The sequence below is a fragment of the Vibrio astriarenae genome (genome assembly GCF_010587385.1).
In the GTDB taxonomy this organism is placed as follows: Bacteria; Pseudomonadota; Gammaproteobacteria; order Enterobacterales; family Vibrionaceae; genus Vibrio; species Vibrio astriarenae.
This window is the reverse complement of sequence record NZ_CP047476.1, coordinates 1557130-1672472: the sequence shown is the minus strand read 5'-3', so window position 1 is coordinate 1672472 and position 115343 is coordinate 1557130. Positions and strand designations below refer to the sequence as shown.

120 protein-coding genes (2 of these 120 only partly in view) are annotated in these 115343 nt (G+C 45.6%); 50 read left to right on the top strand and 70 right to left on the bottom strand.

Annotated elements, in window-relative coordinates:
• The 7 genes from GT360_RS21770 to GT360_RS21740 form a co-directional block, all read left to right on the top strand.
• Positions 1 to 831, top strand: the 3' portion of a protein-coding gene (locus GT360_RS21770) for an arylsulfatase (protein WP_164651111.1). It extends 696 nt beyond the left edge of the window; 831 of the gene's 1527 nt are visible here — the last part of the coding sequence; its start codon lies beyond the left edge, outside the window; it ends in the stop codon at positions 829 to 831.
• Between the two features lie 149 nt (positions 832 to 980).
• The gene (locus GT360_RS21765) at positions 981 to 1931 is read left to right on the top strand and encodes an AAA family ATPase (protein WP_164651110.1); all 951 of its coding nucleotides are present in this window, start codon (positions 981 to 983) and stop codon (positions 1929 to 1931) included.
• Positions 1932 to 1961: 30 nt separating this feature from the next.
• Positions 1962 to 2876 carry a DUF58 domain-containing protein gene (locus GT360_RS21760; protein WP_164651109.1) on the top strand — a complete coding sequence of 305 codons (915 nt, stop codon included), beginning with the start codon at positions 1962 to 1964 and terminating at the stop codon, positions 2874 to 2876.
• Positions 2873 to 3385 (top strand): DUF4381 family protein, encoded by a 513-nt coding sequence (locus GT360_RS21755; protein WP_164651108.1) that lies wholly within the window; start codon positions 2873 to 2875, stop codon positions 3383 to 3385. Before GT360_RS21760 ends, GT360_RS21755 begins: the two co-directional genes overlap by 4 nt.
• Positions 3379 to 4374, top strand: a complete 996-nt coding sequence (locus GT360_RS21750) for a VWA domain-containing protein (RefSeq protein ID WP_164651107.1) — start codon at positions 3379 to 3381, stop codon at positions 4372 to 4374. The genes GT360_RS21755 and GT360_RS21750 overlap by 7 nt, the downstream gene beginning before the upstream one ends.
• Complete coding sequence (locus tag GT360_RS21745) at positions 4367 to 5917, top strand: VWA domain-containing protein (protein WP_164651106.1); 1551 nt, start codon at positions 4367 to 4369, stop codon at positions 5915 to 5917. Before GT360_RS21750 ends, GT360_RS21745 begins: the two co-directional genes overlap by 8 nt.
• Positions 5917 to 7110 (top strand): BatD family protein, encoded by a 1194-nt coding sequence (locus tag GT360_RS21740; RefSeq protein WP_164651105.1) that lies wholly within the window; start codon positions 5917 to 5919, stop codon positions 7108 to 7110. The genes GT360_RS21745 and GT360_RS21740 overlap by 1 nt, the downstream gene beginning before the upstream one ends.
• 138 nt (positions 7111 to 7248) lie before the next feature.
• Here GT360_RS21740 and GT360_RS21735 read toward each other — a convergent pair whose 3' ends face one another.
• Positions 7249 to 8805: an arylsulfatase gene (locus GT360_RS21735; protein ID WP_164651104.1), complete on the bottom strand. Its 1557-nt coding sequence runs from the start codon at positions 8803 to 8805 to the stop codon at positions 7249 to 7251.
• A 384-nt stretch (positions 8806 to 9189) separates the two neighbouring features.
• Between GT360_RS21735 and GT360_RS21730 the strand changes: the two genes are divergently transcribed.
• The 7 genes from GT360_RS21730 to GT360_RS21700 all read left to right on the top strand — a co-directional run bounded on the left by GT360_RS21730 (position 9190) and on the right by GT360_RS21700 (position 16669).
• Complete coding sequence (locus tag GT360_RS21730; RefSeq protein WP_164651103.1) at positions 9190 to 10179, top strand: AAA family ATPase; 990 nt, start codon at positions 9190 to 9192, stop codon at positions 10177 to 10179.
• Positions 10180 to 10190: 11 nt separating this feature from the next.
• A complete protein-coding gene (locus GT360_RS21725; protein ID WP_164651102.1) occupies positions 10191 to 11156 on the top strand; it encodes a DUF58 domain-containing protein in 966 nt (321 codons plus the stop codon).
• The gene (locus tag GT360_RS21720; RefSeq protein WP_164651101.1) at positions 11153 to 11635 is read left to right on the top strand and encodes a DUF4381 family protein; all 483 of its coding nucleotides are present in this window, start codon (positions 11153 to 11155) and stop codon (positions 11633 to 11635) included. The genes GT360_RS21725 and GT360_RS21720 overlap by 4 nt, the downstream gene beginning before the upstream one ends.
• A complete protein-coding gene (locus GT360_RS21715; protein WP_164651100.1) occupies positions 11632 to 12669 on the top strand; it encodes a VWA domain-containing protein in 1038 nt (345 codons plus the stop codon). Before GT360_RS21720 ends, GT360_RS21715 begins: the two co-directional genes overlap by 4 nt.
• A complete protein-coding gene (locus GT360_RS21710) occupies positions 12662 to 14353 on the top strand; it encodes a VWA domain-containing protein (RefSeq protein WP_164651099.1) in 1692 nt (563 codons plus the stop codon). Before GT360_RS21715 ends, GT360_RS21710 begins: the two co-directional genes overlap by 8 nt.
• Before the next feature lie 4 nt (positions 14354 to 14357).
• Positions 14358 to 15653, top strand: a complete 1296-nt coding sequence (locus tag GT360_RS21705; protein WP_164651098.1) for a BatD family protein — start codon at positions 14358 to 14360, stop codon at positions 15651 to 15653.
• 104 nt (positions 15654 to 15757) lie between these two features.
• Positions 15758 to 16669: a LysR family transcriptional regulator gene (locus tag GT360_RS21700; protein WP_164651097.1), complete on the top strand. Its 912-nt coding sequence runs from the start codon at positions 15758 to 15760 to the stop codon at positions 16667 to 16669.
• Between the two features lie 5 nt (positions 16670 to 16674).
• On the opposite strand, the gene GT360_RS21695 is transcribed toward GT360_RS21700, so the two are convergent.
• A complete protein-coding gene (locus tag GT360_RS21695; protein ID WP_164651096.1) occupies positions 16675 to 17460 on the bottom strand; it encodes a formylglycine-generating enzyme family protein in 786 nt (261 codons plus the stop codon).
• A 144-nt stretch (positions 17461 to 17604) separates the two neighbouring features.
• Here GT360_RS21695 and GT360_RS21690 point away from each other — a divergent pair, with 144 nt between their 5' ends.
• The 6 genes from GT360_RS21690 (at position 17605) to GT360_RS21665 (ending at position 24015) form a co-directional block, all read left to right on the top strand.
• The gene (locus GT360_RS21690; RefSeq protein WP_164651095.1) at positions 17605 to 18933 is read left to right on the top strand and encodes an anaerobic sulfatase maturase; all 1329 of its coding nucleotides are present in this window, start codon (positions 17605 to 17607) and stop codon (positions 18931 to 18933) included.
• 12 nt (positions 18934 to 18945) lie between these two features.
• On the top strand, positions 18946 to 19956 hold the full coding sequence (locus GT360_RS21685) for a tetratricopeptide repeat protein (protein ID WP_164651094.1): 1011 nt from the start codon (positions 18946 to 18948) through the stop codon (positions 19954 to 19956).
• A gap of 135 nt (positions 19957 to 20091) precedes the next feature.
• Positions 20092 to 20472, top strand: coding sequence for a hypothetical protein (locus GT360_RS21680; RefSeq protein ID WP_164651093.1), 381 nt, complete (start codon positions 20092 to 20094; stop codon positions 20470 to 20472).
• A gap of 139 nt (positions 20473 to 20611) precedes the next feature.
• Positions 20612 to 22303 (top strand): alkaline phosphatase family protein, encoded by a 1692-nt coding sequence (locus GT360_RS21675; protein WP_164651092.1) that lies wholly within the window; start codon positions 20612 to 20614, stop codon positions 22301 to 22303.
• Between the two features lie 132 nt (positions 22304 to 22435).
• Positions 22436 to 22789 carry a RidA family protein gene (locus GT360_RS21670; protein WP_164651091.1) on the top strand — a complete coding sequence of 118 codons (354 nt, stop codon included), beginning with the start codon at positions 22436 to 22438 and terminating at the stop codon, positions 22787 to 22789.
• A 332-nt stretch (positions 22790 to 23121) separates the two neighbouring features.
• The gene (locus tag GT360_RS21665) at positions 23122 to 24015 is read left to right on the top strand and encodes a cation diffusion facilitator family transporter (RefSeq protein ID WP_164651090.1); all 894 of its coding nucleotides are present in this window, start codon (positions 23122 to 23124) and stop codon (positions 24013 to 24015) included.
• 51 nt (positions 24016 to 24066) lie between these two features.
• On the opposite strand, the gene gcvT is transcribed toward GT360_RS21665, so the two are convergent.
• Positions 24067 to 25197, bottom strand: a complete 1131-nt coding sequence (gcvT, locus tag GT360_RS21660) for a glycine cleavage system aminomethyltransferase GcvT (RefSeq protein ID WP_164651089.1) — start codon at positions 25195 to 25197, stop codon at positions 24067 to 24069.
• Positions 25198 to 25420: 223 nt separating this feature from the next.
• Positions 25421 to 26044 (bottom strand): helix-turn-helix domain-containing protein, encoded by a 624-nt coding sequence (locus GT360_RS21655; RefSeq protein ID WP_164651088.1) that lies wholly within the window; start codon positions 26042 to 26044, stop codon positions 25421 to 25423.
• 214 nt (positions 26045 to 26258) lie between these two features.
• Here GT360_RS21655 and gcvH point away from each other — a divergent pair, with 214 nt between their 5' ends.
• Both gcvH and gcvP read left to right on the top strand, forming a co-directional pair.
• Positions 26259 to 26639 carry a glycine cleavage system protein GcvH gene (gcvH, locus tag GT360_RS21650; protein ID WP_164651087.1) on the top strand — a complete coding sequence of 127 codons (381 nt, stop codon included), beginning with the start codon at positions 26259 to 26261 and terminating at the stop codon, positions 26637 to 26639.
• A gap of 166 nt (positions 26640 to 26805) precedes the next feature.
• On the top strand, positions 26806 to 29667 hold the full coding sequence (gcvP, locus tag GT360_RS21645; RefSeq protein ID WP_164651086.1) for an aminomethyl-transferring glycine dehydrogenase: 2862 nt from the start codon (positions 26806 to 26808) through the stop codon (positions 29665 to 29667).
• A gap of 326 nt (positions 29668 to 29993) precedes the next feature.
• On the opposite strand, the gene GT360_RS21640 is transcribed toward gcvP, so the two are convergent.
• A complete protein-coding gene (locus GT360_RS21640; RefSeq protein ID WP_164651085.1) occupies positions 29994 to 30665 on the bottom strand; it encodes a hypothetical protein in 672 nt (223 codons plus the stop codon).
• A gap of 137 nt (positions 30666 to 30802) precedes the next feature.
• Complete coding sequence (locus GT360_RS21635) at positions 30803 to 31378, bottom strand: class I SAM-dependent DNA methyltransferase (RefSeq protein ID WP_164651084.1); 576 nt, start codon at positions 31376 to 31378, stop codon at positions 30803 to 30805.
• A gap of 188 nt (positions 31379 to 31566) precedes the next feature.
• Here GT360_RS21635 and GT360_RS21630 point away from each other — a divergent pair, with 188 nt between their 5' ends.
• Together GT360_RS21630 and cspE are read left to right on the top strand one after the other, a co-directional pair.
• On the top strand, positions 31567 to 32445 hold the full coding sequence (locus GT360_RS21630) for a LysR family transcriptional regulator (protein WP_164651083.1): 879 nt from the start codon (positions 31567 to 31569) through the stop codon (positions 32443 to 32445).
• Positions 32446 to 32734: 289 nt separating this feature from the next.
• Positions 32735 to 32941, top strand: a complete 207-nt coding sequence (gene cspE / locus GT360_RS21625; protein WP_164651082.1) for a transcription antiterminator/RNA stability regulator CspE — start codon at positions 32735 to 32737, stop codon at positions 32939 to 32941.
• A gap of 98 nt (positions 32942 to 33039) precedes the next feature.
• Here the strand turns inward: cspE and GT360_RS21620 are convergent, their stop codons facing one another.
• From GT360_RS21620 to GT360_RS21600, 5 genes are all read right to left on the bottom strand, one after another.
• Positions 33040 to 33408: a hypothetical protein gene (locus GT360_RS21620; RefSeq protein ID WP_164651081.1), complete on the bottom strand. Its 369-nt coding sequence runs from the start codon at positions 33406 to 33408 to the stop codon at positions 33040 to 33042.
• A gap of 4 nt (positions 33409 to 33412) precedes the next feature.
• Positions 33413 to 33850, bottom strand: coding sequence for a hypothetical protein (locus tag GT360_RS21615; RefSeq protein ID WP_164651080.1), 438 nt, complete (start codon positions 33848 to 33850; stop codon positions 33413 to 33415).
• A gap of 28 nt (positions 33851 to 33878) precedes the next feature.
• Positions 33879 to 34724 carry a magnesium transporter gene (locus GT360_RS21610; RefSeq protein WP_164651079.1) on the bottom strand — a complete coding sequence of 282 codons (846 nt, stop codon included), beginning with the start codon at positions 34722 to 34724 and terminating at the stop codon, positions 33879 to 33881.
• Positions 34725 to 35063: 339 nt separating this feature from the next.
• Entirely contained in the window at positions 35064 to 36146 is a 1083-nt protein-coding gene (locus GT360_RS21605; protein WP_164651078.1) for a baeRF10 domain-containing protein, read from the bottom strand.
• Positions 36147 to 36286: 140 nt separating this feature from the next.
• The gene (locus GT360_RS21600) at positions 36287 to 36949 is read right to left on the bottom strand and encodes a Crp/Fnr family transcriptional regulator (protein ID WP_164651077.1); all 663 of its coding nucleotides are present in this window, start codon (positions 36947 to 36949) and stop codon (positions 36287 to 36289) included.
• A gap of 316 nt (positions 36950 to 37265) precedes the next feature.
• Here GT360_RS21600 and GT360_RS21595 point away from each other — a divergent pair, with 316 nt between their 5' ends.
• The 6 genes from GT360_RS21595 (at position 37266) to GT360_RS21570 (ending at position 43320) form a co-directional block, all read left to right on the top strand.
• Entirely contained in the window at positions 37266 to 38195 is a 930-nt protein-coding gene (locus GT360_RS21595) for a LysR family transcriptional regulator (protein WP_164651076.1), read from the top strand.
• Positions 38196 to 38305: 110 nt separating this feature from the next.
• Positions 38306 to 38680 (top strand): SMR family transporter, encoded by a 375-nt coding sequence (locus GT360_RS21590; protein WP_164651075.1) that lies wholly within the window; start codon positions 38306 to 38308, stop codon positions 38678 to 38680.
• 10 nt (positions 38681 to 38690) lie between these two features.
• The gene (locus GT360_RS21585) at positions 38691 to 39020 is read left to right on the top strand and encodes an SMR family transporter (RefSeq protein WP_164651074.1); all 330 of its coding nucleotides are present in this window, start codon (positions 38691 to 38693) and stop codon (positions 39018 to 39020) included.
• Between the two features lie 64 nt (positions 39021 to 39084).
• Positions 39085 to 41841, top strand: a complete 2757-nt coding sequence (locus tag GT360_RS21580) for a cation-translocating P-type ATPase (protein ID WP_164651072.1) — start codon at positions 39085 to 39087, stop codon at positions 41839 to 41841.
• A 141-nt stretch (positions 41842 to 41982) separates the two neighbouring features.
• Positions 41983 to 42339: a YibL family ribosome-associated protein gene (locus GT360_RS21575; RefSeq protein WP_164651070.1), complete on the top strand. Its 357-nt coding sequence runs from the start codon at positions 41983 to 41985 to the stop codon at positions 42337 to 42339.
• Positions 42340 to 42429: 90 nt separating this feature from the next.
• Positions 42430 to 43320 (top strand): DMT family transporter, encoded by an 891-nt coding sequence (locus GT360_RS21570; protein ID WP_239502666.1) that lies wholly within the window; start codon positions 42430 to 42432, stop codon positions 43318 to 43320.
• Positions 43321 to 43359: 39 nt separating this feature from the next.
• Here GT360_RS21570 and GT360_RS21565 read toward each other — a convergent pair whose 3' ends face one another.
• On the bottom strand, positions 43360 to 44271 hold the full coding sequence (locus GT360_RS21565) for a LysR family transcriptional regulator (RefSeq protein WP_164651069.1): 912 nt from the start codon (positions 44269 to 44271) through the stop codon (positions 43360 to 43362).
• Positions 44272 to 44432: 161 nt separating this feature from the next.
• Between GT360_RS21565 and GT360_RS21560 the strand changes: the two genes are divergently transcribed.
• The gene (locus GT360_RS21560) at positions 44433 to 45284 is read left to right on the top strand and encodes an enoyl-CoA hydratase/isomerase family protein (protein WP_164651066.1); all 852 of its coding nucleotides are present in this window, start codon (positions 44433 to 44435) and stop codon (positions 45282 to 45284) included.
• 67 nt (positions 45285 to 45351) lie between these two features.
• Here the strand turns inward: GT360_RS21560 and GT360_RS21555 are convergent, their stop codons facing one another.
• Entirely contained in the window at positions 45352 to 45597 is a 246-nt protein-coding gene (locus GT360_RS21555; RefSeq protein WP_239502665.1) for a DUF6868 family protein, read from the bottom strand.
• 302 nt (positions 45598 to 45899) lie between these two features.
• Between GT360_RS21555 and GT360_RS21550 the strand changes: the two genes are divergently transcribed.
• Positions 45900 to 46334: a hypothetical protein gene (locus tag GT360_RS21550; protein WP_164651065.1), complete on the top strand. Its 435-nt coding sequence runs from the start codon at positions 45900 to 45902 to the stop codon at positions 46332 to 46334.
• A 70-nt stretch (positions 46335 to 46404) separates the two neighbouring features.
• Here the strand turns inward: GT360_RS21550 and GT360_RS21545 are convergent, their stop codons facing one another.
• Entirely contained in the window at positions 46405 to 48021 is a 1617-nt protein-coding gene (locus GT360_RS21545) for a methyl-accepting chemotaxis protein (RefSeq protein ID WP_164651063.1), read from the bottom strand.
• A 307-nt stretch (positions 48022 to 48328) separates the two neighbouring features.
• Here GT360_RS21545 and GT360_RS21540 point away from each other — a divergent pair, with 307 nt between their 5' ends.
• The 3 genes from GT360_RS21540 to GT360_RS21530 all read left to right on the top strand — a co-directional run bounded on the left by GT360_RS21540 (position 48329) and on the right by GT360_RS21530 (position 52171).
• On the top strand, positions 48329 to 49339 hold the full coding sequence (locus GT360_RS21540) for a Gfo/Idh/MocA family protein (protein ID WP_164651060.1): 1011 nt from the start codon (positions 48329 to 48331) through the stop codon (positions 49337 to 49339).
• The gene (locus GT360_RS21535; RefSeq protein ID WP_164651058.1) at positions 49336 to 49818 is read left to right on the top strand and encodes a GNAT family N-acetyltransferase; all 483 of its coding nucleotides are present in this window, start codon (positions 49336 to 49338) and stop codon (positions 49816 to 49818) included. Before GT360_RS21540 ends, GT360_RS21535 begins: the two co-directional genes overlap by 4 nt.
• Before the next feature lie 226 nt (positions 49819 to 50044).
• Positions 50045 to 52171, top strand: coding sequence for a methyl-accepting chemotaxis protein (locus GT360_RS21530; protein WP_164651056.1), 2127 nt, complete (start codon positions 50045 to 50047; stop codon positions 52169 to 52171).
• Between the two features lie 70 nt (positions 52172 to 52241).
• Here the strand turns inward: GT360_RS21530 and kduD (GT360_RS21525) are convergent, their stop codons facing one another.
• The 8 genes from kduD (GT360_RS21525) to kduD (GT360_RS21490) all read right to left on the bottom strand — a co-directional run bounded on the left by kduD (GT360_RS21525) (position 52242) and on the right by kduD (GT360_RS21490) (position 61104).
• The gene (gene kduD / locus GT360_RS21525; RefSeq protein WP_164651054.1) at positions 52242 to 53003 is read right to left on the bottom strand and encodes a 2-dehydro-3-deoxy-D-gluconate 5-dehydrogenase KduD; all 762 of its coding nucleotides are present in this window, start codon (positions 53001 to 53003) and stop codon (positions 52242 to 52244) included.
• A 147-nt stretch (positions 53004 to 53150) separates the two neighbouring features.
• Positions 53151 to 55151 (bottom strand): heparinase II/III domain-containing protein, encoded by a 2001-nt coding sequence (locus GT360_RS21520; RefSeq protein WP_164651053.1) that lies wholly within the window; start codon positions 55149 to 55151, stop codon positions 53151 to 53153.
• An 18-nt stretch (positions 55152 to 55169) separates the two neighbouring features.
• Positions 55170 to 56591, bottom strand: coding sequence for a glucuronate isomerase (gene uxaC, locus GT360_RS21515; RefSeq protein ID WP_164651052.1), 1422 nt, complete (start codon positions 56589 to 56591; stop codon positions 55170 to 55172).
• A 111-nt stretch (positions 56592 to 56702) separates the two neighbouring features.
• On the bottom strand, positions 56703 to 58469 hold the full coding sequence (locus GT360_RS21510; protein WP_164651050.1) for a sodium:solute symporter family protein: 1767 nt from the start codon (positions 58467 to 58469) through the stop codon (positions 56703 to 56705).
• Between the two features lie 303 nt (positions 58470 to 58772).
• Positions 58773 to 59408 carry an RpiB/LacA/LacB family sugar-phosphate isomerase gene (locus tag GT360_RS21505; protein WP_164651048.1) on the bottom strand — a complete coding sequence of 212 codons (636 nt, stop codon included), beginning with the start codon at positions 59406 to 59408 and terminating at the stop codon, positions 58773 to 58775.
• 50 nt (positions 59409 to 59458) lie between these two features.
• A complete protein-coding gene (locus GT360_RS21500; RefSeq protein ID WP_164651046.1) occupies positions 59459 to 59779 on the bottom strand; it encodes a cupin domain-containing protein in 321 nt (106 codons plus the stop codon).
• Entirely contained in the window at positions 59749 to 60312 is a 564-nt protein-coding gene (locus tag GT360_RS21495; RefSeq protein ID WP_164651044.1) for a YgjV family protein, read from the bottom strand. Before GT360_RS21495 ends, GT360_RS21500 begins: the two co-directional genes overlap by 31 nt.
• Positions 60313 to 60342: 30 nt before the next feature.
• Positions 60343 to 61104, bottom strand: a complete 762-nt coding sequence (gene kduD, locus GT360_RS21490; RefSeq protein WP_164651041.1) for a 2-dehydro-3-deoxy-D-gluconate 5-dehydrogenase KduD — start codon at positions 61102 to 61104, stop codon at positions 60343 to 60345.
• Positions 61105 to 61361: 257 nt separating this feature from the next.
• Between kduD (GT360_RS21490) and kdgR the strand changes: the two genes are divergently transcribed.
• From kdgR to GT360_RS21475, 3 genes are all read left to right on the top strand, one after another.
• Positions 61362 to 62147 (top strand): DNA-binding transcriptional regulator KdgR, encoded by a 786-nt coding sequence (gene kdgR, locus GT360_RS21485; RefSeq protein ID WP_164651039.1) that lies wholly within the window; start codon positions 61362 to 61364, stop codon positions 62145 to 62147.
• 88 nt (positions 62148 to 62235) lie between these two features.
• Entirely contained in the window at positions 62236 to 64104 is a 1869-nt protein-coding gene (locus tag GT360_RS21480; protein ID WP_164651037.1) for a DUF294 nucleotidyltransferase-like domain-containing protein, read from the top strand.
• 2 nt (positions 64105 to 64106) lie between these two features.
• Positions 64107 to 64823, top strand: coding sequence for an exonuclease domain-containing protein (locus GT360_RS21475; protein WP_164651036.1), 717 nt, complete (start codon positions 64107 to 64109; stop codon positions 64821 to 64823).
• Between the two features lie 11 nt (positions 64824 to 64834).
• On the opposite strand, the gene GT360_RS21470 is transcribed toward GT360_RS21475, so the two are convergent.
• A complete protein-coding gene (locus GT360_RS21470; protein WP_164651034.1) occupies positions 64835 to 65224 on the bottom strand; it encodes an ACT domain-containing protein in 390 nt (129 codons plus the stop codon).
• Positions 65225 to 65397: 173 nt separating this feature from the next.
• On the opposite strand from GT360_RS21470, the gene GT360_RS21465 reads away from it, so the two are divergent.
• Positions 65398 to 65847: a DUF6515 family protein gene (locus tag GT360_RS21465; RefSeq protein WP_239502664.1), complete on the top strand. Its 450-nt coding sequence runs from the start codon at positions 65398 to 65400 to the stop codon at positions 65845 to 65847.
• An 8-nt stretch (positions 65848 to 65855) separates the two neighbouring features.
• Here the strand turns inward: GT360_RS21465 and GT360_RS21460 are convergent, their stop codons facing one another.
• The 3 genes from GT360_RS21460 to nrdD all read right to left on the bottom strand — a co-directional run bounded on the left by GT360_RS21460 (position 65856) and on the right by nrdD (position 69152).
• Positions 65856 to 66332, bottom strand: coding sequence for an ASCH domain-containing protein (locus GT360_RS21460; protein ID WP_164651031.1), 477 nt, complete (start codon positions 66330 to 66332; stop codon positions 65856 to 65858).
• Between the two features lie 70 nt (positions 66333 to 66402).
• Entirely contained in the window at positions 66403 to 66870 is a 468-nt protein-coding gene (nrdG, locus tag GT360_RS21455) for an anaerobic ribonucleoside-triphosphate reductase-activating protein (protein ID WP_164651029.1), read from the bottom strand.
• A gap of 161 nt (positions 66871 to 67031) precedes the next feature.
• Positions 67032 to 69152, bottom strand: coding sequence for an anaerobic ribonucleoside-triphosphate reductase (gene nrdD / locus GT360_RS21450; protein ID WP_164651028.1), 2121 nt, complete (start codon positions 69150 to 69152; stop codon positions 67032 to 67034).
• Between the two features lie 295 nt (positions 69153 to 69447).
• Here nrdD and GT360_RS21445 point away from each other — a divergent pair, with 295 nt between their 5' ends.
• The gene (locus GT360_RS21445) at positions 69448 to 70353 is read left to right on the top strand and encodes an endonuclease/exonuclease/phosphatase family protein (protein ID WP_204274589.1); all 906 of its coding nucleotides are present in this window, start codon (positions 69448 to 69450) and stop codon (positions 70351 to 70353) included.
• Positions 70354 to 70359: 6 nt separating this feature from the next.
• Here the strand turns inward: GT360_RS21445 and GT360_RS21440 are convergent, their stop codons facing one another.
• Positions 70360 to 71559: an iron-containing alcohol dehydrogenase gene (locus tag GT360_RS21440; protein ID WP_164651027.1), complete on the bottom strand. Its 1200-nt coding sequence runs from the start codon at positions 71557 to 71559 to the stop codon at positions 70360 to 70362.
• 141 nt (positions 71560 to 71700) lie between these two features.
• Between GT360_RS21440 and GT360_RS21435 the strand changes: the two genes are divergently transcribed.
• Together GT360_RS21435 and GT360_RS21430 are read left to right on the top strand one after the other, a co-directional pair.
• Positions 71701 to 72939: a leucine-rich repeat-containing protein kinase family protein gene (locus GT360_RS21435; RefSeq protein WP_164651025.1), complete on the top strand. Its 1239-nt coding sequence runs from the start codon at positions 71701 to 71703 to the stop codon at positions 72937 to 72939.
• 112 nt (positions 72940 to 73051) lie between these two features.
• A complete protein-coding gene (locus GT360_RS21430; RefSeq protein ID WP_164651023.1) occupies positions 73052 to 73498 on the top strand; it encodes a DUF302 domain-containing protein in 447 nt (148 codons plus the stop codon).
• A gap of 15 nt (positions 73499 to 73513) precedes the next feature.
• Here the strand turns inward: GT360_RS21430 and GT360_RS21425 are convergent, their stop codons facing one another.
• Positions 73514 to 74215 carry a class I SAM-dependent methyltransferase gene (locus tag GT360_RS21425; RefSeq protein WP_164651021.1) on the bottom strand — a complete coding sequence of 234 codons (702 nt, stop codon included), beginning with the start codon at positions 74213 to 74215 and terminating at the stop codon, positions 73514 to 73516.
• A gap of 119 nt (positions 74216 to 74334) precedes the next feature.
• Here GT360_RS21425 and GT360_RS21420 point away from each other — a divergent pair, with 119 nt between their 5' ends.
• Complete coding sequence (locus tag GT360_RS21420; RefSeq protein ID WP_420825458.1) at positions 74335 to 74565, top strand: PAS factor family protein; 231 nt, start codon at positions 74335 to 74337, stop codon at positions 74563 to 74565.
• Positions 74566 to 74612: 47 nt separating this feature from the next.
• Here GT360_RS21420 and GT360_RS21415 read toward each other — a convergent pair whose 3' ends face one another.
• The 17 genes from GT360_RS21415 to GT360_RS21335 form a co-directional block, all read right to left on the bottom strand.
• Positions 74613 to 74942, bottom strand: coding sequence for a zinc ribbon domain-containing protein YjdM (locus GT360_RS21415; RefSeq protein WP_164651019.1), 330 nt, complete (start codon positions 74940 to 74942; stop codon positions 74613 to 74615).
• Between the two features lie 185 nt (positions 74943 to 75127).
• On the bottom strand, positions 75128 to 75376 hold the full coding sequence (locus tag GT360_RS21410; RefSeq protein WP_164651017.1) for a DUF3297 family protein: 249 nt from the start codon (positions 75374 to 75376) through the stop codon (positions 75128 to 75130).
• Between the two features lie 57 nt (positions 75377 to 75433).
• Entirely contained in the window at positions 75434 to 75976 is a 543-nt protein-coding gene (locus tag GT360_RS21405) for a GNAT family N-acetyltransferase (protein ID WP_164651016.1), read from the bottom strand.
• A complete protein-coding gene (locus GT360_RS21400) occupies positions 75976 to 76461 on the bottom strand; it encodes a GNAT family N-acetyltransferase (protein ID WP_164651014.1) in 486 nt (161 codons plus the stop codon). The genes GT360_RS21405 and GT360_RS21400 overlap by 1 nt, the downstream gene beginning before the upstream one ends.
• 26 nt (positions 76462 to 76487) lie before the next feature.
• On the bottom strand, positions 76488 to 77006 hold the full coding sequence (locus GT360_RS21395) for a phosphoribosyltransferase (RefSeq protein WP_164651012.1): 519 nt from the start codon (positions 77004 to 77006) through the stop codon (positions 76488 to 76490).
• Between the two features lie 66 nt (positions 77007 to 77072).
• Positions 77073 to 77570, bottom strand: a complete 498-nt coding sequence (locus GT360_RS21390) for a GNAT family N-acetyltransferase (RefSeq protein ID WP_204274588.1) — start codon at positions 77568 to 77570, stop codon at positions 77073 to 77075.
• Between the two features lie 102 nt (positions 77571 to 77672).
• Positions 77673 to 78125: an NUDIX hydrolase gene (locus tag GT360_RS21385; protein ID WP_164651010.1), complete on the bottom strand. Its 453-nt coding sequence runs from the start codon at positions 78123 to 78125 to the stop codon at positions 77673 to 77675.
• Positions 78126 to 78261: 136 nt separating this feature from the next.
• A complete protein-coding gene (locus GT360_RS21380) occupies positions 78262 to 78483 on the bottom strand; it encodes a VF530 family protein (RefSeq protein ID WP_164651009.1) in 222 nt (73 codons plus the stop codon).
• Between the two features lie 132 nt (positions 78484 to 78615).
• The gene (locus GT360_RS21375; RefSeq protein WP_164651007.1) at positions 78616 to 79284 is read right to left on the bottom strand and encodes an HAD family hydrolase; all 669 of its coding nucleotides are present in this window, start codon (positions 79282 to 79284) and stop codon (positions 78616 to 78618) included.
• A 20-nt stretch (positions 79285 to 79304) separates the two neighbouring features.
• Complete coding sequence (locus tag GT360_RS21370) at positions 79305 to 79670, bottom strand: DUF4345 family protein (RefSeq protein ID WP_164651005.1); 366 nt, start codon at positions 79668 to 79670, stop codon at positions 79305 to 79307.
• Between the two features lie 27 nt (positions 79671 to 79697).
• On the bottom strand, positions 79698 to 80027 hold the full coding sequence (locus GT360_RS21365; RefSeq protein WP_164651003.1) for a YnfA family protein: 330 nt from the start codon (positions 80025 to 80027) through the stop codon (positions 79698 to 79700).
• A complete protein-coding gene (locus GT360_RS21360) occupies positions 80017 to 80700 on the bottom strand; it encodes a glutathione S-transferase family protein (protein ID WP_164651001.1) in 684 nt (227 codons plus the stop codon). Before GT360_RS21360 ends, GT360_RS21365 begins: the two co-directional genes overlap by 11 nt.
• A gap of 39 nt (positions 80701 to 80739) precedes the next feature.
• Complete coding sequence (locus tag GT360_RS21355; protein WP_164651000.1) at positions 80740 to 81333, bottom strand: GNAT family N-acetyltransferase; 594 nt, start codon at positions 81331 to 81333, stop codon at positions 80740 to 80742.
• A 105-nt stretch (positions 81334 to 81438) separates the two neighbouring features.
• A complete protein-coding gene (locus GT360_RS21350; protein WP_164650998.1) occupies positions 81439 to 81822 on the bottom strand; it encodes an MAPEG family protein in 384 nt (127 codons plus the stop codon).
• 69 nt (positions 81823 to 81891) lie between these two features.
• Complete coding sequence (locus GT360_RS21345; protein WP_164650997.1) at positions 81892 to 82365, bottom strand: GNAT family N-acetyltransferase; 474 nt, start codon at positions 82363 to 82365, stop codon at positions 81892 to 81894.
• A 58-nt stretch (positions 82366 to 82423) separates the two neighbouring features.
• A complete protein-coding gene (locus GT360_RS21340) occupies positions 82424 to 83104 on the bottom strand; it encodes a M15 family metallopeptidase (RefSeq protein WP_164650995.1) in 681 nt (226 codons plus the stop codon).
• 49 nt (positions 83105 to 83153) lie between these two features.
• Positions 83154 to 83963, bottom strand: a complete 810-nt coding sequence (locus GT360_RS21335) for a PhzF family phenazine biosynthesis protein (RefSeq protein WP_164650993.1) — start codon at positions 83961 to 83963, stop codon at positions 83154 to 83156.
• Between the two features lie 246 nt (positions 83964 to 84209).
• Between GT360_RS21335 and GT360_RS21330 the strand changes: the two genes are divergently transcribed.
• The gene (locus GT360_RS21330; RefSeq protein ID WP_164650991.1) at positions 84210 to 84686 is read left to right on the top strand and encodes a peroxiredoxin; all 477 of its coding nucleotides are present in this window, start codon (positions 84210 to 84212) and stop codon (positions 84684 to 84686) included.
• 86 nt (positions 84687 to 84772) lie between these two features.
• On the opposite strand, the gene GT360_RS21325 is transcribed toward GT360_RS21330, so the two are convergent.
• Positions 84773 to 85381 (bottom strand): LysE/ArgO family amino acid transporter, encoded by a 609-nt coding sequence (locus GT360_RS21325; protein ID WP_164650989.1) that lies wholly within the window; start codon positions 85379 to 85381, stop codon positions 84773 to 84775.
• A 179-nt stretch (positions 85382 to 85560) separates the two neighbouring features.
• Here GT360_RS21325 and GT360_RS21320 point away from each other — a divergent pair, with 179 nt between their 5' ends.
• Entirely contained in the window at positions 85561 to 85800 is a 240-nt protein-coding gene (locus tag GT360_RS21320; RefSeq protein ID WP_164650987.1) for an RNA recognition motif domain-containing protein, read from the top strand.
• A 121-nt stretch (positions 85801 to 85921) separates the two neighbouring features.
• Complete coding sequence (locus tag GT360_RS21315) at positions 85922 to 86323, top strand: YkgJ family cysteine cluster protein (RefSeq protein ID WP_164650986.1); 402 nt, start codon at positions 85922 to 85924, stop codon at positions 86321 to 86323.
• A gap of 21 nt (positions 86324 to 86344) precedes the next feature.
• On the opposite strand, the gene GT360_RS21310 is transcribed toward GT360_RS21315, so the two are convergent.
• From GT360_RS21310 to GT360_RS21235, 14 genes are all read right to left on the bottom strand, one after another.
• Positions 86345 to 86656 (bottom strand): 4-fold beta flower protein, encoded by a 312-nt coding sequence (locus tag GT360_RS21310; protein WP_164650984.1) that lies wholly within the window; start codon positions 86654 to 86656, stop codon positions 86345 to 86347.
• Positions 86657 to 86884: 228 nt separating this feature from the next.
• Positions 86885 to 87874, bottom strand: a complete 990-nt coding sequence (locus GT360_RS21305) for a hypothetical protein (protein ID WP_164650963.1) — start codon at positions 87872 to 87874, stop codon at positions 86885 to 86887.
• A gap of 222 nt (positions 87875 to 88096) precedes the next feature.
• Complete coding sequence (locus tag GT360_RS21295; protein ID WP_164650982.1) at positions 88097 to 88693, bottom strand: DJ-1/PfpI family protein; 597 nt, start codon at positions 88691 to 88693, stop codon at positions 88097 to 88099.
• Between the two features lie 377 nt (positions 88694 to 89070).
• Entirely contained in the window at positions 89071 to 89535 is a 465-nt protein-coding gene (locus GT360_RS21290) for a hypothetical protein (RefSeq protein WP_164650980.1), read from the bottom strand.
• Between the two features lie 690 nt (positions 89536 to 90225).
• The gene (locus GT360_RS21285; protein ID WP_164650978.1) at positions 90226 to 90759 is read right to left on the bottom strand and encodes a hypothetical protein; all 534 of its coding nucleotides are present in this window, start codon (positions 90757 to 90759) and stop codon (positions 90226 to 90228) included.
• A 149-nt stretch (positions 90760 to 90908) separates the two neighbouring features.
• On the bottom strand, positions 90909 to 91364 hold the full coding sequence (locus GT360_RS21280; protein ID WP_164650976.1) for a hypothetical protein: 456 nt from the start codon (positions 91362 to 91364) through the stop codon (positions 90909 to 90911).
• Between the two features lie 152 nt (positions 91365 to 91516).
• Positions 91517 to 92137: a hypothetical protein gene (locus tag GT360_RS21275; RefSeq protein ID WP_164650974.1), complete on the bottom strand. Its 621-nt coding sequence runs from the start codon at positions 92135 to 92137 to the stop codon at positions 91517 to 91519.
• A 464-nt stretch (positions 92138 to 92601) separates the two neighbouring features.
• A complete protein-coding gene (locus tag GT360_RS21270; protein WP_164650972.1) occupies positions 92602 to 93477 on the bottom strand; it encodes a hypothetical protein in 876 nt (291 codons plus the stop codon).
• Positions 93478 to 93702: 225 nt separating this feature from the next.
• Positions 93703 to 94944: a VapE domain-containing protein gene (locus GT360_RS21265; protein WP_164650970.1), complete on the bottom strand. Its 1242-nt coding sequence runs from the start codon at positions 94942 to 94944 to the stop codon at positions 93703 to 93705.
• Complete coding sequence (locus GT360_RS21260) at positions 94937 to 95179, bottom strand: helix-turn-helix transcriptional regulator (RefSeq protein WP_164650969.1); 243 nt, start codon at positions 95177 to 95179, stop codon at positions 94937 to 94939. The genes GT360_RS21265 and GT360_RS21260 overlap by 8 nt, the downstream gene beginning before the upstream one ends.
• Positions 95180 to 95729: 550 nt before the next feature.
• Entirely contained in the window at positions 95730 to 96941 is a 1212-nt protein-coding gene (locus GT360_RS21255) for a site-specific integrase (protein ID WP_164650967.1), read from the bottom strand.
• A gap of 273 nt (positions 96942 to 97214) precedes the next feature.
• Complete coding sequence (locus tag GT360_RS21245; protein WP_025502529.1) at positions 97215 to 98390, bottom strand: HEPN-associated N-terminal domain-containing protein; 1176 nt, start codon at positions 98388 to 98390, stop codon at positions 97215 to 97217.
• A gap of 142 nt (positions 98391 to 98532) precedes the next feature.
• Positions 98533 to 99522 carry a hypothetical protein gene (locus GT360_RS21240; protein WP_164650963.1) on the bottom strand — a complete coding sequence of 330 codons (990 nt, stop codon included), beginning with the start codon at positions 99520 to 99522 and terminating at the stop codon, positions 98533 to 98535.
• A gap of 219 nt (positions 99523 to 99741) precedes the next feature.
• On the bottom strand, positions 99742 to 100731 hold the full coding sequence (locus tag GT360_RS21235; protein WP_164650963.1) for a hypothetical protein: 990 nt from the start codon (positions 100729 to 100731) through the stop codon (positions 99742 to 99744).
• Positions 100732 to 101049: 318 nt separating this feature from the next.
• On the opposite strand from GT360_RS21235, the gene GT360_RS21230 reads away from it, so the two are divergent.
• Positions 101050 to 102012: an integron integrase gene (locus GT360_RS21230; RefSeq protein ID WP_204274616.1), complete on the top strand. Its 963-nt coding sequence runs from the start codon at positions 101050 to 101052 to the stop codon at positions 102010 to 102012.
• A 62-nt stretch (positions 102013 to 102074) separates the two neighbouring features.
• Positions 102075 to 102545, top strand: coding sequence for a DM13 domain-containing protein (locus GT360_RS21225; RefSeq protein WP_164650958.1), 471 nt, complete (start codon positions 102075 to 102077; stop codon positions 102543 to 102545).
• A gap of 77 nt (positions 102546 to 102622) precedes the next feature.
• Here GT360_RS21225 and cobA read toward each other — a convergent pair whose 3' ends face one another.
• The 7 genes from cobA to GT360_RS21190 form a co-directional block, all read right to left on the bottom strand.
• Positions 102623 to 103378 (bottom strand): uroporphyrinogen-III C-methyltransferase, encoded by a 756-nt coding sequence (gene cobA, locus GT360_RS21220; RefSeq protein ID WP_164650957.1) that lies wholly within the window; start codon positions 103376 to 103378, stop codon positions 102623 to 102625.
• 110 nt (positions 103379 to 103488) lie between these two features.
• Complete coding sequence (locus tag GT360_RS21215) at positions 103489 to 104343, bottom strand: formate/nitrite transporter family protein (protein ID WP_204274586.1); 855 nt, start codon at positions 104341 to 104343, stop codon at positions 103489 to 103491.
• Between the two features lie 224 nt (positions 104344 to 104567).
• On the bottom strand, positions 104568 to 104891 hold the full coding sequence (gene nirD, locus GT360_RS21210; RefSeq protein WP_164650955.1) for a nitrite reductase small subunit NirD: 324 nt from the start codon (positions 104889 to 104891) through the stop codon (positions 104568 to 104570).
• Positions 104892 to 104907: 16 nt separating this feature from the next.
• Positions 104908 to 107466, bottom strand: coding sequence for a nitrite reductase large subunit NirB (nirB, locus tag GT360_RS21205; RefSeq protein ID WP_164650953.1), 2559 nt, complete (start codon positions 107464 to 107466; stop codon positions 104908 to 104910).
• A 372-nt stretch (positions 107467 to 107838) separates the two neighbouring features.
• Positions 107839 to 108267, bottom strand: a complete 429-nt coding sequence (locus GT360_RS21200) for a YeeE/YedE family protein (protein ID WP_164650951.1) — start codon at positions 108265 to 108267, stop codon at positions 107839 to 107841.
• A complete protein-coding gene (locus tag GT360_RS21195; RefSeq protein ID WP_164650950.1) occupies positions 108267 to 108692 on the bottom strand; it encodes a YeeE/YedE family protein in 426 nt (141 codons plus the stop codon). The genes GT360_RS21200 and GT360_RS21195 overlap by 1 nt, the downstream gene beginning before the upstream one ends.
• Positions 108689 to 109012 carry an ArsR/SmtB family transcription factor gene (locus tag GT360_RS21190; RefSeq protein ID WP_164651202.1) on the bottom strand — a complete coding sequence of 108 codons (324 nt, stop codon included), beginning with the start codon at positions 109010 to 109012 and terminating at the stop codon, positions 108689 to 108691. Before GT360_RS21190 ends, GT360_RS21195 begins: the two co-directional genes overlap by 4 nt.
• A 170-nt stretch (positions 109013 to 109182) precedes the next feature.
• Between GT360_RS21190 and GT360_RS21185 the strand changes: the two genes are divergently transcribed.
• Positions 109183 to 110835, top strand: coding sequence for an FAD-dependent oxidoreductase (locus tag GT360_RS21185; RefSeq protein WP_164650948.1), 1653 nt, complete (start codon positions 109183 to 109185; stop codon positions 110833 to 110835).
• Between the two features lie 107 nt (positions 110836 to 110942).
• The gene (locus tag GT360_RS21180; protein ID WP_164650946.1) at positions 110943 to 111965 is read left to right on the top strand and encodes a DUF4382 domain-containing protein; all 1023 of its coding nucleotides are present in this window, start codon (positions 110943 to 110945) and stop codon (positions 111963 to 111965) included.
• A 37-nt stretch (positions 111966 to 112002) separates the two neighbouring features.
• Here the strand turns inward: GT360_RS21180 and GT360_RS21175 are convergent, their stop codons facing one another.
• From GT360_RS21175 to GT360_RS21165, 3 genes are all read right to left on the bottom strand, one after another.
• Complete coding sequence (locus tag GT360_RS21175) at positions 112003 to 112905, bottom strand: EamA family transporter (protein ID WP_164650945.1); 903 nt, start codon at positions 112903 to 112905, stop codon at positions 112003 to 112005.
• Positions 112906 to 112911: 6 nt separating this feature from the next.
• Positions 112912 to 113622 (bottom strand): phosphonate utilization transcriptional regulator PhnR, encoded by a 711-nt coding sequence (gene phnR / locus GT360_RS21170; protein ID WP_164650942.1) that lies wholly within the window; start codon positions 113620 to 113622, stop codon positions 112912 to 112914.
• Positions 113623 to 113696: 74 nt separating this feature from the next.
• Positions 113697 to 115343, bottom strand: partial view of a putative 2-aminoethylphosphonate ABC transporter permease subunit gene (locus tag GT360_RS21165; protein WP_164650941.1) — the 3' portion only. Its footprint extends 75 nt past the window's final position; 1647 of the gene's 1722 nt are visible here — the last part of the coding sequence; its start codon lies beyond the right edge, outside the window — the gene reads right to left on this strand; the stop codon is at positions 113697 to 113699.

Here is a 115343-nt window from a genome sequence, read left to right as displayed (position 1 = left end):
GACCCATTCTTCATGTGGTTCAACCCATCGCGTATGCACGTTTGGACTCACCTGAGCGAAGAGTGGCAAGGCAAAACAGGCTACGGTCTTTACGCTGACGGTATGGCAGAGCTTGACCACTACGTTGGTGAGATTCTAGACAAGCTAGAAGAAACAGGACAACGTGACAACACCATCGTTATTTTCACGACCGACAACGGTGCTGAGAAAATGTCTTGGCCAGATGGCGGTAACACGCCATTTAAAGGCGAGAAAGGCCTAACGACTGAAGGTGGTGTTCGCGTACCGTTCATGGTGAGCTGGCCGGGTAATATCCCTGCTGGAACAATCAATAACGGTATCCAATCACATGAAGACTTGTTCACTACGCTTGCAACTATCGCGGGTGAAAAGGACGTTCAAGAGAACTTTAAAACTAAGCATGATGTTTACATCGATGGTTACGATCACCGCAATGCATGGTTTAACAACGAAGACACTGAGCGTAACGAGATCTTCTACTTTGCTGAAACGGGTAACCTAGAAGCAGTACGTGTTGGTAAAATCAAAGCGACCTTCATCCACCCAACAGAAGAGAGCTGGTTCGCTCCGCGTCTTGCATCAACTTGGCCAGAGCTAGTTGACTTGCGTGCAGACCCATATGAGGAAGCTCCTGAGCACTCTATGATGTACCTACGTTGGTTCGGTGAGCGTATGTTCTTCTTCGTACCTATCCAGGTTGAAGTCGCAAAACTTCTACAAACGTTTAACGAATTCCCTCTACGTCAAGAACCAACCGCGTTCAACCTAGAGCGTGTTCTACAACAACTTCCTTACCGTGAAGAGAAGTAAGTTCGATTGAATAACATGACTTTCGATTGAATATCAATAACTAAGGGCATGCGAAGCATGCCCTTTTTACGTTTAGGAAGACTCCTAGTTACCAGCCCTTTCTCACTTCGTTATCCTGTCTTCAATTCCAGTATTATTGAGAGGCAAGCATGAGCTCTTTGCGCCTGAAATTCATCTCGCTACAAGAAAAAATCAACCAGAGTGTTCTGGGTCAAGAGAACACCGTGCAACAACTAGTTATTGCACTACTGGCTGATGGTCATGTGTTATTGCAAGGTCTACCTGGCTTAGCAAAGACACGCAGTGTTAATGCTATGGCAACACAGCTTGCCTGCAACCTCAATCGAATTCAGTTTACACCAGATATGCTGCCGGCCGATGTGACTGGCTGTGAGGTCTACGACAGCCAATCTCAAACCCTAAGCTTCAAACGCGGGCCTGTATTTACCCACTTACTGCTAGCAGATGAAATTAATCGCGCACCAGCCAAAGTTCAGTCGGCTCTTTTAGAAGCCATGGCTGAAGGTCAGGTCTCTGTCGCGGGTGAAAGTCATCCATTACCAGACCTTTTTATGGTGCTTGCCACGCAAAACCCAGTAGAACAAGAAGGCACCTATCCTCTTCCCGAAGCACAGATGGATCGCTTCTTGATACAGATATTGGTGGACTACCCAGACAAAGAGGCCGAGAAGCAAATGTTACGTATGCTTCGCAGTGAACGTTCTATCAACAGCAATGCCTCTTCAGAGTTAACGACTGACGAAGTGCTTACTGCACGTCAGTTAGTGGATCAGGTGCATGTATCGGAACAAGTTGACCAATACATCATCGATATCGTCCATGCAACGCGTTATCCATCCACTGAGCTTGCTACGGTCATTGAGCTTGGAGCAAGCCCAAGGGCAAGCATTGCACTGGATAAATGCGCTCGCGCCCATGCTTGGCTCAATGGACAAGACTATGTGGCACCAGAAAACGTGCGAGCCATTGCTCATAGTGTATTGCGCCACCGCTTAGCGTTGAGTTTTAGCGCGCTAAACCAAGGAGTCACTGCTGAAGCGGTGATCACCCAGCTGCTTGAAAATGTTGGCTTTGCCTAATTCTTGAGTAAATTCAAACGAGTGTTCTCTATGAGTGATTCAAGAATCTACCCCAACATTGATGGACTGGGGCACCTCAGCCAGCTAGGCAAAACCTTGGCCTGGCATCCACCCTATCAGCGCCTTACTCCACTGACAGGTAAGCATCGCAGCCATCAGCGAGGCAGAGGCTTAGACTTTGTAGAGCTCCGTCACTACTATCCGGGTGATGATGTACGTTGTATTGATTGGAAAGTCACTCAACGTACTGGGCAGCCCTACCTGCGAGTGTACGCCGAAGAGAATGACAAGCAAATTGCCCTATTGATCGACCTGAGAAACACCATGTTCTTTGCCTCTGATGGCAGCATGAAATCTGCAATAGCAAGTGAGGTTGCCGCCATTATATCCGGGGGCATTATTCGCGATGGCGACCGACTGGGGGCCGTAGTTTTGACCGCACAAGGAATCATTACTATTCCGTGCAGACGCGGTGAAAAAGCGCTGTTATCAATACTCAATACATTAGTGCAAGAGGCGGGGAAACTGCCCAGTTTGAAACCAAAATCCGTATCCCTAGCTGACGGCTTAGAGACGCTCAACAATCTTGGCTTACGAAACAGCCAATGTTTCATCATCAGTGATTTTCATGATTATGCATCTAGTCATGCCTCGCGCTACCTAGATGCTCTTGCAAAGCACAACAGTTTGATTGGTTTTTCCATCAATGACCCTTTAGAAGAGAAACTTCCCACGCACGATGTGCTCTTTGGTAATCAAGAATTACAGGTAGAAGTCAAGAAACACCAACTCACAGACAAAGCACAGTTTGAAGAGCATGTTGCCGAAGAGAAACAACAGCTCAAAGCACACTGTGACAAGCACCGCTTGCCACTCTTGAACTTTACCACTCATCAAGAGACATGGGCTCAAATGCAATCGCGTTGCAAAAGGGGAAACCAGTGACAACACCACATCAAGGCCAAATTGTTGAATTTGGTAGCCACCTGATACACCGAGCACAGTGGATGGATACTCCCACCGCTGTCTTTTGGCTACCTCAAACCCTTGCATGGAAAATACTATTTAGCATCGCCCTCTTGTCGACCTTAGGCTACTTCATTGTGCGCTACCATCGCTACCTTAAAAATACCTATCTAAGAGAAGCATGGCAGCGATACCTATTACTTGATACCCAACAAGATGGTGCGGCAATTGCCCAACTAATGAAACAAACAGCCCACCAACACTGGCCACTAGCCAACGTTGCGACACTAACAACGGATGAGTTTGCTGATTTTATTATTACCCATAGCGAACGTTCACTGTCCAAGGCCATTTTATTGCAGCTAATGAGCTCGTCGTATCAACGCACCCCTGATTACACCGACGAAATGCATATCCTCACTCTGTCGTGGTTCAGTGAAATAACGCGCCAGAGCGCCAAACACAAAAGAGCAGATAACGTATGCTGAACTTCACTTATCCCTGGCTGTTTCTTCTGCTCATCGTGCCATTTATGGTTGTTATGGCACCAAAGCACACCACTCAAGAAACAGCGTTGCGTTTTAGTTTGTTCCAAAAATATCTCGATATCACTGGCACACAGGCGAGTAAAGGCGCCCTCGTGCTCTCTCCACTTCGCTGGCAACGTTGTTTAGTCGCACTTACTTACCTATCGCTGGTTATTGCAGCAACTAAGCCTATATGGCTTGGTGCGCCGATCACTATCGAAAAAAGTGGTCGCGAAATGATGGTCGCCATTGATCTCTCGGGATCGATGGAAGCAACGGACTTTGTAACCACAGAAGGAGATAGTGTTAGACGCATTGATGGTGTGAAACTACTGCTCGATGACTTCTTATCACAGCGTCAAGGCGATCGCATTGGTCTGATTGCCTTTGGTGATGACGCGTACCTACAAGCCCCATTTACCGAAGATTTTTCGATAATACGTCAACTACTTAGCGAGATGGATGTAAGAATGGCTGGCGCTGGTACTGCCCTAGGTGATGCCATTGGTGTTGCGGTAAACCACTTTTCACAAACGCAGTCCGAGAACCGAGTATTACTCCTACTCACTGATGGTCGCGATACCACTAGCAAGTTTCCTCCGCTGGATGCGGCTAAATTTGCAGGTGACCACGGCATAACCATCTACCCTATCGCCATTGGTGATGCGACGAATGTGGGTGAAGACGGTATTGATTTAGACATGCTCAACCGTATCGCCGACTACACAGATGGTCAGGTTTTTGAAGCCCTCAATGGTGAAGATCTTGCGACCGTCTATGCCACCTTAAATCAACGAGAGGCGCAACTGTTTGATAGCTATACCTTACGCCCTAAAACTGAACTGTTTTACTGGCCACTACTACTCTCACTCTCCCTCAATTTGATCTGTTTGATGTTTGTCATTGGCCAACATCGCCACAAGTTAAGACAAGGAGCGCAGCATGGCTGAGTTTCACTTTATTCGACCTTGGCTGCTGCTTCTATTGCTTCCAATATTGGTACTCTTTCGTTATCTCAAAGCGAGAAAGGAAGCCGAACAGGCACTGCCTATCGCCTCACATCTGCAAGCGCATTTGGCGGCTGGGCAGAAATCAGGGACCTGGTTCAATCCGCAAAATATACTGCCTTGGATGTTGAGCCTGTTGGCGGTGATATCGGCAGGCCCGACTTGGCAGCCTGAGCCGGATTCTCATACTAAAAACCAGTCGCCAATCTATTTTGTTATCGACCTATCCCGCTCAATGACCGAGTCTGATATCGCGCCTAATCGCCTTGAGAACAGCAAAATCAAGTTGGCCGACTTTCTCAGTGAGAAAACCGATGGGGTTATCGGTGCTTATGTCTATGCAGGCAGCAGCCATATGTTGATTCCACCAACAGAAGATAGAGAAGTGCTAGAGCTCTATCTATCAGCGCTTTCGAGCAATATTGTGCCAAGGCAAGGCAAAGATCTCGCGTCCGTACTGTCGCTCATTACGGATGACGCCGCTTTGGGTCTTCCAGGTAGTGTCATCGTGATCTCCGATAGTCTCGACAACAGAGCCCATCAAGCAATCGATGAATTCGTATCCAACACTGAGCACCAGTTGCTGTTTTGGAAATTTGGCTACGCACAAAGCATCAGTACCCCCCGTGGAGCGACGTACCTTCAAAATACGCCGGATAACAGTGATATACGCTCCATCGTCCGTTGGGTTGATGGGTTTCGCTACTTCGACCCTCTTAATGAAGAAATACAGTGGCAAGAGGCAGGCTACTTCCTTGTTTTTCCGACTCTACTACTGAGTCTACTGTGGTTTCGACGCGGTTGGAGCATACGCTGGATTCCAAGTTTTCTAATCTGCGTATTATTGGGGGCGTCACTGACACCAACTCCCACTCAAGCCAGTGCTGGGAGCCAATCCGTAGATTGCGATACGTTGTGGATGAACCTCCTCATGACACCAGACCAGCAAGGGCAATGGTTCTACAACAGAGGAAACTATCAATGCGCCGCCAACAGCTTTATTGATAGTGAGTGGAAGATTCGAGCGTTAATGAAAAACAAGCAGTGGGAGTGGGCGCTCACCATGCTAAACAATCAGCCAGACTCTATCGACAAACGTTTCAATGTCGCATTGAGCTACCTCAATATTCAACGTTTTCGCTCTGCCCAACACTGGTTCGAGCAAGTGCTTGAATTAGCACCGCAACACCCTCAGACCCTTGCAAACCTTGCCCTGCTTGATGAGATATTTGATTTGATGGCTGCTCGCGCCCAAGGGCAAGGCACCGCAGGTGAGGATATGACTGCCGATGTCATCTCAACCTTAGAAGAAGATATGCAGATTGAAGAGCCAGAAGATAAAGTGGAAGTCATCAACAGTGCCGATCTGATGGCAGAAGAGCACCTAACTAAAATTTGGTTAGAGCAAGTGAAGTCTAACCCGGAAGTGTTTTTACGCAATAAGTTCGCTATCCAGTTACAAAAAGCCAGTGAGGTGCAGCCGTAATGCGCTTGATGATTCTCATTCTTACACTCTTTTCTACTCACGCCCTAGCAACCTGGCAAGCTCACTGGTTGGTGGATGGTGTAGACTTTCAAGAACGTCAAAGACACACCATCTACCTCCAACTGCTCAATGATGAGGCTATTGCTGGCGTCATCCACCTTGAACCAGTCACTGCCAAAGGTTTGTTCATCGAGCAAACTTCAAACTTTTGGCAATACGGCTCTTTTCAGCAAGGCAACCAAACCCTCGCACAGGCCGTGCTACGTTTCGATATCTATCCCTCTTCAGACGGTGACTTCACCCTGCCATCAGCAACCATTCAGGTGGGAAGAGGCGAAAACGCTATCACTATCAATAGCCAGCCCAAGACCTTCTCAGTCGCGAAACTGCCCATTGAGTCGAGAGGAAAAATCGTCTCAAGCAAGGTCGCTCTATCACAAACAGCCACCGATGTTGATATTACCGCTGGTGGTGTTGTCACACGTTCCATCAAATTGGAAGTGAACGATCTGCCAGGACATTTCATCAACGACTTACCCCCATTGACCCAAATCGAACATGTCGAACTGCGAACCGGCTATAGCGCCACCAACACAATCACCAATCGCTCGGAACTCTCTGGTTCAAGAACCACCGATTACCACTACCGCTTTGAGCAAAAAGGGAACTACACTCTCCCGCCAGTGCATCTAGAGTGGTGGGATAGCAACACACAACAGGTTAAAACACTCGATTTGAAGGCGATAGAGGTCACCGTAGCCCCGGCGCCGCCTTTGCCACTCTCACAGCGCCTAGAAATCATGATGTTAGAGTCAAAGCAGTGGCTAGAGGACAATCAATGGCTTCTATTTTTGGGGTTGTTAATCATCGGTGTCACCGTCAATTGCAGAGCTGCACTTACCCTGCGTTTTAAGCTGTTACGCAGTAGAGTCAGCCAACTAAGTTCACACGAAGATTATCAAGCAATAAAAACTGCAATATTGGTTGCCACTAGCTCACAACCAACCGCTAAGAAACACTTATATCGCTGGTTATCTCATCAAAGAGTTTATGATGTGCTCGCTCACGATTACGTGTCTACGGAACAAGATGGAGTGAATATTGAAAGGTTTCAAACTTGTAAGCTCATTCTTTTACAAGTTCAAAATCGATGGGCCGCGAGGTATCGGCTAAAACCTTTGAATCATGACTGAGTTTTGGTCAGTCATTACCTTCGAGGTATACGGTTTCGAATATCTTAAGGACACTTAAACTACTTCAGTTGCTTCTGTTGTTCATGCATAAAAAAGCCCGCTGAACTTCAGCGGGCTTCTGTTGACAATAATGCTTAATTACTTAGCAACAGCAGCTTCTAGTTGATGTAGACGACCTTGTAGCATCATCACGTTCTGGTTAAACATACCTGGGTTTAGCACTTGGCTAGCCTGGAATGGGTAATCAGGAACGGTTGCTAGGAACTCATTGATTTGACCTGCAACTGGAACGAATAGCCACATGTTGTCTGCCATCCAACGGATGTACATGCCAGATTCGTGTGGTGCTTTCTCGAATGGGTCAGCACGTAGGTGAACGATTGACGGCCAGTTCGTTTGGAAACGAACACCATCAGAGATGTTACCTTCCATGTGAGCAAACTGAACTTTGAAGTCATCAGTACGAACTGCATCTAGCTCAGCGTTCGCAGAGAAGTACAGTAGACCGTTACGTGGACCTTCTTCCGCTTTACCTTCGAAGAAAGGTAGGAAGTTGTAGCCATCTAGGTGAACACGCCATTGCTTACCGTTGTAACGAGCGCCTTTTTCAGACTTCAGTTTCTCAACAACTTTATCGTCACCTGCTGCAGCTAGAAGCGTTGGGATCCAGTCTTTGTGAGACATCATGTCGTTGATCTTAGTGCCTGGTTCGATAACGCCAGGCCAACGAACAAGCTGAGGTACACGGAAACCGCCTTCCCATGTTGTGCCCTTCTCACCGTGGAAGAAAGTCGCACCGCCATCAGGCCATGTTGCTGTTTCTGCGCCGTTATCGGTTGAGTAGATAACGATAGTATTATCAGCCACACCTAGCTCGTCCAGTTTGTCTAGAAGCACACCAACGTGATCATCGTGCTCTAGCATACCGTCAGCGTAGATAGAAACGCCTGAAGCACCTTGGTACTTCTCTTGTAGACGCGTCCAAACGTGCATACGCGTTGTGTTATGCCAGATGAAGAATGGTTTATCCGCTTTAACTGCACGTTCCATGAAGTCTAGTGATGACTCTAGGAACTCTTCGTCCGCCGTTTCCATGCGCTTACGCGTCATAGGACCAGTGTCTTCAATCTTGCCATCAGCCGTTGACTTGATAACACCACGAGGGCCAAAGCGTTTTTTAAACTCAGGATCTTGTGGGTAGTAGTACGTCTCTGGCTCTTCTTCTGCGTTCAAGTGGTAAAGGTTACCGAAGAACTCATCAAAACCGTGCGCAGTCGGTAGGTGCTTATCTTGGTCACCCATGTGGTTTTTACCGAACTGAGCGGTCATGTAGCCTTGCTCTTTAAGCAGGTCTGCAATGGTTGGCGCCCAATCAGGGATACCGTGGTCTGATCCCGGCATACCAATCGTCAATAGACCTGTACGGAAAGGTTCTTGACCTGTTAGAAATGCAGCACGGCCCGCGGTACAAGATTGCTGACCGTAGTGGTCAGTAAAGATTGCACCTTCATTTGCGATACGGTCGATATTTGGTGTTTCGTATCCCATCATGCCGTGGTTGTAAGCACCGATGTTAAAGATACCGATATCATCACCCCAAATAGCGAGGATATTTGGTTTATCAGCTGCTGCTGCCGCACCCGCTGTTACTAGTGCACCGACGCTAACCGCGACTTTGCTTAGTACATTTGCCATATTGACTCCGAAAAGACGTTTATTAGAAATGGAACAAAGTGCCCGACAACGGAGGTTCTCAATTTAAGTATTGAAAACTCCACTTTGAGGCGGCCTTGAATTCTTCAATATTTAAACGTAACTCAAGGGGTAAAACTGCTTATAAGGGATATAACCAAAAGTTATTCAAAGAAATAGTGTGACGGCAATCCACTTTACGCTATCACTGCCCAATCTTGAGCAACCTATACACACAAAGCCAAACTTAGCACTGACGGGAATTATCCATAGAAAAAGTGATGATATTTGGACGATCTATCTATTCAGTGATACCGAGTATAACCAAAGGTTATTCTTAATTTAGATAGAATTAGTGCCTTATTTATTGTTGGTTTAGGTATGGCTATGACTCTTTCTACAGATGCTCAACACGCGTTTAAGGTGATTACACAACAAGTTTCAACTCAAGTTGTTGGACAAGCTCATGTAGTTAAAGCTTTAACGATTGGTTTGTTAACCAAGGGGCATATCTTACTTGAGGGACTGCCTGGCACCGCAAAGACAAGAGCTGTCAAATCATTAGCAGAGGCATTAAGTGCTGAGTTTGCTCGTATTCAGTTTACACCTGACCTGCTGCCATCCGACGTGACGGGGACAGAGACTTATCAAGAGTTGGACGGAAAACCGCAGCTCAATTTCCAGCCTGGACCCATCTTTAACAACCTTGTATTGGCAGATGAAATCAACCGTGCACCCGCTAAAGTACAAGCAGCTCTGCTCGAAGCCATGGCGGAATACACCATTACGGTTGGCGGAGAAACCCACGCTCTGCCAGACCTATTTATGGTGCTCGCCACACAAAACCCGGTAGAGCAAGAAGGCACTTACCCACTGCCTGAGGCACAAATGGACCGCTTTATGCTCAAGGTCAATGTGAGCTACCCAGATGCCGAAGCAGAGAAAGAGATCATTCGTTTAGTTCGCTCGGAAGAGCTTGGAAAAACGTCGACGGATTCGTCACAACTGCAAACCATCACACCAGACCTGGTGCTATTGGCCCGTGAGCAGGTATCCCAAGTGGAGATTTCCGATCTGTGCGAAGACTACTTGGTAGCACTGATTATGGCAACCCGATCCCCTGAAGCCTATCCAGACACCAAGCTTGCTGCATGGATTGAAGTCGGAGTCAGCCCAAGGGCCTCCATTGCACTCGACAAGTGTGCAAGAGCCAACGCGTGGCTGGAAGGACGTGACTTTGTGCTGCCTGATGACATTCGCGCTGTCGCGCAAATGGTCCTGGGCCACCGTATTACCCTTTCTTACGATGCGCTGGCTGACGGCGTGACTCAAACCGATGTTGTGAATGAGTTGCTTGATCATGTATTGATCGGTTAGTAGGGCCAGCCATGATTAAACCTACTAGAGCACCACTGAGTTTAGCCCATGATCCCAGGCTACATTGTGACTACGCACAACTGGTGCGGATGCAAGCTCACGCGACGTCATTTAACCTGCTGCCGAATGCCAAGATCGGCACACCGTTAGATGGTCGCCACACCTCCAAGCTACGTGGTCGTGGACTCAATTTTGAAGAGCTACGCCATTACCAATTGGGTGATGACATTCGCAACCTAGATTGGAAGGTTACCCTAAGAACCGGTAAACCGCACGTTCGCGGATACAGTGAAGAGAAAGATCGCAACGTCATCCTGTGTGTGGACCAACGTAGCTCGATGTTCTTTGCCTCGATTGAGGTAATGAAATCGGTCATCGCTGCCGAAGTTGCAGCGCTGATCGGTTGGAGAGCTCTAAGGGAGAGCGATCGCGTCTCAAGCTTCATCATTACCGATCATGGAATCCAAAAAGGCAAAGCCACTCGCAATCAAGGTGGCTTTCTCGCGTTTCTTAAAAAGCTATCAAAAAGCAACCTTACCTTGAACGCTCGGCCTTCCAACACCCGTGTTCCTTCGTTTAGTGACCTACTGCAGCAGCTCTCACGTCTAGGCAGTAGCGGTAACACGATATTCATCCTTAGTGATTTAAGCGACATGACGGAAACTGACATTGATCGTTTACACGCACTGCAACGCAATAACGACATTATCCCCATCACCATCACTGACCCTGTTGAACAAGCACTGCCCTCACAGTTGATTGAGACACAGTGGAAAGTCGGAGATGGCGACTATCAAATTAGCCTCGATAGTGAAAAGCAGCGTCAACTGATCAACCAGTCTTTTTCATCCCGAGCACAATCAAGAGCACAAAACTTAAGTCGCTTGTTGAGCAGCAAAAAGCTGCCGTTGATCGAGTTGACAACCGATGGTGAGCACATCCGACAGTTTACCCAATGCGCAGGAGGACATGCATGACTATCCACCAGCCGCCGAGTACCTATATTCTGCGTTATTTCCAAGACGTAGAAGTGTTACAACCGATCTCTTGGTACCCACAAACACTAGGCTGGCAGATCTTAGGGGCGATTGCCCTCGCTCTGCTCGCCTATGGCATGTATGCTCGCCTGACTATCTGGTATCACAACCGATACCGCAGTGAGGCCAAACAAGCCATAGAGTCACTCTCGCTAGAAAATGAACAGTTCCCTAGAGAGCTGTTTACCATCATGAAGGTCGTACTAAACTACCTTTCTCCGGGCAACAGCACGGCGTTCGGCTCGCCCTTTTTTCAAACCCTAGACAGCTACCACTCGCTATCTCTCCCTCAGCCGCTTCAGCAACGCTGGACATTGAGCTTGGTGAGTTGTCATGTACATCTCAGTGATTCAGAGAAACAGCAACTCAAACACTACTGCCTAGATTGGTTAAAGCAACATGAGGTAGCTTCTCTATGACGTGGTGGAATATCGAATTTGTGTACCCATTGTGGTTCCTCTTGCTGCCAGCGCCAGCGCTCATCGCGTGGCTAGCCCCCGCGTATCAGACGCAGCAATCAGTGATTAAAATACCCTTTTTTCAGCTCATCATTGATGCGCTTGGTGAAACGCCACAAAAAGGGGCAAGCTTGCTGACGCCAAAATGGTGGCAGCGAGGAACACTGCTTGTTAGCTGGGTATTGATTGTCACGGCGCTCACGCAGCCCACCGTTCTCGGTGAGCCAGAAACCCGCCAACTTGAGGGACGGGATATTATGATTGTACTTGATCTCTCAGGCTCAATGGGCGAAAGAGATTTCCAGCAACCTAATGGGGAGAAGATTCACCGTCTCGACGCGGCAAAAATGGTACTCAATGAATTCGTTGCTTTACGTGAAGGGGATCGCCTCGGGCTGATCCTTTTCGGTGATGCGGCTTTCGTTCAAACGCCGTTTACTGCGGACCATGCTGCATGGCTCAACTTACTGCAACAAACCGATGTCGCTATGGCAGGACCCAGCACGCACCTCGGCGATGCGCTCGGACTCGCCATCAAAGCGTTTGAACACGGCACAAACCAACAAGAGAAAGTGGCGATCATTCTCACTGATGGTAATGATACCGGCAGCTTTGTAGAGCCGATAGAAGCAGCAAAAGTCGCTGCCGCAAAAGAGATTAAAATGCACATCATCGCCATGGGTGACCCAACCACTGTAGGTGAACAAGCCCTCGATATGGCAGTAATTCATCAAGTCGCTAGCCTGACAGGTGGGGAAGCCTTTGCAGCCCTGAACCGAGAAGAGCTGCTGGCTGCTTATGAGATGATCAATCAACTCGAGCCGCAGCTGTATGAGAGCCAAACTCACTGGCCAAAAATCAGCCTGCACTCGCATCTACTTGGCATAGTAATCATCATCTACTTAAGCGCTTTCACTGTCGCGACCATCCAAAGAAAAAGGCGCAGAGCCACTTCAAGTCAAACGACATTGAGCAAGGAGGGCAACCATGTTTGATTGGCAAAACTGGCAGCTATTTTTTACCCAGTTCCATTTCATTCGTCCGCTGTGGCTGCTCGCTTTCATCCCTGCCGCTCTTCTGATCTACTCGCAATGGGAGAAGGTAGATAATAATGACTGGCAGCAGTCCATTCCTTCGCATCTCAAACAAGCGTTAACCCTGCACGACAGTGGCTGGCAAAGTCAGCTGCCACTGAAGATACTTGGCCTAATGTTGGGCCTTGCGATCATTACTTGCTCCGGCCCAACATGGCAACGAGAGGCCTCACCCTTTGGTGAAGATAAAGCTCAAGTCGTGTTTGTTCTAGACGTCAGCAGCTCAATGACACAAACCGATGTACCACCGACGCGATTAGAGCGTGCTAAACACAAGATCACCGATCTGATTAAACTACGTGGCGGCGGCAACAACGCTCTCATTGCTTACGCTGGCAGCGCACACATTGCCATGCCAATGACACAAGACGGCGCAATTCTCACGCCATTTTTGCAAGCCATTGAGCCGCAAGTGATGCCTGTCGCGGGTAAATCGCTGGCAAGCACCCTTCCCGTTATTGAGTCACTCCTCTCCCCTGATTCAGGCGGCAGTGTGGTTTTGTTCTCTGATGGTGTCAATGCGAATGATATTGATAGGGTTGCTGACTATTTCAACCGCACCTCAAACTCGCTAGTCATATTGGCTATCGGCAATAGAAGCTCCAACTCCTCTAACCCTACTGGTTTTGAGGATCTGGGACGACTTGCTCGCAGCGCCAATGGCAATCTAGTGGAGTTATCGATCGACAACAGCGACATCAAGCAAATTGAACGCCTCATTGAACGTAATATGCAGCTCAACGGTGACAGCACAATGCCTTGGAAAGATATGGGCTATGCTCTGTTGCTACCGATCGTTCTGTTCACCTTACTTTGGTTTAGAAAGGGATGGCTAGTGCAGTGGGCCATTGTGGCTTGTCTGGTTACACCGAGCCTATTGCTTAGCCATAATGTCGTTGCTGCCGAGAACGAGTTAGAGACAAAAACACATAGCGAACTTCCCTCCCCGCCTTCAGAGTTAAAACAGTTTTGGTGGGATTTATGGTTTACTCGGGATCAGCAAGGGCAGCGCCTGTTTGACCAAGGACGATATCTAGAGGCGGCTTTACAATTTGAAGACCCTCTTTATCGTGGCGTGGCCTACTACTATGGCCGCGACTACCTACAAGCGCAGGCTGCCTTCATTGAGGCCGACCAAGATCTTGCCTTGCTCTATGCTGGCATGGCATTGGCGCGTCAGCGTGAATACCTGGCAACGCGTCAACTATTTGAAAGTCTCTTAAGCAAGGAAGAATTAGATCCCAATATTCACGTGACGGCAAAGCAAAACTTGGCTGCAGTGAACGCTATCATCGAAGAGATCGAGCGTTACAGTGAAAGCCAAAGAAACAGCATCTCTGAAAAGCCAGAGGAGTCTATCGAACTGGGAGATAACCCTCAGACAAGTGAAGGGGCTGAGGAAGAGGTTGTGCAAGAGCTGCTGATGAGTGAGACCTTAAATGCAAATGAGATTTTAGGCAGCGAAGAGCTCGCCAAGCGTTGGCTTGACCGTATTGAGTCTGACCCAAGTTTGTTCTTACAAAACAAGTTCTATTTGCAGCTAGAGTCAGATCAGCTCGACTTGAATAACAATGACAAGGAGTAACCCAATGCGCATATTCAAAAACTTTCTGCTTTGGGGTCTCAGCTTTGCTTTGTCATTCAGTAGTTTTGCTGGAAGTGGCGATTTAGCGCCGACATCACAAAAACACCCTGAGATTGAAATTCGATCTTGGCTCAAAACAGAGGGTCAGAGCGATCACGATAACTCGCAAACGCTAGACGTTGCCCAAAAGCAGCAAGTGATTATGGTGATTGAAGTCGCCACACCGAGGTGGTTCACCGGAGGGACTCAAATAGAGCTGCCTGAAGTGAGCAATGCCATCATTATGCAGCGTAACCAATTTGCCACCAACCTGACAGAAAGACGCAATGGGCAAACGTGGGCCAAGCAGCGATGGGAGTTGACTATTTACCCTATCAACAGTGGTCAAGTCAGCATTCCTCCAACGAAAGTGGATGTCGCCTTTTCCTCATCCGAAGGGGGATCGCGCTATGCCACCTTGTATGCCGCGCCTCAATTATTTGCTGTTCACCTTCCTAGCCCACGGCTCACCCAGACAAGCAACTGGTTCTCAGCGTCAAACGCAACGATAGAGCAGGATTGGCAGATTACATATCAAGACTCTGAGACTAAGCGCTTTAAAGTGGGTGATAGTGTTACCCGTACGCTGACGTTAAAAGCTGAAAACTCACTCTCAGTTTTACTACCAAGTGTTCTACCGACACACTCAACCAAAGCGTTCCAACGCTATATCACCACCAATCAACTCGATGACGCTCAGATGCGCGGGCGCTATTACTCGACTCGTACCGAGCAACAAACGTATCTGCTCCAGCAAGGCGGCAAAATTGTACTGCCTGAATACCGAGTCCAATGGTGGAATACGCAAACAGGTGAGCTGGAATCAATGGTTATCGCAGGGTTAAGCCTTGAGGTCTCCCACACTTTTACCTCTTTCTTATCTGCATATTGGCAAATCATCGCTATGACTGGCCTCATTTTGGGCGCTTTGATATTGCTAATTTTGACCAGCTATCGCTACTACCAAACCCATCCTCTACCAACATGGGTGGAGTTTGCTTTAGCGATAACCAGAAAACAGTCACAACAGATAAGGAAGATACTATATGTTCGAGCAAGGCTTAATCACGATAGCGATACATTAAAACAGGTATCAACGGAACAAACGTGGCAAACCGAAAGTGAAGCCATACAAACCAAAGATATAGCGGCAGTGGTTGCTAAGTCTGCATGGCTGAAAACTCAAGAAACTAAGGCTAAAAAGAGCAGGTTCACTCGGGTAATACCAAAAGCGCTACCCTCATTAGAAAAGCGTTACTAAAGTGTGATAGTTCTATCTTCAAGTTACACATTTAAGGTTACTTGAGAATATCTTACCTGTTACTATTGCCGACAGTACACGCTGCGGCAATAGTGAGTTTTTTTATGAAAAATAATGAGTTGAACCTAATCCCTATCTTCGTAGCTATCTATGAGGAGCAAAGCCTCTCGAAAGCTGCCACGCGCTTAGAGATTAGCCAGCCTGCCGTTAGTAAAGCGTTATCTCGCCTACGTGATATTTATCAAGATCCACTATTTAACCGCTCAACGGCTGGCGTCGAACCGACCGGTTTTTCCGTCGATATCTACCCAGCAATGGCGGCTGCACTGCAAAATTACAAATCTACATTGATTTCCTCGCGTGATTTCGCCGCTGAAAAGTCTAACCGTGTTTTGTCCATTGCGTGTTTGTCTTCTATCTCATACCACCTGATGCCGGCAGTGTTTGCTAGAATTCACAAGATCGCCCCCAATATCTCGCTCGATATTCATCCTTTGTTTGCTGAAGACTATGAGTCAGACCTCAGGCTTGGTAAGTACGATTTAGTGCTCGATCTCGAGCCACAAGGTAGAACAACGCTGAAAACTGAAGTGGTATTAAGGGGAACATTTAAGGCGTGTTGTCGCGGAGACCATCCGAGAATCAAACCGGGCGAGCTGACAAAAGAGCAGTTTAATCAAGAGGAGCATGTGGCGATTTCACGCTGGCACAACCGTCGCCACATATTAACCGACCTTGGCGTCACGGAGCTCGAGAATCGTAAAGTCATCTACAGTGCACCTGGGCTACTTGAAGCTATTCCAGTGATTGCTATTTCAGACTGCATCTCGCTAGTGCCAAGTATTATGGCGCAAGAGTGTGAGCGCCTATATGGCTTCCAAGTGCATGACGTTCCTTTCGAAATCTCAGCACAAAATGTCTGCTCAATTTGGCACCCGAGCCGAAACCACGATGCTGCGCATCTGTGGTTGAGAGCCCAGATCCGCAGCTGTGCAAAAGACTTAGAATTTATTTAGCGGCGTTATTTGGCATCTTTGGCCAAACGCAGCCCCATATCGGACATTAAAATCGATTGAGAAGCAAAATCTCGACGGTAGTTCTCAGACAGTTCAGGCTCATAAGCAAAACTTCCACCGCGCACGGTCTTGTGTGCAAGATGACTCGCTTCGTCTTTAATGTTGGCTGGATTATTTGTCGGCCCAAATCGATAGAAAGTATCGTCGAATGAATCGATTACAAACTCTCCAACATTACCGGTCATATCATACAGCCCCAACTCATTCGGTAGCTTTTGTCCAACAGGCTGGGCACGATTGTTAGAGTTGCCGGCATACCAAGCTACATCCTCGATATTGTCTGAACCAGCATAGCGATACCCTTGGCTCTTATTCCCCCCCTTAGCGGCAAACTCCCACTCTGCTTCCGTTGGCAAACGATAGTTTTCACCAGTCAACTCATTGAGCTGCTCGACAAAGTAAACCGCATGCTGCCAGCTCAAGTTATTCACAGGTGTCATTGGATCTTCTTGGAAAAAGCTCATCGATGAGCCCATCACACTATGGAACAGCTCTTGAGTCACTTCAAACTGTGCAATGTAAAAGCTATCTACCGTCACTTCACGCGCTGGTCGCTCAACGGTTGTCGCCTCTTTGGCGTCCGAACCACGAATATAATGACCACCTTCAACCAACACCATTTGGCTGTTGATCGAGGCTGCAATCGGGTGTTCAGGTTTGGTCGCACACCCGGTTAAAGCGATGGACATCAATAATGCTCCTGGGAGCAATATCTTGTGATAAGAAAGCATAATCAAGCCTCATATTTCGATGAGTAATCAGAAGGGACAAGATTACCAGTTCTCCCCATAACAATTGGTTATATCCCGTATAAGGCGCGCTCTGCCCCTCTAAAGCTTATGATGCTAGCGTTAACAGTTTTAAAGGGTTTATCTATGCTCCTATCTCAAGGTCCACAGTTCAAAGGCAAAGCCTCAAAGCGCCTTCATGTCATGGCGAAACCGATCGGCGCTGCCTGTAATATTGACTGCACCTACTGCTATTACCTCAGTAAGCAGGACTTGCTTGAGTATAAAAAAGGTTGCTCGCCTAAAATGGATGATGACATGCTTGAGGCGTATGTTCGTCAATACATTGAGGCGCAGAACACCCCTGAAATCATCTTCTCATGGCAAGGTGGCGAGCCAACCATGCTCGGTCTTGAGTATTTTGAACGCATAGTCGAACTGCAAAAAAAATATCAGCCAGAGGGGATTCAAATCTCCAATGATCTGCAAACCAACGGCACCTTGCTCAATGACAAGTGGTGTGCGTTCCTTGCTAAAAACAACTTCCTCGTTGGCCTAAGCATCGATGGCCCCGAAATGCTGCACAATGCTTATCGCACCAACCGTGCAGGTAAGGGCACCTTCAAGCAAGTGATGGAAGCGGTAGAGTTGCTGCACAAGCATCAAGTTAAATTCGCGACACTAACGTGTGTCAACAACCTCACCAGTCAAAACCCGCTTGAAATGTATCGCTTTCTGCGTGATGAGGTTCGCTCTCCACAAATGCAGTTTATCCCGATTGTGGAACAGAAAACCTTCCGCACAACGGCGCCACAAAAGTGGCAGCCAGAAGAACAACCAAAACAAGGCGATAAACGCCTTATTCCGGGCAATGCTAACTCTGTGGTTGAGCCGTGGTGTGTATCAGACCAAGCTTGGGGTAATTTCCTTATCGCGATCTTTGATGAGTGGGTGCGAAACGACCTTGGTAAAGTGTTTGTTCAGTATTTTGAAGCCAGCCTAGAGGCGTGGATGGGTCGCCGCAACCCATTGTGCACGCTCAGTGACCTGTGTGGCAAAGGCTTGGCGATGGAACCAAACGGTGATGTGTTCACCTGTGACCACTATGTCTACCCAGAGTACAAAATTGGTAACATTCATCACCAGAAGCTCGACGACATGGCCTATGGACCAAAACAACAAGAGTTTGGCTTTGGTAAGTCTCGCACTCTGACAAGCCAGTGCCAAGGCTGTGATTATAAGTTTGCGTGTCACGGCGAGTGTCCAAAAAACCGCTTTATAAAGACCAGAAACGGCGAAGAGGGCCTGAACTACTTATGTGCAGGATGGCATAAATTCTTCTCACATGTCGACAAGTCGATGGCTTATATCTTGAGAAAGACAGGTCACCCCGTTGCGCATGGCAAGTACAGTGATGCCGAGATGCGCAAGCACTATCAAGCCCAAATGGCGCCAAGCTATCAAACCAAATTCTAAACAGGTGAACCGATGAAAAAATTCACTCTATGCCTTTTAGTGACACTCTTGTCTTTGAGCGCAATGGCAACGCCCACAGCGCAAGGCCCGCTGCGTGCAGAAACGGTAGTTGCACAAGATGCTCCTAAAGATATGTCGCAGCTCTCTTACCAGGCGCAAGATGTTCGCCTGAGCGATGAGGAGCGTGCCGCAGCCCTCAGAGCACTGGGTCAACAACCGAGTCAAAATGGGCTGGTTGCGGTAGCCCGAGCGCTAAAAGACGAAAGCCCAGTGCTTCGTGAAGCGGCAGTGATCGGCGCAGCACCTTACCAACTGGAGCATCGTTGGACGATGCTATCGCCACTACTCAATGATGAAGTGAAGTCCGTACGCCTCTCAGCAGTAATGAGTCTTATCTCTGGCTATTCACAACTTGATGATCAGCAAAAAGCGGACATGCGCGCCACAATTACTGAGCTCAAAGAGTTTCTGCCCACTCAAGATGATCTCGACTCTCAATTGTTACTAGCAGATGTTCTGCGCTGGACGGGAGATTACGCTAACGCGGAAGTGAAGTATAAAAAGCTACTTGAGCAAGATCCACAACGCGCAGACTTATGGCTCAACTTGTCTGATAACTATCGAGCGCAGCATAAAGATCAAAAAGCCGTAGAGATACTCGACCAAGCTATCTTAACCATTCCTGAGAATGGAGACTTTCACTATGCCAAATCGCTTGCACTCGTACGACTAGACAGCCGCGACTTAGCAGCAGGCGAGATGGAGAAAGCAACGCAACTCAAGCCGGAAAATAGCTATTACTGGTACTTAAATGGGGTATTGCAAGAGCCAATAAACTTGGATAACTCAGTAGCGTCGTTTGAGACAGCGTATATGCTGTCAGGGTCTTCGGAGCACCTTTACGCCCTTTGCGATATCTATATTCGCAGCGACCACGATAACAGCCAAGTGTGTCTTGATGCCCTATCACAGCAAGCACCGCCTTTTGTGATTGAGCAGCTTCAAGCTCAAATGTCGAACTAGCACTCACAAAGCCCAAGTCCTGCTTGGGCTTGATCGTCTCTGAAGTGTAAATTAGGGAAATTCCTAGTTAATCTCTAATGATGAAGCGCGTAATGTTCAAAGTGATTTGTCAGCTAATCTGAGAGAGTGTTTACTATGAAATTTGTCAAAATCACATTGCTGCTTGCTGCTCTAACCTGTTCAAGTGTCTTCGCACAAACGGCGAAAACACCGCAAGCAAAAGAGCAGCAATCAAACCAACCGATTGTCATTACCGGCGAGCGTATTCAACCACTTTCAGATATCCACTGGCGTATCAAAGTCTCCCACACAGAAGCAGTTAAAGCGCGCTGTGTGGGCTTCGACGCTGATGAAACCGCTGTCGCGATAGACTCTATTGTTATCTACCCCCCCTATTCGGTGTCCAATATGTACACCCGTGAAGATGATGGCGATATCACAGAGGCAAAATGCTGGATAACCAGCACACGAGCAGAAGACCTAGCCCGCGACTATATTCGCCAAACTATCGACTGAGACGCACTGATTGGTAATGGTTGTTTATAGTACGAATAAGCGGCAATTTACTCGGATCAATCTAATATGTTTTATATACCAACACATTAAAAAATACGTCCTCTCGGACAATAGCAACGTCAAATAATGGAATAACAATATGAAAAACCTTGCTGTCAGTACCCTCGCACTCAGTGTCATGCTCTCATCGCATGCCGTGATGGCAGAGCAAGCCCAACCAAAGCTGATTCTTCAGGTCACTGTTGATGCCCTGCGTGGTGATCTCCCAGATCGTTTCAAACACAACTTTGGTGAAGGTGGTTTTAACCTGCTTCTCAATGACGGTATCCACTATACCAATGCTCACTACCAGCATTCCAATACAGAAACGATTGTGGGCCACGCAGCCCTCGCGACGGGTGCGCCACCCGCAGTCAACGGCATGGTGGGTAACCTATGGTATGACCGCACACAAGAGCGCGTGGTCTACAACATTGAAGATGCCAACTACAACCTATTAGCCAGCGGTGCTGACGTCGATCAATCAACCGAGATCGACTCGACGCAGCGCGCTGCTCAAGGCGATGGTCGCTCACCTGCAAACATTCACACCTCTACCATTGGTGATGAGATCGTCAAGGCTTATCACGGTCAATCTCGCGCGTTTTCCGTCTCATTTAAAGACCGTGGGGCAGTCTCGCTGGGCGGTGAGCTCGGCAAAGCATTCTGGTTCTCTAAATCCGCCAATGCGTTTGTGACTAGCGATTACTACTATGACGCGAACCCAACTTGGGTAGACGAATGGAACGCCAAAGGGTTTACCCAGCAATATGGAAGCAAACGTTGGGAACTATCGCTACCGCAAGAGAAGTATCTCTTCGCAGGCGATGGTGATGTGGAATACAAAATCGATCTTGCAAACTTCAGTCGCAGCTTCCCACACCCATACGGCCCAGCAAGTTTCCCATACTTTACGACACTTCTGAGCTTAAGTCCGGCGGGTGATGAGATTGTTGCTGATTTCGCCAAAGAAGTGATTGATGCTGAGAAGTTAGGGCAAGGTGACTACCCTGATTATCTGTCCGTCAGTTTCTCGGCAACAGATTACGTTATTCACATGTACGGCCCTTCAAGCATCGAAGCGGAAGACAACCTGATTCGTCTAGACCGCACTCTCGCTGACCTATTCGCCCATGTTGATAAAACTGTCGGCCTAGAAAATACCTTGATCGTTTTATCTGCTGATCATGGTGCTCCCGACGTTCCTGGTTACGTGAATGCGCTTGGTGGCAACAAAGCCGACTACTTCGGCATCGAAAAAATGAAGCAATCCGGCGTGTTTGAGGCGGTTGAAAAGCGCTTTGGCCTCGGTGAAGACGTGGTTCGCCAGTATGCCGACCCATACCTATACCTCAACCATGAGCTAATTGGAGCGAAGGGCTACAATTTAGCAGAGGTTCAGGCGTATATTGCTCGCTTGCTTGAGAACATCAACGGTATCAACCAAGCCATAACAGCAACTGACATCATGAAAGGCCAATTGGCAGATACGCGTATCAATCAACTTGTCACCAATAACCATCACCCAATTCGTTCGGGCGACATCTACATCGTTTACGAACCAAACGTCTACATCAACGACTTTGACGGCTTGAAGGTCGCCTCCGTGCATGGTTCGCCATGGCGCTATGATACGTTTGTACCGGTGATCTTCGCGGGTATGAATATTGAGGGTCAACGTATTAGCCGTGAAGTGACGCCTTATTATATTGCGCCAACCATTTCGCAGTACTTGAGAATTACCTTCCCGACAGGCTCGGCAGGGGAAGTGCTGAACGAAGTGATTGAGTAAACGTGTTCGTGCTGGCTGTACGTTGTGATAGGCTAAGCGCCTTAACGTGTACGGCCATTGGATACTTCAATACCGACACGAGACTCGTTCAACGATGATAAAGTCATCCACTCAACACAAAGATTAGCCGTCATGATTGAAAGAAAAGAGATGAAACAGCGCATGAGCCGCGCTGTGATTCATAACGATACCATTTACCTTTGTGGTCAAGTTGCCAAAGACTCAACCAAAGACATCACAGAGCAAACCGCCACCATGCTTGAAAAAGTCGATGAGTTACTGAACAACTATGGCTCAGACCGTGAGTCTATTTTGTCAGCAACGATCTACATTAAAACGATGGATGATTTTGCTGAAATGAATGCGGTATGGGACAACTGGATTCCTGAAGGTCATGCCCCCGCTCGCGCATGTGTTGAAGCATCAATGGCTCGTGAAGAGCTGCTGGTTGAGATTTCAGTGATTGCTGCGGTAACGCGCAAGTAACTTTCGTGGCTGTCACGACTTTAGTAACGTTCTAAATTACATTTTTAGAGCCCACTGACCAAAGGCACAATCGACAACATGTTCAGGACAATGCTCATGATGACTTGCGCATTGTCCTTCATCCTCAAGATTTTGATACACTATCACCTTACTCAACTCACCTCAGTCAGTGTCAAATTTAATGACACCACACAATGTCAACTAACCTGCTGATTCATAATGACTTTACTCGAGTGGTGAAGTTACCAACTGAGAGTAAAACATATTTAATCATTGAGAGTCGCGTCGGCAATCGCCATCATTAGCCCCAGATTCTCAACCAATGACTTATTATGGCTATCTCACAAACCCAATTTGAAAAGCAAACCCTTAAATTCTCTGCAGTGCTATCACTGAGCTTCGCGATTCTGGGTGTCGTGTTGGGGTGGCTGGTTGGCTCACTTGTCATTATTTTTGACGGTGCTTACTCATTAGTCAGTCTTCTACTGACTCTACTTTCTCTGGCCGTGTCTGCCTTTATCGCAAAACCGGCAATGAAGGCCTTCCCTTTCGGTAAAGCGGTTCTTGAACCTTTAGTGATCGCGATTAAAGGGGCTGTAATCCTCGGCCTGGTTGTCACTTCTTTGTATAACGCGGTTATTGCGTTACTTGAAGGTGGTCGAGACGTTGATGCAGGCATCGCCTTTATCTTTGGTATCGTCAACGTGATTGGCTGTGCGTTCGGCTGGTGGTATGTTGCGAAAAAAGCACGTCTGTGTTCAACGGGACTTATTGAAGCGGAAACCAAACAGTGGAAAATGGATACCCTGATCAGTGTGGCAGTTGCACTCGGTTTTATTGTGGCTTTGATCCTGAGTAACACCTCAATGGCACAATACGCAGGTTATGCTGACCCAATAATGATGCTCATCATGGGTTTCTATTTCTTGAAAGTACCTTCTGAGATGTTAATTCAAGCGTTTCGTGAGCTACTAATGATGGCACCACGCAAAGAAGTGACACAGAAAGTTGAGCGTGAAGTCGAGATGATCAATGAAAACTTGGAGTCTGATATTCAAGTTGTCGCGGTAACCAAAGTAGGTAAGCAACTACTGGTAAAACTTGATGTTCACGCCAACGACAACGAGCTAGACATTAAAGAGCTGAAAAAGACCCGTGCACGATTAAAAGAGAGGCTTTCTATTTTGCCGATGGATCTTAATCTTATCCTCAATGTTGCCTGTTAACAACAAAGCGCCTGATCCCAGGCGCTTTGTCAATTTCCGAATCCGTATTGGTCAGCCACGATAGTAACGCTGAGGAACAAACGGCATTTTTTCTACCGTCATCGGAAGTTTCTTACCACGAACTTCGGCAAAGACCTCAGTGCCTACTGAGGCAAAGGACGTCTCTATATAGCCCATCGACACCGGCTTGCCAGCATTAGGCCCTGCGGTGCCACTGGTGACTTTACCAATTAGATTATCCTGCGCATCAAACAGCTCTGCGCCTTCTCGAACAGGGGCTTTGGTTTGGCCAACTAAGCCAATACGCTTGCGCGCAACATCTTTTGTCACGATCTGATTTAGGATGACATCAGCACCAGGGAAACCACCTTCACGTTCACCACCTTTGCGACGAACAGGTTGAATCGCCCAAAGTAAGCTTGCTTCAACTGGCGTGGTCGTTGTGTCCAAATCATGCCCATATAGGCACAGGCCGCACTCTAAACGCAAAGAGTCGCGAGCACCAAGGCCGATCCACTCCACTTCTGCCTCAGCCGTTAACGCTTGTGCGAGCTGCACAGCTTGCTCAGCTGGTACTGAGATTTCGTAGCCATCTTCCCCAGTATAGCCACTGCGCGAGACAATACACTCGGCACCTTGAATCGAGGTACGCACCACATCCATAAACACCATGTCAGATACAACGGGTGCCAAGCGAGCCAGCACTGCTGCCGCCTTTGGTCCTTGAAGAGCCAATAGAGCGCGATCTTCAATAACTTCAAGTTCCACGCCTTGTGGCAAGTGACTTTGAATATGTGCGATGTCTTGCGCTTTACAAGCGGCGTTGACGACAACAAACAGCTCATCGCCCAAGTTGGCAATCATTAAATCATCCTCAATACCACCTTGCTCATTAGTAAAAAATGCGTAGCGCTGTTTACCTGCTTCCAACCCAATAACGTCAACAGGCACAAGTGTTTCCATGAACGCCGCGGCTTCACTGCCCTTCAATAACAGTTGTCCCATATGCGACACATCGAACAAGCCCGCAGAATCACGAGTATGTAGGTGCTCTTTCTTCACACCCAATGGGTATTGAACTGGCATCTCGTAGCCTGCAAACGGCACCATCTTCGCGTCAGCATCAATATGAGCTTGATATAATGGGGTTTGCAGTAACGCTTCGTTGGTTGGCTCAGCCATGACTCTCTCCTTGCTAAATCATCTCTTATGCGGGGATGTGTTTCTGATAGTGAACACAAACTCTCTGTTGAGCGAGAAAATCCCCAGTTTATTTCAACAAACACGTGATTTTAACAATCTCGACATTTATACAATGCCCGAATGTAGTCTCACTGTTAATTGTATTTTTTAGGCAAACGTTTGCTGACACTATAGGAAACATGAGCAAACATTCACCACCACTTTACTTTGCTGTCACCCACAGAATATGGGCGTCTTCTTCACTGAGCGAGGTCAACATATGCCCCATACTGGCGTCATAATAGACACTGTCTCCCTCAGCTAACGGCAGCGGCTCGTAAAACTCTGAGTAAAAACACACCTCACCGGACAGGATCAGAAGGAACTCTTCACCATCGTGACGAACCCAATCTGGGTATTCAGAAATATCTCGAGCGCGTACCTGGCTCTTAAAAGGCATCATCTTTTTTCGAGATAGTTGGGTCGCGAGAAGCTCGTGCTCATAGGTGGGTGTTGGATGGGGTTTACCCTCTCCTTTCAAAGTAATATCACGGCGGCCTGAAGCCAAGTTTTTGCTTTGTGGCTCAAAGAGTTGAGGCATATCTATCTGCAAACCATGTGCGAGTTTCTGCATCGCTTGAAAGGTTGGTGATATCTGCTCATTTTCAATCTTGCTCAGCGTAGAACGCGCCAAGCCTGTACGCTGACTGGCCTCTTCGAGAGTCAAACTCAATGACGAACGAATGGCTTTGATTCTTGCCCCTAAACGCAGAGGTTCTATCGCTTCATCTTCTGTTTGCTTCGCTAGCGTCATTGATGGGTATTCGTCGAATACATCCTCAGCCATAACTCTACTCCTGTTGCCTTAAAAATGAGTAGAACGAGGTGCTCTGTCACTCATTTGCAGCTAAAATCCGTTTAAATATTCAGCAAAGCTAGCACATGTTTGAGTTGAAGTCTCAATTTTGTTTCCTATAGGAAATTTTGTTTGAATGTTTTATGCTCAACAAGTATGTTGGTGAGATGTTAGTCACAAACGACTCTTTTGGAGACCAAAGAAAATGGATAAAACACTGAAGTTTACTGATAGCCACGAATGGGTACGCGACAACGGAGATGGCACGGTCACGATCGGTATTTCTGATCACGCACAACAGATGTTGGGTGATGTGGTATTTGTAGATTTACCAGAAATAGAGGATGACATTGAAGCAGGCGATACCTTCTCTCTGGTTGAGTCAGTGAAAGCGGCATCAGACATTTATGCACCAATCAGCGGTGAAATCGTAGAAGTTAACGAAGAGCTTGAAGACAGCCCTGAGTTAGTGAACGAAGAACCTTACGATGGCGGTTGGATTGCACGTGTGAAACTCAGCGATGCGGCAGAGTTAGACAACCTGAAAGATGCTGAAGAGTATCTAAACTCAATCGAAGACGAATAATGAACACTAAGCTGCCCAGCCATCAACAGAGCCAAATACGAGGCGCTCGGCTAGAGGCGCTCGGCCTAAAGGCATTCTGATTACTGTCGGCAGCTTTTTAAACCTTGGCAATAACCACTATTAAAACCATACCATGCCAAGCAAGCCCTCATGAGGAGAGGTTTCAATGACTGACTTACTGAAAAGTCTCAGCACTCAACATGAGTTTGTGGCACGACACAATGGCCCCAACCTCGCTGATCAACAAAAAATGCTTGCGGCGATCAACGCCACCAGCCTTGACGCACTTATCGATGAAACAGTGCCAAGCCAAATTCGATTAGAGCGCCCACTTGAACTCTCTGCTGCGCAAAGCGAATCTGACATGCTCAGCGCAATGCGCGTCTTTGCAGACAAAAACCAAGTAAAGCGTACCTTTATCGGTCAAGGCTACTACAACACCTTCACACCGAACGTCATCTTACGCAATGTATTCGAAAATCCTGGCTGGTATACAGCATACACCCCTTACCAACCTGAGATTTCACAAGGACGTTTAGAAGCACTGCTGAATTTCCAGCAGATGGTGATGGACCTGACTGGCATGGAGATCGCCAACGCCTCCCTACTCGATGAAGCAACCGCCGCTGCCGAGGCTATGACGTTGTGTAAACGAGCAGGCAAGAGCAAAAGTAAAACCTTCTTTGTTGCCGATGATGTTCACCCGCAAACCATCGAAGTTGTCAAAACACGTGCAAAATACATTGGCTTTGATGTCACGATTGGCGCGTTGGAAACACTTACAGAGCAAGATGTTTTTGGTGCACTAGTCCAATACCCAAGCACAACGGGTGAAGTTCGCGACTTGACGGATATCATTGCTCAAGCTCAAAGCAACAAGACCTTAGTCACCGTGGCAACAGACTTACTTGCCTCTGCACTACTCAAACCTGCTGGTGAAATGGGCGCGGATGTTGTAATTGGTTCTGCTCAGCGCTTTGGTGTGCCTATGGGTTATGGCGGCCCACATGCTGCATTCATGGCAACACGCGATAAACACAAACGCACAATGCCAGGCCGCGTGATTGGCGTGTCGATCGACTCAAATGGTAATCAAGCTCTACGCATGGCAATGCAAACGCGTGAGCAACATATTCGCCGTGAAAAAGCGACATCGAACATTTGTACTGCACAAGCGCTACTTGCCAACATGGCAGCCTTCTATGCCGTATACCACGGTGCTGAAGGGCTTCGTACTATCGCTCGACGCACTCACCACATGACCGCCATTCTTGCCGCTGGTTTAACTAAGGCAGGGTATGAGCTCAGCCATAATAGCTTCTTTGATACTATTACCATTGAAAGTGGCGATAAGACTGAGAGCCTTTACAACACTGCACTTGCTGCCGACCTGAATTTACGTTGCCTGCCAAACCAGCTTGGTATCAGCTGTGATGAAACCACCACACTGGACGATATCCGCGCTCTGTTTGCTGTATTCGCTATCAATGAAGACATCACTGCTCTGTCATCAGAAATCGCCAACAATGAGTTCGCTGCAATTCCAGAATCTCTGCGTCGTACCTCCACTTACCTCACTCACCCAGTTTTCAACACGCACCACAGCGAAACCCAGATGATGCGTTACCTGAAGCAGCTTGAAAACAAAGACTTCTCGTTAACACACGGTATGATTCCCCTCGGTAGTTGTACCATGAAGCTCAACGCAGCTGCAGAGATGATTCCGGTAACCTGGCCAGAGTTTGGCGCTATCCACCCATTTGCACCAGCAGATCAAGCGGCAGGCTACGCTGCACTGGCTGAAGACCTAAAACAGAAGCTATGTGAAATCACCGGCTACGACGCAATGTCACTGCAACCTAACTCTGGCGCTTCTGGTGAATACGCAGGTCTGATTGCAATCCAACGCTACCATGAGAGCCGAGGTGAAGCGCACCGTAATGTGTGTTTGATCCCAAGCTCAGCGCACGGTACTAACCCTGCGACGGCATCCATGGTGTCGATGAAAGTTGTGGTAGTGAAGTGTGATGACGATGGCAACATTGATATTGATGACTTAGCCGCGAAAATCGAAAAGCATGCAGAAAACCTATCAAGCATTATGATCACTTACCCTTCAACACACGGCGTGTATGAAGAGCAGGTGAAACAGGTGTGTGAGATGGTCCACGCTGCAGGCGGTCAAGTTTACCTAGATGGCGCAAACATGAACGCTCAGGTTGGTCTCACATCGCCAGGTATTATTGGCTCAGATGTGTCACACCTAAACCTCCACAAAACGTTCTGCATCCCGCACGGTGGCGGCGGCCCTGGTATGGGGCCTATCGGTGTCAAATCTCACCTGGCCCCCTTCCTGCCTGGTCACATCGAAAATGGTGTAGAAGGGTCTGAATATGCGGTTTCGGCAGCGGATTTAGGTAGCGCCTCTATCTTGCCTATCTCATGGGCTTACATTGCCATGATGGGTGAACAAGGCCTAACAGACGCAACTAAGGTAGCTATCCTCAACGCAAACTACGTGATGGAGCGCCTACGTCCGCACTACCCTGTGTTGTATCGCGGCAATAATGGCCGTGTTGCTCACGAGTGCATCATTGATATTCGTCCTCTGAAAGAAGAGACGGGTATTAGTGAAGAAGACATTGCCAAACGTCTGATGGATTATGGTTTCCACGCGCCAACCATGTCGTTCCCTGTGGCAGGTACCTTGATGGTTGAGCCAACAGAATCAGAAGATCTCGAAGAGCTTGACCGCTTCTGCGAAGCAATGATTGCCATCCGAGAGGAGATGAACAAGGTTAAAAATGGTGAGTGGCCGCTAGACAACAACCCACTAGTCAACGCCCCACACACGCAAGTAGACCTAGCATCTGACACTTGGAAGCGCCCATACTCGCGTGAAGTTGGCTGCTTCCCAGCACCATCTACCCACATATGGAAATACTGGCCGACAGTGAACCGCGTGGATAATGTATATGGGGATCGCAATTTGATCTGCTCTTGTCCTTCGATTGACAACTATGAATAAGCTGTGATGGTGATATTTCTGTACCAGAAATAGACTCAGTTGCCTTACATATCTTCCAAACAAAAAAAGCCCTCACTATCCAGTGAGGGCGAAACTCAAGACAAGTAAAGATGGCTGCTGACTACGGTGATAATCAGTAAGCAAAGTGGGACTCACACACTTTCACAAGCCACTATTTCGAAAAACCGCTTTTAGATAATAAGTGCGCTCATCACAACGTCGTAAAATTCATGATGGGGGTGATGATGTCGAAACATGCACATAATAACGTACCTAATACGATTTTATATACCTATTAATAGGTATTTGTCTTCACTCAATCAAATCTATGGAAAGAAGATATCTCCAGAAAGGACATCTAGGTAGACTTTGTCTGCGGGGCGCAAACCACCGCAGTAGACAAAATAGATTTGTCTGTCTGGGTAGTTAATTGAACGCATCCAGCCACTGCTTTCTTCGAAATCAAGCAAGTCACAGGTTTTCTGCTCAATGAGCCGGTCGGAATGTTTGGTAAAAGATTCTTGATATAACAAGAAGTCATCGGAACCCTGGATGGAGAGCTTGACCGTCTCGTAGCGCTCTTCTTTTGATATCTCTGGAGGTTGTTCTTGAAGCTCTGAAAGCTGAACCCATTCCGCAACTTCGTCGCCGCCTTCTTGATAAACGAAGTAAGAAGAGATCCTTCCCCAGCCGTCCTTTTCCTCAAGCACAACGACTTTTTCCCCTCGGAACAATTCACGTTCGACAAAGGCTTCTTGTACTCGCGATTCACGAACGCCTATTCTTGGCTCCGCTACGTAATACTCTTTGATTCGAGGCTTTTCTGCCTCTAAATCTAAGATAGGCTGCTGCACTTCACTTTCTACTATTTCAAGCTCAGCCACTTCTTCGATGGAAGCGTCAGGCACCTCATCATTTTTATAGATGAATAGGTAGTACCCCCCGGCTGCACACGCAACGCCAAGCAGCAGCAGAATGATCATTAACAATTTTTTCATGCTCGGGCTCCGGTGTATTCAGTCGACAGTTCTATATCGGCATTTGAGTAAAAATCTATACCTTCTACAGAAATTTAGAGACAAAAAAACCACTTGGTGTGAACAGCAAGTGGTTTTATTAGAAGATGCAAGAAACACTATTTTTTCGCAATACCCATAATCACTTTCTGCGGGCCTTGTTCCGTTTGTATGGTAAATGCGTCCTTGACTGTGACGTCTTTAAAGCCAACGCAGCTCAATACCTGCTCAACTCTATCTTTGGTCAAACCTTCTTCTGCGTCTGCTGCTTCCCAGTCCCAGTGAACGAACAGGCCGTCATCTTCCAAAATCGAGTAGATGATGTCACACGCATCAGCAAAGCTTGGGATGAACCCACACACGGAAGACGCAACAACAAGATCAAATTGCCCTCGAAAAGCAGGATGTTGAGCGACTAAGCCACGCGTAAGCATGTCGACGACAGGTTCAACGTTGGAGAGGTTTTTCTCCTCTAACACTTCAATCATCGCTTCAGAGCTATCCAGCGCGACAATACTCTTTGCCATTGGCGCCAATTGCTGGCTCAGCATTCCTGTGCCACAGCCGAAATCAAGAATGGTTTTATTGGAAACCTGGGTTAACTCACTCAGTGACGCGAACACTTGGTCGGCGAAGGTTTGAACTGCTTCGTTGTGTTCCCAAGTCTCTGCTACAGCATCCCAATCTACTGCCATCTTTCTCTCCCTAAAGCCTCAAATTATCAGGCCAAACAACATAGTGTATTTGTCATAACGCCTTAAATAGACCCTAACTTACCGTTATAATCAAGCAGTGCTTGCCAATTTCGTCGGCATTATCAAAGATAAAGCACTCATAGTTAACTGTTTGTATAACATTTATCCGTTACAGGATGTCGAACATCATGAATTTCTCGCAAATTGAAGCGTTTTACACTGTGGCATCAACGGGCTCTGTATCAGAAGCCGCTCGCCAACTAGAATGCAACCGAACCAAGCTCAGTATGGCGATCAAAGCGCTCGAAACCGACCTCGACACTCCCCTATTTGACCGCACTGGCAATCACTTGGCGCTATCAGAAGCGGGTAAGGCGATTTTAAAAGACTGTGAAAACTTGCTAGCGACCTCTGCACGAATTCGCCAAACCTGTGCGCAAATTAACGGCGAGTTCTCTGCCGAGTTATGGATTGCTCGCGACGATGCTATCCCCGACAGCATCTGGCAAGATTGGGCTCACACCTTGAACAATCGCTTCCCAGCTACCTCCTTTAACTTCGTATTGGCCTCCAGCGGCGACTTAGCCAACTTAGTTGAGACGCAGCAGGTCGATTTTGCGTTTGGTGTTGATTATGAGCGAGTAGAAGATCCTAAGCTCGTGCATCAACCCCTTGGCAAGATTCGCATGATGTCAGTGTGTAGCGCAGATCACCCTCTGGCGCAGCTTCGTAGAGTCAGCGACGATAAATTAAGGCAATATATGCAAGCCCTCATGGTGTATCTCAACGAAAAAGAGAATCCTGAACTCGAACCTTTTGCTTTAAAGTACCTAGGCTTTTCCAGCTTCGAGTTTATGCTCAACACAATCCAACAGGAAAATGCTTGGGGTGTGCTCCCAGAGCCACTCATCCGCCAAAAACTCCGAGACCAAGAGCTCGCCGTCATCAAACATACCTATGGCCTGACTCAACAAGACTTTTGTATGTACTTCTCCGCAGGTATGGCAGAAGAGGAGGGAATGTCCTGGCTTGCGGATCAGATCAGTGACTACCTATTTGGCTTTTAGTTAATGAAGAGTTGTGAGATAAGCAACAAGGTAGATTGGCGTTATACACTCACACAACTCAGCCGACCTCATCGCTGAATCAAGAGAGATTGCACAAATGACTATCTATTCCTACCAATTGCTGTATAGTAGCCCGTGCTCTGGTAATAGAGTTGTTTTAGAAATACCGTAAAAGTTAGTTCTCCAGTTGTTCCATCGTGGTTATACACTGTCCTACCCTTCGTTATTGTCGTCTAAATAATTACTACTTCTAGCGCATCATATTAATCAAATACAAAGGGGACATACTATGTCTAAAGCTACTGGTACAGTAAAATGGTTCAACGAAACTAAAGGTTTCGGTTTCATTTCTCAAGAAAACGGCGAAGACCTATTCGTACACTTCCGTTCAATCGTTTCTGACGGTTTCAAAACTCTAAACGAAGGTCAAAAAGTTTCTTTTGACGTTGAGAACGGTCCTAAAGGTCCTCAAGCTGCAAACGTAACTCCACTATAAGTTACCGTTTAATACAGTTTCTAAAAGCCTTGCTCTTGAGCAAGGCTTTTTTGTATGTGCTTGATATGAAAAACTTGGAGGGTAAATAAGATAGGAGGTTAGACATTAAATGAGCGTGCAAGCGTCGCACCGTCTAAGCTACCCATTCGATTCGCAGCTAACATAGCTCTCGCACAGGACGTAAGCTTATAACCCGATCTAAATTTCGATATCGTGTCACACAAAGCTTGTTTGTAGACCGTACGGTGCTTTATCAAGTTTGAGAGCGTTTGATGCTCTATGGTGAACAACCCCAAATCATTCAGGATCATTTGCTCATCTTCAAACTCTAGATCAGACAGCCATACTCCGACGTGTTCGTCGATCACATAGACCGCTTCTCCAGAGTTTTTCTCTAATTCATACAGCGCTTCCAATGCTCTAATTTCGCGTTCCGATAGCTGCGGCATTACCTCAGTCATCATCATTAACCTACAGAAATGGATAGTGAGAAATTTGACGTATACATGGTGATGTTAGCACAGTCGCAATCTCTGGAATGCCGAAATGCGCCTCCGTTTGCACCGGATTACTCAACTCAATAAATACGTCATCAATGAAATCGGTGAAGATAGCAATCGCTCGACCTTGCGGACGAATCTGCATCACCTGTTCAACCAATCGCTCTTCAACCTTCAGCCAGGTGAGAGAGCAGTCCATATGCTGGATAGCTTCATCACCAAACTCCACTCGCAGGCTCTCTATCTCTGCACTCAAATCGACTTGCCAACGTGGAGGCGCATCGTGATTGTCTGCATCACGGAAGTCGGTGTTAATGTACAAGCTTAATATCTTGTTCTTATGGGTATTATCTAACTTTAAGTAACAACCGAGCACACCCAGAACACTCTTGGTTTCGTTAATCATCATAATTTTTCTCGTTATAACTGGTTTCTAGTTAATTGATATCTAATACATAACTCACGACATTGAAGTAGATCCAAATCCCTGAGATATCGACAATGGAGGCCAGCACGGGGCTAACCAAAACAGCAGGATCAAGTCGCAACGCGCGAGCAAAAATCGGTAGTAACCCACCAACAACGGTTGAGATGGTGACTTGTATGAATAGGGCAATGGCTATCGCTACCGCGATCATCCATATTGAAAATTCACCCACGGATGAAGAATCGGTAAATAGCAGTACTCGCATGATAATCACAGTGGAGAGGATGCTCGCCAACCAAAGGGCAATCTGGCTCTCTTTCCACAGCACTTTGAACCAATCTCTCAAACCAATCTCATTGGTGGCGAGAGACCGCACAACCAAGGTCGCCGCTTGGCTTCCAGTGTTACCACCAGCCGCCGCGATAACCGGCATGTAGACAGCTAATAGAATCAGTTGGCTAATGGTGTCTTCATACTGAGAAATAATCACGCCAGAGACGATACCCAGTAATGCAAGCATCACAATCCACCCAACGCGCTCTTTAACGTGCTCGATCACGGTGGTGGTTAAATAATCATGGTCCGGCTCGGCTTCCGAGTGGATAAATCCCAGTTGATGAGAGAGGTGACTCGCTAAAGAATCTAGGCCTTTCGCCTCAATTTTTTGGATTATCTTCTGAACCTTGGAAATGGGCAGCTCAGATAAAATTTTAACGGACTCTTCGACACAGAGTATTCTCAGTATTCGAATCTTTTCTTCGTCATCGAGACTTATAAATTTCTCGATAAAGTCATTTCTGTTTGCGGAGGAAAAGATTGATAGATCTTCGGTACAAATAGGCTCTTGATTACCCATTGTCTTTTTCCTGATTAACCTGAACGCTCAGCCAGAACCATCAGTTCAACCGTGTTACTAGAAGATAGGCGTTCTGCGCTCTTGATAGAGATACGAGCTATGTGCTGCTCGCATACAACGTTGCCTCCATTCGCTATTAAAAAGCGCTCCCCCATCCATGATGAGAGCGAAGGTTGGTCGCTTACGACCTCAAGAGGCCCCTCGTTGATGCCAGTCTTTCGGCAGCCTCTCGAATTTTTGTCCGACTCTACCTTCCTTGATAGAGCCGAAACGGGTACGGCCTAAACCCATACAGACACTAGACCGAATGTTGATGTGTCTGCCGTTCATGAGCTTTCCTTACACTAGGTAATAAAGCGTAGCGCCCACTCCACCCAGAGAAATTAAACGTTCTGCAGCTTCGCCATGAATGATTTCAATGTCGACATTGTTCGCCATTGACTCCACTAGAATCTGGTTGAATTTCTCAGCCACAATTGGGTAAGGCAAGTAAACACGCTGGGCTTGACCACTGTTTAATGCCTCAATAACCTCTTCACGACCAAAGGCAGTGCGTCCACACACATTACGGCGCGTCACAAGTTCCTGAATTAAGGTAACGTCGCGAACCGCTTCGTATTCACTGGCAATCGCTTGGACAATTCGCTCAATCTCTTTGTTTTCAGCGTTAAATGCAATCGGCTCAATCGTTACCAGCTTTTCAGACACACTGTGGTGAAGGGCATTTTTCACTTGGTTAGCAATTTTCAGGTTGCCACCAAAAATAATGCGGTCAAACTCGCTATTCTCTAGGAAATAAGCACTGATCTCGCTCGCCGCGTGCTTGTATAAGCGCGCTTCTGAATCTAGTTCTCTGCGCTCTGACGCCTGGGTGCGAGACTTCTTGCCACCCGGTCGAAGTGATACGCCCACTTCCATTCCGCTCTCGATAATTTCTTCCGAGCCCAACGTGTTGAGCTTGGCTGAAATAATGCGGTATTCCGTCTCAGAGAACAGAACCACCAAGTACTTGCCGTAACGGTGCAGTTGAGACATCAGGTGCGATAGCTGCGGTAAGCCAAAATACACTTTGTTATCCACTGGAAGAGGCAGATCAACCATGATGCCATCGACAAAATCGGTCAAAATCATCGCTGATTTACCTTTTGCTTCGTGCTCTTTGAATGCTTCCAGCGTACGCTCTTCGATAAACTCCCACGTTAAAGCCGAACCTACCGCTTCTTCTGCTTCACGCTTTTGCGCGTCTGACAGTTGATCAAACTGATTTTTCAACTCAATCATCCAAGCTGGACGTTCACGTTGGTTGTCGCGAACGCTAGGATCAATATTCGCGTACACCGTCATCATATTTGATTTAGTGCTTTGGTGATGTTCAATATACTCTCTTAATGAGCCAAACAAATCTTGAATCGTGTTATTCATAGTAATCTCTATTAAATTAAATTATCTTTAATATGTAGAGCGTCCTTGCCATATTTATGCAATAAAATACTATTTATTTTGTAGGGTGAGGTTCATGTCATCTACGATTAATAGATAGCTTTACCTTTGTTTTTAATTCTTTAAAACAGTTTCTTACCTGAACCATCAATAGTGAGTAAGTACCGTTCTTTTATACGAATACCAGCCTTACCTATTTCTACGGCTCCGCGTTTTTCTAACTCGCGTAAAGATTTCGAAACTGTATTTCTCGACATCCCTAAAAAGCTGGCTAACTGCTCTATGGTTAGAGGAATGTCCTCTAAATGGCTGTAATGGGCTATTGCTTCTAAAATAGCAGCCACCTTGATCACTTTATCTCTTTCTGTACTCGCAAAGTGAATCATGCTCGTATACTGTAGTTTTTTTGATTGCGACCAAAATAGAAACTCCATCATTTCCAACTTGTTATCAATCGTCTCAATAACTTGATTGGGTACGACAAGCACCGTGCAATCGGTTACCGCTTGAAACGTACAAAACGCTTTAGTGGTGTGAAACAACCCTGTCTCAGCATAGATATCACCCGCCCCCACGAGACCAATCATACGCTCTACACCATCATAGTTGCCTCTATTGCCCGTCAGCACGCCCTCAAGGACGAAACCTATTGAATCTAGAGTATCACCTTGCGCAATGATCTCTTCACCTGCTTCAAAAGTTTGGTATTGTGCATTTTCAAATAGGGCGTTTCTCAGCTCTGGTGAAAATTCAAATCGCTTTTGAAACTCTTCATAGCCTTGCATGGTGCCGCCTTAATCTTGAACACTTATCAATAGCTTATTATTCATTACTGTCTTTATAAAGCCCATATGCTCAAGAAAATACCTCAAAATTTTCCACTGAAGTTCGAGTTCAGTAGAAGCAAAAACAGCTCGCGCACTCTCAGTGCATTCACTTTCCCAACCCTGCTTTTAATCTATGCCGAAATTTCAACTATCAGTTAGGCTCTTCCCAACGGCTCACATTGACCCGTCACTAAGGAACGAGAGGAGCTAGCGTTTGGGATATCAGCCATAAAGGTGACGCGCAAACTGTCTAACCATTAGCAGAGTAAGCCAAATGATCTCAAATCTAGACAATTTCGACTTAAACCTTCTTTCTGTTGTTCGTACACTCGTCAAATACAAAAGCACTAAGGCGACAGCGCTTCATTTAGGGATCTCACAAGCCAGTGTCAGTCGCAATGTGAGAAAAATAAACGATGTATTTGGCCAAAATGTTTTCACCCGCAGTGCTCATGGTATGGAGCCTTCAGCGCTTGCTCAAAAACTGGCTAGCGCAGCGGATGAAATGCTCGTTCCTCTTCAGCTCGCACTCGGCGAATTTACCGAATTTGACCCTGCTTCCTACGATAGGTCCATCTCTATCGTTATTGATCCTTTCATTTTAGAGGAACAAGCAGAACGCCTTACAAAAGCGTGCTCTCAAGCGTTTCCTCACTCCAAGCTCATCTTTAGCACTTGGGATGCTCAATCCATTCAAGCAATGAAGCTTGGTGAGTTTGACTATTGTATAACTGACCAAACCGTTTCATTGCCACAAACCATTTATCAAGAGAAGCTCTATGATGAACCTAACGTCATCATCGCTAGGAAACATCACCCAGTGTTGTCTCACGACCATCAACTGGAGGATCTTCTGTCTTTACCTATGGTTTCTATCCCAGCACCAGGGCTTGCATCTGACAATACGGATTATCTCGATCTCTACATTGATAATGGCTTGGAGCCAAACATTGTGTTCGAAACGACGAATCTACGTACTGCTTCTGCTTACCTTTCCTCTTCTGATGCGATTATGTTTGGTAGCCCGGCAACCGCCAAAAACTTCACAGATCTCGATATTTATACGCCTTCAAATATCTCATCTAACAGTAGCTACCAAATATATGGTGGATTCTTACAGTCTAAAAGAAACCACCCCCTGACTCAGTGCATTAACACTATGCTAAAAAATGAATTTAAGGGCAAGGCAATGCTGTTTCAATAACGAATAGCAGTTATTCATTATCAAAACTCATTTTTAGGTAATCTTTATATTGTCGATGCAACGACACAGAGCGTTGCATCTCTTTATTATATATACCTGTAGAGGAAACAATGATTATTGCACGATTCTTTCTCTTACTAGCCATTATTTCTGAAGTAGCTGGCACAAGCTCAATGAATATCGCTGGTCAAAGTGGAAGCCTATTTAATTACGGCCTTATGTATGTACTTATCGCCATCTCTTATTACTTCTTAGCACTGGCTGCAAAAAAAATTGCTATCGGTGTGGCTTATGCCTGCTGGGAAGGGCTGGGAATAGCTCTGATTACCGTCGTCTCCATTTTCTACTTCGGTTCAGATTTAAGCGGTCAAGAGTTATTCGGCCTCGCATTAGTCGTTGCTGGTGTCGTGATGGTAACGCTGGGTGAAGAGCACGAACCAATGCCTTGCCCTTCGAAAGACGAACACATCACGATGAACAAATAGGAGCTAAAAAATGCACCCAATTTTTAATATTTACTTTGCGTTTGTTGTTATTGCGGCTCTTCTAGACATTGTCGCTAACATGTACCTATCAAAGTCAAAAGGCTTTGAAATCAAGAAATACGGTTTCACTGCCATCTTCCTAGTGCTTGGCGCTTTTACACTGCTTGCACAAGCAGTAAAAGGCATTGACCTTGCGGTTGCGTACGCAACTTGGGGAGCCATTGGTATTTTGGGTACGGCACTTGGTGGGTACTTCCTACTAGGTCAGAAGCTTAAGCCTATTGGTTGGGCGGGTATCTTTACCGTTATCGCTGCGGTTGTTGTCCTCAAGTCAGCGTAACCCAACCCTTTTCTATTCAGCCCTAGCTATCCACTAGGGCTTTCTCAAACCCGGAAGCAAAATTATGAGCACAAGTTGGCATACTCTCTCCTGTTCGAGTGTCATCAGTAAACTCAAAGTCGACGTTTCGAAAGGCCTTTCTCCGAAGCAAATTGACGCTAGATACAATTCATTTGGTAAGAATGAAATCACAACCCAAGCCAAAAAATCTGCTTGGGCAATCTATTTCGAGCAGTTTAAGAACCCTCTCGTCTACATCCTACTGGTGGGCAGCATCGTTTCAGGGCTCACCGGACACCTGGTTGATGCGATCGCGATTGCGGTGATCATTCTCATCAACACGGGAATCTCGTTTTGGCAGGAATACAAAGCGAATAAAAGTATGGAAGCACTCCAGCAGATGGCAGCCCCATCGGCTGAGGTTCGCAGAGAAGGTCGCTGGGTCGACATTCCTGCGATTGAACTCGTTCCCGGAGACATTGTAAAAATCAAAACAGGTGACATCTTAGCCGCCGACATGCGCCTACTGGAAACGCACAACTTGTCGATTGATGAAGCAGCGCTAACCGGTGAATCAGAGCCAGTACAAAAAGCGAATACCGTTTTAGAAGATGAAAACATCTCACTGGGAGATCGCACCAACATGGGCTTTATGACCACTCAAGTCACTGGAGGAAACGGAGTTGGTGTCGTCACGTCCATCGGTATGCAAACAGAAGTCGGCCATATTGCAGAAATGCTTGATTCTACCGAAGAAACTCGCTCTCCAATGCAAGTGCGTATGGACACATTGGCGAAAATTCTTCTAATTGCAGGCCTCTCAGTGGTTGCGGTTATCTGTTTGATTGGCTATCGCTATGGCATGGATTGGCTTGATATCCTAACCACTGGTATATCACTTTCAGTGGCTGCCATTCCTGAAGGCCTACCGACGGTTCTTACCATTGTATTGACCATGGGCTCTAACAAGATGGCTAAAAGCAATGCCCTAGCCAAGCACTTGTCCGCAATAGAGACTTTAGGCTCTACAACCGTCATCTGCTCTGACAAAACCGGGACTCTAACCCAAAACCAAATGCAGGTAACCGAAGCCTTTGACGTTAGTGGTAAGTACTGGTGGATCACTGGAAGTGGCTTTGACCCTTCCGGTCGATTTGTTCCTCAAAACGGTGCACAAGACCTACACGAGAATGATGTGATTACCACAGCGCTGGTTGTCAGCACGCTGTGTAATGATGCTGAGCTTTCTAATCATGATGGTAACTGGGCAGTGAATGGCAGCCCAACCAACGGTGCACTGATTGTTGCCGCAAAAAAAGCAGGGATTACCCTTTCAGCATTGACTGAAAAAGTGGGCTATAAAATTGTTCGTAAGCTCCCTTTTGACTCTACGAGAAAGCTGGGTTCTGCCATTGTTCGCGATCCTCTAGGCCGCTACTTTGTCGCATCAGCAGGCGCACCCGATGTGATGCTAACTAAAGCAGCAAAAGGGAGTGTTGATACACAACAATCACTGCCGCTGCTACCGACAAGACATGCTGAAGACCGTAAAGATCATGATAAGACAACCAAGGTTGCTAATGTCTGCTTCAATGGAGTGATAGACAATTTCGCACAACAAGCATTGCGTACTCTTGCTGTCGGTTACCGATTTATTAATGAGAGTGACATCGAGCTTGAAGCAGAAGAGCTAGAGAAACAGCTCACCGTACTGAGTATCTTTGGCATCATGGACCCACCACGTCCTGAAGTGAAAGCAGCCATCCAAGAATGTCACGATGCGGGACTGAAAACGGTAATGATCACAGGTGATCATGCTGCAACGGCCAAAGCCATTGCCAGAAATATTGGCATGATTCGTAATGCTGATGACAAGGTGATCACGGGTGCTGAGCTCGATGAGATGACGGATCACGACTTAGAGAAGATCTGTCCAACCATCGCCGTTTATGCTCGAGTGACGCCAGAGCATAAGCTGAGAATCGTAAAGGCTCAGCAAGCCAACAACGAGGTGGCTGCGATGACCGGTGATGGTGTGAACGATGCTCCTGCACTTCGAGCTGCAGATATCGGTGTGGCAATGGGCATAACCGGAACCTCCGTGGCGAAAGACTCTGGTGACCTGATTCTACTTGATGATGACTTTAGCACCATTGTAAAAGCGGTGCGCCAAGGCCGAAAGATTTACGACAACCTGCGTAAATTTATCCGTCAAGCGCTCACCGCCAACGTGGCGGAAGTGTCTGTGATCCTATTTGCCTTCCTATGCATGGGACCAGAAGTGGTGCTTCCTCTCACACCACTGATGATCTTATGGGTTAACCTGATTTCAGATGGAATTCCAGCACTGGCGTTAGGTATGGAGCCTGAAGAGCGTAACGTGATGCAGCGTAAACCGCGTAAGCGTGATCAAGGCTTCTTCTCAGACGGCCTTGGCATGCAGATCATTATTCGTGGTCTTGCCCTTGGTGGATTGAGCTACTGTGTGTTTAGCTGGATGCTTAGCCACAATCAAACTGCGGAATATGCACAAACGGCGGCCTTTACTGCGCTGATTTTTGGTCAGCTGTGGCACTTATTCGATAGTCGTTCGATGACAACGCTTTATCGAATTGCACCGTTTACTAACCCGTATTTGCTTGCGGCAATCGCTATCTCCACAACGCTTTCTCTTGGTGTTGTGTATACCGAGCTAGGCCAGCTAGTGTTTAACACTCAAGCTCTGAGTACAGAACACTTAATTGGTATTATTATCGGTGCTGCCCTGCCAACGTTTGCTCTTTCTGCAATCAAAGAGCTGACTCGGGTAAAGTTTCTTTAATCCAAAAGCTCCTTTAATCCATTTGTGTAGGGTTCTGTCATATTGAGCCCTACGCTCATTTATTAACGCGTCTACAATTAGAACAACGCGAGTGCTTGTGCTAGACTCGCCTCCCTTTTCTGATTCACCGAGACGATACAGATGAAAATTAAACAAGAGCTACAGAACCTCAACAACCGCATTAACACTTGTCAGCGTAAACTTGACGCGGCAAAGTCTCGCGGTGATCAGGAAATGATTACAAAATTTACCGATGACTTGGATAAACTGACTAAGAAAGCAAGCTCCCTAAAACACAAGATGAGCTACGATATGAACAAAGAGCGCAAGAGTCTGCTCGATATGCCGTTCAAGCGTGAAATCACCAAAGCAGAGCAGGCAGACATGGGTAAACTGAAAAAGTCAGTGCGCGGTCTAGTAGTTGTACACCCAATGACAAAACTTGGTAAAGAGCTACGTCTGGAAGTGATGACAGGATTCGCGCCTAAGAAGTTCTAATGTTCAATTTCATTGCAAATTGATCGAGTTTCAGGACAGGCATTTTGCCTGTCCTTTTAACATCTGTTCCTATAAAAACCAGAGTTCGTAATGACCTTAAACCCAATTGCCCTGCTCCCCACGGGCGTTCGCTACATGCTGCTCTCGGCACTAGGCTTTGCCCTGATGTCTGCCTGCGTTAAATATGTCAGCACCTATGGCATTCCTGTGTTTGAAATCGTGGCGGCAAGAGCCCTAGTTTCACTCATTTTGAGCTACCTAGATGTCAAGCGTAAGCGCATCTCGATTTGGGGTAACAACCGTAAGCTACTACTTGCACGGGGCACCGTCGGCACGATGGCACTGATGTGTGTGTACTACTCAGTCACCACTTTGCCTCTCGCCGAAGCCACTATTTTGCAATACGTTCATCCAGTGTCTACTGCTCTACTCGGTTTGCTGTTCCTCAAAGAGCGTATTCAATTGCCAACGCTCATCTGTATTGGCCTCTGTATTCTTGGCTTATTCGTTATCGTGCAACCCAACATGGCTGGCAACCAGGCCGAAGACTTGCCATTGTTTAGCGTGATGATCGCCCTGTTGGGCGCGATGGGTAGCTCCATTGCTTACATTATTGTTCGCAAGCTTAGCCGCACCGAAGACAGCTCAGTGATTATCTTCTACTTCCCACTGGTTGCTTTACCCACCTCCATCATGCTGACTTGGAATGACTTTGTTATGCCAAGCCTTTATCTCACGTTTATCTTGGTGTTGATTGGAATTTTCACCCAAATCGGGCAATACGGCCTCACCAAAGCGATGCAAACTCAAGCGGCCGGACAAGCCTCCGCGTACTCTTACATCCAAATTGTCTTCTCTGCCCTTATCGGAGTATGGGTATTTAATGAGATTCCATCTATCTGGACTTACATGGGGGGCGGTTTAATTGTCACGGGTGCGTTAATCAACGTATTTGGACGTCAGCTCAAACTCATTAAGTAGGCAAATTAAATAGTGCCTGCCTGGTTGAGCCAACAGGCACTAGTCTCGCTCCCAAACAGGGGGATCACCTATCTTCTCCACCAAGAAGTCGATAAACACTCTCACTTTGCCACTCAAAGCATTGGCTTTTGGGTATACCAACCAGATGTTCGTTTCTTCGTCTACTTCATAGTCTGACAATACCTGCACCAATCTTCCTTGCTTAAGCTCAGCAGCCACACTCCAGAAAGAGTTCATCGATACACCCACACCGTTCAATGTCGCAAGGCGCATGCTCGTCCCGTCATCGCATATCAGCCTGGCACTGCACTCGGTGGGTGGGAAGACACTCTCCTGGGCCGAGTGTGAGGAGCGCATTATTCTCGGCTTTCGTTCTTTAAAACTGATGATATGGTGGTGCTCTAAATCCGCGGGTACAGAGATATGTCCATGACGAGAAAGATAATCTGGGGACGCGCAAAGTATTCTTTTGTCGGTAGCCAGCTTTCTTGCCCGAAGCCCTGAATCATCGACGGTAGAACTCCTTAGTGCTAAATCAATGCCATCTTCAATAATGTTGATCGGTCGGTCTCCCAATCGCATATCAAAATTGATATTAGGGTAGCGCTCGAAAAAAGCGGGTAGCAAAGGCACTACATATAGCTGGGCAAATGTACTGGAAGAGGCGAAACGAATGGTGCCGGCCAGTTGCTGACTTTCCGCGCCAATGACATCCATCACTGTGTCATGTTGAGCTAAGATACTGATTGCATGAGGAAGAAAATACTCCCCTTCAGTTGATAGGGCAACACGTCGAGTAGAGCGGTGGAAGAGGTCAGCCCCCAAATAACTTTCTAGTTTTGCGATACGCGCGCTAGCCATTGCTGGGGCTAACCCTAGTGCTCTACCGGCAGCACTAATATTGAGCGTCTCTGCGACTTTCACGAACAGCTTTAGACTCTCAATATCCATTTACATTGTCTCTTTACACGATTATAGCAACCAGATTCGTACGAGAAAAAGTACGCCAAGATTATATCGATAATGCGAATTCTCTTTTCCAATATAGCCCATACAAGAATTCATGCTCACAACCTAAGTTTATGTGGCACACAACAACAAGGGTCAAGGCCATGGAATACAAAAACTTCACCACATTCAAAGTAGACATCGATAACGGCATTGCTTGGGTTACATTTGACTTCCCTCCGGTCAATGTACAAGGGCAAGAGATGCTGGCTGATTTAAGTAGCCTAGCGTTGAGATTAGAGCGTGATAGAACGGTAAAAGTCGTTGTTTTCCAATCTGCCAACCCTGACATCTGGGTCTGTCACTACGACACTAACCTGCTGCGAGATATGTCAAAACAAGCGGTTTCACGCGACGAAGCGAAGCTGCTAGACCTTCAAGCGGTGTTAGAACGTATCAGTAAACTGCCTCAAGCGACAATTGCAAAACTCGAAGGTTATGCCCGAGGTGGTGGTCACGAGTTTGCCCTTGCCTGTGATATGCGCTTTGCAGCGCGAGGAAAATACAAATTCATGCAGATGGAAGTGGCAATGGGCATCTTGCCTTGCGGCGGCGGTGCTTCGCGAATGGCTCGTCAAGCTGGTCTTGGCCGCGCTTTGGAGATCATCCTAAGTGCTCGTGACTTTGACGCTGATGAAGCCGAAGCCTATGGCACCATCAACAAAGCATTAGAGCCAGATGAAATCGGAGAATATGTAGAGAACCTTGCACGCCGCATCGCTCAGTTCCCAGCAGAATCAATTAATGCCTGTAAACAGACGGTGTATGAGTCCATTGATAAGCCGATCGAAGAGGCACTAAAAGCCGAAGCCTACTGGTTATACCAAGCCACCAGCCAAACATCTGCCATTACACGTTTTACTTGGGCTGATGAGCAAGGGGCACAGTTCGACCTAAACAATCAACATAATTGGGAAAAACTGGTCATCGACATTCAAAACGTCAACGATGAGTAAATGATTATTTTGCCCCAAAACAACAAACCGCAGTCATCACTGCGGTTTTTACTCTATGTACAGCATTCTAGCTCATGATCTTCAAGGCTAAATAAGGAACCACATTAAACACTAAGGTCACTATCTTATAGTGACTCAAATAGCGAAAGTAGGCGACATTTAGCTCCTTCTCACTAAGTGCAGAAACTCGGCTATGAAAAGAGGCGATTTGCGGCCGCAACATTGACATCAAGACACTCGATAGCGCTAACAGACCCAAATTCAGCACTGTACACCAGCCTAAAAACTCAGTTAGCACGTTAATTTCCAACATATCGCTCTCCTAAGAAATACTTCCAACTACCCTATCACGGTCAGTCATAGGGACCTTAACTAAGATCAACAACATCATCGCAAGGTCATTTAATGACAAAGAGCTCAACTAAAGTGTTTCTAAATATAAACACAAAGCAACTCTGAAACGTCATTCAACAAATAATAACCATAAATATCAGAAGCTTAATTACAAAAAACTCACACCACATACATAAGCCGGACTGATGGGTTTTACACTTATTATTGCCCCCTGTTTGTATTAAGATTGCGCCACTTTTTTATACAATTTTTTCTGCAGACATGAAGTACATCGTTCAATTAATCCTGCTAATGGGTCTCTCATTTAGCGCAGTGGCAAATCAACAAATCGGCGTGGGCGTGGGCTTCCACTTCGGTGAAAAAGAGATTGATCAGCAATGGGAAGATGATATGCGCCTACACGGCAGTATCATGTACAACCAACCGGGTAAGCTATACACAAAAGCCGCATCCGACTTCAAGAACTACCATACCGCCTCTGCGGGTTTCAGTATTCCAGTTCAGCCGTTTGAACACGGCAATGCTAGCATTGGTATCGGCGCAGGTGTACTTGACTACAAATACAGTGACGATAGCTGGGTTGTCTCACTGATGTTCGCTTCAAACTTGGTTTATCACAACCTTGGGCAAGGTGCGACAATTGATTTCAACAGTGACATGATCGCGCTCAACTACTTTATCTCATTTATTCAGTAACACACGCTATTGATGCACACACAAAAAAGGAGTCTCGAAGACTCCTTATTCATATCGCTCTCTTACATAACTAGCTAATTTTAAAGTGAGACAGCTGTACTCTAAGCGCCTCAGCAATACTCACCATCTCTTGCGTCTGTTCTGCCAGACTGTGGGTTGCTTGACTGATTTCTGCCGCTGATAAATGAATCGTTGAGACATTCTCACTCATCTCATTCGCAACACCACCCTGTTGCTCAGCTGCCGCGGCAATTTGCGCCACCATGCTGCTGGCATGATTCATTTCACCTAACATTGAATCGAGCGTCGATTTCGTCTCGTTTGCTACCTGTGCAGTTGCATCGATATTTTGATTGTTGCCTTCCATTACAGTAAGTACTTTATCGGCATTTTCATACAACGCATTGATCGTAGTTTGCACTTCGTTGGTCGATGTTTGCGTACGACTGGCTAGGTTTCTCACCTCGTCAGCAACCACGGCAAAACCACGGCCTTGTTCACCAGCCCTTGCAGCCTCAATGGCAGCATTAAGTGCTAACAGGTTCGTTTGCTCTGATACTTCTTGTATGACCTGAACCACCGCACCAATGTTGTCGACACCCTTTTTCAGGTCTGCCATCAATGCTGAAGTGCCTTCAATCGAAGACGCGATTTGATTCACAGCGCCCAGTGTTGAGTTCATGCTTTCGCTGCCTGCAACCGCTTGTTCTGACACTTGATTGGTTCTTTCTGACGTGTGCTCCGCATTACTTGCTACGTCTTTGATTGTGCTCGACATTTCAGTCATTGCAGTTGAAAGCTGTTCTAGCTGTAGGTTTTGAGAACGAATACTGGTGGAGGTCTCTTCACTCGTTGAAGCAATCGTCTCAGACAAGGCGCTGGCTTTCTCTGCTGTCTGCAGTGACAAACTCAACGTCTCTTTCATTGTCGCTTGCATGTCATCTAACCCCTTCGCCAACTCGCCTATCTCATCTTGGCGTTTGAGTCTGATTGACTGGGTAAGATCACCGCCTGCAATACGCTTGAGCATACCAAGCAGCTCTTCAATCGGTTTAACAATGCTGTTGCCAATCACTGTGCTCGCGGCAAACAGCAAGCCCACCATAGTGACAGATAAAGCAATTTGAATCTGAATATTTCGAACGAAGGCCTGTTCGATATCGGAGACAAATAAACCTGACCCAATAATCCAATCCCACTCACGAATATAGCTCACATATGAGATTTTATCGTGCAGCTCACCTTGCGGTGATAACCATGTATAGTCCAAACCACCTTTGCCCGTTGTGCGAGCAATTTGCGACATCTCTTGCCAGTGGTAATGACCCGCACCATCGCGAACGTTAGTCATATTATTACCAACAGAGGTTGGGCGCAGTGGATGCATCACCAGCGTATTACGGGTGTCGGTAATCCAATAATAGTTGTTATCTTCATAGCGCAGTGCCGCCAAACTGTCTAAAGCTTGCTGTTTCGCCTCTTCAACCGACAGATCACTTCTGCCTTTGTAAAAGTTAACCAAAGACACTGCGGTTTCTATTTGGTGCTCCAGCTTCTCCATCCGCTCTTGCAACTGCTGTTCTTTTTGTATGAACAGATTAAAAATACTCATTCCGATAATAAGGGTGGCAGCAGCCAAAACCATAAATAGCAACTTGTGCTTTATGGAGACGTTTTTTAATTTCATTCTTATTCTCTTATTGTTCGACTCAAACCCGTACATTTTGTATTGCAATGTATTTCATTAGTAGTGCCAACCGCTAACTTTACTGATATTGACCAGCTCAATATGTAACTAGGTGTAACGACTTACGGAACTCTTGCCTTAACTATGAAAACGTTTCCGTATAAAAAAGTAGCTTTTGTGAGCGTTCACACAGTCCAGCTTTGCAACTTCAGACATAACACCTGTTTTCGCTCCAAGTGAACGCGGTAAGGTATGACTAATATAAATGAAATGGCATTTCGTGATGCCGAATAAATAGAGAGTTGTCATGTCAGTTCAATCTAGCCCAAATATTCGCTGGGGAATCATCGGTCCCGGGCGCATTGCTCATCGTTTTGCCGATGCGTTTTCTGCTGTTGAAGATGGCGAGCTTTATGCGGTTGCAAGCCGAAATGAAAATAGACTGCACGAGTTTGCTGATCAGTTTTCTATAAACAAGCGATACTCAGATTATCAAGCCATTCTCGCGGACAAAAATGTTGATGCGATCTACATCGCAACGCCGCATCGCTTTCACTTTGATTTAGCCAAACAAGCATTAGAGTCAGGTAAAGCGGTACTTTGCGAAAAGCCTCTCACCGTAACTAGCGCCCAGAGCCAAGCACTGTTCGAGCTGGCAAATAAGAACCAAGTGTTCTTAATGGAAGCTCTGTGGTCACGCTTTTTGCCTGCTTGGCAACAAATCAAGCAGTGGCTTGCAGAAGGTGCGATTGGCGATGTGGTGTCCATGCACTCCACATTCGGCTTTAAAGCAGAGCGAAACAATGACGACCGCCTCTTTAACTTAGACCTTGCTGGCGGCGCACTACTCGACACCGGTGTGTATAACATTGCGATGTCTGACTTTGTTATGGGCACAGCACCAGACACGATTGTTTCCGATGTGCTTGTCGGAGAAACGGGCGTCGATGAGCGCAGCAACGTGACGTTAAGCTTTGGTGATGTTGTCAGTGAATTTACTTGCTCATTCCTTGAACCCCTGCCTAATGAGTTCAAAATCGTTGGTTCGAAAGGCTCTATTGTTGCGGAAAGCAATTTCTGGGAAGCCAACAGTGTGCAGCTATTTAATCAAGATGGCACTGAGCAGTGGTTCTCCTTCCCATACCTGAGCAATGGCTTTGAGTATCAAGTATTAGAGGTAAATCGTTGTCTGCGTGAGGGGAAGTTGAGCAGTGACAATGTCTCCCCAGAGTTCACCATCAGAAACATGGCGGTGATGGATGCCATTCTTGCTCAAGCTGGGGTGAAATACCCTTTTCTTGAAGAGTTCTGCGTATGATTGAGTTAGATAGTCTCAAGCCCAAATACCACCAAAAGATATTAGAGATATCTTTAACCACGGAGCAGACTCAATTTTCCACCTCACCTATCGCTTTTCTCGCCGATAAAACCATCGGTATTGATCATCATGTGATTAAAATTGCGAATGACGTGGTGGGTTTTTTCAAACTCGACCGCTACTTTGCTGAGCAGAATGACTTTGTCCCTGTGCGATCGCTAGGGCTGAAAACCTTTGTGATCGATCCCGCATTTCAAGGTCAGGGTATCGGCCAACGAGCCGTTAACGCCCTGCCGGCATATATCAAGAAACACTACCCTAAATTCAACACGATTTATCTTACCGTGAATTGTAAAAATGAAGCTGCCAAACACTGCTACATAAAGGGAGGCTTTATCGACTCTGGAGAGCTCTATTACGGCGGGCCTGTTGGACCTCAGCATATTCTCTATCAGGATTTGAGTAGTAGTAGGTTCTGATTCATGGATGTAGTGCGGCCTGTGCACCACTGCATCCTATCTAGTGCCTAAGTTCATCACTCCCCGATGGGCCAACTCAGTGCGTTGCACCAAAACCACCAACTGACCGCACCATTATGGTGAGTCTTTTTTATATTCCTACCTCCTCACTCCATTTTTGTACCCATTTCACATGGCGTGCATCTTGCTAAGTTACTGCTAAATATAGAGTAAAGGGAATGATCTTATGAATTTGAGCCATCAGGAGAGACATTGGCTAAAGTGGTTTGGTAGTACCGGAAAGCTGGCGATGCGCAAGGCTTGCTTTCTCAATCGGAGTCGCACTAAAGAACTAGAACAGACCTTTGATAGCATTGCCCATACTCGAGTACAGCTACTGAAAACTTGGGTCAGCAACCAATGGCACTTTCTTGAGGATGCGGCGCTGTATGTGGCGAGTCGTGACAACCAGCAAACCAATATGACCCTCGATCAGTTACTCAAACGCGGTCAGGATTTTTCTGAACTACTGGTTGTTGATAGCGATGGCATCACCACACATTCCTCTTATTCGCCTCACATTGGGCAGCGTGTGATTGACGATAAAGCGTTTAAGAGCGGTCTGAGCGAGCGTTACTTACACGGGCCATTTGTCGACAAGCGCAGTTTAAATATTGGGCCTTCGAGCTCTTCTTTTCACGACGAAGTGACACTCATGTTCTATGTGCCCTTCACCAATAAAGAGGGCAATAGTGGCTGTCTCATTGGCCGAATCCCCAATGACGTGATTGGTGATCTTATTCAACGCGAGGCTGGTCATATTTATAGCGAGTCTGGTGACAACTATCTGTTTATGGTGAACTCCATTCATGACCCTTCAATTCAACCTGGTATCGCCCTTTCTCGTTCACGATTTGAAGATAATACCTTCTCTCACGGAGAGAACTTAAAGCAAGGAGTGAGCACTGATTGGGGAAGCGTGCGTATTCAACGTCACACTGAGTTTGAAATTCGCTTTACTGATCCGGCAACCAACGAGCTTCATCCTGGCGTTAGAGAGACCATCAAAAATGGCAGTAACTTATTTGTTGAATATCCAGGATATTCAGACTACCGCCATATTCCCGTGATCGGCAAAGGCCTAACGTTCCAGCTTGATGGCTCACCAGATACTTTTGGTATGATGTGTGAATCAGACCTTGAGGAGGTTTATCGCGACCGAAGCCTTAGCTTTAAACTATCCACGCACTTCCTCACTAGCATGGTCATGACGCTCTTTTTGCCACTCCTTTTGACTCACTGGTTAGGGCTAGGCTTGGCTGCGCAAGGAGCGATAATGTTCGCTTGCATGTTGCTTAGTTTTGGGTTGTTCCGCACATTCTCCGCAAAACCTCTCGCTAACAAAGTGCATCAAATGACAATGGTGATACAAACACTTGCCGAGGGTGACGGTAACTTACGACAGAGACTAGACCCAACCACCTTTAGCAGCGATGAACTAGGAAACTTAGGGCGTTGGACCAATAGTTTTATCGATAATCTCGACGGTATTATCAGCGAGCTCGTTCATGCCAGTAATGAGGTTAAGCAGGTATCAGAGTCAATGTTCCGTCGCAGCCAAGCGATGCGCAGTGCGAGTGAGGAAGCCTCCGCTTCTCTGAACAACATGGTGGAGCTAAGCCAGTATCAACAAGACGAAATCACCAATGCAAACGTCTCTGCCACCCAAATGGATGTCGTGATGAAAGAGGCGGTTGAGAGCGCAGAACAAGAGTATGAGCAAGCGGCAAGGGGGATGGAAACGGTTCGTAGTATCGTGGAAGAGTCTGCCAGCAGCGTTAATCAAGTCAACAGCGATATGGATAAAGTCTCTGGCATTATCGACATCATCACTGACATCACAGCTCAAACCAACCTGCTCGCGCTCAATGCAGCAATCGAAGCCGCTCGAGCGGGTGAGCATGGTCGAGGATTTTCGGTGGTGGCTTCGGAAGTGCGCACTCTCGCCGACCGAACCTCTGAAGCAGCCAACCACATTGGCAGTATCATGAAGGAGCTTAACGCTAAATCACGCCAAGCGGTTATTTCTATGGAGCAAGGGGTAGAAAACGTGAGTAACGGTAACCTAATGGTGAATTCAGGTGAACGCAGCGAGCAGATGCACGCCGCCGTCTCTGATCTCTTCCACACGATTTCTAAACTCGATCAAAACAGTGCTCAAAATGGTGAAACCGCGGATAAAGCCCAGCGTTCGGTGCAAGATCTGCAAGGCTCGACCCAACAGCTGGAACGCCGAGTGACTTTGATGAGTAATGCGCTCGAAAGACTCGAGCAATTAGTAGGACGATTTGAGGTCAGCAAACACAGCGCTTAGGCTTGTGTTAACTGAGTTCCACTCACAAAAATAGCCTGTGATATACAGGCTATTTTTGTGTAAAGCGGGATTAGCGCGCTAACCAACCGCCATCAACGGCTATCGTATGACCATGCATATAATTGGACGCTGCTGAGGCTAAGAAGACACAGCTGCCCGCTAAATCCTCTGGTGTCCCCCAACGACCTGCGGGAATGCGGCCAACAATCTCTCTATTTCGTTGCTCATCTTCACGCAAAGCCTGCGTGTTATTGGTGGCCATGTAACCAGGCGCAATACCATTGACATTGATTCCATATTGAGCCCACTCATTGGCCATCAAACGCGTCAGTCCTAGCAAGCCGCTTTTCGATGCGGTGTAAGAAGAGACACGAATACCACCTTGATAAGACAACATTGAAGCGATATTAATAATTTTACCGCCGTCTCCCTGAGCAATAAACTGTTTCGCAACGGCTTGTGATAAAAAGAAAACCGACTTCGCATTGGTATCCATCACATCATCCCAATCCTGCTCAGTGAACTCAAGCGCCTCATTACGACGAATGATACCGGCATTGTTAACGAGAATGTCGATACGACCCGCCTGCTCTAGCGCTTGCTTCACCACCTCATTCACGCAATGGCTATCACTCAGATCGGCTTTCACATTGAAAAAACGTTGTCCAGATTGCTCAACTAATACTTGTGTTTCTGTCGGTTCAGATCGGTTTACACCAACAATATCACAACCAGCTTGGGCAAGACCTACTGCCATTCCTTGGCCTAGGCCAGTATTACATCCCGTAACAATGGCTACTTTTCCTTGCAGATTGAACGCATCAAGAATCATCTTTATCTTCCGAAATTAACGCACAGTGAAAACTGCTACTATGTTGGCAGAATTAATTTTGTATGACAAATCTTAACGCTCAGCAATAGTTACAAAAAAGCCAGCATTGCTAGCTTTTTTGTAACATATTCAATCCAATTTCGATCGCTACAATAACGTCACTTCACAGGTCGAGAAACAATAGCGCCAGCGTTGTGCTTCACCATGGCTCTCAATCGTAAACCATACGTTGCAGTCATCCCAACTCACGGCTTTAAGCTCTGCACTTTGCAACTCAGACAAATCATGAAGTACGACCGTCTTTAGCTCAGACTGTTTTGAACGAATCAAGGTATAAGCCAAGTCTGAGGTTGCTGGATTATCTGGCGCATACCCAGTCAACACATCCACATCACCATCAGTGATCACATGCTGGTGATAGTCCGCTTGCCCTTCAATCTTATAGCCTTGTGTAAAACTACGCTGAGCATCAACTAAGTGTGTCTCTTTCATGCGAGCTAAAGCACCTTTAAGAGGATTATCAATGGCAACACGCCATTCATGATCTTTATGCTTGCCACGGACATGATAAGTCAAATCCAACTGCTGTTGGTGAGGGTTACCAATCACATTAAGCTCAAGTGCTAAATCGCCAAGCCACAACATAGTTCGACGGAACGTAACCTCTTTGTAAGCAGCAGAATCCCACTGAACAATGGTGTGGCTATCGACCGATGCTTCAGGTTGCGTCCAATCAGCGAGTGTATCCACCAAGGTAAAACTGTCTCCTTGTTGATAACTCAACAACGTTGGATCGATCGGTGATTGGTTTTGCTGGTTCACAACCAAGGTATTATGTGTCGCGGTATTCTTGTAGTAGCCGTAATGCAGCTCGGCACCGTAGCCTGTCGTACCCAAATCAGGCAGGATCTCTTGGCCACCACGAGTTAAAATAAGCCCTAGGCGATCATAATGATCGTGCTCACCACCATATGGGGCGTGTTTAAGCAGCATGGCATTATTGCGAGCCTTGTCGAGCTCAATCGTGATACCCACTTCTGGGCAATGGGTTGACTGGCATTTAAGTGGCTGTGCATGAGGCAACTCATCGACACCATAAAGCAGCGCATCGATATTGTCTCGACTGATATTCTGATAAATGCTTGCTAGCGCGCTTGCAAACTCATCACAAGGATGCTGCTTGTAGGCGAACTCGAACAGATGTGCATGAGTCAGCTTCTCTTGTCCCGCAATGCAGTCATTCAAGCGTGGGAAATCTCCTGTGTTAAGTACCAGCTGTAGCGGGTACTTCATCATCTTCAGATAATTAGGATTCGATGCCACTGAGTATGGCGTGTTACACGCCATTTTTTCGAAATTTTGTAACGCTTGCAGTGCGTAGTAGTGGTAATGAATTGAACCCTCAAACCACATGCCATCACCGATTGCACCATGGTTAAGTTGGTAGTGAATACCGTAATCTGTGTTTAGGGCAAAATCTAAATACTGCTGCTCATCCAAAATCAAACCGATCACACCGATAGTCGCATTGATCTTCATTTCATGGTTATGCAGCTGGTCGGTACGATGTTCAATTAGGAAATCTGCCCCTTCACGCAACAGACGCACCTCGATTTTTTCTTGCTCTTTTGGTGTGAGTGCTGATTTGATGAAATCGTAGCCACGAGCGAGATCGATATGGCAATTGGCCTCACACAGCGTCTGAGCATTGGCTTTACCCGGGCCATTGTAAGGAATGCCGCCATGCACTTCATAATCAGGGTAGTAAGTGGCGTAAGCTAACAGGATCTCACGAACTTTTTCGAGATAAACAGGTTCATCCGTCAAGTGCCACAGCAGACCAAGGTCATAACACGCTTTTGCATTAAGACCATTCAACCAGCGCCACCAAGCACCGTCATACGGCTCTCCAGTAAACTCTTTACCATCAACCGGGCAGCAATGAGATTCTGGTTTGTTTCTATCCCAAGTCAAACGCACGCCGTGCTCTGGGCAGAAGTAATAAAGGTTCCACGTCGCTCGCCCATCAACAGGAACCAGCACGTCGTTGTTTAGGACAACTTCATTATTCTTTATCAGTGCTTCAATGGTTGAGCGGCTTGCTTTTTGTTTAATCGCCGCCATTTCTTGGGCTGTAAACTGTAACATCTTGATTAACTCCCCTAATTAGGCGATTTGATTGAAGTTGAAATAGCGCTCTGCATTTTTGTAGCAGATGTTCTCAATGGTTTGCTTGAGTAGGGTCTCATCGTGCGGAATCTCACCCTCTTCCACCCATTTGGCTAGCAAGTTGCACAGCACTCGGCGGAAATACTCATGGCGACTGAATGAAAAGACATTACGTGAGTCTGTCAGCATGCCGACGAAACGGCCCAACGCACCCAAGTTTTTCAGCGTGGTCAATTGCGCTTCCATGCCATCCTTGTGATCGTTAAACCACCAAGCTGCGCCAAATTGGATTTTACCCGCGGAGCCATCACTATCTTGGAACGCACCTGCCATACAGCTTAAGATGGCATTATGGTTCGGATTTAAGTTATATAGCACCGTATTTGGCAGGGCTTCTTGTTTATCTAAGGCACTTAATAGTTGAGCTAAGTTCTGTGCAATCAGGCGATCATTGATAACACTGAAACCCGTGCCGCCTCCCAAGGTTTGTTTACGGCGTTCATTGACATTGACCAGAACACCGATATGAATTTGCATGCTCCAACCATACTTGTGATAGCAGCGCCCTAGCTCAACAAACAAACGCGTCTTGAGTTGAATCAGTTCATGTTCTGTTAATGGTTCGCCCTGTAGTGCGTTATAAAATAACCGCTCGGCTTGCTGCTCATCACATGAGGCAAAATCGACGGTAGTCAAACCTAAATCAGATAGCCTACAACCAAGTCGATGAAAGTTTTCGATTCGTGCTTCAATAGCTGCGACAAAATTCTTGAAAGTATTCGATGGAATCGAGGTCAATGTTTGCAGGCGTTCCGTTAGCTCATTGAGTGCTATCGTGTTGTCGAAAACAAACAGTTCATCGGCGCGGAAAGTCGGTAGGACTTGAACATCAAAATCTGATTCAGCCAGCGCAGCGTGGTACTGCAAATGACTTAGTGGCGAATTTGTTGTACACAGTGTTTGTACCTTTAAGTTCTTTAGCACCTGACGCGTGCTGTTCTTTCCTTCCTGAAGCTGCGAATTACAATGCTGCCAGATCTCTTTGCTGTTCTCAGGGTTGAGTAGTCGATCGCAATCAAAAAAGCGTTTGAGCTCGAGATGAGACCACTGGTAAAGGGGATTACCTAATAAATAAGGCATTGCCTCACACCACTTTGCGAACTTATCGTTATCTGGTGCATTACCCGTAATAAAATGTTCATTGATGCCGTTACTGCGCATTGCACGCCATACATAGTGATCACTGTGCAACCATGCCTCAGCGAGGTTCGAGTGTTGAGTGTCTTGCCAAATGTCTTTAGCGTCGAGGTGATTGTGAAAATCGATGATCGGCAGTTCTGCCGCATAAGTATGATACAGCTTCTGCGCTAAACCTGAGTTCAGTAAGACGTTGTCGTGAATATAATTTTTTTGTTCCATAGCTCGTATCTCGAGAGTGCTTAGGTAGATGTTGGGTTCATCTGGCTAAAGACTCTAACTTGAAGCAAGGCCACTCTATTCAGAGTGACCTTGAAGAGTAATTAAATAGAATTAACTTTGAGTTTGAGTTCGTAGCGGTTGTGATACTCGCGCACTCTTAAGAAGAAGAGCACCAACAGTGAGAACAACACCACCACAGAAAACAAAGGCCATACGTCCCCAGAATGGGTTTGGAATAAGCACCATAGCCATAACCAGAGCACCAAAGACAAGGATCAGACGACCAAGCATGTTGCGTTGCTGACGGTCAAACTCATCTTGACCTTCTTCTTCAATCACAGGCGTTGCAACGTCTGTCCAAAACTCTTGGATCTCCTCTGCACGTTCACCTTGTGGTTCTTTGTAGAATTTTGTCGTTAGGCAGAAGAAACCACCAGTAATCACCAGATGACCGATAATGCCGTTCATTACGATTAGGTCAGAGGCTTCACGGCTAGTGAAACCACCCTCAATGCCAATCATGTTCGCAATGACATCAGGAGTAACAACAAAGCTCACCAAGTAAGATACGCCAACACCAACAACCAGTGTTGCCCACGCTGCCCAATCAGGCGTTTTCTTGATAAACATACCAAAGAATAGAGGCACCAAAATTGGCATTTGCAGCAGTGTACTTACGTACATCATTGCATCAAACAGGCTAAGCTCACGAAGAGAGTTGATGAACAATGCAACCATGATGATCAACACACCAAATACTGATGTCACCAACTGACTGACTCGCATCAGCTTCTTCTCTGAAGCGTTCTTATTGATGATCGGGCTGTAGAAGTTACGAACGAATACACCCGCATTACGGTTTAGACCAGAGTCCATTGAAGACATCGTCGCTGCAAACACTGCAGACATCAGTAGGCCAACCATACCCACTGGCATTGCTCGTTCAACAAAGACCAGGTATACCGCATCAGCAGCTTTACCACCGAGTGCATCGGAGTGAGCAACCAGTGCATCTGGATAGATAATTGCTGAAACCCATGGTGGAGCGAACCAAATAGCCGGACCAATCAACATTAGAACAAAAGCAAGTAGTGCTGCTTTACGAGCATTTGTTGAGTCTTTTGCAGTAAGGAAACGGTAAGAGTCCTGCATGTTGTTGATATTTTGTAGCTGCTTAACGAACATGAAGATGAACCAAGCCACGAACAGTAGTGGGTAGTTCATATCCGGACCCATAATTGAGTCTGCTGGGAACTGTTCAATCAGGTTGCTTGGGCCACCAATTTTTACAATCGCAGCAACAGCACAAACAACGGTTACCGCCATGATAACGACCATCTGAACAAAGTCTGAGGCAACAACTCCCCATGAGCCGCCGATAACTGAGATGAATAGAACAATCAGGCCAGTCACGACAATCGTTGTCTCGATATCGATTTTGAATACCGCGCTAACAAACAACGCCAAGCCATTTAGCCAAATACCGGTGTAGACGATACTGGTTGGCATCGTTGCCCAAGTGAAAACCTGCTCATTTGTCGCACCAAATCGACGACGCACGCCCTCAACAGGTGTTACGACACGCATTTGACGGAAGCGATAAGAGAAGAACAGCCAAGACAGTAGGAAACCAAATGCGTTAGCAACAAAGATCACCATAATCGGGAAGCCATCAGTAAAAGCTTTACCTGCCGCACCTGTAAACGTCCAAGCACTAAACTGCGTCATAAACGCTGTTGCACCCACCATCCACCAAAGCATCTTACCGCCGCCACGAAAGTAATCGCTCGTCGAGTTTCCTGCAAAACGCTTGAATATCAATCCAACCGCAATCATGAAAACAAAGTAAACTCCAACCACGAGTATATCTATGTTCATTGTGTTACCTCAGGCATATTTAAAATGATAATTAGGTTTTTATAAACCACTGGTTCAATAATAATTTTGTATTACAAGAAATCTAGCCACCAACACGTAAAATGTGATCAGTGAAACGCTGTTTTAGATATTTTTATTAGAACTTTGGAGCTTGTTAACACTAAGGTTTTTCAGCCCCAGTCAGCTGAATTTAGGCGCAAAAAAAGCACCTACCGAAACGATAGGTGCGAAACCGTTTATCCCAGCCTTTTGGGAAGGTTTTTTACAGCATTGAAGCCATTAACAATGCTGGAAGGTCATCGATTAATCGATCAGTGACTTAACGTACTCAGCGATCTCTGGCACTTGGCAGTTAGAGAAGAAGCACTCTTGGAATTGAGCACTGCCAACCGCTTGCTTAACAAGCTCTTGGTCAATAGCACGCAGAGACTCTACCACGTCCTTACAAACCGCTGCTTTAACATTGTTTAGGATAGCGGCATTCGCTTGCTGAGGTGCAGCGCGTTCAATTGGGTAACCTTCACCACGAGCGCCAGTGAATGCTTTTTCAAAGATGTAGCGAACGTTGAGTTCACCTGCCCAACCAAAGCCTTTCGCAAACGCAAGAGATAGCGCATTTCCATTGTTGATTTGATTGAATAGGAAAGCATCAGATGGCTCTAGGCAGTAACCACATACAACGCCAGGGTGTAGGTTGCTTGCCATCATTGCACCTTGACCAGTACCACAACCAGTCACGATGAAATCTACAGCTTTCGAATTCAGTAGGATGCTCGCTTGAATACCTAGGTGGATATAAGTTAGGTGATGATCATTCTCATCAGTCATACCAACGTTGAAAACTTCGTGGCCCAGGCCGCCAGCAACGTTGTTAAGTTCAGCTGCAACCATTGCGTTCTTTGGCGCTTGGCTGTTTTCCATAGTTAGTGCAATTTTCATTTGAGACTCCAGCAGTTTCCTGCAGTTAGTTAATTCTATAAATCTATTTTTTAAACAAAGTCTTTACGCATTGGCGTAAAGTTGTCGATCAGTACGCCCGCCTCTAAGCAGACACAACCATGTTCAATATTTGGCTCTTTATACATAGTGTCGCCCGCTTCGACGACTTTCGTTTCATCACCAATTGTGAATTCAAACTTACCTGACAGCACATAGGTTAGCTGTTCATGAGGGTGACTATGCAGTGCGCCAACTGCGCCTGATTCAAAGTGCACCTCAACCGCCATCATGTTGTCATTGTGCGCCAGAACTTTACGTGAAATACCCTCACCCAAGTCTTCTAGTGTGATGTCTTTGTTGTATACAAACATGGTTCATTATTCTCTTGTTGATCGATTGTCGCTCGCGCTTGTCGTTGATCAGCAATCAATCGGAACGTGGTGGTCAAGTTAACGCTGATTAACGTCATCTCAAGTAGAGTCCCACCAATAGATCCTACAATAATATTATTGATCAACCAGCAACATGCGCCAACCAAAAAGCCCAATCTCATTTTGATACCTTTGAGACAGAACACACTATAGGTGCCTATCGCGGTACCCAATAAGGGCCAAATGTCGTGGAAGGACTCGATTAAATACAGTCCACCCACGGCACTGATAGCGATAAATCCGAAGGCAACGGCCAGTGAAGAGACATAGATTGATGTCGCCGTCCTCAGCACCGATAATGCTGAGCTTGCCACTGACACTAGTGAGCCTAAAAGGAAATAGTGAACAAGGTGGTTGATGTGAAATACCATCATCAGGATCTTTAGTTTGCGATCGTCTTTTTGATAAAAAGTCGTCACACCTAAGGCGAGACTAACAAAGCCCAGAACCTGCGCGATAAACACATTCTCCATAACCACCTCGTACTGAATTCTTTTTGCGAATTAGCGTGACAACCAACCACCATCAACTGCCACCGTGTAGCCATTGATGTAGTTTGAAGCGCTTGATGCTAGGAATACACACGGACCAGCCAGATCTTCTGGCGTGCCCCAGCGTGCTGCTGGGATACGATCTAGAATCTCTTTGTTGCGCTGTTCATCTGCTCGCAATGCTGCTGTGTTGTTGGTAGCCATGTAGCCTGGTGCAATGGCATTGACGTTAATACCGTGGCTTGCCCACTCATTCGCCATCAGACGAGTCACACCCATGACACCGCTCTTTGAAGCCGTGTAAGAAGGTACGCGGATACCACCTTGGAAAGAAAGCATAGACGCGATATTGATGATCTTGCCGCCTTCGCCTTGAGCAATCATCTGTTTAGCGACCGCTTGAGACATGAAGAACACTGATTTAACGTTGATGTTCATTACGTCATCCCAGTCTTGCTCAGAGAAATCAATCGCGTCATTGCGACGGATGATACCGGCATTATTCACAAGTACATCGATACGACCAAGCTCAGTAACCGCACGATCAACGATTGATGGAATATCATCGAGTTTCATCAGGTTCGCACGAATATCGACAAACTTACGTCCTGTCTCTTTCATTTTTTCAATGGTTTCTGTTGGCTCTACGATGTTCACGCCAACAATATCACAACCTGCGTTTGCTAGACCTAGCGCCATACCTTGACCAAGACCCGTATCGCAACCTGTAACGATTGCAACTTTACCTTCTAGATTAAATGAATCAAGAATCATGTTCGTTCCTCAAAAAGCCGATATTTAGTGTTTTAATTTGATGGCCACCCATCGTGCGAAACAGAGAATATCAATTTTTAAAACTGCATTTCAATTATTTTTATTCGCCCTTTTCAAAAAAGTCGATCCAGATCGTCCTTTTGTATGACAAGAGGCAGGTTGGTTTCAAATTTTTGAAAACCTTTTTTAAAAAATGTGGAAGCGTACTAGCGCATAGGTATAATGCTCACAACGCGAAATTGATAAGTGGTATCAGAATGGAAAAATCAACACAGCCAGAGGCGGTCTCATCCGTACTTAAAGTCTTTAATATTCTTCAAGCTCTTGGTGAACAAAAGGAAATTGGTGTATCTGAACTGTCTCAGCGCCTAATGATGTCTAAAGCGACAACCTATCGCTTTCTTCAAACAATGAAGACATTAGGGTACGTTGCTCAAGAAGGTGAAGCTGATAAGTACTCCCTCACTCTCAAACTGTTTGAATTAGGTGCAAAGTCTCTTGAGTATGTCGACATTATTGAGCTTGCAGATAAAGAGATGAAAAAGATTGCTGAGTTGACGAATGAAGCAACGCATCTGGGTGCACTTGATGACGACGCTATCATCTATATCCACAAAATCGACTCAAACTACAACCTACGCATGCATTCGCGTGTTGGTCGTCGCAACCCACTTTATACTACAGCTATCGGTAAGGTTCTTCTGGCTGAGCGCGATGAAGAGTTTGTTCGCGAAACATTATCTCGTATCGAGTTTGTAAAAAGTACCGACCGAACTCATGAAAATGCTGAGCAGCTTATGGCTGAACTCAAGATTGTGAGAGAACAACACTATGGTGAAGACAACCAAGAACAAGAGCCAGGTCTGCGCTGCCTAGCAGCTCCTGTATATGATCGCTTTGGAACCGTTATCGCCGGCGTGTCTATCTCTTTCCCAACCGTTCGCTTTGATGAAAAACGCATGTCTTACTACATCGATCTTTTACACAATGCTGGACGCAACATCTCTGAGCAGTTGGGGTATAAAAACTACCCTGTAAAATAGAGATAACACTTTTTATAAAGCGGCATGATGTGCTGCTTTTTTTTCCAGCAAATTAATTTGTGAAACGTCGTTTTATTTTGGAGTTTTCATGGGTTCTTCTATCACCCCTAACATTCGCGACTTTTTAACTCGTCTTGATCCTTTTGACAAACTGCCAATACCTTTGGTTGAAGCCCTTTCAAATTCAGTGGTCGTAAAATATCTCGCTCAAGACGAGGTGATCACATTCAGTGCTTTGTGTACCAAGCGCTATCTTTATATTGTGAGAACCGGCGCTATTGAGCAGCGAAGCCAGGATGGTTCATTACGAGCCCGTCTGGGGGTTGATGATCAGTTTGGCTTTACGTTTCTCGACCCGCTGGAAAAAGCAGAAGATGGATATGAGGCTCAAGCTATTGAAGACTCTCTCCTCTATTTAGTTCCTCACCATGAGTTAACTCGAATTTGCCAACAGCACCCTGAGTTTGCAGACTATTTCGCCTCTCAAGCCACCACTCGCTTAACCACTGCGATAAAACATGCCGTTCGCAAAGAGGATAAAGGGCTGTTTTTTCGACAAATCAGTGAAGTCGCCAGTAAAAACATCGCGATTGTCGACCACAACGAGTCCATCAAATCTGTCGCCAAAATAATGTGCAATGAGCAAAGAAGCTCATGCGCCGTTGTGATGAGATACGACAACATTGTCGGTATGGTCACTGATCGAGATATGACTCGAAGCGTTGTCGCTGAGGATGTGTCAACGGATGAGGCTATCTCCTCTGTCATGAACAAAAAACCAATCTTGGTGAATAGTGAAGATAAGGTTATCCAAGCGATCTCTCTGATGTTGCAATACAATGTCCGTTGTCTTCCCGTTGTCAAAGAGGGCAAAGTCTCGGGACTCTTAACAACAACACACTTAGTTCATAACCATAAAACCCAATCCCTGTTTTTGATTGAAAAGATAAAATACGCGGACTCCATCAACGCACTTGCTGCGCTCAAAGAAGAGAAACAGACTATCTTCCAAGCATTAGTAGAGAGCGGGATTAGTGCAGAGCTGCAAGGACAAGTGATGTCGATGATCATGGATGCCTTCACTCGACGTATTATTCAACTTACAGAAAAACTGCTTGGCCCCCCACCTTGTGATTACGCTTGGCTAGTGGCCGGCTCACACGCTCGTAATGAAGTACATATGCTCTCAGACCAAGACAGTGCCATTGTTTTGTCAGATGAGGCTTCGGAAGAAGATGTTCACTACTTTAATTATCTTTCTATGCGTGTTTGCAACGGACTTGCAGCTTGTGGGTACCCACTGTGCGATGGAAAATACATGGCGGCAAATCGCAAATGGTGTCAACCCGTCTCTCGCTGGAAAGAGTATTACCACAAGTGGGTCCTGAGCCCAGAATACAACAAGCTTCTCAGTGTCAGCGTGTTTTTGGAAGTGCGAGCAGTTCATGGCAACGCAGACTTAATTGAAGCGGTACAAAACCACATGCATCAATGTATCCAGAAAAACCCTCGGTTTATTCCTGCCCTCACGCGAGATGCCGTTGAAACTCAGCCGCCATTGGGCATCTTCAATAGTCTGGTTTTAGAGAAGGGAGGAGAGAACAGTAATACACTCAACATTAAAAAATACGCTCTCAACCTCATCATCGATCTTGCACGCATTTACAGTCTTGCCGCTGGAGGGTCTTTAACAGGAACTGAAGAGCGTTTTCGCTATGCGGCAGAGCACGGCACGATGTCTCAAGATTCATGTGACAACATCATTGGTGCGTTTCGCTTCATTACCCATGTGCGTTTTCGTCATCAACTCAACGCAATATTGAATGGCAAAACACCGGACAACCACATTGCACCGGAGCAGTTCAGCAGCTTTGAGCGCAAGCACCTCAAAGAAGCTTTTAAAATCATCAGCGAGCTACAAGATGTCGCTAAGCTTCGTTTTGTAAAGGGTAGTTAATTATGTTTAAGCGTTGGTTCGGTAAGCCTACTCAGCATTGTCAGGAAGCACTACGAAAAACGATAGTGCCAAAAGCTCACTACAGCTTGGCGCTAGAAGAATATCTAAATAGCCCACTACCGCTGCTCTCAGACGCAATCAATAAACTAGAGTTTGTCGCTCTAGATTTTGAGATGACAGGACTCGACGCCAATCATGACAAAATCCTTTCGATAGGTTTAGTTCAGCTCAATTGTCATGAAATCAACCTATCCAGTAGCCACGAAATATACCTTGAGCATGGAAACTATGTAAAAAGAGAGAGTGCAGAAATCAATGAGATCGTACCAAATCAACTAAAAGACGCGACAGACCCGAAAGTCGCTCTGGATGAACTTCTCAACCATATCCGTGGAAAGGTTGTTATTGCTCACAGCGCATGTATAGAGCGCAACTTTCTAAACGCATTGACCCAACATACTCATGGTCTGGAAAAGCTACCTTGCCACTTCATTGATACCTTGTACCTAGAGAAGAAATACAGCTATGCAGGGCAATCAAAAACCCATTTGAGCTATCAATTGAATGACCTACGTCATCACTATAACTTGCCGGACTATTACGCCCACTCCGCAGCAAGCGATGCCCTCGCTTGTGCAGAGCTCTTTCTGGTGCAGTTGGCTAAGCTAAAACTAAAGTCGAATACTGTTTTATCTGATCTGACTTTAGCGTCACCATAAAGCACCAACGCTTAGATTTCTGCTAGTGCTTTCATTGCCTCCTGGGCTTTGCTCTGCTGCACAAAGATATGATCGTGGTAATAGGCCGCAATCACATTAGCGCTGATCCCAAATGTCGCTAATTGTGTTGAAACTGCAGCGGTTAACCCAACCGCTTCTAAACTTGAGTGAACCGTAAGCGTAATACAGCTATAGACGCCGTCATACTTAATGCCTGAGCGATCTGCTTGTGATTGCTCAAGCACCAGTGTTAAGCCCTCGCTCTCTGCGAACGTTGCCAATGGCTTTAACAACAAATAGTCGTTTAACTCGCCATCAACGGTACAAAAAACATAGCTGTTGTCGCTTAGCTCTGGTTTCATGCTTGCCAACAGCGTTTGAAGATCCTCTATTCCCTTCATAATTTCTCCCATATTTTCTTCTATGATTAAACCTACTGACAATTTACTCAACTTTACACCACATTACGTTGGTTTACGCTTGAGTCAGTACACTATCCTCACTTAACAGATCGGAGTAAACCAATATGACACATTCAATCACAAAACGATTTCTTGTGGCAGGAACGCTACTTATGACGATCTCGACTCCTACAATGGCGAAACAGCCACCCGTCGTCGTAAAGAAATCAAAGCCGAAAAGCGTAGTGGTGATCAAGCCATCTCACAAGCCAGTTTACAAAGCGCCAGTGCATCGCTCATACCATCGCCATAAGCTCCCTAAAAGCACCACATTTGTGCTTATTGCTGGCGTGAGCTACGCGGTGATCAATAATGCCTACTACAAACGCAGTAATGACACCTACATTTACGTTGAACAGCCACCGGTATCAGCACCAGTGCAAACCACGACCTCAAGCTCTGCAACCGTTGATACAAGTAATCACGGCAAAATCGTCGATATCTTGCCGACAAACGTAACCACTGTTACCGTCGACGGTGCAACCTACTATGTCCAAGGAAGTGATTGGTATGCCCCCATAGCAGGCACAAACCAATTTGTGATCATTGAGCCGCAGTTTTAAGCTTCGCTCTAAACAAAAGGCGCATCATGAACCACGCGAAAGCGCTCAAGGATGAGCGGCATCTCTTCGTTTGGCTCAATGCCCAACTCTTCACACTCTCTTGCAAAAAACGCCCAGTGCGCCTCACGCCACCAGCGTAGCGTTTTATCACCTTCCCCCTCTGCGGCGGCAAACTCAGACGTCACATCGCAATAGTGACAAGTCTCTACTTGTGTGATTTCAATAATGCAATGAGGCAGACCATCCCAATCTGTGACCACTTGCAAATGCCCTACTTCAGGTATGGGTTCATCTTCATTAAGATACCAATGAGCAAGGCTGCAGGTTGCGGTTTTTTGGCCCGTTTTGACTAGCTGAGCACAGAGATCGGCATTGTGTTTATCTGCGCAGTAGTAATCGGAACTAAAAGAGGTGTATTGGCTGCGTGTCTGTGCGGGAAGTTGGCTAAGGTAAGTCTCTAAATAGCGTTGTGAACGTTCATCCATGACGTTACTTCTCTTATATCGAAAGTCTTATATGAAAAAGCCCCAAACGCAATGCTTGGGGCTATCACTTTTACAGTGTAAAAGTATGAATAATTTGGTTGCTCGAACCACGCCAGTCTAGGCTCGGGTCGGCTTTGTCTTGTTCAAACTTGCCATCGATGAGTGTGTCTATGTATGGCAGCACTTGTTGCTGATACTCATCCAACTCGTGCAACTCATAGCCCGTCCACACCCAGATATCTTTATCTGGACACTCTGACTTCACACGCTTCATGATACGCAGAATGTCGTTGATATTGGCAGGATGAAGTGGGTCACCGCCCGATAGGGACAAACCTCGGCGCTTGATTCGTTCATCTTTCAAATCAGCAATAATGCGGTCTTCCGCCTCTTGAGTAAACGGCACTCCAGAATTAAGGCTCTGAGTGGATTGGTTATAACAACCTCGGCATTGGTGAACGCACCCTGAAACAAACAGAGTACAACGTGTGCCAGGTCCATTGACCACATCAATCGGATAATACTGATGATAATTCATTTAGGCTTACCATTTACTGCTTAAACTGCGAGGTTCTCTCTTCTAGATATTCAATTGAGCGAAGCAAAATGAACGCTAGAAACAAAACCGACCTCATTAAGAGGCCGGCTATTCTGCTCATTAATCAACCAAAGAGCAAGGGTTAATCTTGGTTGCTTTAATTACAGGTGCTTAACGCGGCGCTTCACTTCTTCTTGCTTACCGAAGTTAAACGGTCGAGCATCTGGGCTACCCAAGTAGCCACACACACGACGTGTTACCGATACCTTGGTAGAGTCATGGTTACCACATTTTGGACAGGTGAAACCTTTACTCGTCGTATCAAATTCACCATTGTAACCACACTCATAACACTCATCGATTGGTGTATTCGTGCCGTAGTACGGTACGCGTGAGTAACTGTAGTCCCAAACGTTCTCTAGTGCTTCAATGTTCTTCTGCATGTTCGGGAATTCACCGTAACAGATGAAGCCACCACTTGAGATTTCTGGGTACGGCATCTCAAAATCAATCTTATCGTACGGGTTCACCTTTTTCTGAACATCTAGGTGGAAGCTGTTGGTGTAGTAACCTTTGTCAGTCACACCATTAATCACACCGAACTCTTTCGTATCGATACGGCAGAAACGGCTACATAGGTTTTCACTTGGCGTGCCGTACAAGCTAAATGCATAGCCCGTCTCTTCTGCCCAGCTGTTCACCGCTTCTTTTAGGTGTTTGATGATCTTAAGACCCGCTTCACGCATCTCTGCATCATCGTACATGTGTACTTCTGTGCCCATCAGCGCTGTGATTGTCTCGTGGATACCAATGTAACCAAGAGAAATCGAAGCACGACCGTTTTTAAAGATGTCTGCAATCGAGTCATTCGCATTTAGACGAACACCACACGCACCTTCCATGTAAAGGATTGGAGCGACTCGTGCTTTCACATTTTCTAGACGGCTAATACGTGTCTCTAGAGCGCGACGAGCAACCACCAATCTCTCATCAAGCAGCTCATAGAACTTGTCGATATTACCTTCAGCTTGCAGAGCGATGCGTGGTAGGTTCAGGCTTACAACACCCAAGTTGTTACGACCTTCGTGAACCAGTTCACCGTTCTCTTCAAACGTGTTTAGGAAGCTACGGCAACCCATTGGTGTTTTAAATGAACCCGTGACTTCAACCACTTTGTCGTAGTTAAGAATGTCCGGGTACATGCGCTTAGAAGCACACTCAAGCGCCAATTGCTTGATATCGTAATTTGAATCAGCAGGCTTGTGGTTTAGGCCATCTTTAATAGCGAAAACCAGTTTAGGGAATACAGCTGTTTTCTTGTTTTTACCAAGACCCGCAATGCGGTTCTTCAAGATAGACTGTTGAATCAGGCGCGATTCCCAGCTTGTACCAAGACCAAAACCAAACGTGACGAATGGCGTTTGACCATTTGCCGTGTGTAGCGTGTTTACTTCGTACTCAAGAGATTGGAAAGCGTCGTAACACTCTTTCTCAGTACGTGCTGATGCAAACGCTTGTGGATCGGTAATTTCCCACTCTTGTGCTACCTGAAGGTGCTTGTCGTAGCTCGCTTTTACATAAGGTGCTAGCACTTCATCGATACGGTTAATGGTTGTACCACCGTAGATATGGCTCGCGACCTGAGCAATGATCTGCGCCGTCACCGCTGTTGCTGTCGAAATTGATTTTGGCGTATCAATCTCTGCATTACCCATCTTGAAGCCACGCGTTAGCATGCCTTGTAGGTCAATCAACATACAGTTGAACATTGGGAAGAACGGTGCGTAATCCAGGTCATGGTAGTGAATGTCACCCACTTCGTGAGCGGTCACTACATCACGTGGAAGAATGTGTGTTTTTGCGTAGTGCTTTGCAACGATACCCGCTAGCAGATCACGCTGAGTCGGGATCACTTTGCCGTCTTTGTTTGCGTTTTCGTTGATAAGATCAAGGTTGCTTTCTTCGATCAAACCTTCGATCTCGCGCGTCAATGCACTCTGTTTCTCACGAGCGATATCACGATCGTGACGGTATTCGATATAAGCGCGAGCAAGCTCCTTGTATGGACCTTGCATCAACTCGTTTTCTACTAGAGTTTGGATTTCGTGAATGTGGATTTCTTCGCAATCCTCCAACTTCAGCTCGACAGCCAATGCAACATTTAGGGCATAGATAGCAAATTCCTTGTTGCTGTGTTCTGCCGCACTCTCTACTGCTGCTTGGATGCGATCGCGACTGAATGGTGCGCGTGAGCCATCACGCTTGATTACGATAGGATTCACCTTTTCTCCTTACCCAGCATACTCACAGAGTTATCCACAAATACACTATATAGGGTGGTTTATTATTAGACTGACACTACATATTGTGGGCGTATTTAACGAGAAGCACCACTCAAAAGTAATGATCTAGATCAATAAAATCCGACAACCGGATAAGATTCTCCCGATAATTTTATGCCACTCTCACTTGGTGTTGAAACATTGAAACTGAGAAAATTTCATAAAAAACTGATTGCTTTTTGCAGAGTGCTGATAGGATAAAGGCTTATCTAATTTTCTAATCAACGGACGGATTATGAAGCACTGGATTTTCCCACTTATTGTCACATTTGGCATTATGCTACCTAGCCCACACCTTTTGGCTGCAGACAGCATTTTTCCCTTCAAGGTGGTGACTTGGAATATCGAATGGTTAACTTCTCACCATGACCGCTCGATCCCTCAATCGATCCGCACCAATGATGACTTCGAGATCCTCAAACGTTACTTCAAGATCATGTCACCGGATGTACTTGCCTTCCAGGAAGTGAATGATCTCGACGCAATTCGACGCGTTGTTGGCAGTGGTTATCACATCGTTTTGTCAGACCGCGCAAAAAAAGAGAATAAGCGGCATCAATTTCCGGATATTAACCAATACACTGGATTCGCGATCAAACATCGACTGGCCTATCACAACATTGCTGATTTTCCTTTGGTTCAAAAAAAAAGCAGTAAACTACGCTTTGCTTCATATGTCGTGCTTGGCCCTAACACCGAACAGCCTGTTCATCTTCTTTCCGTCCACTTAAAAGCAGGTTGCAGCGGCGCATACCACGACAATTACGCCTGCTTTCAGCTCTTACAACAAGCGGAAGTGCTGGCTGAGTGGATAGAAGAACGGGAAGAGCGCGGAGATAACTACATTATTGCCGGCGATTTTAATCACAACCTCGCCTACCCCACGGATTGGATGTGGGAGGTCATGCGTATTGAGGGTGATATGCACCTTGCCACCAAGAATACGTCCGCCGACTGTAAAGTTCGTTCAAACAGAAACGCCAACAAAACACATAAGTTTCGCTCGCTTATCGACCATATTATCGTTAGCAATGCCCTAAGCACGACAAATGTACGACAACAGATCTACTCAGTAAGAGACGTCATTGATCATCGCCTAAGTGATCACTGCCCTGTCATTGCCAACGTTAGCTTAAAGTAGAAACGTCTAATCAGCTTGGATCTGTTTTAGTACCATATAGCAATCGTTCTCATCCATGAATTTGGGCACGGGATAGTTCCAATGCGCCTCATGAAGAATGCTGACTATCAGCTCATCCATATCTGACTCTTGGATAAGTGGAGTCCTTGATTCTAGATGAAATTGGGACAATAGTGTCTCCAATTGGGCAATGAACCAATCCGCTTTTTGCACTTCTGACAACGCCTTTTCTCCCCCAATCACATCCGCCATTTTGGCTAATTGAGACTGAATATCGGGCAACGAAAAGCGGAGCACCGGCAGCAAAGCAAGGGCATTGCCAAAACCATGCGAGATACCATATTTGGCACCGAGGCTGTGGGATATCGCATGCACATAACCGAGACTCGCTTTCGTAAACGCAAGACCACCATAATAGGAAGCCATCGACATCTTTAGTCGTGACTCAAGGTTGTCCCCTTGCTCCACCACTATGGGCAGATGCTCAAAAACCAATTTAATGGCTGCGATTGAATACGCCTGAGTTTCAGGAAGCGCATTTTTCGACACCAATGCTTCAATAGCATGCGTTAAAGCGTCAATACCTGTTTCGGCAGAGACTCTGGGAGGTAATCCGACCATCAAGCTTGGATCAATCGCTGCCATCAGGGGGACAAGCTTTGGGTCAATAAGTGGTGTCTTTTTATGATTCGTTGGTTCTGAAACAACGGCCGCAATGGTGACTTCGCTGCCCGTGCCCGCTGTGGTAGGTATCACAAAAAGTGGCGCTGGCGCGTGCCATACTCGAAATAGGCCAGCCAATCGCGCGATTGAACGCTTGTTGGTTACCCGCGCTGCGATCACTTTACCGCAGTCCATTGCAGAGCCACCACCCAGCGCAACGATCGCATCACACCCGTTTGCATGAAACTGGCTGAGGCCAGCTTCGACTTGCTCATAAGTCGGGTCTGGCTTCACCTCGCTATAGAGTGTCACTTCGATACCAAACGTTTGTAGGCTTTCCATCACATCTTGAGCGATTCCTACCTTAACAAGACCTTGATCCGTCACTAATAACACTCGCTGATAGCCAAGGTCAGCGATAGCACCGGCTAACTCTGACACTGCCCCGACTCCTGAGAACAAGGTTGGCTTAGGCATCGGAATCACCTTCGCGGCTATCTTCAGGGCAGAGGTATAACTACGATATAAATACGACTTCCACATACAGTATCCTTACTATTGGAATAATCAGTCTAATTGAGAATCCATACTCCTGCCGTAGCTAACTCACAAAGTCGTTCACTGCCGCTTACTTTTTAGTAAACTAGCGCCGTTTGATAGATAACTCAGTTTGGATTGCTCATTTTGCACACTCTTTCACAGCTTCAATCTGGTGAACTCACCGGAATTACTCGCCTTAAACTCGCACAAAACTTAACTCACTTTCCAATGGAGATTCTCTCTCTTGCTGATAGCTTGGAGATCCTCGATCTCACCGATAACCAGTTAAGTACCCTTCCAGATGAGCTTGTCGAATTAAAAAAGCTGAAGATTGTTTTTGCATCCAATAACCAGTTTGAAATACTGCCAGAAGTATTGGGTCGATGTGAGAATCTCGAGATGATTGGCTTTAAAGCCAATAAAATTAAACATGTTGCAGAAGAGGCTCTACCACCAAAACTGCGCTGGTTGATCCTCACCGATAACGAGCTTGAAAGCCTGCCTGACTCTTTGGGGCATAGGCCAAGATTACAAAAACTAGCGCTTGCGGGTAACCGCTTAACGCAGTTACCTCAATCGATGAGCCAGTTGCATAACCTGGAGCTATTGCGAATCTCTGCCAATCAGCTAGACGTGTTTCCAGACCAACTTTTAGAGTTGCCAAAACTGGCATGGTTTGCCTTTGCAGGTAATCCATTCTGCCACTGCGATCTTCACTCACAAACGGTTCCAGAGATTTCATCCACCAGCTATGAACTACAAGAAGTTTTGGGACAAGGGGCTTCTGGGGTTATCTCTAAGGCGAGTTGGACAGAGCAACAACATCGTTTCCCTGATGAAGTGGCTGTGAAAGTGTTTAAAGGTGAGATCACCAGTGATGGTTACCCTAAAGATGAACTACAAACCTGCCTGAAACTTGGCGACCATCCAAATCTTGTTAAGTCTCTTGCACAGGTGAACGAGCCTGACCGCTTAGCGCTGATTATGGAACTGATCCCGAGCCACTACAAAAACCTTGGCTTGCCGCCATGTTTAGATAGCTGCACTCGCGATACTTTCGCGCCAGGATTTACACTTTCGATTGAGCAGATCGATAAAATTGTCTGCGAAATGACTGATGTGTTTGAGCACCTGCATCATCACCAGGTTTGTCATGGTGACTTGTATGCTCACAATACGTTGTTTGATGAGCAGGCGAATATCATATTTGGAGATTTTGGCGCTGCAAGCATGTACCACATGCTAAGTGAATATCAGCAAGAGAAAATCAAACAAATTGAGCACCGCGCGCTGGTTCATTTTATTGATGATATGTTGAATGTTTGCTCGTTTGAAGATAGAGGCAGTGAGTTATACCAATCATTAAAGGAACGTATCGCCTAACGCTAGTTTTGAGGCAGTGCATCACTAACAGCCTGCCTCACCTTCCTATTGGGTAGCCCGACTTCTTCTATACTCATTATTCAGCTAACAGATAATGTCTAAGGAGAGTCTCATGAAACAGCTGACTATTCTTCTCGCACTCTTTTTCGTAAGCACAGCGCAAGCTAGCAATGGCCTCATCAAACTCAAAAGCCAATACGATGTCGAAACCACAGTCGAACGTTTAGAAAATACACTGGTTGAAAAAGGGATGATGCTCCTCACTCGTATCAACCACGCTCAAGCTGCGAAAGATGTCAGTATCAAACTTCATCCGACGCAACTTCTCATCTTCGGTAATCCCGCGGTTGGGTCCAAATTGATGCAGTGCTCGCAGACATCAGGCATCGATCTTCCTCTCAAGGCATTGATCACAGAAGATGAACAGGGGCAGGTATGGTTTACCTACAATGACCCAAGCTACATTGCCACACGCCATCAAGCTGAAGGGTGCGATAAATTAGTAGAAAACATGGGCAAAGCGATGGCTGGGTTTGCCAGAGCGGCAACCCAGCGCTAGACGAGAAGATAGAACTTAGCGAAGTTTATCGCAACGAATGAAGATAAAGTTTGGGTTCGCCTTTAGGTGGTGGTAAATGTCTTCTGAGATTGCTTTTGCTCTCTCATCCACTTCCCCCTCACTGATCTTAGAAATAGCCAAACCCGAGGCTGAAATCGCCTCGGTGATTTCCGTTAAAGAACGGCGGAAGAAACGCACGGTCACAGGTTCACCTACCGTATTCCACTCTTCCTCAATCAGCTCTCGGTCAAAATAGTTTTTTGTCACTGAGCACTCAAAATCAGCGAACGGATGATGGGTAGAAAAGACCATATAACCCTCAGGCTTTAATACTCGATACACCTCTTGGAAAACAGGCTTGAGGTCTTCGATATAGTGAAGAACCAGCGGGCATACAATAACGTCTGCACTATTGTCTGCCTCGTTCGGCAAACCCAACGAGAGGTCTTGCACATACGCGTTAACCTGATCGCCCATTTTTGCTTTCACTAACTCAACCATATCCGTTGACGCATCGATGCACGTCACACTCTCTACCCCTTGTGTTAGAAACCACTCAGTGTAGATACCAGAGCCACAGCCCATATCAATCACACGCTTTCCCGACAAATTGTCCAGCATTGCCATGGTGCTAGGTCGCTCAAGCAGAGCGTTGTAGATGTTTTCTTTCACTACTTCCCCATACTTGGAGGCGTGCTTGGTGTACATATCTGACATGAGAAGCTCCTTAAAAATAATATGAATAATAACCTTACGGTTTATGTGATAAATGTGGCGGAATTTGGTCAATAATCGCGCTATAACGGAAAAGACATCAAAAGTGCAAGGAAACGCATATGCCCCCAATTAATACGCTCATGTACGACACTCTGAAAAACCTGTCAGACAATGAACACCATAATCATGCTCAAATCCGACAAACTCTCTATGACCAACTGGAGCTGACCCGAGAACAACAGTTGGTGCTTTACTCACGAGTTTTAGGTCCAGCCAGCGCTGGACGCTATGAGAGTAGCCAGGCCCTGGATGATGCAGTAAACACTGCCATCCAACTGTTGGAAAAATAACTTGTAGAGTCAGAGTCAAACCTCCCTTGTCTCTGACCTCTGCGACACTAAGCTTTCTTTACAAACTTCGCAGTAATCATCATGTCACCCGCACCATCGACTTTACAATCAAGTTGATGATCTTTGCCCTCTACGATGCGCTTAATCACCGCTTTAGTGCCAATTTTTAACACCAAAGAGCTACCTTTCACCTTTAGGTCTTTTGCAAGAGTCACTTTGTCGCCTTCTACAAGTGCGGTGCCATTGGCATCCTTCATCATAAGCGATTCATCCACCTCTGATGGATTCCATTCATGGCCACACTCCGGACACACTAGGTTCGCTTGATCTTGATACACATACTCAGACTGACAATTTGGACAAGGAGGCAAAGACATAATCAACTACTGCTTTATGAGAAAAAAGGGTGACTATGGTAATAGTTAAAAGCGTGTTGTGCGAGGGGTAGAATCGGTTTCTTAGAAAAAGATAAGAATCAGGGAGACGAGAAACAAAAATACATAGAGAGTTTCCCCTCTATGTATCAACAAGTACTATCTCGAAAAGTATCGAGTAAAAAGCATTACACGTAGTAAGCTTCAACCGTACCTTTAAGTGTGATCAGCATTGGCTGACCCCAGCGGTCTTTCGCCTTTGGTGAAGGGATCTTAACCCAACCTTCACTGATGCAGTACTCTTCTACATCGTTACGCTCTTTGCCGTTTAGGCGAATACCGATTTGGTGCTGGAAGCACTCTTCGATAAAGAACGGGCTGCGAGGGTTGCCTGCAAGACGATCGGGTAAATCTGGCTTTGCGTTATTGTCGCTCATTTTCATGACCTACATTTAGTAAATAGTGAGGCATTGTAGTCAATACCTGTTGTGGGCTCAAGCTTGTCGAGCGTTCCACTCTGAACGCAATACACCATATTTCACAGAATCGTAGTACACCCCTTTGTGAAAGCGTACTTTTCTCAATCTTGCTTCTAAAGTTAATCCCACTTTCTCTGCTAAAGCCATCATACGAGGATTACCTGACCACGTTGTCATACCGACTCTTTCTATATCATGACGCGCGAATAATGCAGATATCCACAAAGGCACAGCCTGAGCAGCTATTCCTTTGCCCCAACATTTTTCATCATAAAGAACGACACCAGCCTCCAGCAATCGAGTAGCTTCACACTCCCAATAACTGTTTACCGTTCCAACGGGCCTATCATCTATCGTAATAAGCTGCATATCTTGCCCGAGCAACATACGTTCAAAGCTTGTCGCTGCAAATTCTTCGATTGTAGGCGACATGTAAGGAAAGTAGGGACCATTAAACTCAGACCACAGCTCGTTAGAAGTCACTAACTGATAAAGACAATCAAGCTCTCCCGATCTGGCACAGCGAATCGCAATAGTTGGCTGGTGTACTGCGCTCATCAAACAAGCTCGCTTTGGACGTTGGTATCCCAAACCATGATCGTTGTCTCAACGTTATGATGTTGCGCAGTGTGCAAAAGCTCAAAGCCGAGTTTTTTGTAAAACGCAATGTTGAAACTCTCACATTGCAGGTAGAGCTTCTTCACGCCCATGCCACAAGCCATCTCCTTAGCCCTGTGTATCAATGCCCCCGCAATACCTTGTCTGCGATAGGCACTATGTGTGTACACGCCACCGATCCAGTGCTCATAATCTGGGTAGTTTTTATTTTCCCTGATTTTGAGCTCCAAAACACCAGCGAGGTGATCCTCTACATGGGCGATAATAGCCAATGGTATCTTATTGCGGTTACTGGCTTTTTCGGTCACTTTCTCAATCACCGTATCCAAAGTGATATGAGGCGCGGTGTGCGCCCACTCATCAAAATACCATTGAGCAATAGTGGTGACCGCCTCAGGATGATCAGTAAGCAGCGATATCTTCATTCGTCGTCCTTTTCCTTTTTGGCAAGTTACTTCACCAATTTAGAGACATAAGGCACATTTCTTAGCCTGTCTTGCCATGGCAACCCATAGCCGACTAACAAGTCATCATTTTCCATTTCAATCGCAAAGTACTGCGGTACCGGAATATCGACTCTTCCCGGTTTAACAAACAGAGTGGCGATAGAAAGAGACTTAACCTCATAGTTGGCTTGCAAATGATCGATCAAACGCTTCATGGTGCCACCAGATTCAATCGCATCATCAATAACAATCACATCTTTGCCGGATAGCGGAATATTGTGATGGAATACAATCTCTGATTGATTATTGCTGTCCCCTGGAGTGTGGGGGCACGAGATGTAGTCCATCTTAATATCAAAGTTCAGCTTACGAACGAGATCCGCTGTAAATAGAATGCCGCCAGGCACCACCGTTATGATGACGGCATCGCTAAACTCAGCATTGAGTTTAGCGGCAACCGCTGCGACTCCTTGCTGAATCTGCTCTTCACTTAAAACCAACTCACCCACATGAGATAAATCCATACACTACCCCTTTAATAAATGCGATTAACCCTAGCTAAGCCAAACCTTGCGTGGAAAGAGATCCACCTATAGCGATTGTAAATCTAATTGCCAATAGCCTACGGTTCTCTTTTCGCCAAATTTATAACCAATACCAACAAATTCGCCGACTTTGCTGAAACCCAGTCGTTCATGCAGCCTAACACTGGCGTGATTAGGTAACGCAATTGAGCCAATTGCGTTCTCATAACGATTAGCCTTCAATCTCTCTAAAAGCTGTCGATATAATTGAGTACCCAGACCTTTCCCCGCTTTCTGATGCGACAAATAGACTGACACTTCAACCGTGTATCGATATGCAGAGCGAGGCTTCCAAGTATTCGCGTAGGCATAGCCAATCACCTCATCATCATGCAGTGCCACAATCCAAGGATAGTTCTGCCGCTGGACGTGCTCTATTCTTGCTGACATCTCTTGTGAAGAGACCGATTCTTCTTCAAATGAGATAAACGTCGACTGAATGTAGTGGTTATATATGTGCGCTATTTGCTTTGCATCTGTTGCGATGACATCTCGAATTTCCAAGTATCCTCCTTGATACATCTTGTGGCTTAGCCTTCCTCGGCCACCCTATCCCATCAATAGTGTCACATCAACACAGCTTGGGGTTTGATATGAAACAGCCCGTTAAGAAAGCTCTACTCGATAAATCGGATTGATAGGTTTATCAACAAAATATGACCACACATGCTTGTAAACAGCATGTTGGCTCGGATAGGGCGTGAGTGCCAGCGCCTCTTCAAGCGTGCACCAACGATACTCCGTATGTTCATGATTTAACTTAATCACCTGCGCTGGCGGGCATTGGACAACAAAGACAGGAATGAGTTGAATCACATTAACATGCGGTTCATAGAACTGTTCCAGAAATTGAGCGTTGAAAAGGTGAGAGACTTGAATCTGAGTCTCTTCGTAGAACTCGCGTTGTATTGCATCAACACCAGTCTCACTGCCTTCTATCGACCCTGCGACATGACACCAAAAGTCGCCTTTGACACGTTTCATCAGCAGCATCTTGGTTTCACCATCTATTTGAGAAAGCGCAACGCCAGACACGATAGAGGTATTCACTGGGATCATCTCGAACTCCATGTATGAGAAATATAGGGGCGACGATTAACGGGACTATTGTTTACCGCTCGCGGGAACAGCAAAGCGCCGAGCATCCGTCTCAAACGCTTATCAAGTGTTTGCTTACAAGGTACTTACGTAAAAGTTACTTGCAAAAAGTATCGATGTAGAGCGCTTCCACCTTGTCACGCGCCCATTGAGTACGGCGCAAAAATTTCAGTGAAGACTTGATGGATGGATTGTTGTAGAAACAGTTGATTTGAATCTCCGCATCTAACCCTTCCCAACCGTAGTGCTCTTGCAAACGCACCAGCATCTTTTCCAAAGTAATACCGTGAAGTGGGTTATGAGGTTGCTCTTGGATCATTTTGTTGGCTCCCGCAATGCCAATACTAAACCGCGAAGTTTAGCAGAATCTGAGCACGACTTGTGATGTTTTACGCTTTGAGTATCGCTTCAACGACTAAAGTTTATTAGGGTGTTCTGCAAACTGAGCAGTTCAATCTACGAGCTCTGCCACTCGGATGATTTCCTCAGCAGCATTGCTTCGAATCACTACATAATCAGCATAAGAACACACCGAATGTTGGTCGCACAGTAGTAGTGTTGAGATACCAAGATCGCTTGCCCCCTCTATATCCGTGGCGATATTGTTCCCCACCATTAATGTCGTGGCTGGCGAAGAGCCAATACTATTCAAAGCAAGTTGATAAGCCTTGGGGCTCGGTTTGCGATAACCAATTTCGGATGTCCAGATGACTCGGTCGAAATAACGAGAAAGACCACGAGCATCAAGGTCTTGCTGAAAAACCTCCGTTGCCCCCGTAATATTCGCCAGCAACACCATTTTGATGCCACGCGATTTAAGCGACTCCAAAACCGGGATAGTGTAGTCATAGAGCTCACCCTCTGAGGCAAACTGCGCTAGATGTTTGCGCCCAATGTCCTCGTCAAAGGGTAAACCATAAGTAAGAAAGGCGGTTCGCCATATCGCTTCCCAATCGAGTACAGAGACTCGTTCAGGTGGATAGAGCTGCTCTATATACTCTTCAATAAGAGTACCGATTTCAAAGGCGAACTTGGAAGGGTGAACCTTTCCCAAAGTTCGCGCTATGCTGCCCATCTTGCACAGCGTATTGCCATAATCAAAAATCACAGTGTCGTACATTCCCTTGTCCTCCACTTCGGTCATCTTCTTAGGAATAAAGCCAAAACGCCAAACCCTAACTCTGCAGCCAGATACGCAAACATCAATACGCTCGCCTGACCATCAACTAAAATACCGACCGTTCGTCCCACAGCCATCAAAAGTAAACTCGCGGCAACAATAACTAAGGCAAAATCGATATCCTCCCTGAGTTTCATTAGCAGCAATAGTATAACGCCTATTGATAGCTGAGCCCCGCCATACGTTGCCCTAAAGTCTATCAACGAGACGGAAGTCGCTGGGCTTGAACCTGTAACCCAATGGGCCATCTCTACCGGATAAGCGATAAACACGGCACCGTAAATGAGAAAGAAAATCGCCGTTCCATACACCAGTAACTTTGACATACCACCTCCTGCTTTTGTTTTCAGACTCTAACTTGCCCTTGGCGCGAACATAATGATAGCCATACCCAACATCGCCACGGAAACCCCGAGAAAGTCCCACCATGTGGGGCGAATGCCATCCACCAACCACAACCAAAGTATCGCCACAAAGATGTACACACCGCCATAAGCGGCATACACACGACCAGCCGCAGTGGGATGCAAAGACAATAGCCAAGCAAACAACCCGAGAAAGAAGGCCGCAGGTACCAGCAGCCAAATCGACTTATCTTCTTTTAGCCAAAGATAAGGCAAATAACACCCGAGTATCTCAGCGATAGCGGTGATGAAAAACAGCCCGATGGTTTTAAGTTCCAACGATCACACCCTCTTTGTTTAACTCCGGTGAATAAGACTCGAAAGGACTAAGGTCAATCTCTTCAATCGCACAGACTGCACGAATCGTCGAATTGGCACATAAGCGCTTCAAATAGAAAGCTAGATGCTCAAAAGCCAAAGGCGACGTCTCAATGGGTAACGACCATTCTGCCAGCATAAAGAGGAAGTAATCGCATGCAGATAGTTGATCGCCAAGCAGATATTGGTTGTATGCGAGCTGGTCATTGATAATTGATAATGCGTCGGCAATACGATCATCTTGCGCGGCGACAATATTTGGAATTGTTGCTTGGTCATTCGTATGGCGATGGGGGTAATACCGCACCATCAACTCAGCCTGGAGCGTGTTATTAAGAAATGTTAGCCATTGGTAGAATAAAGCGCGTTTTGGATCACCGATGTGAGGCATTAGGCCTGAATCAGGGAATAACTCGCAGATATGCATACAAATCGCCGGGCTTTCAAAAATCGGCTGCTGATCAACGACCAGCGTCGGTATTCGACCTGCGGGATTGAGCTTAAGATAATCAGGCGATTTCTGAACATTTGACTTTTTATCAACCAACAGCAACTCATAGTCAGCATTTACATGATGCAACAAAAAATGGGGGGCTAAACTCGCGTTGTTGGGATAGTAGTATAACTTGAACAAAAGTGGCTCCTTGCTGGCCAATTGTGAATGGTTAGAGTATTACTCATGGTGGCGGCGTAGCTTGTATTCCAGCGCTGTTTTGACGGCTAGCCATTCACTATTAATAATCGAAAACACAACGGTATCTCGGTAGCCACCATCGGGTAACTTTTGATGATTTCGTAAGATACCGTCCTGCTTAGCGCCTAAACGGGCAATCGCAGCCCTCGAAGCTTGGTTATGCCAACTGGTTCTAAACTCAACCGCAATCGCCCCTAAAGCTTCAAACGCATGAGTCAGTAGCAGCGTCTTGCACTGGGTATTACAAGCGGTGCGTTGATAACGCTTACTATACCAAGTGTACCCTATCTCAACGCGCTGGTTTGTTGGGTCAGCATTGCAAAAACGGGTCGTTCCAATCACTTGCTCTGTTTCTTTATCAATCACAACAAAAGGTAAAGCCAAGCCCTTAGCCTGCTGCTCAAGTGCTGAAGCTATATAAGCACGCACATTGTGCTCGGAAGGCACAGACGTAAACCACAAGTTCCATAGCTCTCCATCGGATGCTGCTATTACAAGCTCTTTAGCATGCGACTCACGCAAGGGCACCAGTCGAACGTTCGTCGACTCTAAAATCACCTCTTTAAACCACATTTCACTTCCCTCACTGACCACAGTCCTCTCTCCCTCTCTCAACATTCTATCTCTGGCAGCTTCACACCCAACAAATTACGTTCTCTAATCAATGCATACCACTCTTTAAAGACACTGCCCCATAATGGCAAAAGGGCAAAACATCGCAATACCCCACGCAATAGAGCGCAGTGTGCCCGCATTCACCAAATACAGTATGTGGTAAACGATTCTGAAGCCGATGTGTATCAGTGCTAACCACTGAACACTGTCACTGGTTGTCCCGGTCGCGATTGCGAGCAAAATCGCGGTAGAGAAAACAATCAGTGATTCAAATGCATTTTGATGAGCGGCTAGGGCTCTAGCGCCAAACCCATCAAGCTTTGCTTGCTGCTCTCTGGGGTGATTATTATCGTAGCCACCCAGTTTGTGCATGGCGGCGGCCACAGGGATTTTAGCTAAGTAGGGCAAAAGTGCTGCCACAATTAGTGAGAAGATGAGTATCGTCAATGGATGGGCCCTCTATTTGTAATGAATTGAACGGATTTCAATGGCGAGCACGAGTGTCAAAGCAGAGCATTAAAAGTGCTTCTCATAGCATTGCTCTACCTGTGGCTGCCCCCAGAGTTCGCGCTCTTCTTCAAAGGCTAACTGAAAGCCGTTCCTCAAATACAGTGCTTTTGAGACTGCTAGCCCTGCCACCGTCCACAGTATGACTTTAGAGTACCCCTGCTCAATACTAAAGCTAAGTGCGTGATCAATGAGTGTTTTACCCAATCCCTGACCTCGAGCCTGAGGCGCGACAGAAAACCAGCGAAGTTGAGCAACCGATGCCGACTGTTCACAAATACAGATACTGCCCATTAACTCACCGTCGAGCTTGGCTAACCAGATCCTTTCACGCGGATTTTTCCGAATCGCAAACTGAGCCAAAGGCTCTGCTACGTATGCTTCAAATGTGAAGTCATAGCCATACTCGGCGGCGTATAACAGCCCATGTTGTTTGACGATTTGTCCTAAATCTCCGGGCTCTAATGTGTTGCTTATAATCATTACAGTTCCTTTGTATTGATTGTCTTTTTGTCATAATGCCACGCTAAACAGCACCTCACTACCTTTTTAAACCAGCACCAGCACTGGCATACATAGCGTGTGTTTGACCCGTTAAGCAGGCCCAATATTGATCCCCATATGAGAAATGCCACCATTCACGCGAATAGTTCACAAAGCCCGCCGCTTCCATCACGGAGTTCAACAGTGCCCGATTGTTTTTAGCCCTCTCAGGTAGACCAACGACTTCAGTCTGACAAAGGCTTTCATCCACGCGAGACCAATCTTTAATCTCCATACCAAAATCAATCACCTGACCAAGCTCGTCAATAATTTCGACATCAACCGCACCACCAGTACTGTGAGGCGGATACAAATCGACGCCATCATAGGTTTTTATTGGCGCCACCAGTCGAGCAGCGATGGCATAAACCTCTCGTTCCGACAGGTTGGGGTTATCAACAAACACGCGCTTAAGCTGTTCTTGAAACAAGGTATGTTGAAATTGGGGAGAACGGTAGCCTTCGTACAAGCGTATTTTTAAACCCAAGGGCAGCAGCGTTTGAGCTCGTTGCAGCCTAGCCAAAACCTCTTTACGCACCCAATGGTAATGTTCTCTCGTCTCTACACTTTCTGGAGGCGGGCCAAGCTCAATGATCCCTCGAACAGACACCAGCTCTTCGCCCATATCCGTGACGGGAATATCCGTCACTTTGGGGGAGGATATATCGATATGATTCAACGTTATTCCTTTAACCGTTTATTGAAAAAAGAGATTATTGAGAAAAAGGTTAAGTGGTCGCCACGCGCATTTTGCCTTCGATGACGGTAACCGCAGAACCTATCAGCTTAGTACGACCATTAGGTAAGCTTTCGGTAGCCACATAACCACCACGCGCCGAGGCTTGATAGCCTTTAAGCTGTAACTTACCCAGTTTCTCAGACCAATATACGGTTAAAGCACAATACGCTGAGCCAGTGACTGGATCTTCATTAACCCCGACCCAAGGTGCAAAGTACCTTGAAACAAAATCGAGCTCTCTGCTCTCTGCGCGTGCCGTCACCAACACACCCCGCCCCGCCATTTGTTTCAATGCATCAAAATTTGGAGTCAGATTCAACACAGTCTCTTCGCTTTCAACTTCAATAAACTCCTTTGAGTCGAAGCGACCAAACGAAACCACCTTGTCTGCGTCTATCCCCAACTGTTCCAATAGGTCAAGAGATGGAGAAAGACCAAAATCAATAATCGGTGATGGGAAATCCAGTTCGATAGCCGCTTCGTTAACCCGAGCGGTTAGGGTGCCAGATAAGGTTTCGAATTGAACCTCCTCACCAGCCTTTACCTGCCCTCTCTGTTTTAAAATATGCGCAGCCGCCAGCGTACCATGACCACACAACTTAACCTCAGCCTCAGGCGTGAACCACCTCAACCTCATATCAGATAAAGACAAAAATGCGGTTTCAGACACCGCCATTTCTTGCGCAATCGAGCGCATCAGGTGCTCACTCAAGCCATCATGGGTAATGCAAATACCCGCAGGATTGCCTTTGAAGGCTTCACTTGTAAATGAATCCACCTGGTAGATATCTAAATCCATTACGTTCTCCTAATAATTGCAGGGTCGTGATGTGTTGAGTCAACAGCAACGCCCTATTGATTAAGTCATTGTGCCGCAGACAGGAAAGCTGAATCAAATGCAAAATCCCACTTGTCACTTCTTCATCTCAAACGCATTGTTCTCTTCGTTCAGCGTAGCCCTATTGATACCCCTAAATTCTGTAGGTGGTCCCTTATGACTTTGACCGCTACACTGTTGAAGACATAAACAACAAGGAAAGCAAAAATGATTCAAAAAGGACAAAGTATCCCCACCGCTACGCTTAGCGAGCTGACCCCTGAAGGCATGGTAAACCACAATACAGATGCGCTTTTTGCTAACAAAAAAGTAGTACTGTTTGCCGTCCCTGGCGCGTTTACGCCAACCTGCTCTGAGGCGCATTTGCCGGGCTACGTAGTGTTAGCTGACGAAATTAAAGCAACGGGTGTCGATCTCATTGCCTGTGTTTCCGTTAACGATGCCTTTGTTATGCAAGCTTGGGGCGAAGCACAGAACACGTCAGAAATTATGATGTTGGGTGATGGTGATGCTGGCTTTACCAAGGCGTTGGGTCTTGAGATGGACACAGCAGCCTTCGGCGGAGTGCGGTCACAGCGATACGCGATGGTCATTGAAAACGGTGTTGTGACACTACTTAATGTCGAAGAGCCTAAGCAGTTTGAAGCAAGTAAGGCCGAGACCATTCTGGCTGCTCTCAAATAAACTCTGTGAGCCATAGAGGTTCAGAATGGTTTAATCTGAACCTCTATCGTTTGTATAACGTTGAGTGAATCATAATTAACGCAATATCAGGCGCTTGTTCCCACTATCAAGAAATAGGCAATGACGAGCATCGTTGTACCCACAAACACCTCCAACACTTTCCAAGACTTGGACTTTGAAAATATAGGGGCCAGCAACCGTGCTCCGAAACCAAGAGAAAAGAAAAACACAAACGACGCTGTTATGGCTCCCAAAGCAAACACCAGTTGGTTGGGTGAATATTGAGTTGAAATCGAACCCAACAACACCACAGTATCCAAATACACATGAGGGTTTAGCCAGGTAAACGCGAGAGAGATCAGTACCGCGCTCATGGCAGATTTAGGTGCATCTTTGCTGACTTCAAGCGCGTGGTCAGTGGTAAAGGCCGTCTTGAAACTCAAAACCGCATAGACACATAAGAACAAAGCCCCGCCATATCGAGCAAACATTTCTATCTGAGGATACGTTGTGACGATGGCGCCAAAGCCAGCGACGCCTAAGCTGATGAGAATGGCATCGGAAACCGCACACACCAAGCAAATGAGAAACACATTGTCTTTCTTTAAACCCTGCTTGAGCACAAATGCATTCTGCGAGCCGATAGCCAGAATCAAAGACAGGCCCAAAGAAAAACCTGCTAAATACGTGGTCATTAATGACTTTCCTTATCTTTATAACCCTATCGTTATATTTAACAATCTGTTACGTGACAATCCATCTGCAACACTTGTCAGTAGTGAATTGCACAATGTCGCCCTAAAGCCAAACACTGCTTGGTTTGCTTGCTCATACCTGAGAGAATTGCGGGGCAACTTAAACTAGGCAACATATTATGAAACTTTTAGTACGCAATCTAGCGCGAACCACAACAGAACAAGAACTGCGAGTGCTATTCTCAGCGCTCGGCAAGGTGACTCAATGCGATTTGGTTCTAGACCAAGAGACAGGTCAATCAAAGGGCTTCGCTTTCCTTGAAATGCCTGACGAAGATGAAGCTAAGGCAGCATTGAACAGCTTGAACCTGACTAAGGTCGCTAAGAGCACAATTCGAGTTAAATTCACTCAAAGCTAAATCATCTAAAAGGGAGTCATCGTATCTCGGCTCCCTTTTCCATTCTCACTTGTATCAACCCCTTCCCTAAACCATAGTTTACTAATCACAACATTCATTTGAAGCGAGGACGCCACGCGTTATGAAAGACTGTAACCAGTGCGGAAAATGCTGCATCAAGTATGGTGATGGCGACTTAGCGGCCACACAAGAAGAAATCGACCTATGGGAATTGTTTAACCCAGAGATTTTCGAGTATGTGAAAGATGGCAAAATTTGGTTCGATCCCGAGACAAGAGAGCCACTAAACCGCTGCCCGTTTTTAGAATTAGCCCCAAAAGTCAACGCAGAAGAAAAGGATAAATACACATGCAGTATTTATCCAGATCGACCCGAAGACTGTCGCCACTACCCGAGCCTAATCAATGAAATGGTGAGAGATGAGTGTGAAATGATCGAAGTTGTTGACCTTGAAAATCCCAAGAAGGCTCAAAAGCAACTCGATCAACTCATGAGTTCAAGTCGCCCACCGACTGATTTCTAGAAGTTAGATGTTCTGAGCCTTTTACTTAGGTCTAGGCATAGTGACATCTCGAGCGCCGAGAGGTAAGGATGCATAACCTTCATATCCAGGATAGCTAGGGTATCCCGGATAACCGGGGTAACCAGGATACCCCGGATATCCACGACGAGGTTTGTCACTGAAATGATACAAGCGATTGCCATTGGTGATCGTGCCTAAGTAATCTCCATCCGTTGTCACCACATCATCATCTTCCCAAGGTAACCAAGCAACCCAATCACCGTCTGAGTTGTAGACATTTTTGCCAATTCTAAAACCTAACCAATCACCAGAAGAGTCAAATAGATGCTGCATTGTGGATGTATAACCTCTTAAAAATTATGGAATAATACATCACTGCATTATGCAACTAGATTGAAGTAAGTTCTGAGAGTTGGCTTGAAGTTCGTGAAAGTTGTAACGCCGCGTTAAGTGGTGAACAACGCCATCCACCAAACCTAAACCATTGTACCTTAAACACTTAAGCTAACTTGAACTGAAATCGCCAAGCGTTGTGAATCCGTCTTAAACGCTTTGTTAGGGCTATATCTTGATGATTATTGGTACATCTTCCCAAGCAAGGCTGCCTCTTTGCATTGTATGACTCATATTATGATATATCGCTTTCTTGGTTTTGGCGTCGATACCTTCCCACAATTCTGGATTAACACATATATCTTCGGATTCGCAAAATACAACCTTATTCAAGAAATGCTCTAAGTCATACTCAATGTACTTAATAATTTCTCCCATAAATAAGCTATTTTTCTTCAGCCAACAGAGCACAACATGTGTTTCATTTTCAAATGGCACTAAGTTAAAAGAAAATGAAGGAATATAGTCAGGATACTGTTCCAAAAATTCAAGGTAAAGATCAAGGTGCATATTAACCATAGAACAACATGATACGCCGACATTTTTTTCCAAAACTATCTGAAAGTACTCGACTTCTTCAAAGTTTTTACTTTTTATAACTTCATCAATTTCACCAAGTTGAACCAACACTGAATTGTTGTAGTTTTTTTCATGCCAGTTGCACATTTGATATAAACCAAACACCTGTTCATGATTTAAGCTATCTTTTACTTCGTTATATACAAACTTAGTCCTCTCTAGCTCTCTTTCCTTTCTGTATGATTCATAGCTCATTGAACGGTAATAAAAAGATGCCGCTTGTTCATTAGATATTTCACCTAATTTTTGTCTTTCGATTTCTTTAAAAAGTTTCGTATCGTGATGGTTACATAGACCAGGATAGGTAGACGCTTTGGAAATTGGAGTTTCAACAAATTTAAAGTTCATCTCACCACTATGCATATCAAAGCTTTTTACCATACTATCTCGTAAGGCATAGACCTTTTTACTTCCACAGCATATATGTTTTAGCTGTCCGTTTCGTTGTTGTGAGTGAGACAGGATGGCCTTCTCGTCACAATTGGAAACCATACACCGAGAGTCTTTTTTACTAGTTTTCTTCAATTTTTTTTCAAACTTGTCAAAAGCTCGCTTAACAAGCTTAAATTGTTCGCTCATTTCAATACCTAAATATATATCCTAGCCGGATAGCAATAGTAGCTAAGTCAATGATTTTATGTAAGTACTATTCGAGACTGTATGCACATAGCCCTAACGCCTTGTTAAGGTGTGAGGCACGCAATACCAAAGCTTCCGTATAGCACCTTAACCACTAAACCTAACGCATAGTAAAAATGCCACGCGTGCCGAATCACTCTTGAACAATTTGTTAGGCAAATTCTACAGATATGCACTGACTACTGACATACAGTGCTGAACAGTGCTTTCTTTTTCACCGACTGGCGCGACATAGTGAATTGCAGATTCAGCATCCACCCTACTCGACAACTTACTAATAACCCACGCTGCTAAGTACTTTGATGACAAACAACCACCTGCTGTTGCAAGATTGCCATCAGCATAAAATGGCAGCTCTAAAACAGTCACTCCTGATTCGACAACCCAAGGTCTCGTTGTTAAATCGGTACAAGCTGGTATTTGATGTAGTAAACCAAGCACAGACATGAGCAAAGTACCTGAACATTGCCCACCAATTAACTGAGTTTCAGGGTTTAGCTTTAACCTTGAAAGTATATCTCTGTCTTGAGCAATATCGCGCGTTAGTACACCGCTACCAAACAATACAACGTTGGCTTGATTCGCAAACTCTAGAGGCTGTTGAGATTGAATTGTAACTCCGTTCATTGAAGTGATGTACTTAGATGGACTCGTTATTTGCACATTCCAACCAGCGTCTTTCATTAGGTTCAAAATTCCCGCTGCTATGAATGAATCAAGTTCATTAAATCCGTCAAATGTTAGTACCGCGATATCCATATCTGCTCCTATTTGCCTAACGCCCTGTTAAGGGGTGAACACCAAAAGAAAAAAGCCAATAAAAAACAAATGCTTAAGATGGAAAGCTAGCGCAATACAAATTCCCATGTAGCATATATGTAGCTCAAATACACATTAGATCTGTAATATCAGTATTTGGCCATAGATGGCAACAACATGCTTTTGAACAGGAACGTCATAGGTGTGCAGATCTAAACCATTTCGTTCAGATTAAAAATGGGCGATAACACTATACCACCCAGCTTTAAATTTGTGCCCGAAACACTGATGCCGATTTGAATGAAAGTGGCCTAGCGTTAGGAGTCCCTGTTAAGCAATTTGTTATGTGCCTGCTGATGCAATGTATATGCATTTAGTTAGACTTTATATAGCGCCTCTTCTTTGGAACTAGCTTGTACATTAGTAACGTATTTATAACCACATTTGAGTAAGTCATTGATTTCGTCTGGGCTAAAAAAATCATCAGTATCAACTACATGATAGCGTTCATTCTTGATATAGATAGCAAAACGCCCTTTATTAACCTGTTCACCTCCGTAAGGATCATGAGTTTGGCGTTTTTTTTCGTCAAGTATGGCTTTAGAGGCTAGGTCTTCAGCTTCTTGTTTAAGCTTCATTTCATCTGAAATAGAAATTGCTCTCAATTTAATATAAATGCTCTCCACTTTGTCTTTGTCGCCCTCAGAAAGAGCCATGGCTTTAGCCCAAAGCCCTGGCCTTTTCTCGTCCCTACTTAGTTCATCAGCAACAATTTCATAAACACTTTCCTCAATCATTCTACTTTTTTCTGAGTGATTTCTTGTGAAGAATCGCTTAAACATGTAATTACTAGCCTTTTGTGAATAGTTGGCGCATTACCAGTAAGGTTATCAATGAGAGCCAGAAACTTCTAGTTGATTTAAAACGAGCATGATTTCGTCATCTTGGCGGCACATAACGCCTTGCTAACGGGCGATAACGCTGTACCACCCAACTTTAAATTTGTGTTCTAAACACTAAAGCTGATTAGAATGAAATCAGCCAAGCGTTAGGAGTCCCTGTTAAGCGATTTGTTATGTGTAAGCTATTGGACGTCAACTTATAAAGATACTGACTACCCAATCAGGCAATCCAAATAAGAACGACCAACCACCTAAGACAGCTGCAATTGGTGTCGTAATTGGGAATAGGGCCAATGCAAACATTGCGAAACCACCAAACTTTATTGCCACCCATAGCCAATAAACCCAGCCTAATGGTAACAACAGCCATAGGCTCATAACGGCCCAACTAAAGAGAGTTGAAATCAATTTTCCCATAAATCAGCTACCTATCCTTGTTACAAAATACAAGCATATACAATTTTGGATTGTCTTATTATGCACTGTGTCACTTTTGACAAATCACATAACGCTAGGTTAAGTGGTGAACAACGCGAACACCAAACCTAAACCATTGTGCCGTAAACACTAAACCTGACTCAAACCAAAAATGCCAAGCGTTTTGAATCCGTCATAAACGCCTTGTTAAGTTCACTTTCTTGAGGATATGCCGCCAAGGTACCTCTCAAGGCAACCATTAATCTTCACCAGCTGAGAAAGTAAGTCATTGTTTGTTTCAACTCTTGGGTTAATCCAATCATAGAACTCCATTACTTCATCAGTTGTATTGCCAACAATAGAAGTAAGCTTGCTATAACCAGTCTTCAGGTCTAGAGGTTGATTAGTATCTTTGTCAAATACATGAGCTGCATACTTGCTACGAAATTCATATACTCTTTTCTCTTCAATTTCAGCTTTAAACTTCCAAGTACTTTTTACGATATCTTCGGTACAACAGAGTTTTAGCTCATCAGCATAACCTTTCAGCGCTTCACACAACTTCGATAGAGAAACTATTGTCCACATGTGACACATACGAACCTGACCTAAATGATACTTATTCTTAAGCGGTTCGTAATCTGAACTAGAAATGCACTCTCGGTAATATTTAGATGAGGTACCAAGATCAATGATTAGATCTGATAGAACCCAACTAAAGTTCTCAATTCGTTCTCTTTGTTCCATATAATCTCCGTGAACATAACGCCTTGCTAACGGACGATAACGCAATACCGCCCAACTTAAAATTTGTGGCCTAAGCACTGAAACAGATTTGAATGAAAGTGGCCAAGCCTTAGTAGTCCCTGTTAAGCAATTTGTTATGTTTTTGAAGCTTACTTTTCTAAATCAATCTTTGCATGGACGATAAATTCTTTGAGTGCTTTATCTGTGATGCTCCAATTATGGTCCAAATGCTCTTCGTAGAAATCGAAGTCGGGGCAGTTATGATAATTCGATAAATAGCATTCAACGGCCAATATAGCATTTGAGTTGAGAAGCAAACCACCAATATCTATCGCACGACTAAGCTCAGCTCGACCTTTAACTTGTGCTTTAGACAGTTCTTCTTTCTGTTCTTCTGACATTCTAGTTTGCGTCAAAGAAGAACTATAGTGTTCGTCATAGTACTTTTTGATCTGATGAAATGCATCTATCACATTTTCATAGGCTTGCAGTTTTCTTTCCCATACTTTCTCGGCTCTAAAACGATTTAAGGAAAGCTTCACAGTAACAACTGCACTTATGCTTGCTATTGTAATACCAACAAGGATCTGTTGAATAAACTCCATAACCTACTTTCTCCGATTGAAATATAATGCTGCGCTAAGTGGTGAACAACGCGATCACTGAACCTAAATTATTGTGCTGTAAGCATTTAATCTGAATCAAACTAAAATTGCCAAGCGTTGTGAATCCGTCTTAAACACTTTGGTAGAAACCGTTACACACCAAACTTACAGCCAGAATATCTTGCAAGGTCATAGTCATAAGTTTCTGGTATGTAATGGTTTCCGATATCTCGCGTTCCGCCAACTTCAAAATCCACAGTTAGCAAGCTTGATGTACCTTCAATTCGTTCGATAAGTCCATCGGATAATCTGTGACTAATAGTGCCAAGTTCTTTATTTTGAGTTGAAACAGCACCATCAGGCATAACTATGTCATACTTTATGTGTAACGGGCGAGTGACCGTTTGCGTTTCACTTTTATGATCTCCACCTAGAGGCACATGTACACGAAAATATTTATGGACCGCATCCTTTTCCTTAATAGAGATAGGGGTGAAGCATTCTTGCAAGTGGTAACCATATGAGGAATACTCGCTAGTTGGTAGCGAAATACCACCATCAATGACTGTTTCGATAAAGTCACCTGAGTTATTAAAAAGCACCCCTAAGATTAATTGATCTCTGTGTACATCAATCGAAGTAACTACAATTGTCATTTCATGATTCTTACCAATAGTTTGGCTGTAAAGAGTATAGCAAGCAATCGCTAATCCAGCCCAACCCACGATATTCTGTGTAGCCTTCCAAACGGTCTTTAGTATTTTACCAGCCAAAATATAGCTCCTGTATTAGTTATCAAAGTTGAAGAGGTTTCTAAAACTTTATATACGGCAATAAGCCGCCCTTTCCACTATCATCCTGCCGCCTATCACTTCTACCAATTTGTAACGTATCACCAACAAACCACAGTAAATCAGAGCATTAGCTAATGACTCATTATTACACTTGTCAATTTGCACGGCAAATTGCCGTCTATCATCCATATAACGGCATAGACTGACCATTATGACTTTACAATCTGCCTTTATGCACAAAAATCGCCGATTTTATGTTTCAGCATGATCTGATCCAAGCTCCCTTGAAAAAGAGCATGAGCTCCATAAGCACAGCACGTGGGCCCCTGACTTGCTATGGGTTACACATAGTTGAAAAAGTGGGGTAAATCACTTCACTGTAATTTTTGAGGTTGGGTGCCGCCGACACACGAAGAGGACAAGACATGTTAAGAAAACAGTCATTAAAAAGACTCTAACTCCCCTTCTGATTCCAAGTCAACAACTTGTACCTTTCTGAAAGACAAGTACTTGGTAAAAGCAGTTGATATGATGACCTTGTGGTTCGGTGATATTCCTACATGCCCTACGATAATTACATCAGCGCCATCCAACTCCTCAATATTTTTAACTTTGAAGTTACGGAGAACTTCTTCCTTTAAGTTTGATGAGAGACTAACACTTGGCTCTGTTCTGTAATCGCCATAGTTAAGCCAAAGTGTACCTTTCTTGTCTATATTTAGATTATTAATTGGCCCCCAAAATATATATTCCTTTCCTACATGTTCTTCACTAGCTGTCTGAATGGGAACCAAACAATTGTTCAGGGTGTCGTTAATGACTTCTCGACCACCATCAGCCACGATTTTAATTGTTTGGCCTTTATCACCATAATGCGGATTCCGGCATAAATTGGTAAGCAACGCTCGCAATGACTTATTTAAAGGGTAACCTGCCCCCCCTCCAATGCCAATATTTGGAATTGAACTGAGTCTTGATGAAGGCTCATCGCCATGCTTGTCATTGTCCTTGGATACGTACAGCTGTTTGGCTCCCGCTTTATCGAGATCAACTCGAATATTGTGCGAAAGTTCGCCTTCGTCATTTTCATCTTCGCTTCCATCGGATTTAACTAATACGGTTGAGGCATTGCACCCCTCCAAATGTCGTGCAGCAAAACAAGCCATTCGATCAATTTTGTCCGTCTTATAACTTTTCACGAACCAAGTTTTTACACCACATTCGGTACAGTCTATGAGTCCACGGTATTTTTCGGGGTTGGCTTGATATTGCTCTGTAGTGCAATCACTACCATCTACGCGATAAGTACACACTATCATAAGCAACTCCTCTTCTATAATGTTTCATTAAATCAGCAAGCCATTCGATATTCAAGTAGTTGCAATGGTGAGCGAGCGTGTCATATCGTTTTCTATCACAGTACCTGGTAGTAAGTATTGTTTTAAGGCTGAGGCGAAGTTTTCAAATTCAAATTGATAGAAAGCTACCCCTACTGCTCCACTTACTGGTAGGGGTAGTAGGGGTAGCTTTGTCACTTAATGGATCTAGAAATTAGGTTCAATGGACGGGAAGCAATACTGGCTGCAACCATTCGACATTTTTTTATCAAGCCGCCCTTCTGTCGAATGTTGGTTCAAGGCTTTGCCAACCACATTCACTTTTGACGCGTCGATGCGCAATACTTCGCAAATTTGCTTCGTCGATAGCCACTGCTTGGCTTTGTCTCTGCAAGTATTCATGTGGTCATCAATAACGTTGTACCAGTTGCCTTTGTCCACAAATTTGGTTGACTCTTTTGCAACCTGAGCTTGTAGCTCACTCGATAACACCCAAGGATGTTTTGAGACAAAAAACAGATGCTTAATTTCAAGCCAGAACTGACGGAGTTTTTCAGGCTCAACCAATTTGAGTTCGCCAGTCTGGCAATATTCCCAACCCAACAGCTCATTCAACTTTTCCATGTCTGTTTCATCAATCAGCTCGATGACGGCATAACGGGAATTCCCCGTTTCATCTTTCAGGAAATCCGTACCATTCACCGTTGCGATTAAGTTAGATTGTCGAGCCTTCTTAATGTCACTTTTCGCATAAGGGGGTCGAACGGTATCACAAGAGCGGGTAATAAACGCTTTCAATGCGCCCTGACAGTTCTTTGTCGAGCGCTCCAACTCTCCAAGCTCAATTATCCAAGAGCGTATCACAGAGAGCACGCTGTCTTTGTTGTCTGGGTTCAGCTCTGCGCCTTCTAAGAACGCATTCGGGACAACACTGGCCAAGCGTTCGACGAACGCTGTTTTCTTATATGACTGCTTCCCTTGCAAGACCGGAACTAGCTTTGATTTGAAGTTGGGGACATATAAGCAGGCCACACACCCAACAAGCCAATGCTTAAGCACCTGACTTGTCAAAGATTGATTTTTAGTCGCTAGACACGAGAGCGCGCTATCAACTCGACCGGCTCCATCCCACTCCCCGCTCAACCATTCTTTCACAGGATGGTAAGCATTTGCCTGCGCCACAGCATTAAGATGGTCATCAATGGCTGACTTAGGCAACCCATGAATAGATGCCAATGAAATGAGCTTACTTCTCGCAAGTTCACTGTCATTTGAGCAACGATCACCTTCAAACAATACTGGCTCCAGTGTCATTTGGCTCTGTTTGATGCAATACCCTGCAATGTCCAACAACACAGCAAGATTATCAGCGGTGTTCAACACCACTGGCTTACCTGAGTCTGTATGATTAACATGGGGAAAATTAACCTGACGTCCTTGACTACGCATTCATCCCCCCTACACACACTAGATGATTGAGTTTTGAATGGTTGTCTAACCATTGGTCTAAGTCTTCTTTCAAGTAGCGCACCGCTCGACCTATTTTGATGAAAGGTGGAGCGACGGTACGATTTTTACGTTGCCCCTCCATACGTGACTGCCGAAGGAACGAACGGCTCATACCAATATAGGCTGCTGTCTCTTGTTCTGTATATGCGCGTTTTTCAATGTTTGTTGAGTTCATTCTATTGTGTTTCCTTGTTTATGAATGTACTTCAATCAAATCGAAAACTTGCGCCCACCACAAAAAGTTTAACCTAATAGGCTTAACTCAATTTTGCAGCGCGGCCAACTTCACAAAACACCCTTAAATTGAGTGATATTTGAACAGAAAAGTAGTCTTTCACACTATTACCCCAGAAAAAGAAATGAAAAACAGTGAAATAACCAACTCGACTATGTTGCCGGCTATAGCCAGTGGAAGCCTTGTAAAATAAGACATCAACAATAAAAATCAGGGCAAAATTTAAGCCGTAACGAAGCAAGAGTGCAGCTTAGGTAAGCATTTAAATAAAAACAGCTTAAGCCAATTGAAAATAAGGATTATTGCGATAGTAACTGCTTACATAATATTCCATTGAACAAAATTGGTACAAATTGTGGCTAAAACGGGCACATTTTCAGGTGAAATGACTGCACAAAATCGACTGGTATCCGTTAGGCTTTAAACCGCATTCCATAAGGCTTCAAGCGCCATTGAGGAGACGCTGCTTTAAGCCTATTAAGCTAACACGCTAGCCTATTAGGTTTACCGCTGCGGATTTGTGTTTGGGGGCAAGGTGAGCATACCGCAAGGTCATCTTCAAATCAGCATGGCCAAGTAACTCACGAACGACATTGAGATCGGCTTCTTTCATCACGAGCTTACTCGCAAAATGATGTCGTAAGTCATGAAAACGAAAGTTCTCAATGTTGGCGTCTTTCAGTAACGTTTCCCATTGGTATTGATAAGTATCAATCGGCTGTCCGTCTTCTCGTTCAAAAACTAACGTTGTTTGGGGGTGTTGTGCCCGCCAAATGGTCAGCATGTCATAAACCGTCTTGTTCAAAGGAATGGTACGCTTATTTTTGGACTTGGCATTTTCGGAGATCACCGTGAGATAACGATCTTCCATATTTACATGTGACCACTCCAAACTCAGCATTTCCCCTTTACGCATGCCCGTATTCATGGCGAGCGTCACTAATGGCTCTAAATAGTCGATATAACGCTGTGAGACGCGTTTTTCAGCCCTAACCCCATACTTATCGAGATAGTGATGCTTTAAGCGCTCATCTCTCGCTTTAAGGCTACTGAGCAAGGCAGCTTCTTCGGACTCGGATAAGTACCGAATACGTTTGTTATCAATCTTAGGAATTTTGACACTATCGAGATTGTGAGATTCGATGAATCCCCATTCGACAGCTCGGTTAAAAACAGCACGCAGTCGGTTGTAAGCGTAAGAAATGGTCGCAGGTGCTCGTCCTAGTTTACTGCGCTCAGATACCCATTGCTGAATATCCCACGACGTAATGTCAACGAGAGGCTTGTTAGCAAGAAATTGGAAGTTGTTGCTAATACACATGAACGACTGCTTGGCGGTCTTGGCATTCAAGGAAAACAGATAAGACTCATAGTGTTCATCGAGGAATTTTTTAAGCGTGAGGCTATTTCTCTGCTCTTGTATTTTAGCGTCGTGACGAGTGACCTGTACGTCTTCACCACTAGCCACTTGCCCTAGTTTCTCTTTGGCTAAGTCTCTTGCCTGCGCAGGGGTTAATGCGCTCGCAGCACCAAGCAAAAAGTTTCGCTGCTTTCCGTTGATGCGGTAATACAGGTAGTATTTGATCGCACCTTTGGGAGAGATTCGAGCATGAAACCCGCTAATCTCTGTGTCGTTAAGTCGCTTGTCTTCAACCTTGAGACTTTTGATTGAACTGGCTGTAATTTTCTGCTTAAGTGCCATTGCACATTTCCTTGTGTAGCGAATATGTAGCAAAAATATTGTATATCGGCACACATCAATGCACAAGAAAGAACAAACTTATCACTTTTAAATTACTGTATTTAATAGCATTAAATGACATTCCCGTTCACTGGTGTTTATTGGGAAATACAACAAAATCCCACTGTTAAGGGGTGAGCAACGCAATACCAAAGCCGCCGCAGACCACCATAAACACTAAAACCAACGCATAGTAAAAATGCCACGCGTTGCGAATCCCTCTTGAACAGTTTGTTAGCAATTTTTTTCGATAGACAGCAGCTCAAACCACTTGTTCAGTGACTCATTATTTGAGTCAAACACTGCTATATTTATCCCCTCTGGATTCTTCACGCTTCGGTAACGCAACCCCAAAATAGGTTGGTCATCTTTTGTTTTGAATCTAAATCTAAAATATTCAGATATGATTTGGGTTGGCACATATTCAACATGCTCTCGACCATCTTTTGATACTGGCAAAGTTAACTCTTTCACAAACGCGCGGAGGAACGATAAATTCTGCCTAGCATCATACTTTTCAGGTTCAAAAACACTTGGTGTTTTTGGTAGATCGACAAAATCGATTACCTTGATGTCCTTTAGCAATTTAAACTTTGCGATTGACCATTCTGTTGCGTCTGTAATAACTTCTTTTTCAGCGGTCTCCTGATCATAGGCGACATAAAAATATGAAATACCGGCTGGATTCATACGACCAGCGCTAGCCTTTCCTTCAGGGGGTACGCCAATATCAGAAAAGTCCGTAAACTCTTCATCTTGTTGGTTCACTCTAACGCGATAGAATTCAGTTTCAGCAGGAATCGTAGTAACAAGTTCTTCTGTATTACAAAGAGCTCCGAGAGCATCAAGCATACTTGAAATTGGAATGTAATCAGGTCTACCGGAGGAAAATTCATCTTCTGGTTCAGACAAAAATAAATACCGTGTCTTATATAACACTTGGTCCTTAAATGCCGACCAACCATATGATAATGCAGATGAGGGACTATCAACAGACCAGTCATTTTTGACATGTTCAACCAGATAAAGGCTTGCATCAGAGCTGTCAATCAAGTCCTCACAAAGCTCACCACTCCAGCCTGGGTCAAATTCTCCCATAACATCCCATATATTGGTTTCTGGCATTAACCACTCTTTTTCAACCCATGGCATGTCCACATCTTGTGCATCTGCGTAATATTGGAATATTGATTCATACACGCGCTCCATGATCAAATCATATGGAGCAGCAATTAATTCACCTTCTTCATTTTCTTCACCGCAATAGGAACATGAATTTGAGCTTAAATTAGCCGTGACTATACTAGCCAACGATTCATCTACAACACAGTCAGCACATACATTTTTGTCAAGCCCACTGAGTTGTGGTGACTCCCACATTGAAATCATCAATTCTGAATGGTATCCCACATTTTTCTCCTGATTGCTAACGCCGCGTTAAGTGGTGAACAACGCCATCCACCAAACCTAAACCATTGTACCTTAAACACTTAAGCTAACTTGAACTGAAATCGCCAAGCGTTGTGAATCCGTCTTAAACGCTTTGTTAGGGCTATATCTTGATGATTATTGGTACATCTTCCCAAGCAAGGCTGCCTCTTTGCATTGTATGACTCATATTATGATATATCGCTTTCTTGGTTTTGGCGTCGATACCTTCCCACAATTCTGGATTAACACATATATCTTCGGATTCGCAAAATACAACCTTATTCAAGAAATGCTCTAAGTCATACTCAATGTACTTAATAATTTCTCCCATAAATAAGCTATTTTTCTTCAGCCAACAGAGCACAACATGTGTTTCATTTTCAAATGGCACTAAGTTAAAAGAAAATGAAGGAATATAGTCAGGATACTGTTCCAAAAATTCAAGGTAAAGATCAAGGTGCATATTAACCATAGAACAACATGATACGCCGACATTTTTTTCCAAAACTATCTGAAAGTACTCGACTTCTTCAAAGTTTTTACTTTTTATAACTTCATCAATTTCACCAAGTTGAACCAACACTGAATTGTTGTAGTTTTTTTCATGCCAGTTGCACATTTGATATAAACCAAACACCTGTTCATGATTTAAGCTATCTTTTACTTCGTTATATACAAACTTAGTCCTCTCTAGCTCTCTTTCCTTTCTGTATGATTCATAGCTCATTGAACGGTAATAAAAAGATGCCGCTTGTTCATTAGATATTTCACCTAATTTTTGTCTTTCGATTTCTTTAAAAAGTTTCGTATCGTGATGGTTACATAGACCAGGATAGGTAGACGCTTTGGAAATTGGAGTTTCAACAAATTTAAAGTTCATCTCACCACTATGCATATCAAAGCTTTTTACCATACTATCTCGTAAGGCATAGACCTTTTTACTTCCACAGCATATATGTTTTAGCTGTCCGTTTCGTTGTTGTGAGTGAGACAGGATGGCCTTCTCGTCACAATTGGAAACCATACACCGAGAGTCTTTTTTACTAGTTTTCTTCAATTTTTTTTCAAACTTGTCAAAAGCTCGCTTAACAAGCTTAAATTGTTCGCTCATTTCAATACCTAAATATATATCCTAGCCGGATAGCAATAGTAGCTAAGTCAATGATTTTATGTAAGTACTATTCGAGACTGTATGCACATAGCCCTAACGCCGCGTTAAGTGGTGAACAACGCCATCCACCAAACCTAAACCATTGTACCTTAAACACTTAAGCTAACTTGAACTGAAATCGCCAAGCGTTGTGAATCCGTCTTAAACGCTTTGTTAGGGCTATATCTTGATGATTATTGGTACATCTTCCCAAGCAAGGCTGCCTCTTTGCATTGTATGACTCATATTATGATATATCGCTTTCTTGGTTTTGGCGTCGATACCTTCCCACAATTCTGGATTAACACATATATCTTCGGATTCGCAAAATACAACCTTATTCAAGAAATGCTCTAAGTCATACTCAATGTACTTAATAATTTCTCCCATAAATAAGCTATTTTTCTTCAGCCAACAGAGCACAACATGTGTTTCATTTTCAAATGGCACTAAGTTAAAAGAAAATGAAGGAATATAGTCAGGATACTGTTCCAAAAATTCAAGGTAAAGATCAAGGTGCATATTAACCATAGAACAACATGATACGCCGACATTTTTTTCCAAAACTATCTGAAAGTACTCGACTTCTTCAAAGTTTTTACTTTTTATAACTTCATCAATTTCACCAAGTTGAACCAACACTGAATTGTTGTAGTTTTTTTCATGCCAGTTGCACATTTGATATAAACCAAACACCTGTTCATGATTTAAGCTATCTTTTACTTCGTTATATACAAACTTAGTCCTCTCTAGCTCTCTTTCCTTTCTGTATGATTCATAGCTCATTGAACGGTAATAAAAAGATGCCGCTTGTTCATTAGATATTTCACCTAATTTTTGTCTTTCGATTTCTTTAAAAAGTTTCGTATCGTGATGGTTACATAGACCAGGATAGGTAGACGCTTTGGAAATTGGAGTTTCAACAAATTTAAAGTTCATCTCACCACTATGCATATCAAAGCTTTTTACCATACTATCTCGTAAGGCATAGACCTTTTTACTTCCACAGCATATATGTTTTAGCTGTCCGTTTCGTTGTTGTGAGTGAGACAGGATGGCCTTCTCGTCACAATTGGAAACCATACACCGAGAGTCTTTTTTACTAGTTTTCTTCAATTTTTTTTCAAACTTGTCAAAAGCTCGCTTAACAAGCTTAAATTGTTCGCTCATTTCAATACCTAAATATATATCCTAGCCGGATAGCAATAGTAGCTAAGTCAATGATTTTATGTAAGTACTATTCGAGACTGTATGCACATAGCCCTAACGCTTTATATACGGCAATAAGCCGCCTTTTCTCCTCGCACCCTGCCGCCTAATACCTTTACTAGTTTGTGACATAGCACAAATAAGCCACGGTAAATCAGGGCATTAGCTAATGGCTCATTATGACACTTGTCGCATTACACAGCAAATTGCCGTCTATCTCCAATATGGCGGCTTAGACTGTTCATTATCACTTTTGCCAATAACCTGACACATATGAAGATTCAATCTCCCTTTTTACAACAAATCGTCGATTTTATGTACTCAAGACACTATGCCAAACGCACGGTTGAGGCTTATGTATATTGGATAAAGCAATACATCTTGTTCCATGAAAAGCAGCACCCAGGCTCACTGAACGATAAGCATGTAGAGCAGTTTCTGTCTCACCTTTCACTGAGTAAAAATGTCACTGCTAACACTCAAGCACAGGCGCTAAATGCTCTGGTTTTTCTTTATGAACATATTATTCATCAGCCTGTAAAAATCGACATGAGGTTCAGAAAAGCAAACAAACAGAAGAAGTTACCTGTTGTGTTAACAAAGAGGGAGATACGCGCACTTCTCAATAATGTAAACCCCGCACGGTTGCTACCTGTCCAGCTCATGTATGGTTCTGGGTTGAGAGTCAATGAGTGCCTTAGGTTGCGTTACGGTGATATTGATTTCGACTTTTATGCGTTGCGAATACATCTATCAAAAGGGAACAAAAGCCGAGTCGTTACTCTCGCCAAAGAACTATGCCCTGCCCTTCACCAGCAAAGAGAAATGGTTAAACGTATTTGGCAAATGGACTCACAACAATCTAACTATACGGGAGTTTCGATGCCATACGCACTTGAGAGAAAGTATCCTGGGGCAAACAAAACACTCAACTGGCAGTTCCTATTTCCTTCCCACAAGTTAAGTGTTGACCCGAGTTCGAAAGTGCAACGCAGGCATCATATTGATGTTACAACCATTCAAAGAGCGATCAAAGCAGCAGCAAGACAAGCGGATATCACCAAGCCTGTGACCTCTCACACTTTAAGGCACTCATTCGCCACGCATTTACTCGAAAGCGGAGCCGATATTCGAACGGTTCAAGAGCAACTCGGCCATACTGACGTAAAGACCACTCAAATTTACACCCATGTGTTAGAACGAGGAGCCAATGGCGTAATCAGTCCCCTTAGCCATTTATAACCCCCTCATTCCTCCACAGTTTTTACTATAGTTAATCCAAACACCCATAGCAGGAACGCTCAATGAAACGACTCATCGGACTGACTCTCTCTCACTTGGTTGTATTGGCTATCGGTTTTGCCCTTGGTATCTATGCCTTGCCTATTTTGATTGCGCCGGAAGCGCCACCGATGGCGGACATCAAAGCGGTTGAGGCGAAAGCGCAATATACTGCGATATTTGAGAAAGAGCGGGCGGATAGTGACTTTCTGCATTGGGGAGAGGGAAAAGTGTCTATTGCACCCGATGGCATTGGATTTATTGGGGAGCTGGCTCCGGGGCCGGACTACAAGCTGTATTTGTCGCCCGAGTTTGTGGAGACCGAAACGGACTTCAACCGTTTGAAAGGCACCATGATGCAAGTGGGTGAAGTGAAAACATTCAATCAGTTTATGGTGATGCTGGGTGAAGAGGTGGATATAGAGCAGTACAACACGGTGATTGTCTGGTGTGAGACCTTTGGACAATATATTACTTCAGCGCAATATCGCTAAAACCTGAAAAGGCAATATTGGATGGAAGAGCAAGTAGAGAGGCTTTAGACGTTGTCAGCCTCTCTTTTATTGGTGCGTTAGAACCACTTCAACTTGTCATGCAGAGACGTCACGCTGCCTACCACAATCAATGCTGGGCTCACGGCTTGTTCGGCTAAGTTTGCCAATTCTGAAAGCTTACCAGTGAAGACACGCTGCTCTTTACGAGTGCCGTTTTCAATGATGGCGCATGGCATATCCACATCAATGCCTTGCTCAATAAGATTCGCTTGAATATGGCGACACTGTTTTAGGCCCATGTAGAACACCAGCGTGTTGTTTGGCTGTGCCAGTGATGACCATTGAATCTCTTGTCCGTTCTTTTGGATGTGACCCGTAATAAACTGCACGCTCTGGGCGTGGTCACGGTGAGTCAATGGAATGCCCGCGTAAGAGGTTGCGCCTGCGGCTGCGGTGATTCCCGGTACCACTTCAAATGAGATGTTGTGCTCAGAGAGCTCTTCAAGCTCTTCGCCACCACGACCGAAGATGAATGAGTCGCCCCCTTTGAGGCGCACTACACGCTTACCTTGTTGTGCTTTTTCTACCAAGATCTGGTTGATTTGGTCTTGAGGAACACAGTGAAAATCAAGTTGTTTGCCCACGTAGATACGCTCAGCCTCTGGGTTAGCGATTGCAAGGATCTCTTCTGAAACCAGTCGGTCATAAACCAGCACTTCAGCTTGCTGGATTACGCGATACCCTTTCACAGTTAGCAGATCCGGATCGCCAGGGCCCGCTCCGACCAAAGATACAAATCCGCCTTGATTTGCGTTAACTGCGTTTGTAGACATAGGAACAACTCTTAAAAATTAACTATAAAAAGTGACAATCGACAATGGCTTTTTTGAGATCATCACTTGTTATAGTTAATCAGCCCCGCTGTAAGCGAGGCTGAGTGACATTATTTAGCGCTAAATGCTGGCGTTGCTTCAGTGTTTGTCTCTTCTGCGTCAAGCGCTGGCGCTGTTTTCGCGTGAGTTAGGTATAGTGGGATACATGTAAACAGTAGACCACCAACGATGTTACCTAGGATAGTTGGGATTAGGTTGAAGTTTAACCATGTTGCCACACCAAAGTCTGCACCTAGCATCATACCAAGTGGGAATAGGAACATGTTTACGACCGCGTGCTCGAATACGAGTGCGAAGAAGATAAAGATTGGGAACCACATTGCTGCGATACGACCGCTTAGACGACGTGCTGTCATGTTACCAATCACACCTAGACACACCATTAGGTTACACAGAATACCGCGAACAAAACAGGTGATCCAACCATCAACACCCAGAGATTCAAAACCTGCAGAGCGCGCTGTTGACGCATTGATGATGGTTTTTGCAACTGCGCCACCGTCATTCGTGAAGTTTGACGTTAGTGAAAGGGCGATGATGTAAGCGATGAAGATAGAGCCTACTAGGTTACCTAGACCAACAAGACCCCAACAGCGAAGTACGCGACCCCAAGTAATACCAGGACGGTTTTCAAATTTCGCTAGCGGTACTAGACCAAATACGCCAGTGACTAGGTCGTAACCCATGATACTAAGAATCACGAAGCCCACAGGGAACACGAGTGCACCCACAACACCAAGACCCGTTTGAGTGATCGTTGTTAGTGCAAGTACAACCGCGAGTGAAAGGATAATACCAGCCATAAAGCCACGGATAAGCAAATCACGCGTGTTGGTTTTGGTTTTCGCTTCCCCAACATTGATCATCGTTTGCACGAATTCAGCAGGTTTAAAGTCAGACATCATTGTCTCTCCATAAAGTTTTAAGATATAAAATTTAAAAGTGAATAGGGAAAGGCTCCCAGCTTTCGCGACCCTACATCTACCAAAGCAGGGAACCTTTAATCTATTGACTCTTAAGAAAACTCTTGCGAGAACTCTTGCAAAAACACTTCAGGAGAAGGTTCGAGGAAGAAGGATAAAGGTCGGAGATTACGCCTCTTCCTTCATCCTCTCGCCTTCCGCCTTTATTAACCTGCGATCTCAACGGCGCCTTTTACTACGCGAGCCTTGAACGCTTTCACGTTGAAACGCTCATCTTCCATACACACGCCCGTTGCTAGGTTGAAGTGCTGCTTCTTCAGTGGACTTGCTACCCAAAGTTCGCCTTTGTGCTCACCGATCAGGCCGCGCGATAGCACGTTTGAACGAGCAAATGGATCCATGTTGCTGATAGCAAACACTTCTTCCGCTTCTGAAGGACGGAAAATAGCCACTTGTTGCTCCTTCACTAACGCACATACGCCAGTTCCAGGGATGATGTCTGTGATGTCACATACTTTTTCAAATGCCATGATGACTACTCCGCTCTTATTCAGTCACTGCTACGTGAAGGATGTCGCCCTTCGCTTCAGGGTGTTTTTCGGTGTAAGTTGCTGGGCGGTGCTGAGCACGCTCGTCAACAAACATGACATTGTCATCACGCTTATCTGAGTTGATGAAGTGTGAGAAGCGTTTTAGCTGAGACTCATCGTTGATGGTATCCGTCCACTCACAGCGGAACTCTTCAACCAGCTTAGCCACGTCAGTTTCTAGCTGCTCGTTGATACCCAGTTTGTCTTCAACAATCACTTCACGTAAGTAATCAACACCACCTTCCATGTTCTCTAGCCATACTGATGTGCGCTGTAGTGGCGCAGCCGTACGGATGTAGAACATCATGAAACGGTCGATGTACTTGATGAGCGTTGCTTCGTCTAGGTCACTTGCTAGCAGGTCTGCGTGGCGTGGCTTCATACCACCGTTACCACATACGTACATGTTCCAACCTGCATCGGTCGCGATGATGCCAAGGTCTTTACCTTGTGCTTCAGCACACTCACGAGTACAACCAGAGACACCGAACTTCATCTTATGTGGAGTGCGGATGCCTTTGTAGCGGTTCTCGATCATCACGCCCAGGCCAACTGAATCTTGAACGCCGTAGCGACACCAAGTTGAACCAACACATGTCTTAGCCATGCGTAGTGCTTTCGCGTACGCTTGACCTGTTTCGTAGCCTGCTGCAACCAACTTCTTCCAAATCGCTGGAAGGTCGTCTTTTTGTGCACCGAATAGACCGATACGCTGCGCGCCCGTCACTTTGGTGTAAAGGTTGTATTCTGCTGCTACTTCAGCCAATACTTTCAGTGCTTCTGGTGTGACTTCACCACCTGCCATACGAGGTATAACAGAGTAAGTACCGTCTTTTTGCATGTTACCTAGGAAGTTGTCGTTGGTATCGTGCAGCTTAACCAGTTGTGGTTTTAGGATGTGCTCACCCCAGCAAGAAGCCAGAATAGAACCGATTACTGGCTTACAGACTTCACAGCCGTAGCCTTGACCATACTTCTCTAAAAGCTCATCAAACGTTTTGATCTCTTCAATGCGAATCAGGTGGAATAGCTCTTGGCGAGAGTAGGTAAAGTGCTCACAGATATCGTTTTTCACTTCGATGCCAGACTTAGCGAGCTCAGCGTTCAGCACTGAAGTGACAAGTGGGATACAACCACCACAGCCCGTTCCTGCACCAGTTGCCGCTTTAATGTCAGCAATCGTGTGGTGACCATCAGCAACCGCTTGTGCCACTTTGCCTTTTGTCACGTCGAAACATGAACAGATAACCGCACTTTCTGGTAGCGCGTCTGCGCCTAGCGTTGGCTTCTCTGCGCCTGCGTGCGCTGGAAGGATCAGCGTATCTGGGTGCTCTGGTAGGTCGATTTCGTTCAACATCAACTGAAGAAGATCGCCATAGTCAGAAGTATCACCAACCATCACCGCGCCAAGCAGCTTTTTGTTGTCTTCAGAAACAATCAGGCGCTTGTAAACTTCTTGCTCTTCGTTTTGGTAAACGTAGCTCTTACAACCTGGAGTACGACCATTCGCATCGCCGATAGAGCCTACTTTCACGCCCAGCAGTTTCAGTTTCGCCGACATGTCAGCGCCTTCAAACTTGCTGTCGTTACCAAGAAGGTGATCAACCGCTACCGTTGCCATCTTGTAACCAGGAGCAACTAGGCCGTAGAACATATCGTTCCAAGCCGCACACTCACCGATTGCATAGATGTTTTCATCTGAAGTCTGTGCAAAGTCGTTGATGGCGATACCACCACGAGCACCGATCTCTAGCTCCATTTGGCGAGCCAGTTTGTCTTGTGGACGGATACCCGCAGAGAAAACGATAAAGTCAGTTTCAAGCTCAGTGCCATCAGCAAAACGCATCACGTTGCGTGCATCTTTACCTTCTGGGGCAATCTCAAGTGTGTTTTTGTTGGTGTGAACGTTCACGCCCATGCTTTCAATCTTTTGACGAAGCTGGTTACCACCCGCTTGGTCTAGCTGCTCAGCCATTAGCTTAGAAGCAAACTCAACCACGTGAGTCTCTACGCCTAGAGCTTTTAATGCGCCTGCGGCTTCAAGACCAAGGAGACCACCGCCAATAACCACACCGACTTTGCTCTTCTTCGCACTCGCTTCAATCGCTTTCAGATCTTCAATCGTGCGGTAGACGAAACAGTCTTTGCTTTCGCGACCTTCGATAGGTGGCACAAATGGGAAAGAGCCCGTCGCCATGATGAGCTTGTCGTATTGGATCTCACGACCAGAGCTTGAGTATACGGTGCGCTTTTCACGATTAACGTTAATCGCTCGTTCGCCAAGAAGGACTGCGATACCGTGCTTCTCATAAAAACCTTCTTTAACGAGAGAAAGCTCTTGAGCGGTGTGGTGAGAAAAGTAAGAAGAAAGGTGTACACGGTCGTAAGCGACGCGAGGCTCTTCACAAAAAACAGTAATGTCTAGGTTTGATACATCTGTCTTATCAACCAAATCTTCAAGATATCGGTGACCGACCATGCCATTACCAATGACAACTAGCTTCATCTTGCTCATACGGGTTCCTGAAAAATATTTAAATTGCAGGGGTGGACTGCATAACTGAGCGCATTGTCATTTGTGAAAGAAAATTAACATATGATGTAAATCAATTACCACTCAATACTACCCTAAAGGGGTATATTGAGTAATTTATCGACAGTATTTATATTAAAATACTACAAATAAACCCTTGTTTGACTCATTCCATACTAAGTAAGAAAGAATATTACAGCACTTATTAATAGTTAGAAGCGTGAAATATATAGCCGCCCGCACCATTGGTTGAATATATATTCATTTAAACGTTTTCCATGCGCATAAAAAAAGGGAGCCGAAGCTACCCCTTTTGTATGACTGTTAGGTCAATATTGCGCTAATTTTAATCTATCACTGTTTTTGAATTTTTTTAGCGATCAGAGAGCCCATCACCATCGACACGACAAATCCCAGCATTTGCAAATTACCAAACGACAAACTCGAAATTGCGGGTCCCGGGCAGATACCTGCGATGCCCCAACCGAGCCCAAAAAGCACTGCTCCGACAATCAGTGGCTTATCAATGTGGGTAAGTTTGCTAATAGCAAACGACTCTGCCGCTGCTGGCTTGCTGCGCGGCTTAATGAGGATATGATAACCGGGCACAAAGACCATCAACGCTCCCCCCATAACGAACGCCAAGCTTGGGTCCCAATCACCCGCTAGATCCAAAAATCCAATCACTTTTACTGGATCGATCATGCCAGAGAGTGACATGCCAAAGCCAAACAGCAGACCTGCGCTTAATGCGGCCATCGAGAAAAACAGATTCGGTTTCATTAGGCACCTCCTAAGTGAAAACGGACATAAACCGTCACAATTGCCACCGTCATGAAGGTACAAGTCGCCACAATCGAACGTACTGAAAAACGCCCCATCCCACAGATACCATGTCCACTCGTACAACCGTTGCCAATACGCGTGCCTGCGCCAACAAGAAGACCCGCTGCGATCACCGCTAGCCAAGATCCATTTGGCTCAGTCGGGATATCAACCCCTAGCCAGTTCACACTGATCGTCCCCGCGATCACCATACCGCTCAAAAACAGCCATCGCCAGCCTTTGTCACTGCTTCCCTGAGCAAACAGACCATTCACAATGCCGCTAATGCCAGCAATCTTTCCGTTAACCAGCAATAACACCAGTGCAGAGACACCTAATAACATTCCCCCAAATAGGGAGAGCCAAGGAATCGTAAAACTCATGACTTTTTCTCTTCTTGACAGAAAACACCGTGGAAGCTGGAAATCAGTGCCTCCACTCGTGGGTCAGCAAGGGAATAAAACACTTGCTGAGAGGATTTTCGTACCTTCACCAGTTGATGGTTACGCAATACGGTTAAGTGTTGTGAAAACGCAGATTGGCTGAGTGATGAGCTCTTTTGCAGATCCGCGACACACACTTCACCTTGCGTTAACTGACAAAGCACCAATAGACGGTCGGGATGAGCCATCACTTTTAGCATGTCAGCCGCCTCATTCACCTTGTCACGCATCTCGTTCAAATCGATTGCTGTTGCTTGCATCATTCACCTCTCACTTTCACACCCTCATGCACAAAAGCATAACCTGCCCTTTTATTTAGTCAATGCTAATTTAGCAAAAATAAATTTAGATAATTTTTTATTAGACTTTTCTAATTTAGTGATTTATGATTTTTGCCATCGAAGTGATATTGAAACGAAGAGGTTACTCCATGACTAAGGTTGTCATCATCGGTGGTGTCGCAGGCGGCGCTTCAGCAGCAGCAAGAGCACGCCGTTTAAGTGAAGAGGCAGAGATCATCATGTTCGAACGTTCTCCTTTTGTCTCTTTCGCCAACTGTGGTTTGCCTTATCACATTGGTGGCGACATCAAAGAAAGAAGTAAGCTGTTGCTACAAACGCCTGAAAGCTTTTTGGCACGCTTCAACGTGGATGTCAGAGTGACCTCAGAAGTAACCAGTATCAACCGCAATGCGAAAACCGTGACGGTGAAAAACCTGATTACTGGTGAAAGCTATCAAGAGAGTTATGATTTCTTATTACTCAGCCCAGGGGCGGCACCCGTTACACCACCCATTCCTGGCTTGGATAACCCGCTTACTCACTCTCTGCGCAACATTCCAGACATGGATCGCATCATCGCGACACTGCAAAGCAAAAACATTCAGCACGCGACCGTTGTTGGCGGTGGCTTTATCGGCCTTGAAATGATGGAAGCCTTCCACCAGCTCGGTATCAAGACCACACTACTGGAAATGGCTGACCAAGTGATGACGCCAGTGGATCGTGAAATGGCTGGGTTTGTACACCAAGAGATCCGCGATAAAGGGATCGACCTAAAGTTAAGTACTGCGCTTTCAAACGTTGAGTATATTGCCGACACTCACTCTCTGTCTTTGAGTCTCAGTAATGAAGAGCAGCTCAAGACCGATATCCTCATCATGGCTATCGGCGTGCGCCCAGAAACCAAGCTAGCACAAGAAGCTGGTCTGCAACTGGGGGAGCTAGGCGGTATTTATACCAACGACCAAATGCAAACCAGTGACCCTGCTATCTACGCAGTCGGTGATGCAATCGAAGAGAAAGATTTCTTAACGGGCAAACAAACACTGGTGCCATTAGCCGGACCAGCCAACCGTCAAGGTCGCATGGCGGCAGACAATATGCTGGGTCGAAATGAGCACTATCAAGGTACACAAGGTACCGCCATCTGTAAGGTGTTTGATCTTGCTGTGGCCTCTACTGGTAAGAATGAAAAGCAGCTCAAGCGCGAAGGGATTGAGTTTGAAAAGGTGTATGTCCACACCGCCAGTCACGCGAGCTATTACCCGGGCGCTGAAACCGTCTCATTTAAAATGTTGTTTGAACCAAAGTCCGGCAAGATTCTCGGTGCTCAAGCCGTGGGTAAAGAGGGTATCGACAAACGCATTGATGTGATGGCAGTGGCGCAGCGTGCAGGTATGACGGTGGAGCAGCTACAGCACCTTGAACTCACTTACGCCCCCCCTTATGGCAGTGCAAAAGATGTGATTAACCAAGCCGCTTTTGTGGCCAGTAATATTATCAAAGGAGATGGCAGCGCAATTCACTTCGACCAAATTGAGAATCTGTCAGATGATCAAGTGCTGCTGGATGTGCGCAATCCAAGTGAACTAGAAAGCGTTGGATTTATTGAAGGTGCGATCAACATCCCAGTAGATGAGCTTCGTCAGCGTATGAGTGAGCTGCCAAAAGACAAAGAGATTGTGATCTACTGTCAGGTTGGTTTACGCGGCAATGTTGCTTATCGTCAACTGGTTAACTCTGGGTTTAAAGCGAGAAACTTGTTGGGTGGATACCGAACCTACAAGTTTGCTCAAGCTTAAGCCATCAACGGAAGGGAGTAAGTACTCTCTTCCCTTTTTCTCCCTCCGCTAACCTTCACTTTATGAACTAAACTTTCGGACGAAGCACAAAAACTCCGGGAGTTCATATGTTTAAGCATAAAGTTTCTATACTGACAGGCGCACTTGCGTTAGCCATCGTGGGATGTGACTCTGATTCAAGTTCAACTGACACGACACCTTTTAGCCTAGCGGTATCCGATGCTGCTATTGATGAGGTTGACGAGGTGGTCATTGTGGTGAGTAAAGTCGCCCTAAAATCCGGCAGTGACCCAATCGTTTTCAACGTCTATCTGATGGATGAAGAAGGGAACCCGATCGATGAAGACGGAAACCCCTTAGAAGAAGGGGAAGATCCAATACCACTGTCGATTGATCTGCTGCAATATCAAGGCGGTGAAAGTCTAACGCTAATAAACGAACAAGTTGTCCCCGTTGGGCAATATCAAATGTGTCTTTTCGTTCATGATGGCGACCACCCTGACTACCCCTCTTATGTCATCGAGTCGGAAAACACAACTTCAATGCCTCTATCGGTAAGTGGCAATGGTAAATGCCCAACCGCTAACGGTGAAGAAGACGAGTTTACCGGCATCCTTTTTTTCAACAATGCCTTTACCATCAATACACCTAATAACGACTATGTGGTCGAGTTCGACTTAAGACGGGGTTTAAAGGAAGCGACAGGAAATGACGAGGGTTTCACCATTCAAAGAACATCGGTTTCATTGGTCAATACCATCTTAACTGGAGAGATATCAGGAACGGTGAGTTCAACGCTGTATGATGACTGCGAAACTGACACCGAGTCCATTACGGGGTATGCACACGCCCTTTACCTGTATCAAGGTGATGTAGATATAGATTCAATGACACCTTTTGCGGAGGGTGGGCCAGTCACTGCGGCCAACGTTGTCTTAGACGAAGAGACAAATATGTATCGCTATGAGTTTGGGTTTATTTCAGAGGGGGACTACTCGCTTGGTTATACCTGTACCGCCAATGATGATTCAGAGGATGGCATTGTAGAAAATGGCGAATTCTCAATCTACCGCGCTGAAAGCAATATCAGTGTCGTCGCTGATGAAGATACAACCGTAGATTTCAATTAGTATCCGTAGCCTGAGGCCGAAACTATCAAGCTTCGCCTCAGGTCAATGACAAAATAAGGCCAACTGCAATGCATAACACGCCGACCGCTCGTGTCCTGTACCACTGCTCCTTTAAGATATAGATCCCCATCAGTAAGCCAAAGATGATACTGATTTGACGCAAAGCGACCACCAAGCTGACATTGTCTGTCATCGTCATCGCAAATAAGACCAGGCCATAGGTGGTTGCCATCATCACCCCAGCCAACGCCGAAGGCTTGATAATGGCTGCTGCATTACCAAACTCCTGGCTATTACCAGAGAGGTATATCCAGATGACCATCGGGAAAAACATCGCCCAAAACTGCGAGCCGAGATAGAAAACGGCAGAGTATTGATCGTCCAACACATCAGAAGCCGTTTGGTTCAAATACAGCAGCGCCTCTTTGTCGACAATGGAGTAGCCCGTTGTACCAATCGCCGCCACCAGCGCCCACAGTACACCCAAGTTCAAATAGGCTTTAAGACGCAGCTCACTAAAACGCGCCAACGGCACAAACAAGCAACCGACAGTGATCACCACAAAGCCCAGCCATTGCTGTGCCTTTAATTCATAACCTAACAGTGCCGTGCCGAGCCCCACCATTAAAACCGGCAAGGCTCTGGCCATCGGATAAATGACACCAATATCCGCCTGTTTGTAAGCATAAGCCAATCCCACCAGATAGATCATTTGGCAGATACCGCTCACCAGTAGCAGTTGCCAAAAGGTCGCTGGCAGTGCATCAAAGCCTATGGTTGCCAAATACCAGATAAGGTAAGGAGTCAATAGTGTTGCCGCTGCACCTGATGTGGCGAGAAAGAACGCTGGGCCAGAGCTCTGATTTGATTTACCGAGGATATTCCAGCCCGCATGAAGAAAGGCCGAAATGACGACCAATCCTATTGCCCAAATTGACATTATTAATTACTGCTCTCGTTTCAGTTCTGCGAGCGATTCAATACTGATCGCATCATGACGCCAGTACTCGATATCACAATCGATGAGCTCACCTTTCTGGTCATAGTTGGTACGTTCAACCACCATTGCCGGTGTCCCTGACGTCGCACGAAGCGCTTGTGCCGTGTCCCCCAATAGGGAGCTTGTACTAACGCGATACTTAATTTTTGAATACACAACACCAAAGTGTTCTCGATAGATGTCAGTTAGAGAGAGAGACAAATCGAAGTCGAGAAGATTTGGAAACAGCTCTGGGCGCACAAAATTGGTCACACACATGACCGGGCGATCTTCTAGGCTGCGCACGCGGTCAATACGGTGAACTTCAGAGAAAGGTGCGAGATTGAGCAGTGAAGCGGCATGCTTAGGCGCTAAGATCGTTTTTGCTCCCAGTAACTGAGTGCTCGGCTCGCGGCCTTGTGACTTTGCCATATTCATAAAATTGAGCGTCTGAGTTGGGTCGTACACCATAGGCTCTGGTGAGATAAACCAACCTCTGCGATCTTCTCGATATATGCGCCCTTCCGCTTCCAATAGCGACAGCGCTTCACGCAATGTGACTCGAGTGGTATCAAAGGATTCTGCAAGTTTTCGCTCAGCGGGGAGTTTTTGTCTTGGTGACAATTGCCCTGATTCAATTTGCTCAACAATCACGTCTTTGATTTTTACGTACTGCAATTCAGTATCCTTTCATTCGTTTCCCTCTTAGCGAAGAAGCAAGAGGGAGTCTTTATTCTTATCTATGAGGTAAGTTAGCGCTTACGCCACGCTTGGGTGCGATTTTCAATCCATCGACCTAATGTCATGTGCAAAAGCTTGGCTGCACCTGCCGAGATCATGATCATGACTGCCATCGCTGCTGCTGCGCCGGTTTGCCCTGCGTCATCCATATTAAGGACTGCAACCGAAGCTGGAATCGTATTTGTAGAATACAAAAACACCACGGCTGACGTTGTTGTCATCGCGTTGATGAACATATAGGTGGCGATGTCTAAAATTGCAGGCACACATACCGGTAAAGTCACTTTAAAGAATAACTTATATTGTGGCAACTTCACCGAAGCCGCTGTGGCTTCTATCTCAGCAGGAAGCTGCTTTAGTGCTGTTACTGCCGTCATATGACCTACGGTGTAATAGTGCACGACGGTATTGATCACCAGAAAAATCATGGTGCCATACAATACGTTCAGCGGATTATTGGCATCATTGAAGTAGAAAATGTAACCCAAACCAAGCACCATGCCCGGCACCGCCATTGGAACGATACTGAGCATCTGCATGAGTTGACGCACTGGCGCAAACGCGCGGCCTTTCTCAATACAGTAGGCGCCAATGAAGATAACCATCGTACCGACAATCGCACTCCACATCCCAAGTTTCAAAGAGTTGTAGAATGGTGACCATCCATAGGTACTCATTTCAGCAAAGTTATAGTTATTCAGCGTCAGTGTTTTGTTCCACGGCCAAAAAGTCACTAGAGAGCCATACACCGCCATACCCAATACCGTTACAACAGCAAAGCAAATCAGTGAACAGTAGACAAAGCACATTGTATCTTTGACCTTGTTCGGCTCTGGTTCATACGCCACAGAGCGTGTATCAAAAAGATTCTTCTGTTTTTTCTTTACCCAACGATCAGCACCAAACGCTAAACCAGCGGGTAAAAGTAGCAAAATACTGGTGACCGCACCCATTGAGAAATTTTGCTGACCAACCACCTGCTTAAAGATATCCGTTGCCAGTACGTTGTAGCTTCCACCAATCACTTTAGGCACACCAAAGTCACAAACCACCAAGGTAAATACGACGATTAAGGTACTGATTAAACCATACTTAGCTGCAGGCAAAGTCACGATAAAAAACGTCTTGAACGGTGACGTTTTTAGCGCTCTAGCCGCTTCATAGAGACGAGCATCTGAGGTTCTTAACGAGGTCGTCAGGATCATTAAGGCGTGAGGAAAGGTCCAAAAAATAAGGCCCATAGATATCCCGATCAGGCCATAAACCGAGTTACCCAATAACAACTCTCGCGCTACACCTTGATTGCCGAAAAGGTATATCAGGCTGATTGCTGGCAGTAACGAAGGAGCCAGAATAGGTGCCGTGCCAAGAACTTTGAACACCCCTTTCATCGGCATGCAAGAGCGAGTGATCGCATAGGCGTAGCCAAACGCTAAGGTGGTGACGACGACGGTCACTAACAGACCAAGAGTAAAGGTGTTTTCTACCGACCGCCAAAGTGCTTGAGAAGCAAAGTAGGTGGCAAAGTTTTCAAGCCCAATAAAATCACCCTGTGAGTTCTGAACACTCTTTTTGAGCATGGCCCAGAGTGGCATCAAGATAAATAAGATCATCGATACCGATAGGAAAGCCAAAAATCCACCCAGAACGATGTTGTC

What these genes read in the sequence shown, in the direction of transcription:
- GT360_RS21570 (WP_239502666.1), top strand. Translation starts at nt 42,430, where the DNA reads ATGACCTTAAACCCAATTGCCCTGCTCCCCACGGGCGTTCGCTACATG.
- GT360_RS21480 (WP_164651037.1), top strand. Translation starts at nt 62,236, where the DNA reads ATGGGTTCTTCTATCACCCCTAACATTCGCGACTTTTTAACTCGTCTT.
- GT360_RS21270 (WP_164650972.1), bottom strand. Translation starts at nt 93,477, where the DNA reads ATGATAGTGTGTACTTATCGCGTAGATGGTAGTGATTGCACTACAGAG.
- GT360_RS21260 (WP_164650969.1), bottom strand. Translation starts at nt 95,179, where the DNA reads ATGAACTCAACAAACATTGAAAAACGCGCATATACAGAACAAGAGACA.
- GT360_RS21475 (WP_164651036.1), top strand. Translation starts at nt 64,107, where the DNA reads ATGTTTAAGCGTTGGTTCGGTAAGCCTACTCAGCATTGTCAGGAAGCA.
- GT360_RS21615 (WP_164651080.1), bottom strand. Translation starts at nt 33,850, where the DNA reads ATGATGATTAACGAAACCAAGAGTGTTCTGGGTGTGCTCGGTTGTTAC.
- GT360_RS21705 (WP_164651098.1), top strand. Translation starts at nt 14,358, where the DNA reads ATGCGCATATTCAAAAACTTTCTGCTTTGGGGTCTCAGCTTTGCTTTG.
- GT360_RS21380 (WP_164651009.1), bottom strand. Translation starts at nt 78,483, where the DNA reads ATGATCCAAGAGCAACCTCATAACCCACTTCACGGTATTACTTTGGAA.
- GT360_RS21345 (WP_164650997.1), bottom strand. Translation starts at nt 82,365, where the DNA reads ATGATTATAAGCAACACATTAGAGCCCGGAGATTTAGGACAAATCGTC.
- GT360_RS21330 (WP_164650991.1), top strand. Translation starts at nt 84,210, where the DNA reads ATGATTCAAAAAGGACAAAGTATCCCCACCGCTACGCTTAGCGAGCTG.
- GT360_RS21215 (WP_204274586.1), bottom strand. Translation starts at nt 104,343, where the DNA reads ATGATGTCTGACTTTAAACCTGCTGAATTCGTGCAAACGATGATCAAT.
- nrdG (WP_164651029.1), bottom strand. Translation starts at nt 66,870, where the DNA reads ATGAATTATCATCAGTATTATCCGATTGATGTGGTCAATGGACCTGGC.
- GT360_RS21400 (WP_164651014.1), bottom strand. Translation starts at nt 76,461, where the DNA reads ATGAAGATATCGCTGCTTACTGATCATCCTGAGGCGGTCACCACTATT.
- GT360_RS21605 (WP_164651078.1), bottom strand. Translation starts at nt 36,146, where the DNA reads ATGAATAACACGATTCAAGATTTGTTTGGCTCATTAAGAGAGTATATT.
- GT360_RS21180 (WP_164650946.1), top strand. Translation starts at nt 110,943, where the DNA reads ATGTTTAAGCATAAAGTTTCTATACTGACAGGCGCACTTGCGTTAGCC.
- GT360_RS21385 (WP_164651010.1), bottom strand. Translation starts at nt 78,125, where the DNA reads ATGATCCCAGTGAATACCTCTATCGTGTCTGGCGTTGCGCTTTCTCAA.
- GT360_RS21635 (WP_164651084.1), bottom strand. Translation starts at nt 31,378, where the DNA reads ATGGCAGTAGATTGGGATGCTGTAGCAGAGACTTGGGAACACAACGAA.
- GT360_RS21550 (WP_164651065.1), top strand. Translation starts at nt 45,900, where the DNA reads ATGAAGTACATCGTTCAATTAATCCTGCTAATGGGTCTCTCATTTAGC.
- GT360_RS21630 (WP_164651083.1), top strand. Translation starts at nt 31,567, where the DNA reads ATGAATTTCTCGCAAATTGAAGCGTTTTACACTGTGGCATCAACGGGC.
- GT360_RS21370 (WP_164651005.1), bottom strand. Translation starts at nt 79,670, where the DNA reads ATGTCAAAGTTACTGGTGTATGGAACGGCGATTTTCTTTCTCATTTAC.
- GT360_RS21530 (WP_164651056.1), top strand. Translation starts at nt 50,045, where the DNA reads ATGAATTTGAGCCATCAGGAGAGACATTGGCTAAAGTGGTTTGGTAGT.
- GT360_RS21325 (WP_164650989.1), bottom strand. Translation starts at nt 85,381, where the DNA reads ATGACCACGTATTTAGCAGGTTTTTCTTTGGGCCTGTCTTTGATTCTG.
- GT360_RS21305 (WP_164650963.1), bottom strand. Translation starts at nt 87,874, where the DNA reads ATGAGCGAACAATTTAAGCTTGTTAAGCGAGCTTTTGACAAGTTTGAA.
- GT360_RS21575 (WP_164651070.1), top strand. Translation starts at nt 41,983, where the DNA reads ATGAAAATTAAACAAGAGCTACAGAACCTCAACAACCGCATTAACACT.
- GT360_RS21740 (WP_164651105.1), top strand. Translation starts at nt 5,917, where the DNA reads ATGCGCTTGATGATTCTCATTCTTACACTCTTTTCTACTCACGCCCTA.
- cspE (WP_164651082.1), top strand. Translation starts at nt 32,735, where the DNA reads ATGTCTAAAGCTACTGGTACAGTAAAATGGTTCAACGAAACTAAAGGT.
- GT360_RS21580 (WP_164651072.1), top strand. Translation starts at nt 39,085, where the DNA reads ATGAGCACAAGTTGGCATACTCTCTCCTGTTCGAGTGTCATCAGTAAA.
- GT360_RS21440 (WP_164651027.1), bottom strand. Translation starts at nt 71,559, where the DNA reads ATGTGGAAGTCGTATTTATATCGTAGTTATACCTCTGCCCTGAAGATA.
- GT360_RS21620 (WP_164651081.1), bottom strand. Translation starts at nt 33,408, where the DNA reads ATGATGATGACTGAGGTAATGCCGCAGCTATCGGAACGCGAAATTAGA.
- GT360_RS21700 (WP_164651097.1), top strand. Translation starts at nt 15,758, where the DNA reads ATGAAAAATAATGAGTTGAACCTAATCCCTATCTTCGTAGCTATCTAT.
- GT360_RS21410 (WP_164651017.1), bottom strand. Translation starts at nt 75,376, where the DNA reads ATGAGCGACAATAACGCAAAGCCAGATTTACCCGATCGTCTTGCAGGC.
- GT360_RS21545 (WP_164651063.1), bottom strand. Translation starts at nt 48,021, where the DNA reads ATGAAATTAAAAAACGTCTCCATAAAGCACAAGTTGCTATTTATGGTT.
- GT360_RS21585 (WP_164651074.1), top strand. Translation starts at nt 38,691, where the DNA reads ATGCACCCAATTTTTAATATTTACTTTGCGTTTGTTGTTATTGCGGCT.
- GT360_RS21665 (WP_164651090.1), top strand. Translation starts at nt 23,122, where the DNA reads ATGGCTATCTCACAAACCCAATTTGAAAAGCAAACCCTTAAATTCTCT.
- GT360_RS21375 (WP_164651007.1), bottom strand. Translation starts at nt 79,284, where the DNA reads ATGTACGACACTGTGATTTTTGATTATGGCAATACGCTGTGCAAGATG.
- GT360_RS21225 (WP_164650958.1), top strand. Translation starts at nt 102,075, where the DNA reads ATGAAACGACTCATCGGACTGACTCTCTCTCACTTGGTTGTATTGGCT.
- GT360_RS21600 (WP_164651077.1), bottom strand. Translation starts at nt 36,949, where the DNA reads ATGCAAGGCTATGAAGAGTTTCAAAAGCGATTTGAATTTTCACCAGAG.
- GT360_RS21540 (WP_164651060.1), top strand. Translation starts at nt 48,329, where the DNA reads ATGTCAGTTCAATCTAGCCCAAATATTCGCTGGGGAATCATCGGTCCC.
- GT360_RS21595 (WP_164651076.1), top strand. Translation starts at nt 37,266, where the DNA reads ATGATCTCAAATCTAGACAATTTCGACTTAAACCTTCTTTCTGTTGTT.
- GT360_RS21355 (WP_164651000.1), bottom strand. Translation starts at nt 81,333, where the DNA reads ATGTGGTTTAAAGAGGTGATTTTAGAGTCGACGAACGTTCGACTGGTG.
- GT360_RS21295 (WP_164650982.1), bottom strand. Translation starts at nt 88,693, where the DNA reads ATGGATATCGCGGTACTAACATTTGACGGATTTAATGAACTTGATTCA.
- GT360_RS21285 (WP_164650978.1), bottom strand. Translation starts at nt 90,759, where the DNA reads ATGGAACAAAGAGAACGAATTGAGAACTTTAGTTGGGTTCTATCAGAT.
- GT360_RS21520 (WP_164651053.1), bottom strand. Translation starts at nt 55,151, where the DNA reads ATGTTACAGTTTACAGCCCAAGAAATGGCGGCGATTAAACAAAAAGCA.
- GT360_RS21655 (WP_164651088.1), bottom strand. Translation starts at nt 26,044, where the DNA reads ATGGCTGAGGATGTATTCGACGAATACCCATCAATGACGCTAGCGAAG.
- GT360_RS21560 (WP_164651066.1), top strand. Translation starts at nt 44,433, where the DNA reads ATGGAATACAAAAACTTCACCACATTCAAAGTAGACATCGATAACGGC.
- GT360_RS21280 (WP_164650976.1), bottom strand. Translation starts at nt 91,364, where the DNA reads ATGGAGTTTATTCAACAGATCCTTGTTGGTATTACAATAGCAAGCATA.
- GT360_RS21190 (WP_164651202.1), bottom strand. Translation starts at nt 109,012, where the DNA reads ATGCAAGCAACAGCAATCGATTTGAACGAGATGCGTGACAAGGTGAAT.
- GT360_RS21175 (WP_164650945.1), bottom strand. Translation starts at nt 112,905, where the DNA reads ATGTCAATTTGGGCAATAGGATTGGTCGTCATTTCGGCCTTTCTTCAT.
- GT360_RS21565 (WP_164651069.1), bottom strand. Translation starts at nt 44,271, where the DNA reads ATGGATATTGAGAGTCTAAAGCTGTTCGTGAAAGTCGCAGAGACGCTC.
- GT360_RS21470 (WP_164651034.1), bottom strand. Translation starts at nt 65,224, where the DNA reads ATGAAGGGAATAGAGGATCTTCAAACGCTGTTGGCAAGCATGAAACCA.
- GT360_RS21405 (WP_164651016.1), bottom strand. Translation starts at nt 75,976, where the DNA reads ATGAGCGCAGTACACCAGCCAACTATTGCGATTCGCTGTGCCAGATCG.
- GT360_RS21315 (WP_164650986.1), top strand. Translation starts at nt 85,922, where the DNA reads ATGAAAGACTGTAACCAGTGCGGAAAATGCTGCATCAAGTATGGTGAT.
- GT360_RS21685 (WP_164651094.1), top strand. Translation starts at nt 18,946, where the DNA reads ATGAAAAAATTCACTCTATGCCTTTTAGTGACACTCTTGTCTTTGAGC.
- GT360_RS21185 (WP_164650948.1), top strand. Translation starts at nt 109,183, where the DNA reads ATGACTAAGGTTGTCATCATCGGTGGTGTCGCAGGCGGCGCTTCAGCA.
- GT360_RS21235 (WP_164650963.1), bottom strand. Translation starts at nt 100,731, where the DNA reads ATGAGCGAACAATTTAAGCTTGTTAAGCGAGCTTTTGACAAGTTTGAA.
- gcvT (WP_164651089.1), bottom strand. Translation starts at nt 25,197, where the DNA reads ATGGCTGAGCCAACCAACGAAGCGTTACTGCAAACCCCATTATATCAA.
- GT360_RS21465 (WP_239502664.1), top strand. Translation starts at nt 65,398, where the DNA reads ATGACGATCTCGACTCCTACAATGGCGAAACAGCCACCCGTCGTCGTA.
- GT360_RS21460 (WP_164651031.1), bottom strand. Translation starts at nt 66,332, where the DNA reads ATGGATGAACGTTCACAACGCTATTTAGAGACTTACCTTAGCCAACTT.
- GT360_RS21745 (WP_164651106.1), top strand. Translation starts at nt 4,367, where the DNA reads ATGGCTGAGTTTCACTTTATTCGACCTTGGCTGCTGCTTCTATTGCTT.
- GT360_RS21720 (WP_164651101.1), top strand. Translation starts at nt 11,153, where the DNA reads ATGACTATCCACCAGCCGCCGAGTACCTATATTCTGCGTTATTTCCAA.
- nirB (WP_164650953.1), bottom strand. Translation starts at nt 107,466, where the DNA reads ATGAGCAAGATGAAGCTAGTTGTCATTGGTAATGGCATGGTCGGTCAC.
- GT360_RS21710 (WP_164651099.1), top strand. Translation starts at nt 12,662, where the DNA reads ATGTTTGATTGGCAAAACTGGCAGCTATTTTTTACCCAGTTCCATTTC.
- GT360_RS21420 (WP_420825458.1), top strand. Translation starts at nt 74,335, where the DNA reads ATGCCCCCAATTAATACGCTCATGTACGACACTCTGAAAAACCTGTCA.
- nirD (WP_164650955.1), bottom strand. Translation starts at nt 104,891, where the DNA reads ATGGCATTTGAAAAAGTATGTGACATCACAGACATCATCCCTGGAACT.
- GT360_RS21675 (WP_164651092.1), top strand. Translation starts at nt 20,612, where the DNA reads ATGAAAAACCTTGCTGTCAGTACCCTCGCACTCAGTGTCATGCTCTCA.
- GT360_RS21510 (WP_164651050.1), bottom strand. Translation starts at nt 58,469, where the DNA reads ATGAACATAGATATACTCGTGGTTGGAGTTTACTTTGTTTTCATGATT.
- GT360_RS21415 (WP_164651019.1), bottom strand. Translation starts at nt 74,942, where the DNA reads ATGTCTTTGCCTCCTTGTCCAAATTGTCAGTCTGAGTATGTGTATCAA.
- GT360_RS21505 (WP_164651048.1), bottom strand. Translation starts at nt 59,408, where the DNA reads ATGAAAATTGCACTAACTATGGAAAACAGCCAAGCGCCAAAGAACGCA.
- kduD (WP_164651041.1), bottom strand. Translation starts at nt 61,104, where the DNA reads ATGATTCTTGATTCATTTAATCTAGAAGGTAAAGTTGCAATCGTTACA.
- GT360_RS21335 (WP_164650993.1), bottom strand. Translation starts at nt 83,963, where the DNA reads ATGGATTTAGATATCTACCAGGTGGATTCATTTACAAGTGAAGCCTTC.
- GT360_RS21640 (WP_164651085.1), bottom strand. Translation starts at nt 30,665, where the DNA reads ATGAAAAAATTGTTAATGATCATTCTGCTGCTGCTTGGCGTTGCGTGT.
- GT360_RS21750 (WP_164651107.1), top strand. Translation starts at nt 3,379, where the DNA reads ATGCTGAACTTCACTTATCCCTGGCTGTTTCTTCTGCTCATCGTGCCA.
- GT360_RS21695 (WP_164651096.1), bottom strand. Translation starts at nt 17,460, where the DNA reads ATGCTTTCTTATCACAAGATATTGCTCCCAGGAGCATTATTGATGTCC.
- kduD (WP_164651054.1), bottom strand. Translation starts at nt 53,003, where the DNA reads ATGATTCTTGATGCGTTCAATCTGCAAGGAAAAGTAGCCATTGTTACG.
- GT360_RS21445 (WP_204274589.1), top strand. Translation starts at nt 69,448, where the DNA reads ATGAAGCACTGGATTTTCCCACTTATTGTCACATTTGGCATTATGCTA.
- GT360_RS21725 (WP_164651102.1), top strand. Translation starts at nt 10,191, where the DNA reads ATGATTAAACCTACTAGAGCACCACTGAGTTTAGCCCATGATCCCAGG.
- GT360_RS21730 (WP_164651103.1), top strand. Translation starts at nt 9,190, where the DNA reads ATGACTCTTTCTACAGATGCTCAACACGCGTTTAAGGTGATTACACAA.
- uxaC (WP_164651052.1), bottom strand. Translation starts at nt 56,591, where the DNA reads ATGGAACAAAAAAATTATATTCACGACAACGTCTTACTGAACTCAGGT.
- GT360_RS21425 (WP_164651021.1), bottom strand. Translation starts at nt 74,215, where the DNA reads ATGTCAGATATGTACACCAAGCACGCCTCCAAGTATGGGGAAGTAGTG.
- GT360_RS21255 (WP_164650967.1), bottom strand. Translation starts at nt 96,941, where the DNA reads ATGGCACTTAAGCAGAAAATTACAGCCAGTTCAATCAAAAGTCTCAAG.
- GT360_RS21715 (WP_164651100.1), top strand. Translation starts at nt 11,632, where the DNA reads ATGACGTGGTGGAATATCGAATTTGTGTACCCATTGTGGTTCCTCTTG.
- GT360_RS21760 (WP_164651109.1), top strand. Translation starts at nt 1,962, where the DNA reads ATGAGTGATTCAAGAATCTACCCCAACATTGATGGACTGGGGCACCTC.
- GT360_RS21765 (WP_164651110.1), top strand. Translation starts at nt 981, where the DNA reads ATGAGCTCTTTGCGCCTGAAATTCATCTCGCTACAAGAAAAAATCAAC.
- GT360_RS21680 (WP_164651093.1), top strand. Translation starts at nt 20,092, where the DNA reads ATGAAATTTGTCAAAATCACATTGCTGCTTGCTGCTCTAACCTGTTCA.
- GT360_RS21670 (WP_164651091.1), top strand. Translation starts at nt 22,436, where the DNA reads ATGATTGAAAGAAAAGAGATGAAACAGCGCATGAGCCGCGCTGTGATT.
- GT360_RS21690 (WP_164651095.1), top strand. Translation starts at nt 17,605, where the DNA reads ATGCTCCTATCTCAAGGTCCACAGTTCAAAGGCAAAGCCTCAAAGCGC.
- GT360_RS21430 (WP_164651023.1), top strand. Translation starts at nt 73,052, where the DNA reads ATGAAACAGCTGACTATTCTTCTCGCACTCTTTTTCGTAAGCACAGCG.
- GT360_RS21200 (WP_164650951.1), bottom strand. Translation starts at nt 108,267, where the DNA reads ATGAAACCGAATCTGTTTTTCTCGATGGCCGCATTAAGCGCAGGTCTG.
- GT360_RS21195 (WP_164650950.1), bottom strand. Translation starts at nt 108,692, where the DNA reads ATGAGTTTTACGATTCCTTGGCTCTCCCTATTTGGGGGAATGTTATTA.
- GT360_RS21555 (WP_239502665.1), bottom strand. Translation starts at nt 45,597, where the DNA reads ATGTTGGAAATTAACGTGCTAACTGAGTTTTTAGGCTGGTGTACAGTG.
- GT360_RS21735 (WP_164651104.1), bottom strand. Translation starts at nt 8,805, where the DNA reads ATGGCAAATGTACTAAGCAAAGTCGCGGTTAGCGTCGGTGCACTAGTA.
- GT360_RS21290 (WP_164650980.1), bottom strand. Translation starts at nt 89,535, where the DNA reads ATGTTTAAGCGATTCTTCACAAGAAATCACTCAGAAAAAAGTAGAATG.
- cobA (WP_164650957.1), bottom strand. Translation starts at nt 103,378, where the DNA reads ATGTCTACAAACGCAGTTAACGCAAATCAAGGCGGATTTGTATCTTTG.
- GT360_RS21610 (WP_164651079.1), bottom strand. Translation starts at nt 34,724, where the DNA reads ATGGGTAATCAAGAGCCTATTTGTACCGAAGATCTATCAATCTTTTCC.
- GT360_RS21495 (WP_164651044.1), bottom strand. Translation starts at nt 60,312, where the DNA reads ATGGAGAATGTGTTTATCGCGCAGGTTCTGGGCTTTGTTAGTCTCGCC.
- GT360_RS21395 (WP_164651012.1), bottom strand. Translation starts at nt 77,006, where the DNA reads ATGGATTTATCTCATGTGGGTGAGTTGGTTTTAAGTGAAGAGCAGATT.
- GT360_RS21320 (WP_164650987.1), top strand. Translation starts at nt 85,561, where the DNA reads ATGAAACTTTTAGTACGCAATCTAGCGCGAACCACAACAGAACAAGAA.
- GT360_RS21240 (WP_164650963.1), bottom strand. Translation starts at nt 99,522, where the DNA reads ATGAGCGAACAATTTAAGCTTGTTAAGCGAGCTTTTGACAAGTTTGAA.
- kdgR (WP_164651039.1), top strand. Translation starts at nt 61,362, where the DNA reads ATGGAAAAATCAACACAGCCAGAGGCGGTCTCATCCGTACTTAAAGTC.
- GT360_RS21265 (WP_164650970.1), bottom strand. Translation starts at nt 94,944, where the DNA reads ATGCGTAGTCAAGGACGTCAGGTTAATTTTCCCCATGTTAATCATACA.
- gcvH (WP_164651087.1), top strand. Translation starts at nt 26,259, where the DNA reads ATGGATAAAACACTGAAGTTTACTGATAGCCACGAATGGGTACGCGAC.
- GT360_RS21310 (WP_164650984.1), bottom strand. Translation starts at nt 86,656, where the DNA reads ATGCAGCATCTATTTGACTCTTCTGGTGATTGGTTAGGTTTTAGAATT.
- GT360_RS21590 (WP_164651075.1), top strand. Translation starts at nt 38,306, where the DNA reads ATGATTATTGCACGATTCTTTCTCTTACTAGCCATTATTTCTGAAGTA.
- gcvP (WP_164651086.1), top strand. Translation starts at nt 26,806, where the DNA reads ATGACTGACTTACTGAAAAGTCTCAGCACTCAACATGAGTTTGTGGCA.
- GT360_RS21535 (WP_164651058.1), top strand. Translation starts at nt 49,336, where the DNA reads ATGATTGAGTTAGATAGTCTCAAGCCCAAATACCACCAAAAGATATTA.
- GT360_RS21500 (WP_164651046.1), bottom strand. Translation starts at nt 59,779, where the DNA reads ATGTTTGTATACAACAAAGACATCACACTAGAAGACTTGGGTGAGGGT.